At 69.4% G+C, this 83,551-nt stretch carries 78 protein-coding genes and 1 pseudogene; 53 read left to right on the forward strand and 26 right to left on the reverse strand.

Annotation, left to right across the window (positions count from 1 at the left end):
• Positions 1 to 138 precede the first annotated feature (138 nt).
• Entirely contained in the window at positions 139 to 1,824 is a 1,686-nt protein-coding gene (gene hflX, locus EJC77_RS08230) for a GTPase HflX (RefSeq protein ID WP_125611489.1), read from the forward strand.
• Positions 1,817 to 3,883 carry an ATP-dependent DNA helicase gene (locus EJC77_RS08235; RefSeq protein WP_125611491.1) on the forward strand — a complete coding sequence of 689 codons (2,067 nt, stop codon included), beginning with the start codon at positions 1,817 to 1,819 and terminating at the stop codon, positions 3,881 to 3,883. The genes hflX and EJC77_RS08235 overlap by 8 nt, the downstream gene beginning before the upstream one ends.
• Before the next feature lie 151 nt (positions 3,884 to 4,034).
• On the opposite strand, the gene lexA is transcribed toward EJC77_RS08235, so the two are convergent.
• A complete protein-coding gene (lexA, locus tag EJC77_RS08240; protein ID WP_420820308.1) occupies positions 4,035 to 4,778 on the reverse strand; it encodes a transcriptional repressor LexA in 744 nt (247 codons plus the stop codon).
• Positions 4,779 to 5,047: 269 nt separating this feature from the next.
• Here lexA and EJC77_RS08245 point away from each other — a divergent pair, with 269 nt between their 5' ends.
• From EJC77_RS08245 to EJC77_RS08275, 8 genes are all read left to right on the forward strand, one after another.
• Positions 5,048 to 5,422, forward strand: coding sequence for a LysM peptidoglycan-binding domain-containing protein (locus tag EJC77_RS08245; RefSeq protein WP_125611493.1), 375 nt, complete (start codon positions 5,048 to 5,050; stop codon positions 5,420 to 5,422).
• Positions 5,423 to 5,480: 58 nt separating this feature from the next.
• Positions 5,481 to 6,578: a histidinol-phosphate transaminase gene (locus EJC77_RS08250; protein WP_125611495.1), complete on the forward strand. Its 1,098-nt coding sequence runs from the start codon at positions 5,481 to 5,483 to the stop codon at positions 6,576 to 6,578.
• A gap of 134 nt (positions 6,579 to 6,712) precedes the next feature.
• Positions 6,713 to 7,339 carry an imidazoleglycerol-phosphate dehydratase HisB gene (hisB, locus tag EJC77_RS08255; RefSeq protein ID WP_125611497.1) on the forward strand — a complete coding sequence of 209 codons (627 nt, stop codon included), beginning with the start codon at positions 6,713 to 6,715 and terminating at the stop codon, positions 7,337 to 7,339.
• Complete coding sequence (hisH, locus tag EJC77_RS08260) at positions 7,336 to 8,019, forward strand: imidazole glycerol phosphate synthase subunit HisH (protein WP_125611499.1); 684 nt, start codon at positions 7,336 to 7,338, stop codon at positions 8,017 to 8,019. The genes hisB and hisH overlap by 4 nt, the downstream gene beginning before the upstream one ends.
• Positions 8,020 to 8,181 (forward strand): hypothetical protein, encoded by a 162-nt coding sequence (locus EJC77_RS20335; RefSeq protein ID WP_164520354.1) that lies wholly within the window; start codon positions 8,020 to 8,022, stop codon positions 8,179 to 8,181. It begins immediately after the preceding gene.
• Between the two features lie 26 nt (positions 8,182 to 8,207).
• Positions 8,208 to 8,945, forward strand: a complete 738-nt coding sequence (gene priA, locus EJC77_RS08265) for a bifunctional 1-(5-phosphoribosyl)-5-((5-phosphoribosylamino)methylideneamino)imidazole-4-carboxamide isomerase/phosphoribosylanthranilate isomerase PriA (protein ID WP_125611501.1) — start codon at positions 8,208 to 8,210, stop codon at positions 8,943 to 8,945.
• A gap of 5 nt (positions 8,946 to 8,950) precedes the next feature.
• On the forward strand, positions 8,951 to 9,853 hold the full coding sequence (locus tag EJC77_RS08270; protein WP_240629972.1) for an SseB family protein: 903 nt from the start codon (positions 8,951 to 8,953) through the stop codon (positions 9,851 to 9,853).
• A gap of 47 nt (positions 9,854 to 9,900) precedes the next feature.
• Entirely contained in the window at positions 9,901 to 11,190 is a 1,290-nt protein-coding gene (locus EJC77_RS08275) for an MFS transporter (protein WP_125611503.1), read from the forward strand.
• 79 nt (positions 11,191 to 11,269) lie between these two features.
• On the opposite strand, the gene EJC77_RS08280 is transcribed toward EJC77_RS08275, so the two are convergent.
• Entirely contained in the window at positions 11,270 to 11,686 is a 417-nt protein-coding gene (locus tag EJC77_RS08280; RefSeq protein WP_125611505.1) for a DUF1844 domain-containing protein, read from the reverse strand.
• A 341-nt stretch (positions 11,687 to 12,027) separates the two neighbouring features.
• On the opposite strand from EJC77_RS08280, the gene infC reads away from it, so the two are divergent.
• The 4 genes from infC (at position 12,028) to EJC77_RS08300 (ending at position 14,699) form a co-directional block, all read left to right on the forward strand.
• Positions 12,028 to 12,999 (forward strand): translation initiation factor IF-3, encoded by a 972-nt coding sequence (gene infC / locus EJC77_RS08285; protein WP_240629982.1) that lies wholly within the window; start codon positions 12,028 to 12,030, stop codon positions 12,997 to 12,999.
• Between the two features lie 102 nt (positions 13,000 to 13,101).
• Positions 13,102 to 13,296: a 50S ribosomal protein L35 gene (gene rpmI / locus EJC77_RS08290; protein ID WP_125611509.1), complete on the forward strand. Its 195-nt coding sequence runs from the start codon at positions 13,102 to 13,104 to the stop codon at positions 13,294 to 13,296.
• A 102-nt stretch (positions 13,297 to 13,398) separates the two neighbouring features.
• Complete coding sequence (rplT, locus tag EJC77_RS08295) at positions 13,399 to 13,782, forward strand: 50S ribosomal protein L20 (protein ID WP_125611511.1); 384 nt, start codon at positions 13,399 to 13,401, stop codon at positions 13,780 to 13,782.
• Positions 13,783 to 13,784: 2 nt separating this feature from the next.
• The gene (locus EJC77_RS08300; RefSeq protein WP_125611513.1) at positions 13,785 to 14,699 is read left to right on the forward strand and encodes a TrmH family RNA methyltransferase; all 915 of its coding nucleotides are present in this window, start codon (positions 13,785 to 13,787) and stop codon (positions 14,697 to 14,699) included.
• A gap of 36 nt (positions 14,700 to 14,735) precedes the next feature.
• Here the strand turns inward: EJC77_RS08300 and EJC77_RS08305 are convergent, their stop codons facing one another.
• Positions 14,736 to 15,026: a protease inhibitor I42 family protein gene (locus EJC77_RS08305; RefSeq protein WP_125611515.1), complete on the reverse strand. Its 291-nt coding sequence runs from the start codon at positions 15,024 to 15,026 to the stop codon at positions 14,736 to 14,738.
• A gap of 25 nt (positions 15,027 to 15,051) precedes the next feature.
• On the reverse strand, positions 15,052 to 16,740 hold the full coding sequence (locus EJC77_RS08310; protein WP_164520355.1) for a DUF8189 domain-containing protein: 1,689 nt from the start codon (positions 16,738 to 16,740) through the stop codon (positions 15,052 to 15,054).
• A gap of 260 nt (positions 16,741 to 17,000) precedes the next feature.
• Between EJC77_RS08310 and EJC77_RS08315 the strand changes: the two genes are divergently transcribed.
• Positions 17,001 to 17,999 carry a cation diffusion facilitator family transporter gene (locus EJC77_RS08315; RefSeq protein ID WP_125611519.1) on the forward strand — a complete coding sequence of 333 codons (999 nt, stop codon included), beginning with the start codon at positions 17,001 to 17,003 and terminating at the stop codon, positions 17,997 to 17,999.
• On the opposite strand, the gene EJC77_RS08320 is transcribed toward EJC77_RS08315, so the two are convergent.
• The 6 genes from EJC77_RS08320 to gabT all read right to left on the reverse strand — a co-directional run bounded on the left by EJC77_RS08320 (position 17,962) and on the right by gabT (position 24,825).
• Positions 17,962 to 19,188 (reverse strand): MFS transporter, encoded by a 1,227-nt coding sequence (locus EJC77_RS08320; RefSeq protein ID WP_125611521.1) that lies wholly within the window; start codon positions 19,186 to 19,188, stop codon positions 17,962 to 17,964. The two genes, EJC77_RS08315 and EJC77_RS08320, sit on opposite strands and share 38 nt — an antisense overlap.
• 158 nt (positions 19,189 to 19,346) lie before the next feature.
• The gene (locus tag EJC77_RS08325; RefSeq protein ID WP_125611523.1) at positions 19,347 to 19,805 is read right to left on the reverse strand and encodes a flavodoxin domain-containing protein; all 459 of its coding nucleotides are present in this window, start codon (positions 19,803 to 19,805) and stop codon (positions 19,347 to 19,349) included.
• Positions 19,806 to 19,835: 30 nt separating this feature from the next.
• Positions 19,836 to 21,131, reverse strand: coding sequence for an FAD-dependent oxidoreductase (locus tag EJC77_RS08330; protein ID WP_125611525.1), 1,296 nt, complete (start codon positions 21,129 to 21,131; stop codon positions 19,836 to 19,838).
• Positions 21,131 to 21,637, reverse strand: a complete 507-nt coding sequence (locus EJC77_RS08335) for an HtaA domain-containing protein (RefSeq protein ID WP_164520356.1) — start codon at positions 21,635 to 21,637, stop codon at positions 21,131 to 21,133. Before EJC77_RS08335 ends, EJC77_RS08330 begins: the two co-directional genes overlap by 1 nt.
• 250 nt (positions 21,638 to 21,887) lie before the next feature.
• Entirely contained in the window at positions 21,888 to 23,411 is a 1,524-nt protein-coding gene (locus tag EJC77_RS08340; protein ID WP_125611529.1) for an aldehyde dehydrogenase, read from the reverse strand.
• Positions 23,412 to 23,478: 67 nt separating this feature from the next.
• Positions 23,479 to 24,825 (reverse strand): 4-aminobutyrate--2-oxoglutarate transaminase, encoded by a 1,347-nt coding sequence (gabT, locus tag EJC77_RS08345; RefSeq protein ID WP_125611531.1) that lies wholly within the window; start codon positions 24,823 to 24,825, stop codon positions 23,479 to 23,481.
• Positions 24,826 to 24,983: 158 nt separating this feature from the next.
• On the opposite strand from gabT, the gene EJC77_RS08350 reads away from it, so the two are divergent.
• Positions 24,984 to 25,646: a GntR family transcriptional regulator gene (locus EJC77_RS08350; RefSeq protein WP_164520357.1), complete on the forward strand. Its 663-nt coding sequence runs from the start codon at positions 24,984 to 24,986 to the stop codon at positions 25,644 to 25,646.
• Between the two features lie 44 nt (positions 25,647 to 25,690).
• On the opposite strand, the gene EJC77_RS08355 is transcribed toward EJC77_RS08350, so the two are convergent.
• The 5 genes and pseudogenes from EJC77_RS08355 to EJC77_RS08375 all read right to left on the reverse strand — a co-directional run bounded on the left by EJC77_RS08355 (position 25,691) and on the right by EJC77_RS08375 (position 31,451).
• Complete coding sequence (locus EJC77_RS08355; RefSeq protein WP_125611535.1) at positions 25,691 to 27,196, reverse strand: aldehyde dehydrogenase family protein; 1,506 nt, start codon at positions 27,194 to 27,196, stop codon at positions 25,691 to 25,693.
• A gap of 37 nt (positions 27,197 to 27,233) precedes the next feature.
• Positions 27,234 to 28,490, reverse strand: a complete 1,257-nt coding sequence (locus EJC77_RS21000; protein WP_125611537.1) for a cytochrome P450 — start codon at positions 28,488 to 28,490, stop codon at positions 27,234 to 27,236.
• Between the two features lie 172 nt (positions 28,491 to 28,662).
• A pseudogene (locus tag EJC77_RS21680) lies at positions 28,663 to 29,313 on the reverse strand (gamma-glutamyl-gamma-aminobutyrate hydrolase family protein); the annotation flags it as partial.
• Between the two features lie 68 nt (positions 29,314 to 29,381).
• Positions 29,382 to 30,077 carry a type 1 glutamine amidotransferase gene (locus EJC77_RS08370; RefSeq protein ID WP_240629989.1) on the reverse strand — a complete coding sequence of 232 codons (696 nt, stop codon included), beginning with the start codon at positions 30,075 to 30,077 and terminating at the stop codon, positions 29,382 to 29,384.
• A gap of 30 nt (positions 30,078 to 30,107) precedes the next feature.
• Positions 30,108 to 31,451, reverse strand: a complete 1,344-nt coding sequence (locus tag EJC77_RS08375; protein WP_125611543.1) for a glutamine synthetase family protein — start codon at positions 31,449 to 31,451, stop codon at positions 30,108 to 30,110.
• Between the two features lie 101 nt (positions 31,452 to 31,552).
• On the opposite strand from EJC77_RS08375, the gene EJC77_RS08380 reads away from it, so the two are divergent.
• The 3 genes from EJC77_RS08380 (at position 31,553) to EJC77_RS08390 (ending at position 35,079) form a co-directional block, all read left to right on the forward strand.
• A complete protein-coding gene (locus tag EJC77_RS08380; protein WP_125611545.1) occupies positions 31,553 to 32,527 on the forward strand; it encodes an alcohol dehydrogenase catalytic domain-containing protein in 975 nt (324 codons plus the stop codon).
• Positions 32,528 to 32,594: 67 nt separating this feature from the next.
• On the forward strand, positions 32,595 to 34,115 hold the full coding sequence (locus tag EJC77_RS08385; RefSeq protein WP_125611547.1) for an APC family permease: 1,521 nt from the start codon (positions 32,595 to 32,597) through the stop codon (positions 34,113 to 34,115).
• Between the two features lie 205 nt (positions 34,116 to 34,320).
• The gene (locus EJC77_RS08390) at positions 34,321 to 35,079 is read left to right on the forward strand and encodes a GntR family transcriptional regulator (protein WP_125611549.1); all 759 of its coding nucleotides are present in this window, start codon (positions 34,321 to 34,323) and stop codon (positions 35,077 to 35,079) included.
• 28 nt (positions 35,080 to 35,107) lie between these two features.
• Here EJC77_RS08390 and EJC77_RS08395 read toward each other — a convergent pair whose 3' ends face one another.
• Positions 35,108 to 36,295: an acyl-CoA dehydrogenase family protein gene (locus EJC77_RS08395; RefSeq protein ID WP_125611551.1), complete on the reverse strand. Its 1,188-nt coding sequence runs from the start codon at positions 36,293 to 36,295 to the stop codon at positions 35,108 to 35,110.
• Between the two features lie 209 nt (positions 36,296 to 36,504).
• Between EJC77_RS08395 and EJC77_RS08400 the strand changes: the two genes are divergently transcribed.
• The 6 genes from EJC77_RS08400 to EJC77_RS08425 are packed head-to-tail and all read left to right on the forward strand — an operon-like array spanning position 36,505 to position 40,553.
• Entirely contained in the window at positions 36,505 to 37,095 is a 591-nt protein-coding gene (locus EJC77_RS08400) for a MaoC family dehydratase (RefSeq protein ID WP_125611553.1), read from the forward strand.
• Positions 37,092 to 37,973: an HpcH/HpaI aldolase/citrate lyase family protein gene (locus tag EJC77_RS08405; protein WP_125611555.1), complete on the forward strand. Its 882-nt coding sequence runs from the start codon at positions 37,092 to 37,094 to the stop codon at positions 37,971 to 37,973. Before EJC77_RS08400 ends, EJC77_RS08405 begins: the two co-directional genes overlap by 4 nt.
• On the forward strand, positions 37,970 to 39,127 hold the full coding sequence (locus EJC77_RS08410) for a CaiB/BaiF CoA transferase family protein (protein WP_125611557.1): 1,158 nt from the start codon (positions 37,970 to 37,972) through the stop codon (positions 39,125 to 39,127). The genes EJC77_RS08405 and EJC77_RS08410 overlap by 4 nt, the downstream gene beginning before the upstream one ends.
• A gap of 36 nt (positions 39,128 to 39,163) precedes the next feature.
• On the forward strand, positions 39,164 to 39,853 hold the full coding sequence (locus EJC77_RS08415; protein WP_125611559.1) for a GntR family transcriptional regulator: 690 nt from the start codon (positions 39,164 to 39,166) through the stop codon (positions 39,851 to 39,853).
• Positions 39,854 to 39,862: 9 nt separating this feature from the next.
• Complete coding sequence (locus EJC77_RS08420) at positions 39,863 to 40,309, forward strand: (deoxy)nucleoside triphosphate pyrophosphohydrolase (protein WP_125611561.1); 447 nt, start codon at positions 39,863 to 39,865, stop codon at positions 40,307 to 40,309.
• Positions 40,310 to 40,340: 31 nt separating this feature from the next.
• Positions 40,341 to 40,553 carry a DUF5302 domain-containing protein gene (locus tag EJC77_RS08425; RefSeq protein WP_125611563.1) on the forward strand — a complete coding sequence of 71 codons (213 nt, stop codon included), beginning with the start codon at positions 40,341 to 40,343 and terminating at the stop codon, positions 40,551 to 40,553.
• A 19-nt stretch (positions 40,554 to 40,572) separates the two neighbouring features.
• Here the strand turns inward: EJC77_RS08425 and EJC77_RS08430 are convergent, their stop codons facing one another.
• On the reverse strand, positions 40,573 to 41,634 hold the full coding sequence (locus EJC77_RS08430; RefSeq protein WP_125611565.1) for an Rv2578c family radical SAM protein: 1,062 nt from the start codon (positions 41,632 to 41,634) through the stop codon (positions 40,573 to 40,575).
• A gap of 155 nt (positions 41,635 to 41,789) precedes the next feature.
• Here EJC77_RS08430 and EJC77_RS08435 point away from each other — a divergent pair, with 155 nt between their 5' ends.
• A complete protein-coding gene (locus tag EJC77_RS08435; RefSeq protein WP_125611567.1) occupies positions 41,790 to 43,280 on the forward strand; it encodes a long-chain-fatty-acid--CoA ligase in 1,491 nt (496 codons plus the stop codon).
• Between the two features lie 47 nt (positions 43,281 to 43,327).
• Here EJC77_RS08435 and EJC77_RS08440 read toward each other — a convergent pair whose 3' ends face one another.
• Both EJC77_RS08440 and EJC77_RS08445 read right to left on the reverse strand, forming a co-directional pair.
• A complete protein-coding gene (locus EJC77_RS08440) occupies positions 43,328 to 43,987 on the reverse strand; it encodes an NUDIX hydrolase (protein ID WP_125611569.1) in 660 nt (219 codons plus the stop codon).
• Positions 43,988 to 44,002: 15 nt separating this feature from the next.
• Entirely contained in the window at positions 44,003 to 44,620 is a 618-nt protein-coding gene (locus EJC77_RS08445) for a TetR/AcrR family transcriptional regulator (RefSeq protein WP_125611571.1), read from the reverse strand.
• A 296-nt stretch (positions 44,621 to 44,916) separates the two neighbouring features.
• On the opposite strand from EJC77_RS08445, the gene EJC77_RS08450 reads away from it, so the two are divergent.
• The 9 genes from EJC77_RS08450 to EJC77_RS08490 all read left to right on the forward strand — a co-directional run bounded on the left by EJC77_RS08450 (position 44,917) and on the right by EJC77_RS08490 (position 56,116).
• Positions 44,917 to 46,485 (forward strand): ABC transporter substrate-binding protein, encoded by a 1,569-nt coding sequence (locus EJC77_RS08450; RefSeq protein ID WP_125611573.1) that lies wholly within the window; start codon positions 44,917 to 44,919, stop codon positions 46,483 to 46,485.
• A complete protein-coding gene (locus EJC77_RS08455) occupies positions 46,485 to 47,456 on the forward strand; it encodes an ABC transporter permease (protein ID WP_240629975.1) in 972 nt (323 codons plus the stop codon). The genes EJC77_RS08450 and EJC77_RS08455 overlap by 1 nt, the downstream gene beginning before the upstream one ends.
• Positions 47,453 to 48,352 (forward strand): ABC transporter permease, encoded by a 900-nt coding sequence (locus EJC77_RS08460; protein ID WP_125611575.1) that lies wholly within the window; start codon positions 47,453 to 47,455, stop codon positions 48,350 to 48,352. Before EJC77_RS08455 ends, EJC77_RS08460 begins: the two co-directional genes overlap by 4 nt.
• Positions 48,349 to 50,208, forward strand: coding sequence for an ABC transporter ATP-binding protein (locus EJC77_RS08465; protein WP_125611577.1), 1,860 nt, complete (start codon positions 48,349 to 48,351; stop codon positions 50,206 to 50,208). The genes EJC77_RS08460 and EJC77_RS08465 overlap by 4 nt, the downstream gene beginning before the upstream one ends.
• Entirely contained in the window at positions 50,205 to 51,011 is an 807-nt protein-coding gene (locus EJC77_RS08470) for an SDR family NAD(P)-dependent oxidoreductase (protein WP_125611579.1), read from the forward strand. The genes EJC77_RS08465 and EJC77_RS08470 overlap by 4 nt, the downstream gene beginning before the upstream one ends.
• Positions 51,008 to 53,089: an acetate--CoA ligase family protein gene (locus tag EJC77_RS08475; protein ID WP_205787005.1), complete on the forward strand. Its 2,082-nt coding sequence runs from the start codon at positions 51,008 to 51,010 to the stop codon at positions 53,087 to 53,089. The genes EJC77_RS08470 and EJC77_RS08475 overlap by 4 nt, the downstream gene beginning before the upstream one ends.
• A gap of 94 nt (positions 53,090 to 53,183) precedes the next feature.
• Positions 53,184 to 54,344: an acyl-CoA dehydrogenase family protein gene (locus EJC77_RS08480; protein ID WP_205787007.1), complete on the forward strand. Its 1,161-nt coding sequence runs from the start codon at positions 53,184 to 53,186 to the stop codon at positions 54,342 to 54,344.
• Between the two features lie 11 nt (positions 54,345 to 54,355).
• Positions 54,356 to 55,090: an enoyl-CoA hydratase/isomerase family protein gene (locus tag EJC77_RS08485; RefSeq protein ID WP_125611583.1), complete on the forward strand. Its 735-nt coding sequence runs from the start codon at positions 54,356 to 54,358 to the stop codon at positions 55,088 to 55,090.
• A 30-nt stretch (positions 55,091 to 55,120) separates the two neighbouring features.
• Entirely contained in the window at positions 55,121 to 56,116 is a 996-nt protein-coding gene (locus EJC77_RS08490) for an alpha/beta fold hydrolase (RefSeq protein WP_125611585.1), read from the forward strand.
• 28 nt (positions 56,117 to 56,144) lie between these two features.
• Here the strand turns inward: EJC77_RS08490 and EJC77_RS08495 are convergent, their stop codons facing one another.
• From EJC77_RS08495 to EJC77_RS08505, 3 genes are read right to left on the reverse strand one after another with little or no spacing between them, the layout of a single operon-like run.
• A complete protein-coding gene (locus tag EJC77_RS08495; protein ID WP_125611586.1) occupies positions 56,145 to 56,789 on the reverse strand; it encodes an SIMPL domain-containing protein in 645 nt (214 codons plus the stop codon).
• A complete protein-coding gene (locus EJC77_RS08500; protein ID WP_125611588.1) occupies positions 56,786 to 57,220 on the reverse strand; it encodes a hypothetical protein in 435 nt (144 codons plus the stop codon). The genes EJC77_RS08495 and EJC77_RS08500 overlap by 4 nt, the downstream gene beginning before the upstream one ends.
• A gap of 4 nt (positions 57,221 to 57,224) precedes the next feature.
• Entirely contained in the window at positions 57,225 to 58,685 is a 1,461-nt protein-coding gene (locus tag EJC77_RS08505; protein ID WP_125611590.1) for an AAA family ATPase, read from the reverse strand.
• Between the two features lie 132 nt (positions 58,686 to 58,817).
• On the opposite strand from EJC77_RS08505, the gene EJC77_RS08510 reads away from it, so the two are divergent.
• The 3 genes from EJC77_RS08510 to pheT all read left to right on the forward strand — a co-directional run bounded on the left by EJC77_RS08510 (position 58,818) and on the right by pheT (position 63,872).
• On the forward strand, positions 58,818 to 60,149 hold the full coding sequence (locus EJC77_RS08510; RefSeq protein WP_125611592.1) for a chymotrypsin family serine protease: 1,332 nt from the start codon (positions 58,818 to 58,820) through the stop codon (positions 60,147 to 60,149).
• A 93-nt stretch (positions 60,150 to 60,242) separates the two neighbouring features.
• On the forward strand, positions 60,243 to 61,325 hold the full coding sequence (pheS, locus tag EJC77_RS08515; RefSeq protein WP_125611594.1) for a phenylalanine--tRNA ligase subunit alpha: 1,083 nt from the start codon (positions 60,243 to 60,245) through the stop codon (positions 61,323 to 61,325).
• A gap of 3 nt (positions 61,326 to 61,328) precedes the next feature.
• On the forward strand, positions 61,329 to 63,872 hold the full coding sequence (gene pheT / locus EJC77_RS08520; RefSeq protein ID WP_125611596.1) for a phenylalanine--tRNA ligase subunit beta: 2,544 nt from the start codon (positions 61,329 to 61,331) through the stop codon (positions 63,870 to 63,872).
• Between the two features lie 465 nt (positions 63,873 to 64,337).
• On the opposite strand, the gene EJC77_RS08525 is transcribed toward pheT, so the two are convergent.
• Complete coding sequence (locus EJC77_RS08525; RefSeq protein WP_125611598.1) at positions 64,338 to 64,631, reverse strand: hypothetical protein; 294 nt, start codon at positions 64,629 to 64,631, stop codon at positions 64,338 to 64,340.
• 305 nt (positions 64,632 to 64,936) lie between these two features.
• Positions 64,937 to 65,911 carry a quinone oxidoreductase family protein gene (locus EJC77_RS08530; RefSeq protein WP_125611600.1) on the reverse strand — a complete coding sequence of 325 codons (975 nt, stop codon included), beginning with the start codon at positions 65,909 to 65,911 and terminating at the stop codon, positions 64,937 to 64,939.
• A gap of 115 nt (positions 65,912 to 66,026) precedes the next feature.
• On the opposite strand from EJC77_RS08530, the gene argC reads away from it, so the two are divergent.
• The 10 genes from argC to EJC77_RS08580 all read left to right on the forward strand — a co-directional run bounded on the left by argC (position 66,027) and on the right by EJC77_RS08580 (position 76,682).
• Positions 66,027 to 67,058: an N-acetyl-gamma-glutamyl-phosphate reductase gene (gene argC, locus EJC77_RS08535; protein ID WP_125611602.1), complete on the forward strand. Its 1,032-nt coding sequence runs from the start codon at positions 66,027 to 66,029 to the stop codon at positions 67,056 to 67,058.
• Entirely contained in the window at positions 67,055 to 68,224 is a 1,170-nt protein-coding gene (gene argJ, locus EJC77_RS08540) for a bifunctional glutamate N-acetyltransferase/amino-acid acetyltransferase ArgJ (RefSeq protein ID WP_125611604.1), read from the forward strand. Before argC ends, argJ begins: the two co-directional genes overlap by 4 nt.
• A gap of 124 nt (positions 68,225 to 68,348) precedes the next feature.
• The gene (gene argB, locus EJC77_RS08545) at positions 68,349 to 69,257 is read left to right on the forward strand and encodes an acetylglutamate kinase (protein WP_125611606.1); all 909 of its coding nucleotides are present in this window, start codon (positions 68,349 to 68,351) and stop codon (positions 69,255 to 69,257) included.
• A 62-nt stretch (positions 69,258 to 69,319) separates the two neighbouring features.
• Positions 69,320 to 70,567, forward strand: coding sequence for an acetylornithine transaminase (locus EJC77_RS08550; RefSeq protein WP_240629993.1), 1,248 nt, complete (start codon positions 69,320 to 69,322; stop codon positions 70,565 to 70,567).
• Positions 70,567 to 71,538 (forward strand): ornithine carbamoyltransferase, encoded by a 972-nt coding sequence (gene argF, locus EJC77_RS08555; protein ID WP_125611610.1) that lies wholly within the window; start codon positions 70,567 to 70,569, stop codon positions 71,536 to 71,538. The genes EJC77_RS08550 and argF overlap by 1 nt, the downstream gene beginning before the upstream one ends.
• Positions 71,539 to 71,564: 26 nt before the next feature.
• Entirely contained in the window at positions 71,565 to 72,068 is a 504-nt protein-coding gene (locus EJC77_RS08560) for an arginine repressor (RefSeq protein ID WP_240629978.1), read from the forward strand.
• A 53-nt stretch (positions 72,069 to 72,121) separates the two neighbouring features.
• The gene (locus EJC77_RS08565) at positions 72,122 to 73,330 is read left to right on the forward strand and encodes an argininosuccinate synthase (protein WP_125611614.1); all 1,209 of its coding nucleotides are present in this window, start codon (positions 72,122 to 72,124) and stop codon (positions 73,328 to 73,330) included.
• Positions 73,327 to 74,859: an argininosuccinate lyase gene (argH, locus tag EJC77_RS08570; RefSeq protein ID WP_125611616.1), complete on the forward strand. Its 1,533-nt coding sequence runs from the start codon at positions 73,327 to 73,329 to the stop codon at positions 74,857 to 74,859. The genes EJC77_RS08565 and argH overlap by 4 nt, the downstream gene beginning before the upstream one ends.
• 28 nt (positions 74,860 to 74,887) lie before the next feature.
• A complete protein-coding gene (locus EJC77_RS08575) occupies positions 74,888 to 75,622 on the forward strand; it encodes a maleylpyruvate isomerase family mycothiol-dependent enzyme (protein WP_125611618.1) in 735 nt (244 codons plus the stop codon).
• A gap of 28 nt (positions 75,623 to 75,650) precedes the next feature.
• Positions 75,651 to 76,682, forward strand: a complete 1,032-nt coding sequence (locus EJC77_RS08580; protein WP_125611620.1) for an aldo/keto reductase — start codon at positions 75,651 to 75,653, stop codon at positions 76,680 to 76,682.
• A 1-nt stretch (position 76,683) separates the two neighbouring features.
• Here the strand turns inward: EJC77_RS08580 and EJC77_RS08585 are convergent, their stop codons facing one another.
• On the reverse strand, positions 76,684 to 77,559 hold the full coding sequence (locus EJC77_RS08585; protein WP_125611622.1) for a DNA-3-methyladenine glycosylase family protein: 876 nt from the start codon (positions 77,557 to 77,559) through the stop codon (positions 76,684 to 76,686).
• 81 nt (positions 77,560 to 77,640) lie between these two features.
• Here EJC77_RS08585 and EJC77_RS08590 point away from each other — a divergent pair, with 81 nt between their 5' ends.
• The 5 genes from EJC77_RS08590 (at position 77,641) to tyrS (ending at position 83,100) form a co-directional block, all read left to right on the forward strand.
• On the forward strand, positions 77,641 to 78,318 hold the full coding sequence (locus EJC77_RS08590; RefSeq protein ID WP_125611623.1) for a DNA-3-methyladenine glycosylase: 678 nt from the start codon (positions 77,641 to 77,643) through the stop codon (positions 78,316 to 78,318).
• Between the two features lie 153 nt (positions 78,319 to 78,471).
• The gene (locus tag EJC77_RS08595) at positions 78,472 to 78,792 is read left to right on the forward strand and encodes a hypothetical protein (protein ID WP_125611625.1); all 321 of its coding nucleotides are present in this window, start codon (positions 78,472 to 78,474) and stop codon (positions 78,790 to 78,792) included.
• A 76-nt stretch (positions 78,793 to 78,868) separates the two neighbouring features.
• Positions 78,869 to 79,402: an adenine phosphoribosyltransferase gene (locus EJC77_RS08600; RefSeq protein ID WP_125611627.1), complete on the forward strand. Its 534-nt coding sequence runs from the start codon at positions 78,869 to 78,871 to the stop codon at positions 79,400 to 79,402.
• Positions 79,403 to 79,524: 122 nt separating this feature from the next.
• Positions 79,525 to 81,762, forward strand: coding sequence for a HelD family protein (locus EJC77_RS08605; RefSeq protein WP_125611629.1), 2,238 nt, complete (start codon positions 79,525 to 79,527; stop codon positions 81,760 to 81,762).
• Between the two features lie 36 nt (positions 81,763 to 81,798).
• Positions 81,799 to 83,100 (forward strand): tyrosine--tRNA ligase, encoded by a 1,302-nt coding sequence (gene tyrS, locus EJC77_RS08610; protein WP_240629981.1) that lies wholly within the window; start codon positions 81,799 to 81,801, stop codon positions 83,098 to 83,100.
• Between the two features lie 25 nt (positions 83,101 to 83,125).
• On the opposite strand, the gene EJC77_RS20660 is transcribed toward tyrS, so the two are convergent.
• On the reverse strand, positions 83,126 to 83,551 hold a 426-nt coding region (locus EJC77_RS20660; protein WP_205787009.1), incomplete at its 5' end, for a hypothetical protein.

The following is an 83,551-nucleotide window of genomic DNA, read 5'->3' on the forward strand; positions in this document are numbered from 1 at the left end:
CCGCCGCCCACAGCCACAAAACCGTTACCGGACGCAACTACCTACAAATCTGACGCACACCCAGCGAACGCGCCCGCGCTCCGCGATGTCGGGTGCCCGGACTACGATTGAGACAGGCACGAAGAACCCAAGGAGACTATGTCCAACGCCCAACCATCCCGCGAGTCCCGCGACGGCCACGACGCCGGAGTCAACCACCCGGGACCGGAGCACAACGGGGCCGGGAACCATCTCTCGGCAGCGGAAATCGAATCCGTCATCGACCGGATCCTGGCGAAAGACGACGCCGTCACCAGGCGGGCCGGCCGGTCGGCCGCCCCGGTGGACGCCGCCGCCTACGACGTGGAGGGTTGGCTGGCCGGTGACGGCCAGGCCCGCGAACCCGCCAGCCGGCCCCTCGACGGGCGCGCCCAGGCGCTCGGCGAACTCACCCGCGAACACGGCTCGCACGACGGTGACCAGACCGACCTGGCCGAACGCCGGGCGCTGCGCCGCGTGGCCGGGCTGTCCACGGAACTCGAGGACGTCACCGAGGTCGAATATCGACAACTGCGCCTCGAACGGGTGGTGCTGGCCGGGCTCTGGACCGAGGGCACGCTCGCGGACGCGGAGAACTCACTGCGCGAACTGTCCGCGCTGGCCGAGACGGCCGGGTCGGAGGTACTCGACGGCTTGGTGCAGCGGCGCATGAAACCGGACCCCGGCACATTCCTCGGCTCCGGCAAGGCCCTGGAGCTGAAGGACCTGGTCGCCGCGACCGGCGCCGACACCGTCGTGGTCGACGGCGAACTGGCCCCGTCCCAGCGTCGCAGCCTGGAAGACATCGTCAAGGTCAAGGTCATCGACCGGACCGCGCTGATCCTGGACATCTTCGCCCAGCACGCCAAGTCCCGCGAGGGCAAGGCGCAGGTGGAACTGGCCCAACTCGAATACCTGCTCCCGCGCCTGCGCGGCTGGGGCGAATCGATGTCCCGGCAGGCCGGCGGACGCGTCGGCGCAGCCGGTGGCGGCATCGGCTCCCGCGGCCCCGGCGAGACGAAGATGGAACTGGACCGCCGCAAGATCCGCACCAGGATGGCCAAGCTGCGCCGGGAGATCGCCGCGATGAAGCCGGCCCGGGAGACCAAGCGGGCCAACCGCCGTCGTAATTCCGTACCGTCCGTGGCCATCGCCGGGTACACGAACGCGGGCAAGTCCTCGCTGCTGAACCGGCTCACCGACGCCGGCGTGCTCGTGGAGAACGCCCTGTTCGCCACGCTCGACCCGACCGTGCGCAAGACCGAGACCGCCGACGGCCTCGGCTACACGCTGGCCGACACCGTCGGGTTCGTCCGGTCGCTGCCCACCCAGCTGGTCGAGGCGTTCCGGTCCACGCTGGAGGAGGTGGCCGACGCCGACCTGATCCTGCACGTCGTCGACGCCTCGCACCCCGACCCGGAGGGGCAGATCGCCGCCGTGCGCCAGGTCTTCGCCGAGGTCCACGCCCGGGATATTCCGGAGATCATCGTGCTGAACAAGGCCGACGTCGCCGACCCGTTCGCCGTCGAGCGGCTGCGCCAGAAGGAGCGGCGCACCGTCGTCGTGTCCGCACGCACGGGCGAGGGCATCGAGGAACTGCTCGCCGCCATCGCCGACTCCATTCCGCGTCCCGGCGTCGATCTGCGGCTGCTGATCCCTTATGACCGCGGCGACGTGCTCAGCCGCCTGCATGCCTCCGACGCCGAGATCCTCGAGCTGGCGCACGTCGAGGCCGGCACCCGCGCCCACGTGCTGGTCCGCGAGGGCCTGGCCGCCGAGCTGAAACCGTATGTCGAGCATGGCTGAGCGCGCCCACGCACCGTCCGCGGACTCGGCAGCGGAGCCGGCAGCGGAGCCGACGGTGGACCTGGCCCTGGAGTTGCTTGACTCCGCCGTCACCACCATGGGCGGGCAGAAACGCGACGGGCAGCACGAGATGGTGCGTCGCGTCGTCGGCGCCATCGACAACAACGAACACCTGCTCGTGCAGGCGGGCACGGGCACGGGCAAGTCGCTGGCGTACCTCGTCCCGCTGATCGTGCACGCGCTGGACAGCGACAAGCCGTCCGTCATCGCCACCGCGACGCTGGCGCTGCAGGCGCAGATCGTCGGCCGGGACGTGCCCCGCCTGCTGGCGGCGATCGAGCCGCTGCTGCCGCGGCCCATCGACGTGGCCCTCGTCAAGGGCCGCAGCAACTACGTGTGCCGGCACAAGGTCGACGGCGGGTTCCCGGCCGAGGACGCCGGTGAGGGGGCGCTGTTCACGCTCGGCGAGGACACCAGCGTCGTCCATGCGGGCGGGCAGGCCGGCGCCACGAGCGCGCTCGGAAAAGAGGTGATCCGGCTGCGCGAATGGGCGCAGGAGACCGAAACCGGTGACCGGGACGAGCTGATGCCCGGCGTCACGGACCGGGCCTGGCGGCAGGTGTCCGTCACCTCCATGGAATGCCTGGGGGCGCAGAAGTGCCCGCTGGCCGAAACGTGCTTCTCCGAGCTCGCCCGCGCCCGCGGCGCCGACGCCGACATCGTCGTCACGAACCACGCGATGCTGGCGATCAGCGCATTCGAGGGCATCGCCGTGCTGCCCGACTACGACGTCGTCGTCGTGGACGAGGCGCACGAACTGCAGGATCGGGTCACCGGTGCCGTCTCCGGCCAGTTGTCGGTGCAAATGGTCCGCTCCGCAGCCTCCAGCGCCCGCAAGCACACCGCCATCAATATCGAGGCGCTGACGACGGCGGCGACCGCGCTGGAGAACGCCATCGCCGGCGTCCCCACCGGACTGCTGCCCAACGGCCTGTCCGACGCACAGGGGCAGGCGGTCGCCATGGTCCGCGACGCGGCCCGCACGGCCCTGTCCGATTCCAAGCCCGACGGCGGCGCCGCCGCCGACGGGGGGCGCGCCATCGCCCGGTCCCGGCTCAACCTGGTCCTGGACCTGTCGGACCGGCTGCTGGCGGCCGGGGAGGCGCGCGAGGTCGTCTGGACGTCCCGGCCCAGCACGTTCACGCCCGGCCAGGGGTACCAGAAACCGGACGACGCCGACCCGGCGGTCCTGAACATCGCACCGTTGAGCGTGGCCGGGAAACTGCGCGAAGGCCTGTTCGCGGACCGCACCGTCGTGCTGACGTCCGCGACGCTCGCCATCGGCGAGTCGTTCCAGGCCACGGCCGGCGGGCTGGGGCTACTCGGACCCGGCGCGCCGGCCTGGTCGAGTGCCGACGTCGGCTCCCCGTTCGACTACCAGCGACAGGGCATGCTGTACGTGGCCGCCCACCTGGCCAAACCGGGGTTCGGCACCTCACCGGAGCAGCTCGCGGAATTGCAGGCGCTGATCGAGGCCGCCGGCGGCGGCACCCTGGCGCTGTTCTCCTCCCGGCGCGCGGCGGAGGAGGCGGCGGAGAAGCTGCGCAAGACGCTGACGGTGAAAATCCTGTGCCAGGGCGATTCATCCATGGCGTCGCTGATCAAGACCTTCGCCGACGAACCGGACACGTGCCTGTTCGGCACCATGTCGCTGTGGCAGGGCGTCGACGTGCAGGGCGCCTCCTGCCGGCTGGTCGTCATCGACCGGATCCCGTTCCCGCGCCCCGACGACCCGCTCGTGACGGCCCGTGCCCGGGCCGTGGCCAGCAGCGGCGGTGACGGGTTCATCGCCATCTCCGCCACGCATGCGGCGATCCGGCTGGCCCAGGGCGTCGGCCGGCTCATCCGCTCCACCACGGACCGGGGAGTGGTGGCCGTGCTGGATTCCCGCCTGGCCAACGCGTCCTACGGCGGCTTCCTGCGCGCCGCGCTGCCGCCGTTTTGGGCCACCCGGGACCGTGCCGTGGTGCTCGAGGCGCTCAAGCGCCTCGCCGCCTGAACGCGCCGGTCTCGCTAGGTTCGACCGCCGGTGATTGAGCTTGTCGAAATCCGGTCTCGACAGGCTCGACCACCGAGGTCTCGACAGGCTCGACCACCGGAGACAGGCTCGACCACCGGTGATCGAGCCTGTCGAGATCCCGCTGGGTCGTCTACAGGCTGCGCAGGACCGAGACGACCTTGCCCATGATGGTCGAGTTGTCGCCCAGGATGGGTTCGTAGCGCGTATTCTGCGGCAGCAGCCAGGTGTGGCCGTCGCGCTGGCGGAAGGTCTTGACGGTAGCCTCGTCGTCGAGCAGCGCCGCCACGATGTCGCCGTTGCTCGCCGTGTTCTGCTGGCGCACAACCACCCAGTCGCCGTCGCAAATGGCCGCGTCGACCATCGAGTCGCCGGCCACGCGCAGCATGAACAACTCCCCGTTGCCCACGAGCTGGCGCGGCAGCGCCATGACGTCGTCCACCACCTGGTCGGCCAGGATCGGTCCGCCCGCCGCGATCCGGCCGACGAGCGGCACGAACGCGGTGTCCGAGGCACTGCTCAGCTGGGCCATGTTCAGCCCATTGGTGCCACGCAGCGACTCCGGTTCGGGCACTCCCTCGATCTCGACCACGCCGTCGTCGAGTACCAGCGGGATCAGCACCTCCATGGCGCGTGGCCGCTTCGGGTCGCGCCGCAGGTAGCCGTGCTTCTCCAGCTGGCTGAGTTGGTGCGTGACGCTGGAGAGGCTGGCCAGTCCCACGACGTCGCCGATCTCCCGCATCGACGGCGGGTAGCCCTTGTCCACGATCGAACGCTGAATGCATTCGAGGATCTTCTTCTGCCGAACGGTCAATCCCTTCATGCCGGACCTGCTGGAGGTGCGGGAAATGCGTTGCGGCTGGTCTGCTGCCGGCATGTGCCTGTCCTTTCGTGGGAGTAGCCCGAAGGTACCGGTCCGACTGGTTTGTCGGTGGCCTCTGGTGGACTGCTGGTGAGCGGCGAATCCTGCTTCCAGATTAATGCGCCGCACCGACAATTTCAAACATTTGTTCTATCGAGTCTTGCGTCGTGTCGTCCATAAGTGCTAAGACTGAGGTGAAACATCGTTAGAAGATCTATTCTATCGAAGACAAGCCCCATGGAAGTTCGTCCGTTCGAGTCGTCGGGGCAGGAAAGGTGCATGTCATGAGTGCGGTGAATCTTGCGGCAACCCGTCCCGTCCCGGCCCCGCCGCCGGTCACGTTGCGGCTGACCCGGCGCGGCCGCGTCGTCTTGCTGGGCATCCCGGCCGTGGCCGCGGCCATGGTGGTGGCCCTCGTGGCGGCGGCCCTGCTGGTCGGGCTGTTCGCCAACGAGGCGCACGCCTCCACCGCGCCGGTCGAGGAGGTGCGCACGGCCGCCGTCACCGTCCTCGCGGGGGACAGCCTGTGGACCGTGGCCCGGCGCAGCGACCCCCGACGGGATCCGCGGGACGTCATCTCCGACATCGTCGCCCTCAACGAGCTGCACCGCGGCGTCGTCCATCCCGGCCAGCAACTCGTCGTCCCGCTGCGACGCTGACGTTTCACATGACGGCACCCGATTCGGGCCAGCAGGCCTGCCGTCTTAAACTGGAGCCATGGACCAACTCGAACGCCTCAACCGGCTACCCCTGCGCGACGACCTGCGCGGCCAGCACCCGTACGGTGCGCCGCAAATCGACGTGCCGGTGCTGCTGAACGTCAACGAGAACACCTTCGGCGTCCCGCTGGACGCGAAGGAAGCCATCCTGAAGGCCGTGGCCGATGAACTCGAGGGCCTGAACCGGTACCCGGACCGCGAGTTCACGGAGTTGCGCCGGGCGCTGGCCGCCTACCTGGGCCACGGGCTGACCGAGGCGAACGTGTGGGCTGCCAACGGCTCGAACGAGGTTCTCCAGCAGCTGCTGCAGGCCTTTGGCGGGCCCGGCCGCACGGCCATGGGGTTCCCGCCCACCTATTCCATGTACCCGCTGCTGGCCAGCGGCACCGGGACGGCCTACCTCGCGGGCGTGCGGACGCAGGATTTCTTGCTGACCGCCGAATCCGCCGCTGCCCAGGTTCGGGCCGCGGCGCCCAATGTGGTGTTCCTGTGCTCCCCGAACAACCCGACCGGCACCGCGCTCGGCCTCGATGTGGTGCGGGCCGTGTACGAGGCCGGTGAGGCGTCGCAGGCCATCGTCATCGTCGATGAGGCCTATGCGGAATTCGCCCACGACGGCACGCCCAGCGCCCTGACGCTGCTGCCCGGCCGTCCCCGGCTCGTCGTTTCCCGCACCATGAGCAAGGCGTTCGCCCTGGCGGGCGCCCGGCTCGGCTACCTGGCCGCCGCGCCGGAGGTCTGTGACGCCATCCGGCTGGTCCGCCTGCCCTACCACCTCTCCGCCATCACCCAGGCCACGGCCGTCGCGGCGCTGCGCCACTCGGACGCGCTGCTTGCCAACGTCGAGGCCATCAAGGTCCAGCGGGACCGGATCGTCGTCGAACTGGGCGGCCTCGGCCTGGCCCCGGCGCGCTCGGATGCGAACTTCGTGTTCTTCGGCGGCGTCGCGGACCCGCAGGCCGTCTGGGAGGCGTTGCTGGCCGACGGCGTGCTGATCCGCGACGTCGGCATCCCGCACCACCTGCGCGTGACGGCCGGGACCGAGGCGGAAACCACCGCGTTCCTGGACAGCCTGCGCCGCGCCCTCGGGCACTAGCCCGCCGACCATGCACGGGGCCCGCGGCAAATAGGGCCCCACCGTCCCGGTCTTCTAGACTGGCAGTACCGCCCGTGCAGATCCGAGGGCCGCCCCGGCCTGCCAAAGCCCCGCAACGAAGGACCAATCGACAGATGACCGTGAACAACCAGGTCCCCGGCCCGGGACGCACCGCCCGGCTGGAACGGACCACCAGCGAGTCCTCCGTGCTCGTGGAGATCAACCTCGACGGGACGGGTGCCTCCTCGATCGACACCTCGGTGCCGTTCTACGACCACATGCTCACGGCCCTGTCCAAGCATTCCCTGATCGATATGACCGTCAAGGCCACCGGCGACACGCACATCGACGCCCACCACACGGTGGAGGATGTGGCCATCACCTTCGGCGAGGCGTTGCGCCTCGCCCTCGGCGACAAGGCCGGCATCCGCCGCTTCGGCGAGGCCACGATCCCGCTCGACGAGGCGCTGGCGCACGCCGTCGTGGACGTGTCCGGCCGGCCCTACCTGGTCCACGGCGGGGAGCCCGCCGGGCAGGAATACCACCTGATCGGCGGACACTTCACGGGGTCGCTGACCCGGCACGTGTTCGAGGCCATCACGCTGCACGCGCAGATCTGCCTGCACATGCGCGTGCTCGGCGGCAGGGACCCGCACCACATTGTCGAGGCCCAGTTCAAGGCATTCGCCCGGGCGCTGCGCGCCGCCGTCGAGGACGACCCGCGGGTGGCCGGCATCCCGTCCACGAAGGGCGCCCTGTGAGCGCGGCGGCGCAAGGCGCGGCGAGCGGCGAGTCACGGCCCACCGTCACGGTCCTCGACTACGGATCCGGCAACGTCCGGTCGGCCGTCCGGGCACTGGAACGTGCCGGCGCGGTCGTTACGCTCAGCGCCAAGCCCGATGACGTGCTGGGCGCCGACGGCCTGGTCGTGCCGGGTGTGGGCGCCTACGCGGCCGTCATGGCCGAACTCAGGGATGTGGATGCGTTGCGCATGATCGGCCGGCGGGTCGCCGGCGGCCGGCCCGTGCTTGCCATCTGCGTCGGGTTGCAGATCCTGTTCGAGAAGGGCGTCGAGCACGGCACCGAGACCACCGGCATGGGGGAGTGGCCCGGCACGGTCGAGCGGCTCGCCGCCGCCGTGGTCCCGCATATGGGCTGGAACACGGTCACGGCCCCGGAGGGGTCGATGCTGTTCGAGGGGGTGGCCGACGAGCGCTTCTACTTCGTGCACTCCTATGGGGTGCAGAAGTGGGACTTCGACGTGGCCCAGCCGCGCATGAAGCCGCCCATGGTCACGTGGAGCGATCACGGCGGGCCGTTCATCGCGGCCGTCGAGAACGGCCCGCTGTGCGCCACCCAGTTCCACCCGGAGAAGTCCGGCGACGCCGGCGCCCGGCTGCTGCGCAACTGGGTGGGCTCGCTGCCGAGGACGGCCGCCTGAATGTGGTCCATCCTGCTCATGGCCCTGGCCGGCCTGCTGATCGGCGGCGCCTACACGTTTTACCAGCAGAAGACCCCGCGCTGGATCCCGATCGGCTTCGCGTTCCTGGCCGTGCTCTCGCTGCTGGCCGCCTACCTGATGACCTACGCGGCCGGCAAATAGCCGCCGCCCCACCCGTGAAGGACACCATGACTGAACAACCCATCCTGGAACTGCTGCCCGCCGTCGACGTCGCCGACGGCCAGGCCGTGCGCCTCGTGCAGGGCGAGGCCGGCTCCGAGATCAGCTACGGCGCACCGCTCGACGCCGCACTGGCCTGGCAGAACGACGGCGCCGAGTGGGTGCACCTGGTCGACCTGGATGCCGCGTTCGGCCGCGGTTCGAACCTGCCCCTGCTGCGCGAGGTCGTCAACGCACTGAACGTGAAGGTGGAGCTGTCCGGCGGCATCCGCGACGACGCCTCGCTCGAGGGCGCGCTGGAACTGGGCGCCGCGCGCGTCAACCTCGGCACCGCGGCCCTGGAGAACCCCCAGTGGACGGCCCGCGCCATCGAGCGCTTCGGCGACCGGATCGCCGTCGGACTTGATGTGCGCGGCACCACCCTGGCCGCGCGCGGCTGGACCAAGGAGGGCGGCGACCTCTGGGAGGTGCTGGCCCGCCTCGAGGACGCCGGCTGCGCCCGCTACGTCGTCACCGACGTCACGAAGGACGGCACGCTGCGCGGCCCCAATGTCGAGCTGCTGCGCGAAATGTGCGCCCGCACGGCCAAGCCGGTCGTCGCCTCCGGCGGCATCTCCAGTCTCGAGGACCTGCGCGTGCTGCGCGGACTCGTCGGCGAGGGCGTCGAGGGCGCCATCGTCGGCAAGGCGCTGTACGCGGGCAAGTTCACGCTGCCGGAGGCGCTCGACGTCGCCGGTCGCCGCTGACTGCCTTGGCGCAGGCACCGCGCCGGGAGCTCCCGGGCCATATCGCCGCGGCACTGGCCGGTGCCGGCGGCGCCACCGATTCCGCCGGCCGGCCATGGGCCGGGCGCGACCTGCCCGCGGGGGAGAAATACCACAATTTCGACGCGGACGACGGCGGCACGGACGCCGCCTACCAGGCGGCGGTGCGGCGGCTGGTCGCCGGTACCGGGACGGAGCACGACGTCGTCGCCGCACTGGCAACCGCGCGGGTCTTCATCCCCATCGTGGCGCAGCTGGCCGAGCAGGAGACCGGTGCCAACGGATTGGCCGCGGACAAGGAATCCGACATGGCGTTGGTCACGTTGCGGGCGCCCGACGGCCGCCGCGCCCTGCCCGCCTTCACGAGTGCCGCGGCCCTGGCCGCCTGGCACCCGGACGCCCGCCCGGTGGCCGTGTATGCGGCCCGGGCGGCGCTGTCCGCCGTGGCCGAGGACGCCCAGCTCATGGTGCTGGACCCCGGCTCGCCGCGCCCGTTCGTGGTGCGCCGGCCGGCATTGTGGGCGTTGGCGCAGCAACGGGGCTGGGTTCCCAGTTATGCCGACCCGGCGATCGGCGCCGTCCTGGCCGCCTCCGTCGCGGCGGCCGGCAATCCCGCCATCGTGGGGGTTTCGGCGGCCCCCGGGCAGGGCATACAATCCCTATGGGACACGAATACTGAACCGTCCGGACGGTTGGTGCCGGGTGGCGGCGCGGGACCTGAACTGTGCGTCAACCTGACCCTGGCGCCCGGGTTGGACCAGCGGTCCGTCAACGACATCGTCGCCGGGCTGCAGGACCACTGGGCACGGAATGAAACCTTCGCCGCCACCGTTGATTCGGTTCAGATTCGCCTGCTCGACCCGCCCGCACCCCCGCACGCCCGGCCCTGACACGTTCTCTCATGGTGCCGGCCCGCCATGAGAGAGAAGGCCCCCTCGTGAACTTTGCCAGCTACCGCGAGATCCTTGCGGTCGCACCCGTGCGCCGGCTGCTGCTCATCGCCATGGTGGCGCGCATCCCGCACGCGGCCGCCGGGGTGCTGCTGACGCTGCACGTCGTCACGACCATGAACCTCGGCTACGGGGCCGCCGGCGGTGTCGCGGCCGCCGTGACCCTCGGCATGGCCCTCGGCGCGCCGTGGCGCGGGCGCCGCGTGGACATCGCCGGGCTGCGCCGCGCCCTGGTCCCGTCCGTCATCGCCGAGATCGTGATCTGGTGCACGGCGCCGTTCCTGGGTTACCAGCTGCTGTTGCTCGCCGCCCTCGTCGGCGGCGTGTTCACGGTGCCGATCTTCTCGGTGGTCCGCCAGGCCCTGGGCGTCATGGTGCCGCCGGCGCACCGGCGCACCGCGTACGCCTTGGATTCCATGGGCGCGGAGATCACGTTCATGGTGGGACCGGCCGCCGGCGTCCTGTTGGCCACGACCATCCACAGCCAGGTCGGTCTGGTCATCATCGGCGTGTCCGCGGCCGTCGCCGGCCTGCTGCTCATCTGGTTCAACCCGCCCACGCGCACGGGCCAGCCGGGCGCCGTCGTCGCCCTGGACGCCGAGGCGGCCGAACCGGCGCGCCCGGTGGCCCCCGGTGTGCCGCCGGCCGGGCGGATCGCCGGGTACCTGTTCCGCGTTCGCGCGAACCTGTCGTGGGTGACTTTGGCGGTGCTGGCCGTGCTTGGTGCCGCGCTCGGTGCCGGCCTGGTGCTCAACAGCACCGATGTCGGCATGGTGGCCGTGCTGCGGCAGAACGACCAAGTCGGCGAGCTGGGCCTGGTGTTCCTGTTCTGGTGCGGTGCGTCGCTGCTCGGCGGGCTGCTGTACGGGTCCCTCAAACGCTCCATCAGCCCGTTGTGGCTGCTGGCCGGGCTGGCCCTGTTGACCATCCCCATGGGTTTCGCCACGAATGCGTGGACGTTGGCCCTGCTGTCGATCCCGCCGGGACTGTTGTGCGCTCCGGTGTTGACGTCCAGTGCGGAACGGGTCGCCGACCTGGTTGAGGAGCGCAAGCGCGGGGAGGCCATGGGCTGGTACGGTTCGGCCATGACGATCGGCAGCGCCATGGGCTCCCCGGTGGCCGGGATCCTGATCGACCGGCTCGGTCCGTGGGCGGGGTTCACGGTCATCGGCGTCGCCGGGACGGTGCTGGCCCTGGCCGGAATCATGGTGCTGCGGCTGCGGCGCCGGCGCTTCAGCCAGGCCGTCGAGGAGCTCGCCGCGGTCGCCTCCTCCTAAAACTCCAACTGGTGGGCAGTAGTTGCTCGAAACCCGCTCGAAACGGGCAACTACTGCCCACCAGTTGGGATGCGGGAACCTAGTTGACGGCGCCCGTGAACTTCTCGCCCGGGCCCTTGCCGGGCGCATCGGGGAATTCGGACGCCTCGCGGAAGGCCAGCTGAAGGGAGCGCAGCCCGTCGCGCAACGGCCCGGCATGCTGGCTGCCGATCTCCGGCGCCGCCGCCGTGACGAACCCGGCCAGCGCGGTGATGAGCTTGCGTGCCTCGTCCAGGTCCTTCAGGTCCTGGGCGTCGGGTCCGGCGGCGAGTCCGCACTTGACCGCGGCCGCGCTCATGAGGTGCACGGCCGCCGTCGTGATCACCTCGACGGCCGGGACCTCCGCGATGTCCCGCATGACCGACGCGGCCTGACTGTCCGTGAGCGCTTCTTCCGGGGCGTCGGAAAAGCTGTGGCGGGTCGTGTCGGCGGCGGAATTACTTTCTGGGGTACTCATACTGCTAAGCTTGGCACAGACCGACTGGATGTCGTTACCCGATCATGCCCCACCGCCCTGCGGTGACGCAGGGAACGGGGGCGGGATCCAGTTTGCAAGCGGAGACCTCTCCCACCTGTCGACCCGGCGCCCAACGCCCCGGAGTGGCCGGGTTCCGGTCGGGGCGTTCCCAGCGGGGCGCCTGCCTGCGCATGAACCTGCGCGGCACCGATCCTCGAGGCCTTCGATTGCATCAGCATTCGGAGGCCTTCTCCTTTTGCCGATGTCACCCTTCGTACCAAGTGCAACAGGAGCCACACATTAGCGACCCCAGAATCAACGAGCGCATCCGCGTCCCCGAGGTGCGGTTGGTCGGTCCGGCCGGTGAACAGGTTGGGATCGTCCGCATCGAGGACGCCCTCCGCCTAGCCGCCGAATCCGACCTGGATCTGGTTGAGGTGGCACCGCAGGCCAAGCCTCCGGTGTGCAAACTGATGGACTTCGGCAAGTACAAGTACGAGGCCGCGGTCAAGGCCCGTGAAGCCCGGAAGAACCAGACGAACACGGTTCTGAAGGAAATCCGCTTCCGCCTGAAGATCGACAAGCATGACTACGAGACCAAGCGTGGGCACGCCCTGCGGTTCCTGGGCGCCGGTGACAAGGTCAAGGCCATGATCCAGTTCCGTGGACGCGAGCAGCAGCGCCCGGAGATGGGCATCCGCCTGCTCCAGCGCTTCGCCGAGGACGTCGCCGAGGTCGGTGTGGTGGAGTCCACTCCGCGCATCGACGGACGCAACATGGTCATGGTGGTCGGCCCGATCAAGAACAAGGCCGAGGCGAAGGCCGAGGCCCGCCGCAACGCCCAGCGCGCGGCGGACAAGGCCCGCAACGAGGCGACCCGCGTGGACGTCGACCGGGACAACAAGGTGCCGATGACGCAGTCGCTCAGCGACCTGTTGCCGGCGGGCCTGTCGCTGACGGACGACGTCGACACGGCCACGGCGGCGCCCGTCGCCGACGTCGTGGTCGAGGAGGCACCGGCTGCGCAGGCTCCCGAGGCCGAACCCGTCGTCGAGCCGGTTGCCGAGCCCGCGGTTGCCGAGCCGGTCGTCGAACCGGTTGCCGAGCCCGTCCTGGAGCCGGTTGCCGTCGAGGCGCCCGAGGCGCCAGCAGCCCCGAAGCTGCCGGCCAAGCCGGCCGCCGCGGCGGTGCCGACCCCCCGGCCGGCTGCAAAGCCGGTACCGGTTCCGAAGCCGATGGCCAAGCCGGTCGCGGCTCCGAAGCCGGCCCCGCGCCCCGCGAAGAGCGGCGCACGGAAAGACTCGGCCAGATAGGGCATCCGCCCCACCTGGCAGTGACCCCGCCAGCGGCCCACCGGCCGCGGCAACGCAAACCCCCCGGCCCGTCCGGTGGATACACCAAGGAGATACGTCCTCATGCCGAAGATGAAGACACACAGTGGAGCAAAGAAGCGCTTCAAGCTGACCGGAAGCGGCAAGCTCAAGCGCCAGCAGGCGAACCGCCGCCACTATCTGGAGCACAAGTCCTCGCGCATCACGCGCCGCCTGGCCGGCGACAAGATCGTGTCGCCGGCGGACGCCCGCAACATCCGGAAGATGCTCGGCATCTGATTCCGTAAGTCATCCGGCCCCCACCGGTTCCGGGACGGGCCGCCATAAAGCCTTCTCAGGCATGTTTGGCTTGGGAATCAACGATTTTGAAGGAGTACGCACGTGGCACGTGTGAAGCGGGCGGTCAACGCCCACAAGAAGCGTCGGGTTGTTCTTGAGCGCGCCAAGGGTTACCGCGGCCAGCGGTCGCGCCTGTACCGCAAGGCCAAGGAGCAGCTGCTGCACTCGTTTGTGTACAGCTACGGTGACCGTCGCAAGCGCAAGGGCGACTTCCGCCGCCTGTGGATCCAGCGCATCAACGCTGCCTCCCGCGCCAACGGCCTGACCTACAACCGTCTGATCCAGGGCCTGAAGGCCGCCGAGATCGAGGTTGACCGCCGCATGCTGGCCGACCTGGCCGTGAACGACGCCGCCGCCTTCGCCGGTCTCGTGAAGCTGGCCAAGGCCGCACTGCCGGCGGACACGTCCGCCCCGGCCGCCAAGTAAGCATGAGCGACGCTGGGCGCCCCCCTGTTGACGCGATGACCAACCCCCGGGCCGACCGGGTCCGGGACGTTGCGAAACTGGCGGGGCGCCCGGCGCGTTTAAAGCGCCGGCAGTTCCTGGCCGAGGGTCCGCAGGCGGTCCGGGAGGCGTTGCGTGCGCATCGGGACTGCAGGCGCGCCGGCGGCAGCGCCGTCGTCGAAACCGTTTACGCCTCGCTCGAGTGCCTCAAGCGGTACCCGGAGATGCTCGACATCGCCCAAGACCCGGCCAGCCGGCTGGCGATTCGCATCGCCAGTGACACGGTGCTGGCGGCCATGTCGGACACGGTCCATCCCCAGGGCATCATCGCGGTGTGCAATTTCGTCGACGTTCCGCTGTCGGAGGTGCTCGCCGCCCGCCCCAAACTCGTCGCCGTGTTGTGCCAGGTGCGCGACCCCGGGAACGCGGGCACCGTCCTGCGAGCCGCCGACGCGGCCGGGGCGGACGCCGTCGTGCTCACGTCCTCCAGCGTGGACATCTACAACCCCAAGTCCGTGCGCGCCACGGCCGGGTCCATCTTCCACCTGCCAATCGTCCTCGGCGCCGACGCCGCGCAACTCGTGGCGGACTCGCGGGCCGCGGGCATGGGGGTCCTGGCCGCGGACGGGTATGGGCACCTGAACCTGGACCTGCTCCAGGACGAGAGTGCCGCGCGGAGTTTCAACGTCGAGGTTCCCGGTGCCGCCTGCCGGCTCGAGGATCGCACCATGTGGTTGTTCGGCAACGAGGCGCAGGGCTTGGCTGAGGATGAAAAGGCGCTGGCGGACCATCGGGTGGCCGTGCCCGTGTATGGCGGCGCCGAGTCGTTGAATCTCGGCACCGCGGCCACCACCTGCCTGTACGCCAGTGCCCGGGCCCAGCGCCGCGGCGAACAGTAACACGACGTCGAGTAGCTGTCAGTCACGTTCGCGGCCTCAGCCGATGGTGACGGCGACGTCGCGGTGGTCGATTCCGGTCTCCTCCCACACCCGTTTCAGCTCGAAGTGCAGCACGATCCGGCCGTTGTGGTTGGCCAGGAACGTGAATGTGTGCGTCCCCCCGGCGCCGGCGCGGGGTGCCGGGTCCGCCGCCGGACCGTCCGGGACGAAGCGGTTCTCGACCAGTTCAACGGCATCCGGGATCCCCGTCACGGACCACTGGTAGCCCGTGGACGGGGTGGCCCGGAAATCCACCGTGAACATTTCGCCGGCCACGACGTTGATCATGCGTGCGCGTCACCGCCCCGACTCGCTACGCGAACCACTTGTGGTACATGGCCGAATCGGTGCCTTCCACGAAACAGTCCAGCCGGCCGGACGCCCATGAACTCGCTCCCACGCCGGACGACAGCCCGCCGCCCAGGCTTTCCTCGCCACTCCAGGTGCCGTCCCACCACTTGTGCATCATGGTGAACGTGGCGCCCGGGTAGAAGATGTCGATGCGGTTGGGTCCCCACGACACGGCTGCCGGGTTCCCGCCCAGATAGCCGCCCAGGTTCTCCCAGCCGCTCCACGCGGTGCCGTCCCACCACTGGTGGTACAACTGGCTGTCGGTGCCCTTCACGAACGTGTCGAGTCGGTTGGTCGACCACGACGCGGCCGCCGGGGCGGAGTCGCAGACGCCGCCGAGGCTTTCCCAGCCGCCCCAGTGGCTGCCGTCCCACCACAGGTGCCACATGGCCGAGTCCATGCCGCGGGCAAACACGTCGATCCGGTTGGGGCCCCACGAGACGGCGGCTGGATCGGAGGACAGCATCCCGCCCAGCGCCTCCCAACCGCTCCAGCCGCCGTCGAACCACTTGTGGTAGAGCTGGTGGTCCGTGCCGACGACGAACATGTCGAGCCGTCCGGCCCCCCACGAGCAGATGGCTGGGCCGCTCTGGCAGCTTCCGCCCAGCGACTCCCACCCATTCCAGCTGGCACCGTCCCACCAGCGGTGCCAGACGGCGGAGTCGGTGCCCAGTGCGACGGCGTCGATCCGGTTGGGCCCCCAGGAGACCGCGCTGGGCTTGGACGTGATGATCCCGCCCAGGGACTCCCAGCCACTCCACGCCGGCACCGAGGGGACCTGGACACCCTGGGCCGTGGCCCACGCGTAGACGTCGAAGTTGCACTGGCCGTAGCCGATCTTGAAGAAACCGGACATCCCCCAGCCGGTGCCCCACGAGTTCTTCGCGATCCAGCACTGCTCGGAGTCGGAGTACCCGATCACCTCGACGCAGTGCCCGCCCTGCAGCGCGCCAGTGGTGTGCGTGTAGACGCCGCTGGCGTAGCTGTAGAAGTCGTCGTAGACGTCAAAGCAGGCGGCCATGGGTCCGTGGTCGTTCAGGTACTGCTTGCGCGCGAACAGGTCCGTGATCAAGCCATGACTGGTGATGGACACCTGCGTGGCCGGCCGGTTCGGGGTGGGCCGCACATACGGCTTCCACAGGCTCGTGGCCGGGTCGATGACGGGCGGATTGTCAAAGGCGCTCATGTAGCCCAACGCACCCTCGCTCACCTCGCCGCGCGCCTGCAACTGGGCCATGCACGAATCGGTGTCCCAGCCCGCGCAGGACGGCCCGTGGCTGGAGTTGAAGTGCGAGTCGGCCTCGGAGAGGTCCAGCAGCTGGCCCAACTCGATTGACGCCATGGATTCGACGACGGCCGTGCAGCCGAACGAGACACACGAACCGCAGTACTTCTGGTCCGTGACCGGGGTGACGTGGTTGCCGTTGTTGTTGCGCCAATCCAGCTCCGTGGCGAGATTGGCCGGCGGTGCGACGGCCCGGGCCTGCGGGCCTGCCGCGCGCAGGGCGAGGTCGGCCGGGGTGAAGATGACACCCAACAGCGCCTTCTTGTCGTCGTCGCTGAACTGCGACTGCGGGGTGATACGCGCACTCCAGCGCGCGTTGGACCGGGTGAGGTGTGCGGATAATTCGGAAATGTCGAGTTTGGCCATGGCGGATCGCTCCCATGCTGCGCGGCCTCTTTCGAATGGACCGGCCGCGCTCGTGCCTTGTTGGAGAGTGGGTGGGTGGACCGGCGCCCCCGTCGCTGCCCTGTGGGCCGCCGATCTCCCCTCGGCCGCCCAGCCCGCACGCATAGCAAACAGTACCCAAATCGTAGAGCCGTTCCGGGATACCGGGCAAGGGGATTGAACGCCGTGCCGGTAGAGTGTGAGCGTCGCATTCCACGAACCCGTCAAAGGGGGCAACGCACGTGTCACACGGAGGCGGAACCAAGGCCATTGTTGCGGCCTTGGCCGCGAACCTGTCCATCGCGGTCCTGAAGTTCCTGGCGTACCTGCTCACCCGCTCGTCGTCGATGCTGGCGGAATCCATCCACTCCGTGGCGGACTCGGGAAACCAGGTCCTGTTGCTGGTCGGCGGCAAGCGGGCAGCCCGCCAGGCGAGCCCCCAGCACCCCTTCGGCTACGGCCGCGAACGCTATGTCTACGCGTTCATCGTGTCCATCATCCTGTTCAGCGTCGGCGGCCTGTTCGCCCTGTTCGAGGCGTATGAGAAGTGGCATGACCCGCACGGCATCGACCCGCGCTGGGCCTGGGTGCCCATCGTCGTGCTGGTCGGCTCCATCCTGCTTGAGGCCAACTCGTTCCGAACCGCCATCAGGGAATCGAATCTCACGCGCGGGAAACGTTCATGGGTGCAGTTCGTGCGCACCGCCAAGGCGCCCGAACTTCCCGTCGTGCTGTTGGAGGACTCGGCCGCGCTGCTTGGCCTGGTGTTCGCGTTGTTCGGCGTGTCGATGACGCTCGCCACCGGCAACGGCCTGTGGGACGCCGCCGGCACCACACTCATCGGCCTGCTGCTCGTGGCCGTCGCCGTCGTCCTCGCCGTGGAGACCAAGTCGCTGCTGCTGGGGGAGTCGGCGACCGCCGGCGACGTCGCCGCCATCGAGGCCGCGCTCGTGGGCCCCGGCGTCAGCCGGGTCATCCACCTGAAGACCATGCACCTGGGCCCGGAGGAGTTGCTCGTGGCAGCGAAGATCGCCGTGGCGGAATCCGAAACGGGTGAACAGATCGCCGCGGCCATCGACGCGGCGGAAAAGCGCGTGCGCGCGGCCGTGCCGATCGCCCGCGTCATGTACCTTGAGCCGGACATCTATTCGAGCGCGAAGGCGGCCGTAAAGCGCGAAACCCCCGGCAATGCCGCCGTCGAACCTACACGGACGCAGGGCGCCGATCCAACAGGCCACTGACCGCCGCGACGCCCAGCCCCAGGACCGCCAGCACGGCGCCCACCAGTGCCGGCGCCGTGTAACCCCAGCCCCAGCCGATGACCAGGCCGCCGACGAACGCGCCCAGCGCGTTGGCCATGTTCAGCGCCGAGTGGTTCAGCGAGGACGCCAGCGTCGCGGCACCCGGGGAGACATCCAGCAGACGGGTCTGCAGCGACGGGATCAGCATGGCCCCGGACGCGCCGATGACGAAGACCATCACCAGCGCCATGACGGGGATGTGCACCGTCACCGAATACAGCACGAGCATGGCAGCGATGAACGCCATGACCGCATAGATGCCGCCCATGACGGACCAGTCGGCCAGCTTGCCGCCGACCACGTTGCCGGCGACCATGCCCAGGCCGTACAGCCCGACGATCAGGGGCAGCATGGCGGCCGGCAGCCCGGCCACCTCCGTCATGGTGTTGGCGACGTACGTGTAGACGGCGAAGAAGCCGCCAAAGCCGACCACGCCAACCAGCAGCGTCAGCCACAGCTGGCCGCGCCTGAGGGTGCCCAGTTCGCGGCCGATCCCGGCGGCGGGGTCGGCGGGCCGGGCGGGCACGAACCGGGCGACGGCAGCGATCGTGACCGCGCCAATGCCGGCCACGAGCACGAACATCAGCCGCCACCCCCAGTTCTGGCCCACCATCGTGGCCAGCGGGACGCCGACCACGTTGGCGATGGACAACCCCATCATGACGGCGGCAATGGCCCGGCCGCGCTTGGTCGGGGCCACCATGGACGCCGCGAGCACCGCGGCGACGCCGAAATAGGCCCCGTGCGGCAGCCCGGCGAGGAAACGGGTGGCGAGCAGCCAGCCGAAGTCCGGGGCGAAGAACGAGGACAGGTTGCCCAGCGTGAACAACACCATCAGGCCCAGGGCCAGGGCCTTCCGCGGCAGCCTGGCGCCCAGGGCCGCCAGCAGGGGAGCGCCGACCACCACGCCCAGCGCGTACGCCGAAATCAGGTGCCCGGCCTCGGGCACGCCCACACCCACGCCGTCGGCGACGTTGGGCAACAGGCCCATCATGGCGAATTCCGTTGTGCCGATGCCGAAGCCGCCGACCGCCAGCGACGCGATGGCCAGGGCGATGTGTCGCGGGCTCGGCTCCGGGCGGCTCTGGTTGGCGGCCGGAACGGCAATGGATGGTTGGGTACGGGACATGGAGAACGCTCTCGGCAGGGAATGGCGCACCGTGCCGGCACGTCGTGGTGCCAAGGGTTCCGGGGCCGGGTGGGCGGGGGAGGGTGACGACGGTGTCCGTCCACCAGTCTAGTCCGATGCCGCGCGGCCCTCGCCCCGGGTATTCCGGAGTCAGGGCCTCACTGCATCTGGGCTGCGGCCTCGAGCACGCCGGAAAACCATTCAACGGCCTTCTCGCCCACCGGTTCCCACGAGGACGCGTCGTAGCGGCCGAACTCCCCGACGCGTTCCGCGCCCAGCTCGTTGAGCTTGTCGGCCAGTTTTGTGGCGCCCTGGCTGTAGGTTTCGGAGTAGAACGTGTCGCCCAGGCCGAAGATCGCGTAGCGCACCCAGGCGAGGTCGGGGCGGACGATATTGAGGTCGGCGAAGAACGGCAGCGCGGTGTTGGGCAGATCGCCCTCGCCATAGGTGGAGCAGATGAACACGTAGAGCGCGTCATGTTGCAGCTCGGAGATCGAGAAATCCGACAGGTCGTGGACCTCCACCTCCTGGTCGTCGCTGCGGACCGACAACGCGAGATCCTCCGCGGCCATCTCCGCGTTGCCCGATTCGGTTCCGAACAGCACCTGGATCTTCATGATTTCTCCTGACTGGGTGGGTTGTGAGGGTTAGTGATTGCCGGCGCCGGACGGGCCGGCGAGTGTATCGTGGGCGATCGCCACCATATGATCGTGGCTGGGGAATTTCTTGCGGGCGCGGCCGTGGGCGGCGGCACTCGCCTCCGCGAGATCGACGCGCCGCCAGGCCGCATAGTCCACGGCCCGGGCGCGCACGTCCTCCGGCAAGCCGTCGTATCCGGGCCGCGGCGCCGGATCCAGCGCCGGCAGGTCGGCGAGGATCTCCTCGGCGACGGCCTTGGCGCAGGCGCGGTTCTCGGCGATGGTCCCGCGGGAGCCCCGCTTGATCCATCCGGTGCGGTACAGGCCACGGTCGAGGGCGCCGGTTTCAAGGTTCCTGCTCAGTTCGCCGAGCCCGTGCCAATTGTGCCGGTCGAAGTCGAAGCCGACGGCGGTCACCACGGAGTCCGTTGCCACCCGCCGATGCTCCCGGTCGTCCTCGACCGAGCGCAGTTCCACGCCCTCGACGTGGTCCGCACCGAGGATGCGCACCGGGGACCACCCGAAGTGCAGGGCGACCTGCACCCGGGTCTGTGGTCCGGGGGCGAGTTCGAGGAGCCCCTCGAGGGCCTTGGCGCGTGCCGAGGCCTGGCGCGTTGCGTCCTCGGGCACCGCGACGGGATCGGAACAGGTGAACGCCACCCCGGGGATGCGTCCGAGCTCGGCGAGCATGACCGGATCCGACGGCGCGTTGGCAACCGTCGAGCGGCAGATGAACTCGACACGGCGTACGGGGGCCTGCGCGTATTGGCCCAGCGCCGTGTCATCGACGTCGCTGTTGGCGAAGTCTTCGGGGCGCTTAATGAGCAGTCGGAGGACGTCGATGGAGACGTTGCCACCGCCGATGACGGCCACGGCGCCCCCGAAATCGGGCACGCCGACCGGCTCCATCGGGTGGGCGTTGAAGACCCTGGTGAGTCGGCCGGCCCGGTGGACCTCGGGCAAGTCCTCGCCCGGCACGCCGACGACGCGGTCCTCTGACAATCCGGAGGCCAGCACCACGATGTTGTGCGTGCTGCGCAGCTCGTCGAGGCTCACATCCGATCCGACGGTGATGTTGCCGGCGAAGCGCACGTTCTCACGTTCGAACAGCCGTGCGAACTGCGCCTGGATGGACTTGGTGCTCTGGTGGTCGGGGGCCACGCCATAGCGGACCAGCCCGAACGGGGACGCCAGTCGATCGTAGATCGTGATCTCGGACTCGGGCAACGCCCGACGCAGGCTTTGGGCGACGTAGCAGCCCGCGGGCCCACTTCCCACGATGGCAATCGACACCACGGAGTCCACTAGATTCCTCCTTCATTCGAGGCGGGTGCCGGGGCGGCGGGGACGAGGCCGAGTGGGGCCAGGGGCGCGCCTGCGGGGTACTTGCCCAAGAACATCTCGGCACCGCGTTCGGTGAGGCGCGGGTGGAGCGTCAGCCCGCCGGCCGGGGCGGAATCGAGTGCGGCGGTGGCCAGTTCAAGCCGGGTGCCGGACGGGGCGTGGTCATCGACGATGTGCAGCCGGACCTGGCCGTCGGTGACCGTCAGGGTCGGTTCGGCGATCCGGACGGCAAGCACCCCCAGATACGCGCGGTACTCGACCGAGCCGCCGAATGCCACGACGCCGTCATCCCCCGGCGACTCGGCGCGCCGCGGGAAGAGGTAGTTGCCCTCCTCGTCCCGCATGGCGCCGTCGGCAAGGGTGACCTCACCGTCACCGGCGTGCTGGCGAACGTAGTCGTCAAATCTCGTGTTGATTCCCCACCGCAGGGCGTCAATGCCCTGGGGGAGGGCGGGGGATTCGACCATCTCAACTCCTTTGATCGTCGATATAGCATTAGCGTATACCGAATACGAAATCCCTACAAGGAGTACGAGGGACCAAATTCCGGCTCCCAGTCCGCCGGGTTCGGTCGTGCACGGCGCGGTGGCCGGGGCCATGGTCGGCGAACCGGCATGGGTGAGGGATGACGAGGACCCCCGGGAACCGAGCGGGCGGTGAAACCCACGTCGGCCCGGAGGTCCTCATCCCGCCCCGCGCGCTCCCCGGAACCCGGCCCTACTTGATGACGAACGGGTTGGAACTATCGGGCGCCGTCGAGATCCAGACCGACTTGACCTGCAGGAACTCCTTGATCGCCTCGATCCCGCTCTCCCGGCCCAGGCCGCTGCGCTTGTAGCCGCCGAACGGCGAGGTGAAGCTCACGGCGCGGTAGGTGTTGACCCACACCGTGCCGGCCTGCAGGCTCTCGGAGAGGCGCACGGCCCGCCCGATGTCCTGCGTCCAGACGCCGGCGGCCAGGCCGTAGAGGCTGTCGTTGGCGATCGCCACGGCCTCGTCCTCGTCGTCGAAGGGGATGACGGTGAGCACGGGTCCGAAAACCTCCTCCTGCGCGATGCGCATGTCATTGCGCACGTTCGTGAAGATCGTCGGCTGGACGAACTGGCCGCCGGAGGCGCCCGGTCCCGTGTAGGGGGCGCCGCCGAGCACGCAATCGGCGCCCTCGCCGCGGGCGATGTCGATGTAGGCCAGGACCTTCTCGTACTGCGCCCGGGTGGTCACCGGGCCCACATGGGTGTCCGGACGCATCGGATCGCCGATCGTCGCCTGCTTGGCCAGTGCCACGACACGCGCCACGAAGTCGTCGTGGATGGAGCGCTGGACCAGCAGCCGGGAACCGGCGATGCAGGTCTGCCCGGTCGCCGCGAAGATCCCGGAGATGACGCCGGCGGCCGCCGCGTCGAGGTCGGCGTCCGCGAAGACGATGTTGGGCGACTTGCCGCCCAACTCCAGCGAGACGTGCTTGAATCCTCCGGCGGCGCTCTCGTAGATCTTCCGTCCCGCGACTTCGGACCCCGTGAAGGCGACCTTGGCGATCCCGGGGTGGGCGACCAGCGGCGCGCCGACCTCCTGGCCGAACCCGGTCACGGTGTTGACGACGCCCGGGGGGAAGCCGGCCTCGATGAAGAGCTTCATGAACTCCAGGGTGGAGGCGGAGGTGAACTCCGAGGGCTTGATCACCACGGTGTTGCCGGCCGCGAGCGCGGCAGGCAGCTTCCAGGCCAGCAGCAGCAGCGGGGAGTTCCATGGGGTGATCATGGCGACCGGGCCCAGCGGCTCCAGACGGGTGAAATTGAGGATGTTCGGCTTGTCCGTGGGGATGACCGCCCCCTCCACCTTGTCCGCCAGGCCGCCGTAGTAGCGGTACCACCCGGCCATGTAGCGGGTCTGGGTGGACATCTCCGCGTAGAGCTTGCCGTTGTCTCGGACCTCGATCTCGGCCAGTTTCTCGCTGTTGGCCTCGATCAGGTCGGCCAGGTCCAGCAGCAGCTTGCCGCGGTACTGCGGCTTGGTGCGGCTCCACCCCGTGAACGCCGCCGAGGCGGCCGCGACGGCCCGGTCGACGTCGTCCGGGGTGCCTTGGGCGATCTTGGCCCAGGTCTTCCCGGTGTAGGGGTTGACACTGTCGAAGTACGCGCCGTCGCCGGGCCCGGTGAAGGCGCCGTCGATGAAGTGCTGGTAGACCGACACGTCCTCGTTTTCCGCGGCGGTGTCGAGCAGCTCATTGCCCTGAGTCGTCATGACAGTGGGGTCCTTTCGTTGGCGTGGCCCAGCGGGCCTCGGGTTGGATGCGCCCGCTCCGGGCGGTTCATGACCGGGCCAGGCCCTGGGCCACGATGTCGATGCCCTCGTTGAGCAAGTGGTCGTCGATGGTGAGCGGGGGGAGGAAGCGGATGACGTTGCCGTGGCTGCCGCATGCCAGCAGGATCACGCCGTTCTCGTGCGCGAACCTCACCACGCGGGCGGTGAGGTCGGCATCGGGTGCGGTGGACGCAGGGTCGACGAGTTCGACGGCGATCATCGCCCCGCGCCCCCGGACCTCACCGATGCGCGGGTCGGCCTGGGCCAGCGCCGTCAGGCGTTCGGTGAGGATGGCGCCAATGCGCCGCGCACGCTCCAGCAGCCCGTCCTGTTCATAGGATTCGAGAGTGGCCAGGGCCGCCGCGCAGGCGATCGGGTTCCCGCCGTAGGTGCCGCCGAGCCCGCCGACCTGCGAGGCGTCCATGAGCTCGGCGCGTCCGGTCACCGCCGAAAGCGGCAGGCCCCCGGCGATGCCCTTGGCCATGGTGACCAGGTCCGGGGCGAAGCCCTCATGGTCGACGGCGAACCAGGATCCGGTGCGGGCGAAGCCCGACTGGATCTCGTCGGCGATGAACACGATGCCGTTGCTCGAGGTCCACTCATGAAGCGTGGCCAGGAAGCCCTCGGCGGGGACGATGAATCCGCCCTCGCCCTGGATCGGTTCGATGATGATGGCGGCCACTGACTGGGCGCCGAGCTGGTTCTCGATCTGCGCGATGGCCCGGCGTGCGGCCTCGGGTCCGGACAGCCCGCCGTCACGGTACGGGTAGGAGCCCTGGACGCGGTACACCTCGGGGGCGAACGGGCCGAACCCCTGCTTGTAGGGGGAGCTCTTCGCGGTGAGCGCCATGGTCAGGTTGGTGCGGCCGTGGAACGAATGCTCGAAGGCGACGACGGCCTGGCGGCCGGTCGCGTGCCGGGCGATCTTCACGGCATTCTCCACCGCCTCGGCGCCCGAGTTGAACAGTGCGGTCCGCTTGGGGAAGTCGCCGGGGACGAGGCGGTTGAGCTTGCGGGCCACCTCGATGTAGCCCTCGTACGGGACGACCGTGAAGGCGGTGTGTGTGAAGCGTTGGACCTGTTCGGTTACCGCGCGGACCACCCGCGGGTTGGCATTGCCCACGCCGGTGACCGCGATGCCCGAGCCCAGGTCGATGAAGGAATTGCCATCGACGTCGACCAGGACTCCGCCGCCGGCGGCCTCGGCGACGATCGGCAGCGTGTGGCCGACGGACCGGGCCACCTCCTGCTCCTTGACCGCGAGGATCTCGCTTGAGCGCGGACCGGGGATTGCGGTCACGATCCTGCGTTCCTGGGCGAGGTCCAGTCCGCCGACGACGGTGCTAGCGGTCATGGTGGCCGCCTCCTTTGGGGGGGGAGAGTTGGATGGTCCGGCGGGGGCCGGGCGGGGATGATGACAGGGGTCACATCCGGATAAGATATACCGTATACGTAAATCCGGTGACTGCCAAGAGCCGATACACTGGGAACTCCCGGGACCTGGAGATGACCATGAAGAAGATTGAGTTTGCCCGCGCGACGCTCGCCGATGCCGCCTATGCGCAGATCGCCGAAGGCATCCTGACGCGCGACCTGGATCCCGGAGCCCGGCTGCTCATGGACGATCTGGCCGCCCGGCTGGGCATCAGCCGCACGCCGGTGCGCGAGGCCCTGCACCGGCTGGAGATGGAACGCGTCATCGAGCCAAACGGGCGGCGGGGCTATTCGGTCCGGGAGCTGACCGACGCCGAGCTCGACAAGCAGTACGCGGCGCGCAACGCCATCGAACCCTTCGCCCTGGCGGAGGTTGCGCGTCGCGGCGGTGCCGCGGCACGGCTTGTGCGCACGACCTTCGAAGAGTTGTCACACGCCCCACAGACCACCGCCATGGAGGTGTTCCTGGTCAACAAGGAGATCCACCGGTGCACGGTGGAAGCCTTGGACAACGAATACCTGTTGAGTATGTTCGATGTCATCTGGCAGACGGCGATGGCCGCCAGCGTCTGGGCGGACATCCTGGAGAACGGCACGGCGGGGGACTTCGTCGAGCAGCACCGCCCCATCGCCGAGGCCGCCGAATCCGGCGACCCGGAGTTGGCCCGCCGCGTCGCCTTGGAGCACATCGTCGCCGGCCGCGGCCTGCACACCGCCCACCCCATGGCGCCCGTCGCCTGAATCAGGTTCGGGCGACGGGCCGCACGTCGGGAGGGTGGCTCTGGTCAGGCCGACAGGTCGATCATGACCGCCTTGGAGCGCGTGTAGGACAGCACGCTCTCGCGGCCGAGCTCTCGGCTGTTCCCCGACTTGCTGTAGCCGCCGAAGCTCTGGGCCGGGTCCAGCCGCCCGTGCGTGTTGACCCACACCGTACCGGCGTGCAGTGCCTTGCCCATGCGCAGGGCGCGGGAGACATCCCGGGTCCAGACGGCCGCGGCCAGGTCGTAGGCCGAGTCATTGGCGAGGGCCACCGCCTCCTCCTCGGTGCGGAACCGCAGCACGGTGAGCACCGGTCCGAACACCTCCTCGCGGGCGATCCGCATGTCGTTGTGGACCTCGGTGAAGATCGTCGGTTCGACGAAGTAGCCCGGACCATCCAGGGCGCGCCCGCCCACACGCAGGCGCGCCCCCTCGGCGCCGGCGATGTCGATGTACTCGCGGACCGAGGCGTACTGGGCCTTGGACACGAGCGGGCCCACCTCGGTCTCCGGGTTCAGCGGGTCGCCGATCCGCAGCGCGCCGGTGACCCGGGCGAGCTCGTCGACGAGCTCGTCGTAGACGTCCTCGTGGACGAACATGCGGGTCGGGGCCACGCAGATCTGGCCGGCGTTCTCCCACATCGCCTCGGCCGAACCGCGGGCCGCGGCCCGGACGTCGGCATCGGGGAACACGATGTTCGCGCTCTTGCCGCCCAACTCGACGTTGACCTTCTTCATGTGCCGGCTGCCTGCCTCCAGGATCGCCCGCCCCACGGGGGTGGAGCCGGTGAACGAGATCTTGGCGACGTCGGGATGGTCGACGATCGCCTGCCCCACCACCCGGCCCGAGCCCGGGATGACATTCAGCACCCCGGGCGGCAGGCCGACGCCGCGAGCGAGGTCGGTCAGCAGGAGCGTCGAGTAGCTGCTGACCTCCGCGGGCTTGAGCACCAGGGTGTTGCCGGCGGCCAGCGCCGGCCCGATCTTGTGCGAGGCCATCACCAGGGGGAAGTTCCACGGCGTGATCGCCCCGCACACGCCCAGCGGCTCGAGCTGCGTCATGCCGAAGTAGGGCTGGCGGACGGGATTGATCGACCCCTCCAGCTTCGTGGGCCACCCCCCGTAGTACCGGAAGACGGCGGCCACGCCGTCGACGTCGTCGCGGGCCTGGGCGATCGGCTTGCCCATGTCGAGGGTCTCCAGTTCGGCCAACTGTTCGCGGTGCGCCGTGACGGCGTCGGCCAGGTCGAAGAGGTACCGCGCGCGCGTCGCCGGACTGGCGGGGCCCCACGCTGGGGCGGACAGGGCCTTGGTGGCGGCGGCGACCGCGTCCTCCACGTCCCGGGTGCTGCCGGAGGCGATGGTGCCCAGTGTGCGCTCCGTCGTGGGGTCGATGGAGTCGAACGTCGTGCCGGTGCTGCCCTCGCGGTCCGTGTCGGAACCGATCCGCAGCCCCTGGGGGGCCTCGAGGAAGGCCTGTGTCGCGGCCGAAACCTTGCGCGAGCTGGCGGGGATCACTGCTTCGTGGGTCATGGATTTTCCTTCGTGCTGGCTGACGGACCGACGCGGCTCAGGCGTAGGTCAGGTGGACGGGCAGCGACTTGATGCCGTGGGTCAGGTTCGAGCGGAGGCGGTGGATCGGCCCGTCGATGGCGATGGTCTCCACCCGGGCCGCCAGCTCGCGGAAGACGACCTGCAACTCGAGCCGGGCCAGGCTGTTGCCCATGCAGATGTGCGGGCCGCCGCCGCCGAAGGCGACGTGCGGGTTCGGCTTGCGCCCGATGTCGAACGCGTACGGGTCATCGAACACGGTCTCGTCGCGGTTGGCCGAGGCGTACCAGATCAGCACCTTGTCCCCGGCCTTGATCGAGGTCTCTCCGATGGTGGTGTCCTTGAGCGCCGTGCGGCGGAAGTGGTGGATCGGGGTGGCCCAGCGCAGGACCTCCTCGACGGCCGTGCCGAGCAGCGACGGGTCGTCCTTGAGCCGGCGGAACTGCTCCGGGTGCTGGGCGAAGGCGAGCAGGCCGTGCGAGAGGGCCATGCGGGTGGTCTCGTTCCCGGCGACCACCAGCAGCGAGAAGAAGTTGTCCAGTTCCCGGGTGGTGAGCTTGCGGCCGTTGAGGGTGCCGGTCATGAGCAGCGAGAACACGTCATGGCCGAGGTTGTCGCGGCGCCGGTCGCGCAGTTTGTCGGCATATTCCCAGATGTCCCGTCCGGCCGGGCTGGAGAAGGGGTAGCCGCTGTTCTCCTTGACGTTCTGGGGGGAGGTGGCGGTGCGGGGGGCGTGGTCCGGGTCGCTGCCGGCGATCATCTCGTCGCCAAGGGACTTCAGGTAGGCCCGGTCCTCGACCGGGACCCCGAGCAGTTCGCCGAGCACGACCATCGGCACGACGGCGGCGACGTCCGCCACGAAGTCGAACCGGGGCCGCGAGAAGGCCTCACCGAGCGTCTTCTCGACGAGCTCCTCCACGAAGCCGACCCATTCCTTGTGAACACTGCCGGGAGTGAAGCGCGGGGAGAGCAGGCGACGCATCGCCGTGTGCAGGGGCGCATCGGTGTCGATCAGGGTCTGCCGGGCCAGCAGGTCCGCCGGTTCGATGTCCTCACGGGTCGTTCCGCCGATCTCGGACGAGAACTCCTGGAAGTTTCGGGTCACGGCCACTACATCCGTGTAGCGCGTGACCGACCAGTAGCCGGGTCCGTCCTCCTCCTCGATCCAGCGAACCGGGTCTTCGCGCCGGGCGGCGTCGAAGTACGCGTAGGGCACGCCGTCCTCGAACGCGAGGTCCGAGAGCGCCTGGTGGGTGTAGACGTTGGTTGGGGTCATGGTTCCGCCTCCTGGTGCGCGCCGATCGGGCCGGCGAGATGTCGATAACTAAGGGGTATCCAGGCCGATCCCGGGCATGATCACCACAGTTGCGGATACCGTATACCGTATNGTTGGCGATGAACTCCTTCAGGAGGGCCTGCTGGGCCAGGTCGTCGGCGACGGTGTCCTCGGGGTGCCACTGGATGGCGTGGATCCAGAAGTCGGCGCCGGCCAGCTCGAGCGCCTCCACCGTGCCGTCTTCGGCCCACCCGGTGGCCACGAGTCCGTCGCCGAGATTCTTGACCGCCTGGTGGTGATAGCAGGAGACGCGGGGGTTATGGGCGATCGCGGGCACCAGCGAGCTGGCCGCGTCGAGGCGAATGGTGTGGATCTGGTTCATGTGGGGGGAGGCCAGATGCTGTTCCAGGTCCCCGCCCAGTGCGACATTGAGCAGCTGCATGCCGCGGCACACGGCGAGGGTGGGCACCTTGTTCGCGAGGACGTAGTTGATCACGGCGAGGTCGAAGGCGTCCTGCACATCGTCGCCGGCGTCGGCGTCGGGATGGCGGTCCTGGCCGAAGCGCCAGGACGCGATGTCGCCGCCACCGGGCATGAGCACCGCGTCGGCGAAGCGCAACCGGTCGGCCACGTACTCGGCGAGCTCCGCGTCCGTGCTGCCCTGCTCGACGACCGGCAGGATCGTCAACGGCTCCCCGCCGGCGTCGTAGACGCCCCGGATCAGGGCATGGGCGTTGACCAGCGCCTTGTATCGCAAGACCGAGGCGCTTGCGGAGAATCGCCCCGGAATGGCGATGAGTGGCCTGCGGTGTTGTGTCTGCATGGGTGTTGCCTTGTCTGTTGCTCGAAGGGGTGTCGGTGCCGCTGGGTGGGTCGCAGCGGCGGGGAGTCTCAGGCGGGCTGCAACACGCCGGCCAGGAACCAGTCAAGCAGTTCCCGCGTGTTTTCGTGGGCGTGGTGTTCCTGATCCGCCCAAGCCTGGCGCAAGGCCTCCTTGCCCTGTTCCCCGTCGAGCTCGTGACCTCCGATCCGGAGCCATTCCTCCAGCAGCTCGGCGGTGACCTCGGGGTGGAACTGCAGCCCGATGGATCGACCCGACCGGAAGACCTGGGGGGCGATCGGGGTGCTGGCCAGCACCTCGACGTCCTCCGGCAGCTCCACCTTGTCGCTGTGCCAGGAGAACCAGGGGCCAGGGGGGACCGGGCAGGTGTACCCCGTTTCGAACGTCACCAGGCCGACCTCCATGCGCTCCGAGCGGACGGTCCGCCCGCCGAGGCTCTCGGCGAGCAGTTGCGCGCCGAAGCAGATGCCCAGGTAGGGGATCCCCTGTCGGTGGATGGCCGCGATGTAGGCGATTTCGGCATCGATCCAGTCCTCCGCCACGTCGTACACGTGGCTGAACGAGCCGAACGCGATGACCGCGTCGATGTCCTCGGGTGACGGGAAGTCCACATCGACGCGCGGGGTTCCGTCCGGGTCCGCGCCGAACATCTGGTGGGTCTGGACGGCGTACCCCTCCTCCTGGAGCACCTGGCCGACGATGCCCGTGTCGGTCGACGACGTTTGTTCGTGGGTGATCAGAAGCACGGTTTTCAACGAGATGGTCCTGTCTTTCGGCTAGAGGATGTCGTGGTAGCGGTTGAACTCCCAGTCGGTCACATGGGCGGCGAAGGCGGCGAGTTCGGTCTGCTGCATGGCCGTGTAGGTGTCAACGAAGATCCCCCCGAAGGCCTCCTTGTTGAACGGGCTGTTGGCGAAGTTCTGCACGGACTCGTTCAGCGACGAGGCGATGCGGCGCAGCGTCGGGTCCGCGTGCGGGTCGCCCGCGGACATCGCCTGCAGCGGCAGCTCGTTCCGCAACCCGTCCAGGCCGGCCTGCAGGTAGCCTTGCGTGACCAGGTAGGGGTTGGCGTCGGCGGCCGCCCAGCGGACCTCGAGTCGCGTGCCCGGGCCCGCATCCGTGACACAGCGGACGCCGACCATCCGGTTGTCCAGGCCCCAGCAGACCTGCGTCGGCGAGAACGAGTAGTCCACGATGCGCTTGTAGTCGTTGATGGTCGGCATGGCGATCGCCTGCAGGTCCAGCTGGTGGGCCACCAGTCCGCTCAGGTAGCGGCGCATGATGTCGGAGTGGATGGGCTCGTCGCTGTCCTTGGCGGCGAAGACATTGTTGCCGTCAAGATCGCACAGGCTCTGGTGGATGTGCAGGCCGCTGCCGGCGCCGCCGTTGATCGGCTTGGCCATGAAGGTGGCGTTGTAGCCGTGCTGGCGCGCGACCTGGCGCACAACGTGGCGGAAGAGGATGGTGTTGTCCAGCATCGTCATCGTGTCGCCGTACTTCAGGTTGATCTCGATCTGCGACTGGCCGTACTCCACGTTGCTGGCCTCGACCGTGATCCCGGAGGCGGTCAGGGCCGCCCGGATGGCGCCGATGACCGGCTCCAGCTCGTCGGCGCGGTCCAGGGAGTAGCAGTAGGTCTTGTCCGAGATGGGCTGCCAATCGCGGGTGAAGAGGTGGAACTCCAGTTCCGTGGCCAGGCTCACGCGGTAGCCCAGCTCTTCGAATTCGCGCAGGGTGCGCTTGACCATGCCGCGGGCGTCCATGGCGATCGGTTCGTGGGTCTTGGGGTCCTCCATGTCGCACATGACCGTTGCCAGGCCCTCGGTCCATCCGGCGATGCGGAAGGTGGGAAGATCGGGGACGGCGTGCATGTCGGGGAATTGGCTGTCCATCTGCGCCCAGGGCGTCGGGTGGATATCGCTCCGCATGTCCCAGGAAAACGCCACCTGGGCGATGGAGAAGCCCGCACCGGTCAGGAACTGCTCGATCGGCAACATCTTGCCGCGAGGCAGGCCCCACGTGTCCGTGAAGAAGCATTCCATGGTGTGAATCCCGTTGGCCTGGGCGATCCTGGCGCAGTCCTCCAGGGTCGCTGGCGCTGTCAACGAGCTGGTTCCCATGATTCCTCGATTCCGTACTAGATATTAGATATTTGATAAGTGTAATCTAGCTCATACCGCGGCGCAATGAAGCGCTCCCAGCGAACCCACCGGAGGAACACTTGAAGGCAGTACTGGTACCAGAGCCCCACGCGCCACTCGAGATCGTGGAGCGTGAGATCCTCGTGCCCCGCACGCCGGGCGAGGAAGTGATCAAGGTCCTCACGTGCGGCGTGTGTCATTCGGATCTGCACGTCGCCGATGGTGACTTCGGCGGCCCCTACCCCGTGGTCCTGGGCCACGAAGTGGTGGGGGAGCATGAGGAACTGGGCCGTGTGCTGCTCTACGCGCCGTGGGGTTGCGGTCGCGAGGACTGCCGCCAATGCTCGGCCGGGCTGGAGATGATCTGCCCCAATGGCCGGGAGGCGGGCGTCGTCTCGGACGGGGGATACAGCGAATACATGCGGGTGCCCAAGCGTGAGTACCTCATCCCCATCGGGGACATGGATCCCGCGACCACCGCGCCGCTTGCCTGCGGCGGGCTGACAGCATTCCGTGCGGTCAAGCGCGCCTTGCCGCATCTGCAGGGGAGGAACTCCCGGGCGATCGTCATCGGCGCCGGCGGCCTGGGGCAGTTCGCCATCCAGTTCCTCAAGGCCCTGGCCACGGTGGAACTCACCGTCGTGGACACGTCGGCCGAGAAATTGCGGGTCGCCCGGGACCTGGGCGCCGATGCGACCGGCAGCATCGACGAGCTCCACGGAAAGTACGACGTGGTGATCGACTTCGTGGGCGCGGACGCGACCATGGCCGCTGCCGCGGCGAACATCGACCGGCAGGGCATCATCGTCGTCGTCGGGCTGTGGGGTGGGCGGATTCCATTCGGCGTGGGCGTCCTGCCCAGCGAAACGGTCCTCACCACCAGCATTTGGGGAAGCCTGGCGGATCTGCGTGAGCTCCTGGAGTTCGCGCGGAATCACCCGCTGCAGCACAGCGTTGAAACGCTCCCGCTCAGTGCGGCGCAGCAGGCACACGACCGCCTCCGGGCGGGCACCATCACGGGGCGCGCCGTCCTCGTCGTCGACCAAGACGACTGAACCGCCGGTTCCGGCGCGCCCTCCCCACCCATGCAACAGCCATGAACACAAGGAAGTGGATCAAGCAATGACTCGTAGAGAAACCTCAACGGTGACGTCCCCGGACGTCGGGGCCACGCGGCAAAACCTGCTGCACCGCAACTCGATCGGTGTGCCGGGCATCGTGTTCTTCGTCGTGGCCGCCGCCGCCCCCATCGCCGGCATGACGGGCCTGGTGCCGAGCGCCATCGTCATGGGCAACGGCGCCGGGGCGCCCGGGGCCTTCCTCATCGCCGGCATCATGCTGCTGTTCTTCGCGGTGGGATACGCCGCCATGAGCCACCACGTCACGAACGCGGGGGCCTTCTTCGCCTTCGTGGGCCGTGGATTGGGTGCGCCGTGGGGTGTCGCCTCGGCGTTCGTGTCCGTGTTGTCGTACTGCCTGGTGCAGACCGCCATCTACGGATTCCTGGGGGCAACCGTGGCGAGCAAGATGGCGTCGCTCGGGGTGGACCTGCCCTGGTGGGTCTGGTGCCTGATCTGCATCGCCGTTGTGCAGGTCTTCGGCATTCTCAACGTCGACCTGGGCGCCAAGGTGCTCGGCGTGCTGCTCGTGGTGGAACTCTCCTCGATGATCGTCACCGGCCTGGCCGTGGTGTTCCACGGCGGTGGACCCGACGGCATGGACTTCGGCGCCTCCTTCGGCCTGGGCAACATCTTCCAGGGTGCCCCCGGCATCGCCTTCGCCTTCGCCTTCGCGGGGTTCATCGGCTTTGAAGCCACGGCCATCTACGGCGAGGAATGCCGCGACCCCAAGCGGACGGTTCCCCGCGCCACCTACACCGCCGTCATCATCATCACGCTGATCTTCGCGCTGACGTCTTTCGCCATCATCTCCGGCGCCGGCTCGAAGGACATCGTGAACACGACGATCAAGCTGACCACACTGGCGGGCACGCCGCTCGCCGACCCGGCCCAGCTGCTGTTCACCGTGGCTGGGCAGTATGTGGGCCCGTGGATGCCGGAACTGATGAGCTGGCTGTTGATCACGAGCATGTTCGCCGGTGTGCTGGCGTTCCACAATTCCGCCACCCGCTACTTCTACGCCATGGGCCGCTCGGGCCTGCTGCCGGCCGCGCTGGGCACCACGGGTCGATTCAACACCCCGGCGCGCGCCTCGGTGCTGCAGACAGCCATCGGAACCATCACCATCGTCGTCTTCGCCATCACCGGCCTTGATCCCGTGGTGACGCTGTTCTACTGGTTCGCCATCACCGCGATTCTCGGACTGACCTTCATCCAGGGCCTGGTGTGCCTGTCCGTGATCCGCTTCTTCCGGCGGACCCGCGCGGACACCAGGATCTGGAACACGTTGATCGCCCCGCTGCTGGGTCTGGTCTCCATCATCGTCGCGGAATACCTGCTGCTGGCGCGGTTCGGGCTCATCAGCGGCACGGCCGGCGCCGACGGGCGGGCGTGGGAGATGAACGCCACCGGGTGGTGCCTGGCGGCGCTACCGTTCGTGGTGTTCCTCGCAGCCCTGGCCTACGGGTTCATGCTGGAGCGCAAGAAGTCCGACGACGAGGTCCTCAGGGACTTCGTGTCCTGATCCGGCGTCCTGATCCGGCATTGCCCAAGGGCCGCCCGACGTCCGTCGGGTGGCCCCTGTGCGGTTGGACCGTCGCCGGCCGGGCCCTGTGCGATTGGACCGTCGCCGGCCGGTCCCTGGCAAGTCCCGGCGCTGTCACTTACCCTGCGCTGCCACTACAATATTACTTATCACATATCAAAATTGGATTCGCGAGGCGACGATCATGAGAACAGGGACGGCATCGGGGCTTGCCCCCAAGACCGGTCTCAAGGCTGCGATGCATTACGTTGAGACCATGGCACCTGATGCGATTCCCCCGGCACGCGCCGCGATCCGAGCCCGCAAGAACCTCCGCGAGGAAGTCGCCGAGAACCTGCGGAACAGAATTCTGACGGGTGAGATCAAACCCGGGATCCGGATCGACCTGGTGGCCGTGGCAGAAGAGATGGGCGTCAGCCAGCTTCCGGTCCGCGAGGCCCTCATCGCCCTCGAAAGCGAGGGGCTGGTCAAGTCGTACCCGCGTCGCGGCCATTACGTCCAGTCACTTCAACCCGAAGACATCCTGGACCACTATGAGATCTTCGGCAAGGTCTCCGGAGTGGCGGCCGCGCGGGCTGCCAAGGCGCTGACCGAGGAGCAACTCCACCAGCTTGAGGCGATCAACGAGGCCATGCGTGCCACGAAGGACGCCGGCGAGCAGGAGGAGCGCAACTTCCAGTTTCACAAGCTCATCAATGGAGCGGGCAGTTCCCACCGGTTGATGTCGGTGTTGCGGATGCTCTCCAAGAGCATGTCGCTGCGCTTTAGCGAGGCCATCCCCGGGTGGGACGAGAAGGCGGCCAATGAACACGACGAGATCCTCAAGGCCCTGAGGGCCGGCGACGCCGAAGCGGCTCGCGTTGCCATGGAAAACCACTTGTCGGTCAACGGTGTGCGGGCGGTCGAAGCCTTGCAGGGCATGCACTTCTTCAGCGAAGAGTGATGGCGACGCCGGCCGGCGATGGCGGGCGTCAGTAGGAGCGGGGAAGCCCCAGCACCTTGGTGCCGATGAACGCCTTGATCATGTTGTTGTTCACCGGGGCCACCTGGAACATGCGCGTCTCGCGGAACTTGCGTTCAATGTCGTACTGGTCCACGAAGCCGTAGCCTCCGTGCGTGTTCAGGGCCGCGTTGGCGGCGTCCCAGCTGGCCTCGGAGGCCAGGTGTTTGGCCATATTGGCCTCCGCGCCGCACGGGAGGCCCGCGTCGAAGAGCCGGGCTGCCTCGAAGCGCATCATGTCCGCGGCGCGCACCTTCATGTAGGCATCGACGATGGGGAACTGGACGCCCTGGTTGGAGCCGATCTTGCGACCGAAGACCTCGCGGGTGTTTGCGTAGTCGGTGGAGCGCTGGGTGAACCAGTAGCCGTCGCCCACCGCCTCGGCCGCGAGCAGGATCCGCTCGGCGTTCCAGCCGTCGATGACGTAACGGAAGCCGTTGTCGATCTCGCCGATGACGGCGGAGGCGGGCACGCGCATGCCGTGGTAGTGGATCTGGTTAGTGGCGTAGTTGAACATGGTGCGCACCTTGACGACCTCAAGCGTCTCGGGCTGGTGGGTGCGCACCTGGCGCAGATCCACCAGGAAAAGTGTCAGGCCGCGCGTCTTATCGGCGCCCTTCGGTGCGGTGCGGGCCAGGACGAAGGCGAGGTCCGATTCGTCGATACGGCTGGTCCAGCTCTTGTGCCCGGTGATGATGAAGTCGTCCCCGTCGCGTACGGCGGCGGTTTCGATGCTCGTGGTGTCGGAGCCGGCCTTGTCCTCCGTGATGGAGAAGGCCTGAAGCCGCAGCCGCCCGGCGGCGATCTCGGGCAGGTAGGCGTCCTTCTGCGCCTCGTTGCCATGCCGGAGCAGCGCGCCCATCGTGTACATCTGCGCGTGGCAGGCGGCGGAATGACCGCCCGAGCGATTGATCTCCTCCATGATGACGCTGGCCTCCGTCAGGCCGTAACCCAGTCCGCCGTATTCCAGCGGGATCAGGGCCGCCAGCAGTCCGGAGCGGGTCAGCGTGTCCACGAATTCCTGCGGATAGCTGCGTTCCTGGTCCGAGGCGCGCCAGTACTCGTCGGGGAACTCGCGGCAGAGCTCGCGAACGGTGTGGCGAAGGGTGTCCAGGCTCGGCTTCACGGGGGCGGTCACTGCTGCTGACTGGATGGTCATGGAGGTCTCCTGATACTGGCCGGATCATGACCGGCCGACGGTCTCATTGCTACCACCATACAAAATATATTGGCGTTTCTCAAGCGTTGTTTCGTGATTCATTCGGCGGATAGAATCCTTGACTATCCGCCTGTGTGCGGTAAGACTGGATCGAAGTACAGAATATATTGAGTGGGCGTCGGGTGATGCGACGACCATGAAAGGGCCCCATGGACAGCAGCACTGACAACAACACCGACAGCAGCACCGACAGCCGGCGGCCCGCCCCCTCCCGGGTGGTTGAGGGCTGGGCCGGCCGACTCTTTGAGGACTTTGCGGTGGGAGACATCTACTATCATCCCTTCGGGAAGACGGTGACCCAGGCCGACAACCAGTCCTTCACCCTCATGACGCAAAACGTGTCCAAGACGCACGTCGACGCGAACTTCGGGGCGAAGACCGAGTTCGGGCGCCCATTGGTCAATTCCACGCTCACCCTCGCCCTGGTCACCGGGCAGTCGACCATTGACCTGTCGATGAACGTCTTCGCCAACATGGGCTGGGACGAGGTACGCATGCCCAATCCGGTGTATGAGGGGGACACGATCTACTCCCGGTCCAAGGTCCTCGCCCTGCGCGGCTCCAAGTCCCGCCCCACCCTGGGACTCGTCACGGTGGCCACCGAGGGGTACAACCAGGATTCCACGATCGTCATCAGCTACCGCCGCACCTTCATGGTGTACCGGGTGGGGCACCTACCCGGCGTCGAGGACTCCCGGCCGGACGAATCCTCGCTCCCGGATACGGAGCATCAGGCATGAGCATCGGGGCCATCACACCGCAACACCGTGCGGTCACGCCAGAGGTCGAGACCGCCGTGGCGGTGCTCTTCGTGCCCGGTGACCGGCCCGAGCGTTTCGCGAAGGCCTGCGCCGCAGGCGCCGACGCCGTGATCATCGATCTGGAGGATGCGGTCGATTCGGCCCGCAAGCAGGACGCACTGAAGAACGCGCTGGCTGCGCTCGCCCCCACGGAGCACGGCTCGATTCGTGCCCTGGTGCGCGTGAACACGCCCGGCTCCGCCTGGTTCGGCCCCGAGCTTGAGGCTCTGGCGGCCCTGGCCGACACGCCGGGCAACGGGCTGCTCGGTGTTGTCGTCCCCAAGGCCGAGGACCCCGCCGTGATCGCCGAGGTACGCCGGGCGCTCCCCGTGCATGCCGCGCTGATCCCGTTGGTGGAGAGTGCACTGGGCGCGGTCAACGCCCTGGACATCGCCCGGGTGCCCGGGGTGGCGCGGCTGGCCTTCGGTGCCGTCGACTACACGCTGGACATCGACACCGGGGAGGACCCCGCGGCCCTGGTTCAGGTTCGCTCCACGCTGGTGATGGTTTCGAGGGCCGCGGGCATTGCGCCACCACTGGATTCGCCCTCGACCGCGATCCGGGATCTGCCGCGCATCGACGCCGACGCCGCGCTCGGCCGGAGCGTGGGCTTCGGCGGCAAGTTGTGCATCCACCCGGTCCAGGTCGAGCGCGTCCGTGCCGCCTACGCACCCACCGGAGCCCAGGTCGCCTGGGCCGCGACGGTGCTCGGTGTCTCCGACAGCGGTGCCGCCCAGGTGGAGGGTGAAATGATCGATCGACCCGTCCTGGAACGCGCCCGACGCATCCTGGCCCGGGCGGGAAAGGAACCCGCATGAGCACGCTACCCCTGGAGGGTCTCACCGTCGTCTCGCTGGAACAAGCCGTCGCGGCACCCTTCGCGACCCGGCAGCTGGCGGATCTGGGGGCCCGCGTCATCAAGATCGAACGCGACACCGGCGACTTCGCCCGCGGCTACGACGAGAGCGTGCACGGCATGGCCAGCTACTTCGTCTGGCTCAATCGCGGCAAGGAATCCGTGGTCCTGGACCTGAAGTCCGAGGCCGGGCTTGACGCCCTCAAGCGTCTGGTCGCCCGGGCGGACATCCTGGTGCAGAACCTCGCGCCCGGCGCCGTCGAACGCCTGGGCCTGGGCCCGGACGAGGCGCTGGCGCTGAACCCGCGGTTGATCCACGTCTCCATCTCCGGGTACGGGCGGGGCGGAAGCCACGAGCAGAAAAAGGCCTACGACCTGTTGGTCCAGTGCGAGGCCGGACTGCTCAGCGTCACCGGCACCCCGGCCGAACCGGCCAAGGTGGGCATCTCCATCGCCGACATCTGCGCCGGCATGTACGCCTATTCCGGGATCCTCACGGCGCTGTACCAGCGACGCGAGACCGGGCGCGGGGACGTGTTGGAGATCTCCATGCTCGAGGCGCTGGCCGAATGGATGGGACAGCCCTACTTCTACGCCCAGTACGGCGGACGCCAACAGCCGCGCACCGGGGCCCAGCATGCCACGATCGCGCCGTACGGGCCGTTCGCCGCATCTGACGGCACGGTGTTCTTCAGCATCCAGAACGAGCGCGAATGGGCGAACTTCTGCGCGACCGTGCTCGGCCGGCCCGAACTCGGCGCGGACCCGCGGTTCGCCTCCAACACGTTGCGGGTGAAGAATCGCGAGCAGCTGCACGCGCGGATCGACGCCGTGCTCGGCGCCACTCCCACCGCGGAGGTGCTGGCGCGCCTGGACGCCGCGGGCATCGCCAACGCCCAGATGCGCAGCATGAGGGAATTGTCGGAGCATCCGCAGCTGGCTGCGCGGGATCGCTGGCGGGACGTCGACTCCCCGGTGGGGCCGTTGCGAACCCTGCTGCCGCCGGTGACCTCGCGTGCGTCGAGCGTGCGCCTGGGCCCGGTGCCCGCCTTGGGTGAACACACCGCGGCGGTGCTGGCCGAGCTGGCCGCCGGAACCACCGCAGCCATTCGCTAAGCTGGGCTCAAGCAGAGAAGGAGCACCGAGCCAACCATGGTCCAGACACACCAGGTCAAACATCGTCCGCAGCTTGGCGACGAGGCCGCGACCTATGTGCGTGCGCTCGTCATGTCCGGCGAATTGCGCCCGGGAACCCAGGTCCGGGCGGAGAGCATCGCCGAGGTCCTGGGGATCTCCACGACACCCGCCCGTGAGGGGTTGCAATCCCTGCGCGTGGAGGGCTTCCTGGAGCTGGTGCCCCGACGCGGTTTCCAGGTGGCCCCGCTCACCGGGCAGGACATCCGTGACCTGTTCCGGGCCCAGGCGCTCTTGGGCGGGGAATTGGCCTACCGGGCCGCGGCCAAGGCCGGCGCCGCGGATCTGGTCGAGCTCGAGGCGTTGCACCACGAGCTGATTGCCGCCTCGGCACGCCGCGACACCGGGCTGCTCGAGGAGAAGAACCACGCGTTCCACCGGTTGATCAACCGGCTGGCCGACTCGCGCAAACTCATCCTGGTGCACGGGCTGACCACCCGGTATGTGCCGCGGATGTTCTACGCGAGCATTCCGGGCTGGCAGGAGGCGACCGTGGAGGATCACACCGAAATCCTCGCCGCGCTCAAGGCCGGTGACGCCGCGGCGGCCCGCCGGGCCATGGAGGAACACCTGACCCGTGCCGGGGAACTCCTGGCCGAGCATTTCGACGCCCGCGGAGCCGAGGGGATGCGGCGCACCTCGGCCTAGACTGGGCGGGTGGATTCCCTGAAGCAGATCGTCGGCGGCGCAGTCCTCGACTCCCTCGACCGTCCCACCAGGCTCCTGGCCTGCCGGCGTTCGGCGCCCCCGGCGCTCGCCGGATTGTGGGAGTTCCCCGGCGGCAAGGTCGAACCCGGTGAAGGCGCCGAGGCGGCATTGCACCGGGAATTGCGTGAAGAGCTGGGCGTCCGCGTCCGGCTCGGTGCAGAGGTGACGGGTCCGACGACGGACGGCTGGCCGCTGAATGAGAGCGCCGCCATGCGCGTGTGGCTGGCCGAGGTGACGGACGGGGTCCCGGAACCGCTCGAGGACCACGACGAATTGCGCTGGGTGCCGGCCGGCCGGGACGCGTTACTGGCCCTCGCCTGGATCCCGGCCGACCTCCCGATCGTCGAGGCGCTCCTGGCTGCCCTGTCGCATTCGGGCGTCGCTGTGCCAGACTGAAACCCACGCAACGAGCGAGGAGGAGCATGCCATGACATCGCCAGGGTCCGAAGTGAACGACAACGTCCACGAGGATGCGCCGCAGTCCGGTGCCGACGACGACACCAGGAAGAAGTTCCTCGAAGCGTTGGAGAACAAGAAGAATCAACAGCATGGCACCGCCGGGGCCGTGAACGGCGCCAAGATCAGCCACTCCCACGGGTCCGCCAGCCACAAGCGCGAATTCCGGCGCAAGAGCGGGTAATCGCCGCTGGCCGGAACGGTCAGAACAGCGTCGGTTCCAGCATTTCCTGCGCCGGCTGCCGCACCCCACCCGGCAGGTTGCCTGCCGGGTGGGGTCCTTCCGCACGCCGTGCGCCGTGCGCGAACCCGTCGCCGCCGCCGAAGCCGTGCCGGCGCTTGGCGGCGGCCACGCGGGCGGCCAGCCACTGGCGGTAGTCCTTCGGGGCGTACGCGCCGGTGCCGTACAGGCGGCGGTAACGGCCCACAAGCTCGGGATGCTCGCGCGCCAGCCACGCCATGAACCATTCGCGCGTACCCGGACGCAGGTACAGGGCGCCCGCGCTGACCCCCGTGGCCCCGGCCGCGGCCAGGGCCCCGAACAGGGTGTCCAGCTGCTCCTCGGAGTCGGTCAGCCACGGCAGGATCGGCATGGCCATGACGCCGCACGGCAGCCCGGCCGTGCGCAGCTTGGCGATGAGCGCCAGGCGTGCCCGCGGTGCCGGCGTGCCCGGCTCCAGCACGTGGGCCAGGTCCTCGTCGAGCAGGGCCAGGGAGATGCCCAGGCCCACCGGCACGGATTGGGCCGCCCGCGCCAGCAGCGGCAGGTCCCGGGACAGCAGGGTGCCCTTGGTGAGGATGGAAAACGGCGTGCCCGACTCGGCCAACGCGGTGATGATGCCCGGCATCAGCCGGTACCGTCCCTCCGCGCGCTGGTACGGGTCCGTGTTGGTGCCCAGGGCCACCTGCTGGCGCCGCCATGACGGCCGGGCGAGTTCCTTGCGCAGGACCTGGGCCACGTTGGTCTTCACCACGACCTGTGTGTCGAAGTCGGCGCCAGGGTCGAAGTCCAGATAGGTGTGCGACTTCCGGGCGAAGCAGTACACGCAGGCATGGGAGCAGCCGCGATACGGGTTGATGGTCCATTCAAACGGCATCGTCGACGACGGCGGCACCTTGTTCAGGACACTCTTGGCCGCGACCTCGTGGAACGTGATCCCGGCGAACTCGGGCGTCCGGACGGATTTCACCAGGCCCGCCAATGGCAGCAGGGGAACGGCGTCCGTGCCGGCCCCGACATCCAGCTGTTGTGAATCCCACCGCATGCTCCTTATGGGAACATATTTTCTACCGATGATCAATGGCTTCGTAGCTTGACTGCCGATCGGTAGCCGATTTGTGGCCCATGCCACATTTTGTCCGTGGCGCGGGTTAGGCTATGGGCAGTCCCCGCCGCACGCAGTCCCGCATAGGAGCAGCCATGACCAACCTCGCCACGATCCTTTCGAACACCGCGGCAACGCACCCGGACGCGGTGGCCATCAAGTTCGACGACGTCGAGATCGCGTACGGTGCGCTCGACTCCCTCAGCGCGCAGGTGGCGGGGCTGCTCGCGGTCCGCGGGATCAAGCCGGGGGACAGGGTCGCCATCATGTCGCCCAACCTGCCGCACATGCCGGCCATCTACTACGGCATCCTGCGCTACGGTGCGATCGTGGTGCCGCTGAACCCGCTCCTGAAGGCGCGCGAGGTGGCCTACCACCTCCACGACGCCGGCGCCGTGTTGGTGTTCGCCTGGGAGGGCGTGGCCGGTGAGGCGGCGACGGGCGCGCAGGAGGCGGGTGCCGCCGTCGTCCTCATCGACCGGGAGTTGGCGGGGACGCTGGCCCAGACCGAGCCGGTCCGGGAAATCGCCGCCTGCCACGGCAATGACACGGCCGTCATCCTTTACACCTCGGGCACCACCGGCCGGCCCAAGGGTGCGGAGCTGACGCACGACAACCTGCGCAGCAATGCCAGGTTGTCCGCCGGGCTCTTCGGGATCGAGCCCGGCGACGTGCTGTTCGGCGGGCTGCCGTTCTTCCACGTGTTCGGCCAGACCTGTGCGCTCAACGCCGCCGTCATGATCGGGGCCACCGTGACGCTGCTGCCCCGGTTCGATCCGGTCCGGGCCCTGGAGATCATGGCACGCGACAAGGTGACGCTGTTTGCCGGCGTGCCCACCATGTACATCGCACTGCTGCGCGCGCCGGGGCGGGACGCGTATGACACCTCCAGCCTGCGCCTGGCCGCGTCCGGCGGCTCGGCGCTGCCACTGGAGATCCTGCATGAATTCGAGCGCGAGTTCGACGCGACGATGCTCGAGGGCTACGGGCTGTCCGAAACGTCGCCGGTGCTCACGTTCAACCAGCTCGACGGCATCCGCAAACCCGGATCCATCGGCACCGTCGTCAAGGGCGCCCAGCTGCGCATCCTGGACGAGGACGGCAACGACGTACCCGACGGCGAGATCGGCGAGATCGCGGCCGCCGGACCGTACGTGATGAAGGGGTACTGGCACAACCCGGAGGCGACCGCCGCTGCCATCCCGGACGGCTGGTTCCGCACCGGCGACCTGGCCCGGCGGGACGCGGACGGTGTCTACTTCATCGTGGACCGCAAGAAGGACATGATCTTGCGCAGCGGCTACAACGTGTACCCGCGCGAGATCGAGGAGGTGTTGTACGAGCACCCGGCCGTCGCCGAGGCCGCCGTCGTGGGCCGGGTGGATGAACTGCACGGCGAGGAGATCGTGGCCGTCGTGACCCTCAAGGCTGACGCCGGCGCCGATCACGACGCCGTGTCCGCGGCGATCCGGGAATTCGTCAAGGAACGGGTCGCCGCGTACAAGTTCCCGCGCCGGGTCGTGATCGTCGACGCGCTGCCCAAGGGGCCGACCGGAAAGATCCTCAAGCGGGAGATCAACGTCTAGTCCCCAGCGGCTCCCGCTGCTGTGGGCCCACCGCGCCCGGAGGGTGGTCAGTGCGCCGTGAATGACGGTTCGGCGAGCCCGGCCACGCGCACGGATCCGCCCCGCAATACGACCTCGGCAAACTGGTGGAGAATGGCGCCGGTGGGGGCGTGGACCACCATGTCCCGGCGCAACGGCATCTGCAGGAGCGGGCCGCCGTCGGATTGTTCCTGCCAGCGCGGAACGCCCGGGGCGGTCAGGGCCGCCAGCGGGAGCGGATGCAGCGACGCCACCTCGGCCGGCTGCCGCCGTGGCCGCTGTTCGGTGTCCAGCAGCACGACGACGGGCGTGATCACGATGCCGCGGCTGGCCGGGAAGTCGTCCAGCAGGCCCAGCACATTGCTGCCGGCGGCCGTGAGGCCGGTTTCCTCGGCCAGTTCGCGCAGGGCCGTGCCGACAATGGTTTCGCCCGCATCCATTCGTCCGCCGGGCAGGGCCCACTGGCCCGGATTGGATCCACGCGACACCCGTTTGATCATCAGGAAGTGCGCGGATCCGCGTCGCGGGTATACGGCGATGGCGACGGCGGCGCGGCGCAGCTGCGGGTCTGCATAGTCTTCGCAGTGCCGTGTCCAGCGGGCCAGCCGGGCGCGCCAGGGCTCCGCGAGCCGGGCCATCTCCCGGCCCGCGCCGGGAACGTCGGCGGGTGTCACGTCTCTCGGTGTCATGTCCTTCGATCCCCGTCAAACGACGCTGGGCGTCATGGTCAGTTCCTTCTCCACGATGGACACCAGCAGGCTGCGCATGGTGTCCACCGTCATGTCCGGGGCCCCGGTGAGGATCTTGATGGCGGCGCCGTCGGTTGCCGAGGTGAGCAGCCGGGCGAACGCCGCGACGTCAACGTCGCGGTAGATGCCCTGGCGCTGGCCGCGGCGCACGATGCTGGTCACCGCGTCCATCCAGCGCGTGTAAAAGTCATTGTGGATGGGGCGCAGCGCCGGGTTGAGGACGGTTTCGGACCAGAACTGCAGCCAGATGGACCACTCGTTGCGGACCTGGACGCCAACGGGGAGCTGCAATTCGATCAGCGCCAGCAGGCGTTTGTGGGCGTTGTCGATCTGGCGCAGCACGGCCCCTTGCCGTTCGAAGGCCTGGTCCACGCAATAGCGCAGCGCCTCCTGGAGAACGTCGTCCTTGCCGGGGAAGTAGTAGTGGATGGTGCCGGTGCTGGTTCCGCAGATCCTGGCCACATCCTGGACGCGCACGTGATGGTAGCCGCGCTCGGCGATGAGTTGCCACGCGGCCTCGAGGATCGCGTTCCGGCGGGCGGCCGACCCGCGCAGTCCTGCTGTCTCGCTCATCCGACATTCCTTCCCCCGAGTACACCCGGTGTGTACCGATGACTCTAGCGTACGCCACAAACTGACGTGCGAGTCAAAAGTAGAGGAAGCATTTTCACCACTTTGCCAACCGCCCGGCCGGTTCCCTCGATTTGTTACGCGCCGGAAAATGCCTGAATTCTAGGGCTTTCACGACGACTCAACGCGAACACTTGACAGAAGTGGGCTGAGACACAATGCTGAGTCAATGATCGACGCGTCAGTCAGCCGCGTTGTGGACTACCTACCTTCCTTCACCGCCGCAGGAGGCGCCGCAGATGAGCGTTGAACGACGAAGCAAAAGTTTCCGACTGGTAACCGCCTTGGCCCTGGGCGCATCGCTGCTGGGCATGGCCGCATGTTCCTCCGGGGTGCCCTCCGGCCAGGGTGGGGCCGCAGTGTCCGAGCCGCAGCACGGAGGCGACCTCCGCGTGGGCATCGTCGGCGGCTCGGCCAAGGACACCCTCGACGCGCATTCGCCCGTCACCCACCCGGACGAGGCACGCGCCATCCAGCTGTACGACACGCTGGCCAGCTATGACGACAACCACAAGGTCCAGATGTCCCTGGCCGACAAGATCACCCCGTCCGACGGTGGCAGGGTCTGGACGGTCCATCTGCGCGACGGCCTGAAGTTCAGTGACGGCAAGCCGATCACGGGTGCCGACGTCGTGTTCACGTTCCTGCGCATCACCGATCCCAAGGCGCCCACCGGCGGTGCCGCCTCGCTGGCCACGCTCAAGCGCGATGCCTTGAAGGCGACGGACGCGCACACCGTCGTCTTCACGTTCTCCTCCCCCTTCGCGACCTTCCCCGATATCGCGGCCCAGTACGCCACCGGCATCGTGCCGGTCGGCTACGACCCCAAGAAGCCGGTCAGCTCCGGTCCGTTCATGGTGCAGAGCTTCACGCCCGGCCAGCAGAGCGTGTTCGTGAAGAACCCGAACTACTGGCGCGCCGGCCAGCCGTACCTCGACAAGGTCACCATCATCGACTTCCCCGATGACACGGCCCGCGTCAACGCGCTCCTGGGCGGCCAGGTGGATGCCATCGACCAGCTGCCGCTGGGGCAGATCAACGTGGTCAAGGCCAACCCGACCATGAAGGTGCTCGAATCGGCCACGGGCTCGTGGCTGCCGTTCACCATGCGCGTGGACCAGCCGCCGTTCGACGATCCGAAGGTCCGCCAGGCGTTCCGCCTGATCGTCGACCGCAAGCAGATGGTCGACCAGGTGCTGGGCGGCCACGGCACCATCGGCAACGACATGTACGCGCCACTGGACGCGTGCTACCCGACCAGCGTTCCGCAGCGCACGCAGGACATCGCCAAGGCCAAGGAATTGCTGGCCGAGGCCGGCAAGAGCAATCTGACCGTCGACCTGGTGACCTCGCCGGCCGCGGCCGGTCTGGTGGAGGCGGCCCAGGTGTTCGCCCAGCAGGCCAAGGCCGCCGGTGTCACGGTCAACCTCAAGAAGGTCGATCCGGGCGAGTTCTACGGGGACCAGTACCTGAAGTGGACGTTCTCGCAAGACTTCTGGTTCACCCGGGACTACCTGCCGCAGGCGTCGAACTCCGGTCTCAGCAACTCGCCGTACAACGAGACACACTGGAATGACAAGGAGTGGACCGACCTGGTCACCAAGGCGCAGGCCACCACCGACCAGACCGCGCGCTGTGAGCTGATCAAGAAGGCCGAGCAGATTGAATTCGATCGCGGCGGCTACATCATCTGGGGTTTCCCGAACAGCGTTGACGCGTACAGCGCCTCGGTGCACGGGCTGACCCCGGACAAGAGCGGCATCCCGCTGACCTCCTTCGGGTTCCGCAATGTGTGGCTGGGCAAGTGATGAAGGTCCAACGCGGCGGGATGAGCCGGCTGTTCCTGCGGCGCTCGCTCTTCGGGCTGTTCACCCTCTGGGTGGTGTCGCTCGTGGTCTTCCTGGCCACGCAGGCCCTGCCCGGCGACGCGGCCCAGGCCATCCTGGGCCGCGAGGCCACCCCGGAGCGGCTCGCGGCCCTGCGCGCGCAGCTGCACCTCGGCGGTTCGTTGCCGGAGCAGTACCTGAACTGGCTGGGGCACCTGCTCTCGCTCAACCTCGGCACCTCGCTGGCCGGCGGCATGCCGGTCAGCGACGCGGTGGCACCCATGTTGCTGAACTCGACCGTGCTCATGGTCTGCGCGGCCGTCATCGCCATCCCGCTGGCCATCGGCATCGGAACGTGGAGCGCGCTGAAGAAGGACACCGTCATCGACAACGTGACCGGGATCGCCACGCTGGTGCTGGCCTCGCTGCCCGAGTTCGTGGTGGGCGTGCTGCTGGTGCTGCTGCTCTCCACCGGCTTGTTCCACCTGTTCCCGGCGGTCTTCGTCCAGATGCCCGGTGCGCAGGTATGGAACAACCCGGCCCAGCTTGTGCTGCCCGTGCTGACCCTGGTCGTCGCCGTCAGCCCCTACATCATCCGGATCATGCGGGCCACGATGCTGGAGGTCCTGGACAGCCAGTACGTCCAGCAGGCACGGCTGAAGGGGCTGCCCGAGCGCACCGTCATCCTGCGCCACGCCATCCCCAACGCCATCGGCCCGGTGGCGCAGGTCATCGCCCTGCAGCTGGCCTGGCTGATCGGCGGGGTGGTGCTCGTTGAATACCTCTTCCGCTTTCCCGGCGTCGGCTTCGAGCTGATCGACGCCGTCACCAACCGGGACATGCCGGTGGTACAGGCCCTGGCCATCATCATCGCCCTCTTCTACGTCGTGGTGAACCTGCTCGCCGACGTCGTCACCCTCGTCGCCAACCCGAAAGTTAGGACAGCGTCATGAGCAACGGCGTGGCCACCCCGGCCGTCCACCTGGCCACCGCACCACCGCGGACCAGGCACAAGCAAGGCCTGTTCCGGCGGGCACTGAAGTCCCGGCGGACCGTGATCGGGCTGGTGCTCAGCGGGCTGGTCCTTGGCGTGGCCTTCCTGGGCCCGCTGGTGACCCCGCATTCGCCCACCGTCTTCGTCGCCGCGCCCTTCTCACCCGCCGGCATCGGCGGCCCGTTTGGCACCGACAACCTCGGCCGGGACGTGCTCTCCCGCTTCCTGGCCGGCGGGCAGACCCTGATGATCCTCGCCCTGCTGGGCACGGTCATCGGCGTCGGCCTGGGCGCCGTGGTGGGCGTGGTCGCCGCCTACCGGCGCGGCTGGCTGGACGAGGTGCTGATGCGCACCGGTGACGTGGCCCTGGCCTTCCCGCAGATTGTGCTGGCGCTGCTGTTCCTCTCGATCATCGGCCCGCAGCTGTGGCTGCTGGTGCTGATGGTCGGCGTCGGGCACATGCCCCGTGTGGCCCGCGTCGTCCGCGGCGCGGCCATGTCCGTCGTCGAGCGTGACTTCGTCAAGGCGGCCGAATCGGTCGGCATCCCCCGCTGGAAGATCGTGATAGGCGAAATCGTCCCCAACATCAGCTCCACCCTGGCCGTCGAGTTCGGCCTCCGCCTGACCTACTCGATCGGCCTGGTGGCCGGATTGAGCTTCCTGGGCCTGGGCATGCAGCCGCCCGCGGCCGACTGGGGCCTGATGATCAACGAAAACCGGATCGCCCTGACGGTGTCCCCGTGGTCGGTGGTGCTGCCCGTGCTCGCCATCGCGGTGCTGACGGTCGGCACCAACCTGGTCACGGACGGCCTGGCCAAGGCGGCCATCGGCAGCGACGAAGGAGTCACGGCATGAGCAGCCCCACTCCCACCCTCGTGGTGGACAACCTGAAGATCGTCGGCGTCCCGTCGATGGCGGCCATCGTCGAGGAGCTCTCGCTGGAGGTGCGCCCGGGCGAAATCCTGGGCGTGGTGGGCGAATCCGGCTCCGGCAAGACCACGCTGGGCCTGGCCCTGTTGAACTATTGCAAGGACGGCACCAGGATGGGCGGCGGCAGCGTCAGCGTTGCCGGGCAGGAGCTGGCCGGGCTGAACTGGCGCCAGGTGCGCCGGCTGCGCGGCCAGACGGTGGCCTACATCCCGCAGTCACCCGCGTCGGCGCTGAACCCGGCCCTGCGCATCGGCACCCAGCTCGGCGAGTGCCTGGCCGGTGAACCGGCCACGGTGCTGGCGCGGGTCCGCGAGGTCCTGCGCGAGGTGGCGCTGGACGACGACGATGCGTTCCTGGCGCGGTATCCGCACCAGCTCTCCGGTGGACAGCAGCAGCGGGTGGCCATTGCGATGGCCTTCACCGCCCGGCCGGCCCTGATCGTCATGGATGAGCCGACCACCGGCCTGGACGTGAGCACCCAGGAGCATGTGCTGGCCACCGTCCGCCAGATGTGCCAGAACTACGACTGCGCCGCCGTCTACATCAGCCACGACATGGCCGTGGTGGCCGAGCTGGCGGACCGTATCGCGGTGATGTACTCGGGCCGGATCGTGGAGATCGGGGCCACCGCCGAGGTGCTGGCCAACTCCCGCCACCCGTACACCGGCCGGCTGTTGCTGGCCGTGCCGGACCTGGACGCCAAGCGCCCGATGATCGGCATTCCGGGGCATGCGCCCTCGCCCCTGGCCCGGCCGCGGGGCTGCGCCTTCGCCCCGCGCTGCCCGCTGGCCGATGAGGGTTGCACGACGACGGCGCCGGAGGCCACCGAGGTGGGACCGCGCCACACCGTGCGCTGCTTCAAGGCCGATGTGCCGCTGCCCGCGGTCCCGGCCCGGAAGGCTCCGGCCCGCGTGGCCCGGGACGCCGCCGAGCGGCCCGTGGTGCAGATCAGCGGCCTGAAGGCCGGCTACAGCAGCTTCACCGTGCTGGAGGACATCAACCTGGACGTCTACGCCGGCGACTGCGTGGCGTTGCTGGGCGAATCCGGCTCGGGCAAGACCACGCTGAGCCGCTGCATTGCGGGCCTGCACCACAATTTCTCCGGCGGGCTGACCCTGGACGGCGAGCAGCTGGCGGCGAACAGCTTCAAGCGCACCAAGGAGCAGCGTCGCCGGGTGCAGTACATCTTCCAGAACCCGTACGAATCCCTCAACCCGCGCCGGACCGTGGAGGACCTGATCCTGCAGCCGGTCACGGCGGTGCGCGGCAAGGTCCGCAACGGCCGGGACATCGTGGCGACGGCGCTCGAGCGGGCCTCGCTGCGGCCCGACCACGCCACCCGCTACCCCGACCAGCTCAGCGGCGGCGAACGCCAGCGCGTGGCCATCGCCCGGGCCCTGGCCACCGAGCCGGAGGTGCTGATCTGCGACGAGATCACCTCCGCCCTGGACGTGTCGGTGCAGTCCTCGCTGGTGGACCTGCTGCGCACGCTGCAGGCCGAGATGGGGCTGACCCTGCTGTTCATCACCCACAACATTGCCCTGGTGCGCAACATCGCCTCGCAGGTGGCCGTGCTGGAGCGCGGCCGGATCGTCGAATTCGGAGAGGTGGAGGGCGTGTTCGCCAACCCCCGGCATGACTACACCCGCTCGCTGATGGCGGCCACGCCCAACTTCCAACTGGCCGGGGGCCTGCACGAGGTCGGTGCCACGGGCACGGATGGTCCGCAGGGCGACGGTCCGCAGGGCACCGGCGGGCTGCTGCCGCTGAGGTCGCTGTGAGCGCGGCGCCAAGCTTCCACCCGGCGGCGCTGGCCGGCAAGGTCGTGCTGGTCACCGGCGGCGGAACCGGGATCGGCCGGGCCACCGCCCAGGCGATGGCCGCCTGCGGCGCACGGCTGGTGCTCGCCGGGCGGCGTGAGGTGCTGCTCCAGGAGACGGCGGAGCTGGTCCGCGCCGCGGGCAGCGAGGCCGTGGTGGTGGCCGGCGACATCCGCGAACCCGAGGCCGCCGTCGAGCTGGTGGATGCGGCCCTGGCCGCGTTCGGCCGCATCGACGTGCTGGTCAACAACGCCGGCGGCCAATTCCAGGCCCCGGCCGAGGACATCACGCTCAACGGCTGGCGGGCCGTGCACCGGCTCTCGGTGGACTCCGTCTGGAACCTCACCCGCGAGGTCGCCGTCCGCGCCATGATCCCGCAGCGTTCGGGCCTGGTCGTGTTCATGGCCTTCTCACCGCGGCGGGGGATCCCCGGCATGGTGCACGCCACCGCCGCCCGGGCCGCCGTCGAGAACCTGGCCTCCGGGCTGGCGCTGGAATGGAGCCGCTACGGCATCCGCTCCGTGGCCGTGGCCCCGGGCAGCATCGTCAGCGAGGGGCTGGAGCAATACTCCGTCGAGGCCCGCGCCGAATGGGAACAGGGCGTCCCCCTGGGCCGGCTCGGCCAGCCCGGGGACGTCGCCGACGTCATCACCTTCCTGGCCACCGACGCCGCCCGCTACATCACAGGAACCACCATCACGATCGACGGCGGTGCCGACGCCTGGGGCTCAGGCCGGCCCGTCCCCGCAAAGGAGCTCTCATGACCATCACCACCGACCCCGCCACGATGGCCGGCACCGAGGCCGGGGCCCTGGCCGCGCTCTTCTCGCCCAACGCCGTGGCGATCATCGGGGCCAGCGACGACACGCGCAAATACGGCAACTGGCTGGCGGTCCAGGCGCTCAAGGGGGACATCCCGGTGCATCTGGTGAACCGCACGCGGCCCACCGTGCTGGGCCGCCCCACGGTGCCCAGCGTCACCGCCATCGGCAGCCCGGTGGAGCTGGCCGTCATCGCGGTGCCGGCCGCCGGCTTTGAGGCGGCCGTGGACGATGCGCTCGCCGGCGGCGCCCGGGCGATCGTGGGCATCAGCGCCGGCCTGGGCGAGGCCGGCGGGGAGGGCCTGGCGCTGCAGGAGCGGATCACGGCCAAGGTCCGCGCGGCCGGTGCCCGCCTGCTGGGACCCAACTGCCTGGGTGTGCTGGACCACAGCAGCGGGCTGACGCTGGCCTCGAACGAATTCCCGGTGGGCACCATCGGGGTCATCTCGCAGAGCGGGAACCTGGCCCTGGAACTGGCCACCCTGCTGGTGGACCACGGCCTGGGCGTGTCCCGCTTCGCCAGCCTGGGCAACCAGGCCGATCTGGACGCCGCCGATCTCATCGACGCCTATGTTGACCACGCGGGCACGGCCGCCATCGCGGTGTACTGCGAGGACTTCCGTGACGGCCGCCGCTTCGCCCGGGCCGCCCAGCGGGCCGCGGCGGCCGGCAAGCCGGTGGTGCTGCTGACGGTGGGCGCCACCGACGCCTCGGTGCGCAACGCCAAATCCCACACCGGCGCCATGGTCTCCTCCGGCATCGTGGTGGAGGCGGCGTGCCGGGCCGCCGGGATCGAGCAGGTCTCCTCGCCGGCCCAGATGGCCCATCTGCTCCAGGCGCTGGTCCGCAGCACCGTGCCGCGCGGTCCGCGCACCGCGGTGTTCGCCGACGGCGGCGGCCAGGCCTCCGTGGCCAGCGACAGCGCCGCGGCCCAGGGGCTCGACGTCGTCGAGTTCGGCCCGGCGCTGCAGGCGGCGGTGGCCGCCGAGCTGCCGCCCACCGCCGCGGTGAGCAACCCGGTGGATGTGGCCGGCGGCGGCGAGCAGGACATCATGTGCTTCCCGCGCGTGCTGGAGCACCTCAACGCCAGCAGCGACGTGGACGCCACGCTGATGAGCGGCTACTTTGGTGGCTACGGCAGCTACGGCCCCGAGCTGGCGGCGCGCGAGGTGGAGGCCGCCCGGGCGATGGCGGCGTCGACGGCGGCACACGGCGGCACCGTCATCGTGCAGACCATGAACTGGCAGTCCGCCGGCGCCGAGGCGCTGCGCGAGGGCGGGGTGCCGGTGTACCGCGGCATCGAGGAGGCCGCCTGGGCGCTGGGCCGGCTGGCCCGGCGGCAGGCCGAACCGCCCACGGGCGTGCCGGCGCTGCCCGAGCCCGCCGCCGCGGTGGAGGACACCGGGTACTACGCCTCGCGGCGGGTCCTGGCGGCGGCAGGGGTTCCCTTTGTGGGGGCAGCCGAGGTGGCCACCGAGGACGAGCTGCGCCAAGCCGCCGCCGGGCTGCGCTACCCGCTGGTCCTGAAAGCGCTGGGGGACGAGCACAAGTCGGACCGCGGCGGCGTCCTCCTCAACCTCGCCGACGAGGCGGCCCTGCTCGCCGCATGGCGCGACATGGGGCAGCGGCTGGCCCCGCCGTCGTGCTCCGTGGAGGAAATGGCCGACCTCTCCGGCGCCGTCGAACTGCTGGTGGGCGTCCGGCGCGACCCGCGCTTCGGCCCGCTGGTGCTGGTGGGCCTGGGCGGCGTCTTCGCCGAGATCCTCAAGGATGTGCGCTGCGCCCTGGGCCCCGTCACGGCGGCGCAGGCCCGGGACATGCTGCTCTCGCTGCGCGGGGCGGCCCTGCTCACGGGGGCCCGCGGCCGCGCGCCGGTGGACATCGAGGCCGCCGCGGCCATCGTCGCCCAGATCTCCGAGCTGGCCGCCGCGCACCCGGAAATTGCGGAAATCGAATGCAACCCGGTGGCGGCCACGCCCCGCGGCGCCCAGGCCCTGGACGCCCGCATCGTGCTCGGCTGACCGGCACGAGCACCCCTTCCCAACCCTGCATTCCCAACCCTGCACGATGCACCATCCAACACTCAGAGAGAAAGCGGACCCCATGGACTTCCGGATGACACCACGCCAGATCGAGCTCAAGCAGCGCGCCATCTCCTGGACGAACGAAATGTTGCAGTACGAGCTCGACTGCGAAATGAATAACGGCCTCAGCGAGGACCAGCACGCCAAGGTCAAGCAGCTGATCATCAACCACGGCCTGGCCGCCATCAACATGCCCGCCGAGTGGGGCGGCGCCGGCCTGAGCGTGCTGGAGCACGCCATCGTCTCCGAGGAGGTGGGCAAGCTCACCGGCGCCCTCTGGGACACGCTGTGGCGCCCGGCCAACGCGCTCAAGGCCTGCACGCCGGCACAGCGCGAGGAATACCTGCTCCCGGAGATCCGCGGCGAGCGCCGCGACGCCGTGGCCATCACCGAGCCGGAGGCCGGTTCGGACCCGCAGAACATCCAGACCACCGCCGTCAAGGACGGGGACTCCTACCTGATCAACGGCGAGAAGCTCTTTGTCACGGTGGGCGACGCCGCCGACTTCATCCTGGTGCTCGCCAGCGTGGACGGTGCGCCCACCATGTTCATCGTGGACAAGGACCTGCCCGGTGTCTCCGTCAAGCGGACGCCGCGCTACACCCACACCTTTGTCTACGAGCACCCGGAGTTCTTGTTCGAGGACGTGCGCGTGGGGGCGGACAAGATCCTGGGCGCCATCGGCCAGGGCTACGAGCTGACCCGCGACTGGTTCGTGGAGGAGCGGCTGATGATCGCCGCGCGCACCATCGGTGCCGCCGAGCGCGCCACCCTGCTGGCCGCCGACTATGCCAAGGAGCGCGCGCAGTTCGGCCAGCCGATCATCAACTTCCAGCTGATCCAGAACATGCTGGCCAAGAACACCGTGGACATCATGACCAACCGGGCGCTGACCTACCAGGTGGCGTGGGAGGCGGACCAGGGCATGGACCGCAAGCTGCTCAACGCCAAGGCCGCCGTCATCAAGCTCGGCGCCTCCGAGGCCTCCAACCGCTGCGTCGACAATGCCCTGCAGATCTTCGGCGGGCGCGGCTACATGCGCGAAAACCCGGTGGAGCGGCTGTGGCGCGAGCTGCGCGTGGACCGCATCTGGGAGGGCACCTCCGAGATCCAGACCGTCATCATCGGCAACGAGATCAACAAGCGCGGGGCCGAGGGGCTGCTCGGCTACGCCGGGGCCGTTCCGCAGTGACGGCGGACGCCATGCCATCGGCTGAACCCCTCGTTGAGGTGCAGGACCACGGCAAGGTGGTGGTCCTGCGGCTCAACCGGCCGGCCAAGTTGAATGCCCTCTCCACCGCACTGGAGCAGGCGCTGCTTGACGCGCTGCGATCGCCGGAGGCCGGCTCGGCGGGGGCCATCGTCTTCACCGGTTCCGACAGGGCATTTTCGGCCGGCGCGGACACCTCGGAACTGCCGGAGATGACGCCGGAGCGCATCAGCGCGTACTACCGGGGGAGCGGCTCACTGTACGAGGTGGTCGCCCGGTTGCCGCAGCCCACCGTGGCGGCCGTGTCCGGCTACTGCCTGGGGGCCGGCTTCGAACTGGCCCTGGCCTGCGACATCCGTGTCGCCGGTGAATCGGCCCAGTTTGGCCTGCCGGAGGTGGGGCTGGGCATCCTGCCCAGCTCCGGCGGCCTGACCCGGCTGGTCCGGGCGGTCGGGCCGGCCATCGCCAAGGAGATCATCCTGCTCGGTGAGCGGTTCTCCGCCACCGAGGCGCATCGTCTCGGCCTGGTGCGGGAGGTTGTGCCGGCCGGGGAGGTGGTGAACGTGGCGCTTGAACGGGCCGGGCACCTGGCCGGGCAGCCGGCCATGGCCCTCGCGTGGACGAAGGCGGCCATCGACGCGGCCGCGGAGTCCTCGGCCGGTGCCTCCCTGTTGATCGAACAGCTGGCCTACGCGGCCCTCAACCAGTCGGCGGGGGCCCCGTCGTAAGACGCCGCCCCGCCGCGTGAAAGGACTCCCATGGATGGTCTCATTGAATCGCCCGCATTGATCGAGGTTCGGCAATCCGGGTTCGATCCGCTCGGTCCCACCGTCCGGCAGGCAACGGCGGGCTCCGGTCGGACGGTGAACTACATCGATGAGGGCGGCCCGCGGGATGGCGCCGGCATTCCGCTGTTGTTTCTTGGCGGGGCCGGGACCACGGTACGGGCCTTTGGCCTGATGGAATTTGCCCGGTCCTTTCGACACGAGCTGGGCATCCGTGTCATCTCGGTGGAACGCAACGGCTTGGGCCAGACGCCCTTTGACCCGGCCGTTGGTCTTGCCGAATATGCGTTCGATGTGTGGTCCGTCCTGGACGGTCTCGATGTGGATGAGGTGTCGATCGTCGCAATTTCCGGCGGCGGCCCGTATGCGGCCCGGCTGGCGGCCAGCCACCCGGACCGGGTGCGCTCATTGCACCTGGCCTGCGCGTACGCGGAGTCCATTGGGGATGCCGGCGCCCGATTTGAGGCCGACCAGGTCGCCGCGGATCCGGTGGCATGGTGGCGATTCCCCGCGGAGAGCGCCGTTCATCACATCCCCGGCTTTGATGACTCGGTCATCGAGGAGGCCGTCCGGGGTGTCTTCGCCCTCGGACGGGATGTGCCCCCGCACGGCCTGGCCCAGGCATTTTCGCTGTATGCCGGCACGCCCCTGCCGTCGCTGGCCGCAGTGGCGGCGCCCGTCTTCATGTACTGGGGGACGGATGACACCCTCGTCCCGGTGCGGCACATGGCGCGATGGCGTCGGGCCCTGGGGGAACGCGCCCCGGACCGGCCGGTCGTCGAACGCCTCTATCCGGGTGAAGGGCACGACGTGCAGTACCGCCACTGGGACCAGATCCTGGTGGACGTGGCCCATCAGGGGGACAGGCTGGCGGTCACCCTGGATGGGCGAACGTTCCTGGCCGCGCCGGGGCAGGTGGCCGGCCTGCGGGCCCAGGGCGCCACACTCGGCCTGGCGCCCTGGGCCTGAACGGGCCTGGACCGTTGCCGGGACCCGGCTAGAGCAACTGCCAGGTGACGGTGATGGTGGCCGTGACGGTGCTCTGGCCCGGGTCGACGGGCACCATGGACTGGAACTTGGCCGCACGGGCCAGGATCGGCGCCGGGGGAGTGCCGCCGTCGTCGAGCCCCTCCGTGATGGACAGCGCGGCGCCGAGCCGGCGCCCGGCCAGCTCGGCGTAGAAGTCGGCCGCATGGCTGGCATCGGCCCAGGCCAGGGCGCGCGCCGCGTCGACGGCGTCGGACCGGTCGCTGACGACCGGTGTCAGGCCGTTGAGGCGCACGTCGTTGCCGCCCGCGTCGATGGCGGCGGCGATGACGTCGGGGCCGCTGCTGCCGTAGTCGAGCGTGACGGCCAGCGTGCTGCTGACCGTGTAGCCGGTGACGATCGGGCCGGTGTCCTCCTGCCAGCGTGTCTCGGCCCGCACGTTCAACGCCGACGTGCCGATCAAATCCTGCGGCACGGCCAGGGTGAGCAGGCTCGCCCGGACGTTCGTCAGGGCCGTCCCGGCCGCGGCGTAGGCGTCCTTGACGGTGCCTCGGCGGCATTCGATGCCGATGTTGATGGTGAACCGGTCGGGCTCGGACGTGGCGGCGCCGTGGCCCGTGACGGTGATGACGTTGGGCGTGGAGGCTTCGGTCATGGGGAGAATGCCTTTCGTTTTTGGGTGGGGGCCGGACGGGGGTACCCGCCGTCGGCCAATCCGGCGAGCCGCTCAAACACGTTGGCGGTGCCCGGGTTCCCCGTCCGCCACTGTGAATACAGCGCGCATGCGGCGTACAACGGGAAGAACGGCAGGCCCAGGCAGCACGCGTACTGGGTGCTGTGCCGTGCCTCGTGGGCCAGTAGCCGCGGGTGCGACTTCAGGGTGTCGCGGTCGACGCGGCACAGCACCACATTCCCGACCGTGAATGCCGCGGCCTTCGGCAACGGCAGGCCGTAGCCGGTCGCCAGGATGAGCCCGCCGGGGCCCTTGCCGGTCCGCGTTCGCGAGACCGCCGCCAGCAACAGGCCGGCCGGCGTGGACAGGTTGGCCCAATTGGCCGCCTGGCGCACCCGCAGCGACGGTCTCATCCGGTCACATGCCCGGGCCGGGGACGTAGCCGAAGGTACCCAGCTCGACGGCACCGGCATCACCGGCCGCCAGCTCGGGGTTGCTGCCGAGCAGGCTGCGCGTGAGCGCCTGGCCGTCCGCCATCATCTCGGCCGCCGCGGCATCCAGGTGGCTGTCCGCCGGGTCGCCGCCGTCGTTGGCCGTGTCCCGCGCGCCGGCAAGGATGACGGCGCGGCGCACCAGCTCCCGCGCAAACGATGCCGTCGTGCCCTCCGTGCGGGCCGCCACACGATCCAAGGCGGCGTCCGTGAAGGGCAGCTTGCGGGCATACAGCGTCAACAGCGCCTTGCGTTCGCGCTCGGCCGGGAGCGGGATCTCCACGGCCAGGTCGACGCGCCCGGGCCGTTGCGCCAGCGCCCGTTCCAGCAGGTCGGGGCGGTTCGTGGTGAGCACAAAGGCGACATCGGCGTCGTCGTCCAACCCGTCCATGGCCTCCAGGACGGCGAACAGCAGCGGCTGCGGACCCTGCCCCATGCCGCGCGCGCCGGCGATCAGGTCACAGTCCTCCAGGATGACCAGCGACGGCTGCAACGCCCTGGCCATGGCGGCCGCCTCCGTGATAAACGCCAGCGAATTCCCGGACAGGATGATGGCCGTGGTGCCCTCCGTCCGGCCGAGCAGGTACTTGACGGTGTGCGTCTTGCCGGTCCCGGGCGGACCATGGAGCAGGATGCCGCGCTTGAGGTGTTGGCCGTATCGCCGCAACAGTGCGCGCCGGCCGGGGTCGTGGATGGCGTGCGTCGTGACCTTTTCGAGCAGCCCGTCGGGCAGGATGACGTCGGCGGCGGGCAGGGAGGGGCGCTGGTGGAAGGTCACGCCCGAGCCCGTGGAGCCGTATTCGTCGATGGTGAGCGTGACGACCTGGCCCTTGATCACCGATTGGGATTTCAACCGGACGCCGATGTCCGCCAGCAGCGCGGCGGCCGCCTCCGGGCTGCCGCCGAGGACCTCGAGCGCCGCCGCGGTGCGGCCGTAGCGCGGGTTGGCGGCGCGTTGCACGACGGCGACCGGCGCGCCGTCGTAGGTGAACACGTGGACGCCCAGGGCGACCACCTGCCGCTGGGCGCCGGGGCCGACGGCCAAGTTCATGAAGTCCGGCTGGCCGAGTGGGAACTGGGCGAACACGCGAGACTGCTGGAGAAGGTCGCTGAGTCCGACGTGGTGGCGTTGGTCGCCGCCGCCGATCCCGACCAGCCGGTAATCCGGGTCCGCGGCGGCCAGCTGGCCCATGGCTATGTCAAGGTCCGCGAACCGGTGCGCGGGGATGTCCTCCACCAGCACGGGCAGCGTTTCGGCGGGTTCGCCGAGGTGGTCGCTGAGCAGGTCCAGCAGCCCGGTTCCGCCTTGCACGCGCGTCTGCCGCGCCTGGGCCAGCTCGACCAGGGAGGTGAAGTCGGCGAGGAACCCATCCATCCGGTCGTCCATGGCTTGAGCGTACCTGCCGGGCTTTTATTCCGCAGCAATTGACCCCTCCCTCTGGCGAGGCGGCCCGGTCCGAGATTATGCTGGGCCCACGGCATCAGCCGCGGGAATGAAACAAGGGGAGCAAACACCACGGTGCCGGGCCCGGCGACGGGTTCGCCGATGGAGGGGGCATTAACCATGGACGCCGAACTTTATGACCAGCTGGTGCGTGCGCGGGAAAGTTTTCACGATCGGGCGATGGCCATTCCCGGCGTGCACGGGACGAGTATCGGAAAAAAGTCCGTCGGCGGCCGCATGACCGACACCTTTGTCATCGTCATTCACGTGGGCGAGAAGAAGGCGCTGGCTGACGTGCCCGTGGGCGAACGGATCCCCGAGCGGATCGAGGGGTTCCCGACGGACGTCGTCGAGCACGGAGCGGCCTACCCGATCGTCGCCGACCTGGTGGGGGGTGCCGACCTGAGGGTCGACAGCCACGCCGGAACCTTGGGGTGCATGGTGCGCGACAAGACCGATTCGACGACGTGCCTCCTGTCGAATCAGCACGTTCTCGTCAGCCAGGGCACGACGGTGTACGTGCAGAAGAACGATGTGTGCCACAAGATCGGGACCACCAAGCGGACGGTCTTGAACTCACTCGTCGATGCGGCCATCGCCAGCATCAACTCCGGGATCGGATCGTCGCCCAGCATCGCCGGGATCGGCAACGTGGCGGGCAGCCGCGCCCTGACGTGGCAGGACATCGGCACCGAAGTCCGGAAGTATGGGCGGACGACGGCCCTGACGTATGGAACGATCACCGGACTCGACTACCGGGGCACAGACTCCCTCGGCAATCCCAGCCAAAACCAGGTGCTCATGGAGCCGGTGGTGGCAAAGAACAAGGAATTTGTCGCCCCAGGCGATTCCGGCTCGGCCATTGTCGATGGGAAGAACTTCGTTGTCGCCCTTCTCTGGGGGAAGTCAATCGGTGCCGAGACGGGCTGGGCGAACAGGATCGAAAACGTCCTGGCGGCGCTGAACCTCGACGTATTGACGCCCACAACGGCGGACGCACCGCTACCCCACGCGCAGACTTTCGAGGGGCAACTCGAGGCGCTGTGTGCGAACAGCACGCGTGGGCAGGAATACCTCCGGGCCTACCGTGAACACAAGGAGGAGATGCAGCACCTCTTCCACGCGAACGCGCGGCTGTACGCCACCTGGCGCAAGATCCCCCAGGAGGCGTTCATGGATGCTTTTCGGGCAGGTGTCCGTCATCCGGAGGGGACCATTCCCGAGACACTCGAGGGGGAGGACACCCTCGACGTCCTCACGCAGCTGCGGGACGCCACGGCCAAATACATCGCGGATGAACAACTCAGGCGCCACCTGGACTCGCTGTTCGCGGACCTGGCAAGCCACATCGGATCGACCTGGCACCAGGCGATCGCCGAGCGAGACGTGGTTGCGGAAACGCCGTAGCGGCCGTCGGGCGGGGCAGGGAGCGGTCCACTAGACTTGTCGGGGCGGGCCATCCCGCCGCTTACCCGCTACGAACATAGGTAAAAACTGCAGATGTCTGACTTTCCCCAGAAGACGGCCGACCGGCCGGAGTCCGTCACCGGGCCGGATCCGCTGGACGAGGCGGCGATCAACGCCGCGGTTGAGCACGCATTGGACGCCATCGCCGCGGCCGCCACCCTGGATGAGCTGAAGGCCGCCCGGCTGGCCCACACGGGTGAGAAGTCCCCGCTCAGCCTGGCCAACCGGGAAATCGGCCGGCTGCCCAAGGCGGACAAGGCCGCGGCCGGCAAGCTCATGGGCGTCTCGCGCGGGCGCGTCAACAAGGCGCTGGCCGCCCGCACCGAGGTCCTGGAGGCCGAGGACGCGGCCCGCATCCTCGTCGAGGAGACGGTGGACGTCACGGCCGCGCCGCGCCGCCGCCGGGCCGGCGCCCGCCACCCGCTCTCGACGCTGCAGGACCGGGTGAGCGACATCTTCGTCGGCATGGGCTGGGAGATCGCCGAGGGCCCGGAGCTGGAATCGGAGTGGTTCAACTTCGACGCGCTGAACTTCAAGCCCGACCACCCGGCACGGGAGATGCAGGACACGTTCTTCGTCGAGCCGCCCGAGGCGCACCTGGTGCTGCGCACCCACACCTCACCCGTGCAGGTCCGTTCGCTGCTGGAGCGTGAGCTGCCGGTGTATGTGCTGTGCCCGGGCAAGGTGTTCCGCACCGACGAGCTGGACGCCACGCACACGCCGGTCTTCCACCAGTTCGAGGGCCTGGCCATTGACAAGGGCCTGTCCATGGCCGACCTGAAGGGCACGCTGGAGCGCTTTGCCCGGCAGATGTTCGGCGACGGGGCCGGCATCCGGCTGCGCCCGAACTACTTCCCGTTCACGGAGCCGTCGGCCGAACTCGACATCTGGCACCCGGGCGCCAAGGGCGGGCCGCGTTGGATCGAATGGGGCGGCTGCGGGATGGTCAACCCCAACGTGCTGCGCGCGGCCGGCGTCGACCCCGACGTCTATTCAGGATTTGCCTTCGGCATGGGCATCGAGCGCACGCTCATGTTCCGCAACGAGGTCGTCGACATGCGCGACATGATCGAGGGCGATGTACGTTTCAGCGAACACTTTGGGATGGAGATCTAGGACGTGCGTATTCCGCTTTCCTGGCTGCGCGAGTATGCGCAGGTACCGGCAGACGCCACTGCCGAAGACGTCATGGCCGAGCTGGTCAAGGTCGGTTTCGAGGAAGAGGCCGTGCACCGTCCCGGCGACGAGATCTCCGGGCCCATCGTGGTGGGCCAGGTCCTGTCCCGGGTCTCGGAGCCGCAAAGCAACGGCAAGACCATCAACTGGTGCGAGGTCCGGGTGGTCCCCGAGGGGCGTCCGCAGACCCTCGAGGGCGACGGCATCGACCCGTCCGGTGTGCAGGGCATCGTCTGCGGCGCGCACAACTTCGTTGTCGGCGACAAGGTCGTGGTGACGCTGCCCGGTGCCGTGCTGCCCGGGGACTTCCGCATCTCCCCGCGCGACACGTACGGGCATGTGTCCGCCGGCATGATCGCCTCGGTGCGTGAACTGGGCATCGGCGACGACCACGACGGCATCCTGGTGCTCGGCACGCTGGGCCTGGACCCGGAGCTGGGCACGGACGCGCTGGAACTGCTCGGCCTGCACGACGAAGCGGCCGAGATCAACGTGACCCCGGACCGCGGCTACGTGTTCAGCATCCGCGGCGCGGCCCGCGAGTTCGCGCACGCCACCGGCACCCCGTTCACGGACCCGGCCGCGACCGTGACAGTGACGCCCCCAAGCGGCGAGGGCTACCCGGTCCGCATTGACGACGCGGCGCCCATCCACGGGCTGCCCGGCTGTGACCGGTTCGTGGCCCGCTCGGTGCGCGGCATCAACGCGGCCGCACCGACGCCCACCTGGATGTCGTCCCGGCTGCGCCTGGCCGGCATGCGTTCCATCTCGCTGCCCGTGGACATCTCCAACTATGTGATGCTGGAAATGGGCCAGCCGCTGCACTTCTACGACCTGGACCGGCTGCGGGGCGGGATCGTGGTGCGCCGCGCCGCCGTGGGGGAGACGCTGGAAACCCTCGACGGGAAGGTCCGCCAACTCAGCCCCGAGGACCTGCTCATCACCGACGACCGCGGCGCCATCGGCGTGGCCGGCGTCATGGGCGGGGCGTCCACCGAGGTCTCGGACGCCACCGTGAACGTGCTGATTGAGGCCGCGCACTTCGAGGAAGTCTCGATCGCCCGCTCACGCCGCCGCCACAGGCTGCCGTCGGAGGCGTCCAAGCGCTTCGAGCGCGGGGTCGACTGGCGGGTCGCCGACAAGGCCGCCCAGCGCGCCGTCGACCTGCTCGTCGAGCTGGCCGGCGGCACGGAGGATGCCGCCGTCACCGACATTGGCACGCCGCCAAGCACGACGACGGTCGTGTTGCCTGCCGCCTTTGCCTCGGCCCGCATCGGTGTCGATTTCACGGATGAGCAGATCGTCACCACGCTGACCGACCTCGGCGGCATCGTGGAGCGCACCGCCGACGGTTTCGCGGTCAAGCCGCCGAGCTGGCGCACCGACCTGGCCACGCCGGAGGACCTGAGCGAGGAGATCGCCCGCCTGGTCGGCTACGACCAGATCCCGTCCACGCTGCCCGTTGCCCCGCCGGGGCGCGGCCTGACCCGCACCCAGCAGCAACGCCGCCGCGTCGTCCAGGCGCTGGCCGACTCCGGCCTGACGGAGGTGCTGGCCTATCCGTTCGCCACGGCCGGGGACAACGCCGTGTTCGGCAACGCCGACGCCGGCGTTTCGCGTCCGGCGGTCAAACTGGCCAACCCGATCAGCGAGGAACACGGCTACCTGCGCCTGTCCGTGCTGCCCGGACTCATCGGCGTCGCCAAGCGCAACCACGCCCGCGGCTTCCACGACCTGGCGCTGTTCGAGACCGGTCTCGTGTTCTGGCCGGCGCAGACGATGGGCACCGCGTCGATCCCGCCGCTGGGCGCCAAGCCGGCCGAGGACGTGCTCGAGGGCCTGTATGGGGGCATCCCGGACCAGCCACTGACCATCGGCGCCGTGTTCACCGGCAAGGACACCCCCGCCGGCGCCGGGCACAAGCCGCGCGACTGGGACTGGGCGGACGCCATCGACGCCGCCCGGCTGGTGGCCGACGTCCTTGGCGTGGAACTGGTCGTGGAGCAGGGCGCCCACCAGGCGTTCCACCCGGGCCGCACGGCCAAGCTGTCGCTGCGCACCGGCGAGCAGGTGGGCGTGGCCGGCGAACTGCACCCGAGGCTGCTGGCGGAACAGAACATGCCGGCCCGCAGCGTGGCCATGGAGCTCAACGCCGACGCGCTGTTTGACGCCGCCGCGGACGTGATCGTGGCCCGGCCGCTGTCCACGTTCCCGGTCGCCACCCAGGACGTCGCCCTGGTGCTCCCCGCCGACATCCCGGCCGGGAGGGTGCTCGACACGCTGCGCGAGGGTGCCGGGGAGCTGCTCGAAGATGTGTCCCTGTTCGACGTGTACCAGGGCGCCGGCATCCCGGAGGGCCACAAGTCGCTCGCGTTCGGCCTGCGTTTCCGGGCCGCCGACCGCACACTGACGGCCGACGAGGCGTCGCAGGCCCGGGCCGGCGCCGTGGCGCTGGCCGCCGAACGGTTCGGTGCCACCCAGCGCTGACGGGAACCTGGGATCTCGCTCCCCAGCCGCTCCCCGCCCTCGCAAGCTCGGTCGGGGCCCTCGCGGCCGTGGGCCCAAGCTCGATGGATCTCGACAAGCTCGATCACCGGTTCGGTGGTCGAGCTTGTCGAGACCGGGGATTTCGGCAAGCTCAATCACCGGGTGCGTCGAAATTCAGCCGCGTCGGTGCCGTTCGATGCCGTGGTTATTCCGTCTCGGGGCCCTCGGCGGCATCCTCGGAATGGATCCTTGAGTCCGGCGCCGCGTCGTTTTCATCGCCCTCGGCCGCCGTCTCACTGTGTTCCCTGGCGTCTGCCTCCGGTACCTGGTCCGTGCCCATTGGAAATCCCTTCTGCCGCGGCGGGCCGTGTTCGCAGTCCGTGTGCCCGCCTGCTTCCATTCTCCGTCGTGCAGGGGCGGCCGTCGATGCACACGCGGGCACCAAGGCCCAGCCGTTCTCCGGTCCTACCGCGCCGGGACGGTGTTGAAGGAGACGGTGTTGAAGGGGACGGTGTTGAAGGAAACGAGCCCCGTGCCCACGCATTCGCGCGCCAACTCGATGGTGTCGACGAGGGCTTGCTTGTCGGGGCACCACGGCGACTGTGCCACGAGGCTTCCCCTGTCCGAGACCACGTCGAAACGAAACCCGCGTCGTTCGTCCGAAAAGACAATGAATTTACCTGACATGTTGCCCACCATTCTTTGCTGGTTCGTGTCATCGTCCGGCCGGTGCGTCATTGCCGAAGCCGGGTGGTCCATGCTGTTGCCGCGGCCCGGGATGTGACCCGGACCACGGTGACAAGAATTCCCCACGAAGCTGAGACGCCGCCTTGGAAATCCTGTGTGGTCCGAGACGAGCCGTGTCGCCCGGACCGTTTTGTGTTCCATGACACAACTTGATCAAGATTTCAGGGTACGCACAAGTAGCTTGACCATTTGTTTCTTGCCACTCGGCCCATGCCGGCCGGGTCGCGGAGTGCGGTTCCCGCGGTCCGTGGCGCGGCGGGGAGGCGCGTTGACCCGCGGGATAGGGTTGATCCGGGCAGGGCATCAGGGACGGAGAATCAGGGGACCAGGATGACCTTCCCGGTCGTCTCGCGGCCCTGCAGGGCGGTGTGCGCGGCGCCGGCGTCGGCCAGCGGGAACCGGGCGCCGATGCGGGCGGTCAGGTTCCCGGCCGCGGCCGCGCCGAACACCTCCTCGGCACGCCAGCGCCGTTCCTGCGGGTTCTGCAGGTAATGGCCGAGCGTGGGCCGGGTCACGAACACGGAGCCGGCGCTGTTGAGCCGCTGCAGGTCAAACGGCGGCACCTGGCCGGACGCGCCGCCGAACAACACGAGCATGCCGCGCCGGCGCAGCGACGCCAGCGAACCGTCGAACGTGTCCTTGCCGACGCCGTCGAACACCACATCCACGCCGACGCCGTCCGTAAGCTCGCGCACGGCCGTGGCGAAATCCGCGTAACGGAGCACCTCGTCGGCCCCGGCGGCACGGGAGAGCTCCTCCTTCTCCTCGGTCGAGACCGTCGTGATGACCCGGGCGCCGCGGTCCTTGAGCAGCTGGGTGAGCAGCAGGCCCACACCGCCGGCGCCCGCGTGCAGCAGCACGGTGTGGCCCGGCTCGACGTGGAACGTGGAGTTCATCAGGTAATGCGCCGTCATGCCCTGCAGCGGCAGTGCGGCGGCGACGTCCAGCGGAACGGCGGCCGGAACGGGCAGCGCGGCGTCCTCGTCCATGAGGGCATATTCGGCGTAGCAGGCGCTGCCCTCGGCCGTGGCCACGTGGTCGCCGACGCTGAACGCGCTGACACCGGACCCCACCTCCACGACCGTGCCGGCCGCCTCCGAACCGGGCGTGAACGGGAACGGCACGTCGTACACGCCGCCGCGCTGGTACGTCTCGATGAAGTTCACGCCGATGGCGGCGACCTTGACCAGCAGCTGGCCGGGGGCCGGGGAGGGGCGGGGCACGTCCCGGATCCGCAGTACTTCCGGCCCGCCCGGTGCGTCGGCCACGACGGCACGGCATTGTGAGCTCATGTCTTCTCCCCTTGCTAGCTGTTCCTGCCCCCATCTTAGGGCCGAGGGGCGTGAACACGCATGGACCTTGCTGCATAAGTTTCGGGCCGAATGAATATTTCTGTATAGTCGAGTCATGACATTCTCAGTTGCCGTCTCCGGCGCCAGCGGATACGCGGGCGGCGAGGTCCTGCGCCTGCTCGCCAGCCACCCGAACGTGAGCGTCGGGGCCATCACCGCGCACAGCAACGCCGGCGGCCGCCTCGGCGCGTTGCAGCCGCACCTGCACATGTTCGCCGATCGCCTGCTCGTTGAGACGACGGTGGAGAACCTGGCCGGCCACGACGTCGTGTTCCTGGCGCTGCCGCACGGCGCGTCCGCCGAGATCGCCGCGCAGCTGCCGGCCGACACGCTCGTCATCGACGCCGGCGCCGACCACCGGCTCGAGAACCCGGCTGCCTGGGAGAAATTCTACGGCTCCGCGCACGCCGGCACCTGGCCGTACGGCTTGCCGGAACTGCCCGGCGCGCGGGCACGCCTTGTCGGGGCCAGGCGCATCGCCGTGCCCGGCTGCTACCCGACGAGTGCCCAGCTGGCCCTCGTCCCCGGCTTCGCGGCCGGGCTGCTGGAACCCGACGACGTCGTCATCGTCGCCGCCTCCGGCACGTCCGGCGCCGGCAAGTCCGCCAAGACGCACCTGCTCGGCTCCGAGGTCATGGGGTCGATGAGCGCGTACGGGGTCGGCGGCGGGCACCGGCACACCCCGGAGATGGAACAGGGCTTTTCGAACGCGGCCGGCGTTCCCGTCACGGTGTCGTTCACCCCGACGCTGGCACCGATGCCCCGTGGCATCCTGACGACGGCTACGGCGCGGGTCAAGCCGGGCGTCGACGCCGCCGCGCTGCGCGCGGCCTGGACCGAGGCCTACGACGGCGAGCCGTTCGTGCATGTGCTGCCCGAGGGGCAGTGGCCGCACACCCAGCATGTGCACGGCTCCAACCATGCCGTGCTGCAGCTGGCCTTCGACGAGCACGCGGGCCGCGTCATCGTCTCCTGTGTGATCGACAACCTGACGAAGGGCACGGCCGGTGGAGCCGTACAATCCATGAATATCGCCCTCGGTTTGCCCGAAACCACGGGCCTGACCCTGCAAGGAGTTGCACCATGAGCGTTACCAAGGCCCACGGGTTTCGCGCCGCCGGTGTCACCGCCGGCCTGAAGGCCTCCGGCAAACCCGACCTTGCCCTCCTCGTCAATGACGGCCCGGACCACCACGCGGCCGCCGTGTTCACGTCCAACCGGGTCGCCGCCGCCCCCGTGCATTGGTCGCGCCAGGTCCTGGCCGACGGCCGCGTCGACGCCGTCGTGCTCAACTCCGGCGGCGCCAACGCGTGCACCGGCCCGCAGGGTTTCCAGAACACGCACACCACGGCGGAGAAGGCGGCCGACGTGCTCGGCCTGTCCGCCACGGACATCGCCGTCTGCTCCACCGGGCTCATCGGCGAGCAGCTGCCCATGGACAAGATCCTGCCGGGCGTGGAGGCCGCGGCCGCGGCCCTGGCGGACGACGGCGGTGCTGCCGCCGCCGGCGCGATCATGACCACCGACACCGTCCGGAAGGAGGCGGCGTGGACGTCCGCGCCGAACGCCGACGGCGGCACGTACACGATCGGCGGCATGGCCAAGGGCGCCGGCATGCTGGCCCCTGGACTGGCCACGATGCTCGTCGTCATCACGACCGACGCGGAGGTCGGCGCGGACGGGCTCGACGCCGCGCTGCGCGACGCCGTGGCCGTCACGTTCAACCGGGCCGACTCCGACGGCTGCATGTCGACCAATGACACGGTGCTGCTGCTCGCCTCCGGTGCCACCGGCCTGTACCCGGACATGGACGAGTTCACCCGCGGCCTGACCGAGGTCTGCGCCACGCTGGCCCGCGCCCTGATCGCCGACGCCGAGGGCGCCAACCACGACATCGCCGTCACCACCCTGAACGCGGCCAGCGAACGCGACGCCGAGATCGTCTCACGCGCCGTGGCCCGCTCCAACCTGTTCAAGACGGCCATTTTCGGCAAGGACCCCAACTGGGGCCGGGTGCTCTCCGCCGTCGGCACGACCGACGCCCAGTTCGACCCGGACGAGCTGAACGTGTCCATCAATGGCGTGCAGGTTTGCCGCCGCGGCGGCATCGGCGACTCCCGCGACCTGGTCGACCTTCAGGCTCGCGAGGTCACCGTGGAAATCGACCTGCGCGCCGGCGACGCCACCGCCACCATCTGGACCAACGACCTGACACACGCGTATGTCGAAGAGAACAGCGCCTACTCGTCGTAGGTTCCGGTGGTCGAGCTTGTCGAGACCCCGGTGGTCGAGCTTGTCGAGACCAGGTGGGCGGCAGGGAGCGATTTCGACAGGCTCAATCACCGGGGCGCACATGAATGAACGTAAGGGAGACCGCATGAACACGCTGGAACGGGCGCAGGACCGGGCGGCCACGCTGATCGAGGCGCTGCCGTGGATCCAGCAGTTCGCGGGCACCGTCGTCGTCGTCAAGTACGGCGGCAACGCGATGGTCAACGATGAGTTGCGCCGGGCCTTCGCCGAGGACATCGTCTTCATGCAGCATGTGGGCATCAAGCCCGTCGTCGTGCACGGCGGCGGGCCGCAGATCAACGCCTTGCTGGGCCGGCTGGGCATCGCCTCCGAATTCAAGGGCGGCCTGCGCGTCACCACGCCCGAGGCCATGGAGGTGGTGCGCATGGTCCTCACCGGGCAGGTGGGCCGCGAACTGGTGGGCCTGATCAACTCGCACGGCCCGTACGCGGTCGGGCTGTCCGGCGAGGACGGCGGGCTGCTGCAGGCCGAACGAACGGGCACGATCGTCGACGGGCTGCCCGTGGACCTGGGCCTGGTCGGTGAGGTCGTCGGGGTGAACCCGGGTGCCATCGTGGACCTGTTGGAGGCCGGGCGGATCCCCGTCATCTCCACCGTGGCCCCGGAGGTCGGGGACGCCTCCACCGTGCTGAACGTCAACGCCGACACGGCGGCGGCGGCCCTGGCCGTCGCGTTGCAAGCGTCCCGGCTGGTCATCCTGACCGACGTCGAGGGCCTGTACGCGAACTGGCCGGACAAATCCTCGCTCATCTCCGCCCTCGGCGCGGGCGAGCTGCGCGCCATGCTGCCGAACCTGGAATCGGGCATGATCCCGAAGATGGGCGCCTGCCTGGCCGCGGTCGACGGCGGTGTGGCGCGTGCCGCCGTCGTCGACGGCCGCATGGCCCACTCCATGCTGCTCGAACTCATGACCACCGCCGGCACCGGCACCCAGGTGATCCCCGACGACGACACCGCAAAGGACGACAAGTGAGCGACACCCCGCAGACCCCGGCAGTACCCGAGAACCCAGTACCCGACAACCCCGCGACCGCCGTGGCCGGCACCGGCACCGGCGAGCAGTGGCTGGCCCGCTACGGCAACTCGCTCATGGGCGTGTTCGGCAACCCGCAGCGCGTGCTGGTGCGCGGCGCCGGCGCGCTCGTGTGGGACGCCGACGGCAAGGAGTACCTCGACCTGCTCGGCGGCATCGCCGTGAACGCGCTGGGCCACGCCAACCCGTTTGTCACGTCCGTGATCGCCAGCCAGCTGGCCACGCTCGGGCACGTGTCCAACTTCTTCACGAGTCCCACGCAGATCGCGCTGGCCGAAAAACTGCTCGAACTCAGCGGCGCCCCGGCCGGGTCGAGGGTGTTCTTCGCGAATTCGGGCACGGAGGCCAACGAGGCCGCGTTCAAGCTGGCCCGAGCCCACGGCAAGTCGTTCGTCGCGCGCGGCCTGCCGGTCCGGACCACGATCATCGCGCTCGAAGGTGCGTTCCACGGGCGCACCATGGGCGCGCTGGCACTGACGGCCAAGCAGGCGTACCGGGAGGCGTTCGAACCGCTGCCCGACGGCGTCCGGCACATCCCGTTCAACGACGTCGACGCCCTGCGCGCCGCCGTCGACGAGACGGTGGCCGCCGTCGTCCTCGAACCCATCCAGGGGGAGGCCGGCGTGCGCCCGCTGTCGGCCGAGTACCTTCGCGCCGCGCGGGAACTGACCGCCGCGGCCGGTGCCCTGCTGATCGTGGACGAGGTGCAGACAGGTGTGGGCCGCACGGGGGACTGGTTCGCCGGCACGGCCGCGGGCATCACCCCCGACGCCATGACGCTGGCCAAGGGCCTGGGTGGCGGCTTCCCCATCGGCGCGCTGATCACGTTCGGCGACGGTCCGTCGTCGTTGCTGTCCGCCGGGCAGCATGGCACCACATTCGGCGGCAACCCGGTGGCCACGGCCGCCGCGCTGGCCACGCTGCACGTGCTCGAGAACCAGCACGTGCTCGAAAACGTCCGTTCCGTCGGTGCACGGCTGGCCGCCGGCCTGGCCGCGATCGACGGCGTCACCGAGGTGCGCGCGCACGGCCTGCTGATCGGCTTCGACCTGGCCCGCCCGGTCGCCGCCAAGGTGGTCGTGGCGGCACTCGAGGCCGGGTTCATCGTCAACGCCCCGGGACCTGGCACCATCCGGTTGGCCCCGCCGCTGATCCTCACCGCCGCGCAGGCCGACACATTCCTGGCGGCACTGCCCGGCCTGCTCGCCGGCGCCTTCGAACAGGCCACCGACACCCCCGAAGGAGCATGATGACCCGGCACCTCCTGGTCGACACCGACCTGACCCCGGCCGAGCAGGCCGAGGTCCTGGACCTGGCCGCCGCGCTCAAGCGCGCCCCGTACTCGAAGGCCACGTTCGCCGCCGCCGGCGCGGGCCGCAAGACCGTGGCCGTGGTCTTCGACAAGACGTCCACGCGCACCCGGGTCTCGTTCGCCACCGGCATCGCCGACCTGGGCGGCAACCCGTTGGTCATCAACCCCGGCGAGGCCCAGATCGGCCACAAGGAGTCCGTGGCGGACACGGCCCGCGTGCTCGAACGCATGGTCGACGCGATCGTGTGGCGCACCTACGCGCAGGTAGGCCTGGAGGAGATGGCCGCCAACGCGAGGGTGCCCGTCATCAACGCCCTCTCCGACGACTACCACCCGTGTCAGCTGCTGGCCGACCTGCTCACCATCCGCGAGCACAAGGGTGCCCTGGCCGGGTTGACCGTGACGTACCTGGGTGACGGCGCCAACAACGTGGCCAACTCGTACCTGCTTGCCGGCGCCACGGCCGGCATGCACGTGCGCGTCGCCGGCCCGGCCGGCTACCTGCCCGCCGCCGCTGTGGTGGCCGCGGCCGAGGACCGGGCGGCCGCAACCGGCGGTTCCGTGCTGGTGACCACGAGCGTGGACGACGCCGTCGCCGGCGCGGACGTGCTGGTCACCGACACGTGGGTGTCCATGGGCCGGGAGGACGAGAAGGCGCGGCGGCTCGAACTGTTCAAGGACTACGCGCTCGACGACGCCGCGCTCGCCAAGGCCGGCCCGGACGCCATCGTGCTGCACTGCCTGCCGGCCTACCGCGGCTATGAGATCTCGGCGTCGGTCATCGACGGCCCGCAGTCCGTGGTGTGGGATGAGGCCGAGAACCGGTTGCACGCGCAGAAGGCGCTCATGGTGTGGCTCGTCGAGCAGACCGCCCGGGAGCGTGCCGCCCACGAAACCCTTCCCGCCTGACCATGTCCCGCCCTTCCTCCCCCGGGATGCCCACCACGAAGACGGCCCGGCAGGCGCGCATCACCGCGCTGCTGGCCAACCGGGCCGTGCGCTCGCAGGCCGAGCTGGCGTCGCTGCTGGCCGCCGACGGGTTGAACGTGGGGCAGGCGACGCTCAGCCGGGACCTGGTGGAGCTGCGCGCCGTGCGCGTGCGCGGCGAGGACGGCGGGCTCGTGTACGCGGTGCCGCCCGAGGGCGGCGAACGCGGCGTGCACGCCGGCTCCAACCAGGAACTGCTCGACACCCGGCTGGTGCGGTTGTGCGGCGAACTGCTCGTGAAGGTCGAGGCCTCCGGGAACATCGTCGTGCTGCGCACCCCGCCGGGCGCGGCGAACTTCCTGGCCCTGGCCATCGACCATTCGGTCATGCCGTCCGTGCTGGGCACCCTGGCCGGGGACGACACCGTCATGGTCATCACCCGCGATCCGCACGGCGGGGACGCCGTCGCCCGGCGCTTCCTGCAATTTGCCGCCGAATCCGCCGGCGCCTGAGGGGCGCCGCACATCATCCGGCACCCACCCCGCAACAGCGAAGAGAGAAGATCATGACAGACCGCATTGTGTTGGCCTACTCCGGGGGCCTGGACACGTCCGTGGCCATCGGCTGGATCGCCGAGGCCACCGGCGCCGAGGTGATTGCCGTCGCCGTCGACGTCGGCCAGGGCGGTGAATCGCTGGAGACCGTGCGCCAACGCGCGCTCGGCTGTGGCGCCGTCGAAGCCTACGTGGCCGACGCCCGCGACGAGTTCGCCAACGACTACTGCGTCCCGACACTGCGGGCCAACGCGCTGTACCAGGGCCACTACCCGCTGGTGTCCGCCATCTCCCGTCCCGTGATCGTCAAGCACCTGGTGCAGGCCGCCCGCGAATTCGGCGCCACCACCGTGGCCCACGGCTGCACCGGCAAGGGCAACGACCAGGTGCGCTTCGAGGTGGGCATCCAGACCCTGGGCCCGGACCTGAAATGCATCGCCCCCGTCCGCGACCTGGCGCTGACCCGCGACAAGGCCATCGCGTTCGCCGCGGACAAGGGCCTGCCCATCGAAACCACCAAGAAGAACCCGTACTCCATCGATGCGAACGTGTGGGGCCGCGCCGTGGAGACCGGCTACCTCGAGGACATCTGGAACGCGCCCACCAAGGACATCTACGACTACACCGCCACGCCCGAGTTCCCGCCCGCACCCGACGAGGTCGTCATCACGTTCGAGGCCGGCGTGCCCGTCGCCATCGACGGCGCCGCTGTCACCCCGCTGCAGGCCATCCAGGAGCTGAACCGCCGCGCCGGCGCCCAGGGGATCGGCCGCATCGACGTCGTCGAGGACCGGTTGGTCGGCATCAAGAGCCGGGAGATCTATGAGGCGCCCGGCGCCATGACGCTGATCACGGCGCACAAGCACCTCGAGGATGTCACGATCGAACGCGAGCAGGCCCGCTTCAAGGCCACCGTGGGGCAGCGGTGGAGCGAACTGGTCTACGACGGCCAGTGGTTCTCCCCGCTCAAGCGCTCCCTGGACGCGTTCATCGCCGACACGCAGCGGCACGTCGGCGGCGACATCCGCATGACGCTGCACGGCGGCATGGCCGTCGTCACCGGGCGCCGGTCGGCGACGAGCCTGTACGACTTCGATCTGGCCACGTACGACACGGGGGACACGTTCGACCAATCGCAGGCCAAGGGATTCATTGAACTGTGGGGCATGTCCGCCAAGGTGGCGGCCCGCCGCGACCAGCGCGTAGGAGGAAACCGATGAGCGAAGAACTGGGCCCACGGGCGCAGGGGTCCCCGTCCGAGCGGAGCGAGGAAGGGGTGCGCTCGGTGGGCCCACGGGCGCAGGGGTCCCCGTCCGAGCGGAGCGAGGAGGGGGTGCGCTCGGGGACGAACGAGGGGGCCCTGTGGGGCGGCCGGTTCGCCGGCGGGCCGGCCGACGCGCTGGCGGCGCTGAGCAAGTCCACCCACTTCGACTGGCGGCTGGCCCTGTATGACATTGCCGGGTCGAAGGCGCACGCGAAGGTGCTGCACACGGCCGGGCTGCTCGACGACGCCGAACTGGCCGGCATGCTCGACGCCCTGGGCCGGCTGGAGGCCGATGTGACGTCGGGTGCCCATGTGGCCGCGGACACCGACGAGGACGTGCACGGGTCGCTGGAGCGCGGCCTGATCGAACGTGCGGGGCCGGCCCTGGGCGGGAAGCTGCGCGCCGGCCGTTCCCGCAACGACCAGATCGCCACGCTCGGCCGCATGTACCTGCGCGACCACGCCCGCATCGTCACCCGCGGCGTGCTCGGGGTGGTCGACGCGCTCGTGGCCCAGGCGAAGGCGCACCACGGCGTGGCCATGCCCGGGCGCACCCACCTGCAGCACGCCCAGCCGGTGCTGCTCAGCCACCACCTGCTGGCGCACGCGTGGGCGCTGCTGCGCGACGTGCAGCGGCTGGCCGACTGGGACAAGCGCGCGGCCGTGTCGCCGTACGGGTCCGGCGCGCTCGCCGGATCCTCGCTGGGCCTGGACCCGAATGCCGTCGCCGCGGACCTGGGCTTCGACTCGGCCGTGTGGAACTCGATCGACGGGACGGCGTCCCGCGACGTCTTCGCCGAGTTCGCGTGGGTTGCGGCCATGATCGGCGTGGACCTGTCGCGCGTGTCCGAGGAGGTCATCCTGTGGGCCACAAAGGAGTTCTCCTTCGTCACGCTCGACGACGCCTACTCGACAGGTTCGTCGATCATGCCGCAGAAGAAGAACCCGGATGTGGCGGAGCTGGCCCGCGGCAAGGCCGGCCGGCTGATCGGCGACCTGACCGGGCTGCTGGCCACGCTCAAGGGCCTGCCGCTGGCCTACAACCGCGACCTGCAGGAGGACAAGGAGCCCGTCTTCGACGCCGCCGACACGCTCGAGCTGCTGCTGCCGGCCGTCTCCGGCATGATCGCCACGCTCGTGTTCAACACCTCCCGCATGGAGGAACTGGCGCCGCAGGGCTTCGCGCTGGCCACCGACATCGCCGAATGGCTGGTGCGCCAGGGTGTGCCGTTCCGTGACGCGCACGAACTCTCCGGCGCGGCCGTGAAGGTCGCCGAGGGCCGCGGCGTGGAGCTGTGGGACCTGACCGACGAGGAGTACGCCGGCATCTCCGCCCACCTCACCCCGGCGGTGCGCGACGTCCTGAGCACGCAGGGGTCGTTGGCGAGCCGCAGCGCCCAGGGCGGCACGGCGCCGTCGGCGGTCACCGCGCAGCTGGCCGCGCTGGAGGCCCAACTGGACGCGGTTCGCGCCTTCGCGGTCTGAGCGGAGGGTGGTGGGATACCCTGTCCCCATGACTGAGATCTCCGCCACAGACCTGCTCGATCGCCTCGGCACGGCCGCCGACACGCTCGAACGCAAGATCGCCGACCTGGCCGACGACGACGTGCGCGCCGCGACGGAGTTGCCCGATTGGTCCCGCGGCCATGTGCTGGCGCACCTGGCCGGGGTGTGCAACGCCATGGCGCGGCAGGTCGAGTACGCGGTGCGCGGCGAGAAAGTGGAGATGTACGACGGCGGCATGGCCGGCCGCACACAGGCGATCGAAATGGCCGCCGGGCTCGGCGCCGCCGAGCACCGCATCGCCGTGGATGCCGCGCTCGGCCGCGCGCTGCACGCGTTCGACGGGTTGGCCGCGGACCAGTGGGAGCTGCCCATCTCCTACCGCGGCGGCGTGGTCCGCGACGGCGGGCTGGCGCTGTGGCGCGAACTGGTCATCCACTTGTCCGACCTCGACGTGGGACGGGGTCCCGAGACGTGGTCGAAGGAATTCTGCCTGTACCTGGTCGACTTCCTGGCGGCCCGCGTTCCGGGCGGCAGCCGGTTCAAGCTGCTGCCCCTTGGCCTGCCCGCACAGGCGATCGGCGGCGGCGAGAACACCGTGTCGATCTCCGGCATGCTGACCGACATCGCCGCCTGGCTGGCCGGGCGCACCCCGACACTGGGCACCCTGCGTGCCGAGGCCGCCGCCGACTCCGTGCCGCTGCCGGACCTGCTGCCCTGGCCGGCACCGGCCACAGCCAAATAACGATCCACCCGCAGAACCGGGGAGAACCATGCACTACCGCACCCTTGGCACCAGCGGAACCGTCGTCTCCGACCTGGCGCTCGGCACCATGACGTTCGGCCACGAGGCCGACGAGGCCGCGTCGCATGCGCTCCTTGACGCGTTCTTCGCCGCCGGCGGCACGCTCGTCGACACGGCCGATGTGTACACGCACGGCGCATCCGAATCGATCATCGGCCGCTGGCTGGCGGCACACCCGACGGAGCGCGAACAGGTCGTGCTGGCCACAAAGGGCCGCTTCCCGATGGGCGAGGGGCCGAACGACGTGGGCCTGTCCCGCCGCCACCTGTCCCGTGCATTGGACGCGTCACTGTCGCGCCTCGGCGTCGATCACATCGACCTGTACCAGGTGCACGCGTGGGACCCGGTCACCCCGGTTGAGGAGACGCTGCGCTTCCTGGACGGCGCCGTGGCCGCCGGCAAGATCGGCCACTACGGGTTTTCCAACTACACGGGCTGGCAGCTGACCAAGGCCGTGCACGTGGCCCGGGCGCACGGCTGGGCCGCACCGGTGACGCTGCAGCCGCAGTACAACCTGCTGGCGCGCGGCATCGAGCACGAGATCGTCCCGGCCGCGCTCGACGCCGGGCTCGGCCTGCTGCCCTGGTCGCCGCTGGGTGGTGGCTGGCTCAGCGGCAAGTACCGCCGCGACGTCCACCCGGAGGGGGCCACCCGCCTGGGCGAAAACCCGGCCCGCGGCGTGGAGGCGTGGAACTCGCGCAACGGCGACGAGCACACCTGGGCCGTCATCGACGCCGTGCAATCCGTGGCGGAGGGCCGGGGTGTGTCCATGGCCCAGGTGGCGCTGGCCTGGGTGCGGGTACAGCCGGCCGTCACGTCCGTCATCCTCGGCGCCCGCACCCTCGAACAGCTGGAGGACAACCTCGCGTCCGTGGACCTGGAACTGGCCGCCGGGGAACTGGTCGCCCTGGCCGCGGCCAGCATGCCGCGCGCGGAGGCGTACCCGTACGGCGTCGGCGGCCGCGAGCAGCGCAGCCGCAAGATCGAGGGCGGCCGCTGACCTAGGACCCGGCCGCGGCGCGCCACAGGTGCAGCGTCGCGTAGGAGCGCCACGGTTTGAGCGGTTCAGCCATGGCCGCGAGGTCGGCGGGCGTGAACCGGCGCGACTGTGCCGGGGAAAGGCCACGCAACGCCCCAAACCCGTTGCGCACGGCCGCGTCGGTGGGCAGGAACACGTCGGGAGCGCCAAGGACGCGCATCCCCACGTATCCGAGAGTCCACGGACCGATGCCCGGGAGCGGCAGCAGCTTGCCGGCCAGTGTCTCGGGCGTGTCCGTGTGGTCGATGGCGACCGTCCTGTCGGCCAGCAGCCCGGCCACGGACAGGACGGCGTCGATGCGCCGTTGCGGGCCGCGCAGGATGGCGCGGCCGCCGGCGGCCAGTTGCGCCGGCGACGGGAACAGCCGCGCCATGGATCCGTGCGGCGTGCGGCTCGGCGTGCCCAGGGCGGCCAGTCGGGTCAATGCGGTCCGGGCCGCAGCGACGGTGATCTGCTGGCCGATCATGGCGCGGATGACGATCTCGGCCGGGTCGATGCAGCCGGGCAGGCGCAGCCCGGGAACGGCGGCCACCCGGGACGCCAGTTGCGGATCGGCGGCCAGGACCGTGTCGGTCACCGCCGGATCCCGGTCGAGGTCCAACAGACGGCGGACGCGGGTCACGAGTTCCGGCAGGTCGGCTGGATCCTCCAGGTCGTGCTCCAAGGCGAGCCCCCGGCCGTCCCACGCGACCCGGAACCAGCCGTGCCCGCCGGGCAACAGCACCGTGCGCGCATAGGAGGCACCACTGCCCTCCTCGACCCCGGCCACGGCACGGGCCGCGAGGAAGGCGAAGATGCCCGGGTCGAACGGGGGATGGAACTCGAGCGTGACGGCCATGCAGCCATCTTGTCACCGACCATGCCCGCCCCGAAAACGCCTGGAAACACGGTCCCACCCGCGCGCTGCTAGCGTGGCAGCATGCCCGTGTCCGAACCCGTCACCGATTCCGAAGACGCTCACGGGAGCCGGTCCCTGCCCGAGCTCCTCCTGCAGCCGGCCACCGTCGTCGCCCCGCGGCTGCTCGGCGCGCTGGTGCGCCACACGTGTCCGGAGGGGACCGTCGTCGTGCGCCTGACCGAGGTGGAGGCGTATCTGGGGCCACATGACTCCGCCGACCCGGACCCGGGCGCGCACAGCTATCGCGGGAAGACGAACCGCAACGCCGTCATGTTCGGTCCGCCCGGGCACCTGTACGTGTACTTCACCTATGGCATGCACTACTGCGCCAACCTGGTCTGCCGGCCGGAAGGGACGTCGTCCGGGTGCCTGATGCGGGCCGGGGAGATCGTGGAGGGCATCGAGCTGGCCCGGTCCCGGCGGCCCACCGCGAAGAAGGACTCCGAACTGGCCCAGGGCCCGGCCCGACTGACCATGGCACTGGGCCTGAGCCGGGTGCACAACGGCATCGACGCGCTCGGGGGCGAGGTGAGCGTGACGCTGCCCGACACGCCCGCCGCCAACGTGCGGACCGGCCCGCGCGTGGGTATCAGCGGGCCCGGCGGCGCCGCCGCCTACCCGTGGCGGTTCTGGCTCGACGGCGACCCGACCGTGTCCCGGTACAAGCCCGGCGTCGTCCGGGTCAGGCCGGCCCGCTGACGCATGCGGCCACTCGTGCTCCAGGATCGAGTACACGGCGACATCCACCCGCGAACCGCAGCACCTGCAGCTTGGCGGCGCTGTTGGCGGCCCCGCCCCAGTATTCGCGGCCGAAAACGTATGGCCGACCTCCACACGCGACTGCTCCGGCGCATGGTCGTACAGGCTCGTGGTCCCCATGACGGCACCGCTCGCATCATCGAGGACCGCGAACGGCAGCGTCGCGGGGTCCGCAATCCGCGCCGCGAACAACCGGTCCAGCGCGCGTTTCGAGGCCGGCTGTTCGGCGGCCATGCCGGCCCACAGCCCGGTGGCGATGAAGGGGAACAGCGCGGACGCGTGGCGGCGTCGCAGCGGGACGAGCCGGACGCCGTGCCCGGAGCGCGTAATCGAGTGTTGCACAGCGAATATTTCATCATCCCGGAGGCCCCCGGCGATGCCGGAATGGCTGTGCCGGGGATGAATTTCCCGTGACATTCGACGCGGCCCTCCCGCGGCCTCCGTGCGCCCCGGTGCGAGTGCCCGGTCCGGGGGCGGTAGCGTTGGGGACGTGAGTGAGACTTCGCCTGCCGCCGCGACCATCGGCCGGCTCTGTGCCACCGTTCCCGACTACCCGGAACCCGGCATCATATTCAAGGACCTGACGCCCGTTTTCGCCGACGGCGCCGCGCTGCGCGAGGTGGTCGACGCGCTGGTGGCGCCCTTCGCCGGCCGGTTCGACGCCGTGGCCGGGGTCGAGGCGCGCGGCTTCCTGCTGGCCGCGGCCGCCGCGTATGCGACGGGGACCGGCATGATCACCGTCCGCAAGGCCGGCAAGCTGCCCAGGGCCCTGTTCACGGAACGCTACGCGCTCGAGTATGGGAAGGCGGCGCTGGAGATCCACCAGGGCGATGTCGCCGCGGGCACCCGCGTGCTCCTCCTCGACGACGTGCTCGCCACCGGTGGCACGCTCGGGGTGGCCGTGCGGCTCCTCGAACGTGCCGGGGCGGACGTGACGGGCATCGGCGTCGTCCTTGAGCTGGCGTCGTTGCCGGGCCGCGCCGCACTGGCGGGGCATCACGTGGAGTCGCTCGTCACCGTGTGAGCGCCGCCCGACACACCACGAAACCGTACGTCCCGGAGCCCGGCCGCGCCGGAGTAGACTGGATGGTCCAACTTTTGCCGGGGCACGCGTCCGGCAGACGACCTTCGCCAGGGGAGCAGTGAATGCAGAACGCCGATTTGGCCAACGAACGCGAGTACGTGGCCGGGCTCTACGCGCGCCTCGATGAGCTGCGCGCCGAGAAGGTCGCCCAGCTTGCCGATGTTCGCCGCACGCTCAGTGCCGGAACCCACCAGAACCGGTCGGAGCGGGACGCGTTCGCCACCCTGTATGAGGACCGGCTCGCGCAGCTGAACGCCGTGGACGACCGGCTTGTGTTCGGCCGGCTCGACCTGGATTCGGGGGAGCGGCGCTACATCGGCCGTATCGGGTTGTCCACCGACGACCTGCGCCAGCTCATGGTCGACTGGCGGGCGCCGGAGGCCGGCACGTTCTACCAGGCCACGGCGTTCGAGCGCCAGGGCGTGCGCCGGCGTCGGCACCTGATCCTCTCCGGCCGCCATGTGCTGGCCATTGAGGACGATGTGCTGGACGCCGATTTGCTGGCCGACGGCGGCGAGCTCCAGGGCGAGGGCGCCCTGCTGGCCGCGCTGAATTCCCGGCGCACCGGGCGCATGTCCGACATCGTCGGGACCATCCAGGCCGAACAGGATCGGATCATCCGGGCCCCGCTCAGCGGCGCGCTCGTCGTGCAGGGCGGCCCGGGCACCGGGAAGACCGCGGTGGCGCTGCACCGTGCCGCCTACCTGCTCTACACGCACCGGGACCGGCTCAAGTCGGCCGGAGTGCTGCTCGTGGGGCCCACCAGCGCGTTCATGAAGTACATCGAACGTGTCCTGCCGTCGTTGGGGGAGACGGGGGTCGTCATGGCCAGCGTGGGCCGGCTCATGCCCGGCATCACGGCGACCGCCACGGAGTCGCGTGCCGTCGCCGAGATCAAGGGCCGCACGTTCATGGCGGACGTGATCGCCAACGCCGTCGCCAACCGGCAACGGCTCCCGCGCCAGGACACCACCGTCACGGTGGAGGGGACCCGGTTGCGCCTGACGGTCCGCCAAGTCCGGCGCGCCCGCGACAAGGCGCGGGCAACGGGCAAGCCGCACAATGAGGCCAGGGCGACCTTCGTGAAAATCCTGCTGCGCGAGCTGACCGAGCAGCTGCGCGAACACATCGAGGCGGCCGGCGCCGGCAACACCGCGGACCGGTCGTACCTGGCCGAGGACGTGCGCAACGCCCGGGACGTGCGTGTCATGTTGAACCTGTGCTGGATGCCGATGACCCCGGAGAAGCTCGTCGCGGAGCTGTTCGCGAAGCCGGCGATCCTGGCCGCGTGTGCATCGCGGCTCACCGAGGCCGAACGCTCGTTGCTGCACCGGCCGCACGACGCGCCGTGGGCCGAGTCCGACGTGCCGCTGCTCGACGAGGCAGCCGAACTGCTCGGCCGGGCGGAGGCACACACGGCCGAGACGTCCGCGGCCGGGGCGCAGCGCAAACGGGATCTGGCCAATGCCGAGAAGGCCATCATGAACGTGAACCAGACGTTGGCCGACGCGGGTGTCGACGGCGTGGTGACAGCCCAGATGCTGGCCGACCACAACGCCGTGCACGAGGAATACCTGACCAGCGCCGAGCGCGCCGTGGAGGACCGGACGTGGGCCTACGGGCACATCGTCGTCGATGAGGCCCAGGAACTCTCGCCCATGCAATGGCGGTTGCTGGTGCGCCGGTGCCCGGTCAAGTCGTTCACCATCGTCGGCGACATCGCCCAGACGAGCGCCGCCTCGGGTGCCCGGTCCTGGCGGCAGGCGCTCACCCCGTTCTTCGACGACCGGTGGACGCTGGAGGAGTTGACGGTCAACTACCGCACCCCGGCCCAGATCGCCGAGGCCGCCGTCCGCATGGCCAATGCGGCCGGCCAGGTCGTCTCCGCGCCGAAGGCGGTGCGTGACGGCGAATGGCCGCCCTTGGTTGACCGCGTCGTCGGGACCGGGGTACTGGAGGAACTGGTGCGGATCCTGCCGGAGGAACTGGACGCACTGAACGGTGGCCTGCTGGCCGTCATCACCGAGGCGTCGCAGGTGGCACGGACGACGGCGGCCGTGCGGGCCATGTACGGCCGCCGGGTCGGGCACGGGGCCGGGTCGCTGGAACAGGACATTGTCGTCATCGACCCGCACGAGGCGAAGGGGTTGGAATTCGACGGTGTCATCATCATCGAACCGTCCGGCCTGTTGGCGGCCGCCGGCGGCCGGGTGGGCGACCTGTACGTGTCGATGACCCGCCCGACACGGCGGCTGCGGCTGGTGACCACGACGGAACTGCCGGCCGGCATCGAGGCGTGAGTAGCGCCGTCGTACTGGTAATTTTGGAGGGTGTCATTGCAAACCGAACTTCGCGCCCCCGTTAACGACGCCAGCTTCCCCAACGTCTGGCAGGAACTGAAGTGGCGCGGCCTGGTCCATGTATCGACGGACGAGGCCGCCCTCGAGGAACTGCTGGCCGGCGACCCGATCACCTACTACTGCGGGTTCGACCCGACGGCGCCGAGCCTGCACCTGGGCAACCTGGTCCAGCTGCTGACCATGCGCCGGCTCCAGCTGGCCGGGCACAAGCCGCTCGGGTTGGTCGGCGGCTCCACCGGCCTGGTGGGGGACCCGCGGCCGACGGCGGAGCGCACCATGAACACGAAGGAAACGGTCGCGGAGTGGGTCGGCTACCTGCAAGGCCAGGTCCACCGGTTCCTCAGCTTCGAGGGCGAGAACGCCGCGCGCATGGTCAACAACCTCGACTGGACCGCGCCCATGTCCGTGCTGGACTTCCTGCGCGACGTCGGCAAGTACTTCCGTATCGGCACCATGGTCAAGAAGGACATCGTGGCCTCCCGGCTGAACTCCGAGGAGGGCATCAGCTACGCCGAGTTCAGCTACCAGATCCTGCAGGGCATGGACTACCTGGAGCTGTACCGCCAGTACGATTGCCGGCTGCAGCAGGGCGGCTCCGACCAGTGGGGCAACCTGACCAGCGGCACCGACCTGATTCGCAAGGTCGAGGGTGCGTCCGTGCATGCGCTGGGCACGCCGCTGATCACGAACTCGGACGGGACGAAGTTCGGCAAGAGCGAGGGCAATGCCATCTGGCTCGATCCGGCCATGTGCAGCCCCTTCGACATGTACCAGTTCTGGCTGAACACGGCCGACGCCGACGTCATCGACCGGTTGAAGGTCTTCTCGTTCCTGTCCCGCGAACAAATCGAGGAGCTCGCCCGGGCTGTGGCCGAGCGGCCGCAGGCGCGTGAGGCGCAGCGCGTGCTGGCATTCCAGGTCACGTCGCTGGTGCACAGCGTCGAGGCGACGAACAAGGCCATTGCGGCGTCCGCGGCGTTGTTCGGCCAAGGTGAGCTGACCGACCTCGACGTGCCGACGCTGGCCGCGGCCACGCGTGAACTGCCCAAGGTCACCGTGCCCGCCGATGAGTTGAACATCGTCAGCCTGCTCGTGGCCTCCGGCCTGTCCGCCAGCAACTCGGCCGCCCGCCGGACGATCGGGGAGGGTGGGGCGTACGTGAACAATGCAAAGGTCACCGACCCGGACGTGGTCGTCGACGCCGCGGACGCGCTGCACGGCAGATACTTGCTGTTGCGCCGCGGCAAGCGCACCCTGGTCATGGCGGAGATCGTTTAGCGGTCGGTGATTGAGCCTGTCGAAATCACCGACAGACTCCCCACCACAGCTGCCCGCCGGCGCGTTTGCGCACCGGCGGGCAGCTGTGTATAGTTCTACAAGTCTGCTGCGCTTGCGCTGCTCCCGGCTGGATCACTCCGGCGGGTGGGAACGGTGAAGCGGGGCGCTGAATCCCTAAACCAAACCATTTCCTTATCGCTTCGTCGCGTGCTGCGATCGAACGGAAGAATATATGGTGAAGGAATTCGGTGAATTCACGGTGTGACGAGCGGCACGAACTGCCGATTGGACAAAGTGAATTCCGATGAAATAAGCTGTAAACACCGCAGCGATGAAAGCGAAGCAAGAAATGCTTCAAGTACTCGTTTGTGTTTGTTGTTTGAGAACTCAATAGTGTGCCAAGTTTTTTTGATGCCGATTGGTTATGTTTGATTGGTTGATTGACTGTTTT

The sequence above is a fragment of the Specibacter cremeus genome (genome assembly GCF_003946885.1).
Classification (GTDB): domain Bacteria; phylum Actinomycetota; class Actinomycetes; order Actinomycetales; family Micrococcaceae; genus Specibacter; species Specibacter cremeus.

Bases quoted from the DNA above. Each gene is read 5' to 3' on its own strand.
- hflX (WP_125611489.1), top strand. From the start codon at position 139: ATGTCCAACGCCCAACCATCCCGCGAGTCCCGCGACGGCCACGACGCC.
- EJC77_RS08235 (WP_125611491.1), top strand. From the start codon at position 1,817: ATGGCTGAGCGCGCCCACGCACCGTCCGCGGACTCGGCAGCGGAGCCG.
- lexA (WP_420820308.1), bottom strand. From the start codon at position 4,778: ATGCCGGCAGCAGACCAGCCGCAACGCATTTCCCGCACCTCCAGCAGG.
- EJC77_RS08245 (WP_125611493.1), top strand. From the start codon at position 5,048: ATGAGTGCGGTGAATCTTGCGGCAACCCGTCCCGTCCCGGCCCCGCCG.
- EJC77_RS08250 (WP_125611495.1), top strand. From the start codon at position 5,481: ATGGACCAACTCGAACGCCTCAACCGGCTACCCCTGCGCGACGACCTG.
- hisB (WP_125611497.1), top strand. From the start codon at position 6,713: ATGACCGTGAACAACCAGGTCCCCGGCCCGGGACGCACCGCCCGGCTG.
- EJC77_RS20335 (WP_164520354.1), top strand. From the start codon at position 8,020: ATGTGGTCCATCCTGCTCATGGCCCTGGCCGGCCTGCTGATCGGCGGC.
- priA (WP_125611501.1), top strand. From the start codon at position 8,208: ATGACTGAACAACCCATCCTGGAACTGCTGCCCGCCGTCGACGTCGCC.
- EJC77_RS08280 (WP_125611505.1), bottom strand. From the start codon at position 11,686: ATGAGTACCCCAGAAAGTAATTCCGCCGCCGACACGACCCGCCACAGC.
- rpmI (WP_125611509.1), top strand. From the start codon at position 13,102: ATGCCGAAGATGAAGACACACAGTGGAGCAAAGAAGCGCTTCAAGCTG.
- EJC77_RS08300 (WP_125611513.1), top strand. From the start codon at position 13,785: ATGAGCGACGCTGGGCGCCCCCCTGTTGACGCGATGACCAACCCCCGG.
- EJC77_RS08305 (WP_125611515.1), bottom strand. From the start codon at position 15,026: ATGATCAACGTCGTGGCCGGCGAAATGTTCACGGTGGATTTCCGGGCC.
- EJC77_RS08310 (WP_164520355.1), bottom strand. From the start codon at position 16,740: ATGGCCAAACTCGACATTTCCGAATTATCCGCACACCTCACCCGGTCC.
- EJC77_RS08320 (WP_125611521.1), bottom strand. From the start codon at position 19,188: ATGTCCCGTACCCAACCATCCATTGCCGTTCCGGCCGCCAACCAGAGC.
- EJC77_RS08325 (WP_125611523.1), bottom strand. From the start codon at position 19,805: ATGAAGATCCAGGTGCTGTTCGGAACCGAATCGGGCAACGCGGAGATG.
- EJC77_RS08335 (WP_164520356.1), bottom strand. From the start codon at position 21,637: ATGGTCGAATCCCCCGCCCTCCCCCAGGGCATTGACGCCCTGCGGTGG.
- EJC77_RS08340 (WP_125611529.1), bottom strand. From the start codon at position 23,411: ATGACGACTCAGGGCAATGAGCTGCTCGACACCGCCGCGGAAAACGAG.
- gabT (WP_125611531.1), bottom strand. From the start codon at position 24,825: ATGACCGCTAGCACCGTCGTCGGCGGACTGGACCTCGCCCAGGAACGC.
- EJC77_RS08350 (WP_164520357.1), top strand. From the start codon at position 24,984: ATGAAGAAGATTGAGTTTGCCCGCGCGACGCTCGCCGATGCCGCCTAT.
- EJC77_RS08355 (WP_125611535.1), bottom strand. From the start codon at position 27,196: ATGACCCACGAAGCAGTGATCCCCGCCAGCTCGCGCAAGGTTTCGGCC.
- EJC77_RS21000 (WP_125611537.1), bottom strand. From the start codon at position 28,490: ATGACCCCAACCAACGTCTACACCCACCAGGCGCTCTCGGACCTCGCG.
- EJC77_RS08375 (WP_125611543.1), bottom strand. From the start codon at position 31,451: ATGGGAACCAGCTCGTTGACAGCGCCAGCGACCCTGGAGGACTGCGCC.
- EJC77_RS08385 (WP_125611547.1), top strand. From the start codon at position 32,595: ATGACTCGTAGAGAAACCTCAACGGTGACGTCCCCGGACGTCGGGGCC.
- EJC77_RS08390 (WP_125611549.1), top strand. From the start codon at position 34,321: ATGAGAACAGGGACGGCATCGGGGCTTGCCCCCAAGACCGGTCTCAAG.
- EJC77_RS08395 (WP_125611551.1), bottom strand. From the start codon at position 36,295: ATGACCATCCAGTCAGCAGCAGTGACCGCCCCCGTGAAGCCGAGCCTG.
- EJC77_RS08400 (WP_125611553.1), top strand. From the start codon at position 36,505: ATGGACAGCAGCACTGACAACAACACCGACAGCAGCACCGACAGCCGG.
- EJC77_RS08405 (WP_125611555.1), top strand. From the start codon at position 37,092: ATGAGCATCGGGGCCATCACACCGCAACACCGTGCGGTCACGCCAGAG.
- EJC77_RS08410 (WP_125611557.1), top strand. From the start codon at position 37,970: ATGAGCACGCTACCCCTGGAGGGTCTCACCGTCGTCTCGCTGGAACAA.
- EJC77_RS08415 (WP_125611559.1), top strand. From the start codon at position 39,164: ATGGTCCAGACACACCAGGTCAAACATCGTCCGCAGCTTGGCGACGAG.
- EJC77_RS08425 (WP_125611563.1), top strand. From the start codon at position 40,341: ATGACATCGCCAGGGTCCGAAGTGAACGACAACGTCCACGAGGATGCG.
- EJC77_RS08430 (WP_125611565.1), bottom strand. From the start codon at position 41,634: ATGCGGTGGGATTCACAACAGCTGGATGTCGGGGCCGGCACGGACGCC.
- EJC77_RS08435 (WP_125611567.1), top strand. From the start codon at position 41,790: ATGACCAACCTCGCCACGATCCTTTCGAACACCGCGGCAACGCACCCG.
- EJC77_RS08440 (WP_125611569.1), bottom strand. From the start codon at position 43,987: ATGACACCGAGAGACGTGACACCCGCCGACGTTCCCGGCGCGGGCCGG.
- EJC77_RS08445 (WP_125611571.1), bottom strand. From the start codon at position 44,620: ATGAGCGAGACAGCAGGACTGCGCGGGTCGGCCGCCCGCCGGAACGCG.
- EJC77_RS08450 (WP_125611573.1), top strand. From the start codon at position 44,917: ATGAGCGTTGAACGACGAAGCAAAAGTTTCCGACTGGTAACCGCCTTG.
- EJC77_RS08455 (WP_240629975.1), top strand. From the start codon at position 46,485: ATGAAGGTCCAACGCGGCGGGATGAGCCGGCTGTTCCTGCGGCGCTCG.
- EJC77_RS08460 (WP_125611575.1), top strand. From the start codon at position 47,453: ATGAGCAACGGCGTGGCCACCCCGGCCGTCCACCTGGCCACCGCACCA.
- EJC77_RS08465 (WP_125611577.1), top strand. From the start codon at position 48,349: ATGAGCAGCCCCACTCCCACCCTCGTGGTGGACAACCTGAAGATCGTC.
- EJC77_RS08475 (WP_205787005.1), top strand. From the start codon at position 51,008: ATGACCATCACCACCGACCCCGCCACGATGGCCGGCACCGAGGCCGGG.
- EJC77_RS08480 (WP_205787007.1), top strand. From the start codon at position 53,184: ATGACACCACGCCAGATCGAGCTCAAGCAGCGCGCCATCTCCTGGACG.
- EJC77_RS08485 (WP_125611583.1), top strand. From the start codon at position 54,356: ATGCCATCGGCTGAACCCCTCGTTGAGGTGCAGGACCACGGCAAGGTG.
- EJC77_RS08490 (WP_125611585.1), top strand. From the start codon at position 55,121: ATGGATGGTCTCATTGAATCGCCCGCATTGATCGAGGTTCGGCAATCC.
- EJC77_RS08495 (WP_125611586.1), bottom strand. From the start codon at position 56,789: ATGACCGAAGCCTCCACGCCCAACGTCATCACCGTCACGGGCCACGGC.
- EJC77_RS08500 (WP_125611588.1), bottom strand. From the start codon at position 57,220: ATGAGACCGTCGCTGCGGGTGCGCCAGGCGGCCAATTGGGCCAACCTG.
- EJC77_RS08505 (WP_125611590.1), bottom strand. From the start codon at position 58,685: ATGGACGACCGGATGGATGGGTTCCTCGCCGACTTCACCTCCCTGGTC.
- pheS (WP_125611594.1), top strand. From the start codon at position 60,243: ATGTCTGACTTTCCCCAGAAGACGGCCGACCGGCCGGAGTCCGTCACC.
- EJC77_RS08525 (WP_125611598.1), bottom strand. From the start codon at position 64,631: ATGGACCACCCGGCTTCGGCAATGACGCACCGGCCGGACGATGACACG.
- EJC77_RS08530 (WP_125611600.1), bottom strand. From the start codon at position 65,911: ATGAGCTCACAATGCCGTGCCGTCGTGGCCGACGCACCGGGCGGGCCG.
- argC (WP_125611602.1), top strand. From the start codon at position 66,027: ATGACATTCTCAGTTGCCGTCTCCGGCGCCAGCGGATACGCGGGCGGC.
- argJ (WP_125611604.1), top strand. From the start codon at position 67,055: ATGAGCGTTACCAAGGCCCACGGGTTTCGCGCCGCCGGTGTCACCGCC.
- argB (WP_125611606.1), top strand. From the start codon at position 68,349: ATGAACACGCTGGAACGGGCGCAGGACCGGGCGGCCACGCTGATCGAG.
- argF (WP_125611610.1), top strand. From the start codon at position 70,567: ATGACCCGGCACCTCCTGGTCGACACCGACCTGACCCCGGCCGAGCAG.
- EJC77_RS08560 (WP_240629978.1), top strand. From the start codon at position 71,565: ATGCCCACCACGAAGACGGCCCGGCAGGCGCGCATCACCGCGCTGCTG.
- EJC77_RS08565 (WP_125611614.1), top strand. From the start codon at position 72,122: ATGACAGACCGCATTGTGTTGGCCTACTCCGGGGGCCTGGACACGTCC.
- argH (WP_125611616.1), top strand. From the start codon at position 73,327: ATGAGCGAAGAACTGGGCCCACGGGCGCAGGGGTCCCCGTCCGAGCGG.
- EJC77_RS08575 (WP_125611618.1), top strand. From the start codon at position 74,888: ATGACTGAGATCTCCGCCACAGACCTGCTCGATCGCCTCGGCACGGCC.
- EJC77_RS08580 (WP_125611620.1), top strand. From the start codon at position 75,651: ATGCACTACCGCACCCTTGGCACCAGCGGAACCGTCGTCTCCGACCTG.
- EJC77_RS08585 (WP_125611622.1), bottom strand. From the start codon at position 77,559: ATGGCCGTCACGCTCGAGTTCCATCCCCCGTTCGACCCGGGCATCTTC.
- EJC77_RS08590 (WP_125611623.1), top strand. From the start codon at position 77,641: ATGCCCGTGTCCGAACCCGTCACCGATTCCGAAGACGCTCACGGGAGC.
- EJC77_RS08595 (WP_125611625.1), top strand. From the start codon at position 78,472: ATGGTCGTACAGGCTCGTGGTCCCCATGACGGCACCGCTCGCATCATC.
- EJC77_RS08605 (WP_125611629.1), top strand. From the start codon at position 79,525: ATGCAGAACGCCGATTTGGCCAACGAACGCGAGTACGTGGCCGGGCTC.